Origin of the sequence: Campylobacter concisus, from assembly GCF_001298465.1 — a bacterium.
GTDB classification, from domain to species: Bacteria; Campylobacterota; Campylobacteria; order Campylobacterales; family Campylobacteraceae; genus Campylobacter_A; species Campylobacter_A concisus.
The window spans coordinates 980,001-1,093,322 of record NZ_CP012541.1; the positions used below are offsets into that span (position 1 = coordinate 980,001).

The 113,322-nt window shown below is 38.4% G+C and carries 125 protein-coding genes and 1 other RNA gene (2 of these 126 running past the window's edge); 24 read left to right on the forward strand and 102 right to left on the reverse strand.

Annotated features, from left to right (window positions below; all coding sequences use genetic code 11):
* The 21 genes from CCON33237_RS04980 to mltG form a co-directional block, all read right to left on the reverse strand.
* On the reverse strand, positions 1-1,241 hold the start of the coding sequence (locus CCON33237_RS04980) for a hypothetical protein (protein WP_054196657.1). 3,463 nt of this gene lie to the left of the window's left edge; the window shows 1,241 of its 4,704 coding nt (coding positions 1-1,241); its start codon is at positions 1,239-1,241; its stop codon lies beyond the left edge, outside the window.
* A 227-nt stretch (positions 1,242-1,468) separates the two neighbouring features.
* Positions 1,469-2,326, reverse strand: coding sequence for an 8-methylmenaquinol:fumarate reductase membrane anchor subunit (gene sdhE / locus CCON33237_RS04985; RefSeq protein WP_054196658.1), 858 nt, complete (start codon positions 2,324-2,326; stop codon positions 1,469-1,471).
* Between the two features lie 2 nt (positions 2,327-2,328).
* Positions 2,329-3,294 (reverse strand): 8-methylmenaquinol:fumarate reductase iron-sulfur subunit, encoded by a 966-nt coding sequence (gene sdhB, locus CCON33237_RS04990; protein ID WP_054196659.1) that lies wholly within the window; start codon positions 3,292-3,294, stop codon positions 2,329-2,331.
* 9 nt (positions 3,295-3,303) lie between these two features.
* Positions 3,304-5,166, reverse strand: coding sequence for an 8-methylmenaquinol:fumarate reductase flavoprotein subunit (gene sdhA / locus CCON33237_RS04995; protein WP_054196660.1), 1,863 nt, complete (start codon positions 5,164-5,166; stop codon positions 3,304-3,306).
* Between the two features lie 396 nt (positions 5,167-5,562).
* Positions 5,563-6,084, reverse strand: coding sequence for an ABC transporter substrate-binding protein (locus tag CCON33237_RS09875; protein ID WP_257719895.1), 522 nt, complete (start codon positions 6,082-6,084; stop codon positions 5,563-5,565).
* A 12-nt stretch (positions 6,085-6,096) separates the two neighbouring features.
* Entirely contained in the window at positions 6,097-6,564 is a 468-nt protein-coding gene (locus CCON33237_RS09880; RefSeq protein WP_234402249.1) for a TroA family protein, read from the reverse strand.
* Between the two features lie 11 nt (positions 6,565-6,575).
* A complete protein-coding gene (locus tag CCON33237_RS05005; protein WP_054196661.1) occupies positions 6,576-7,352 on the reverse strand; it encodes an ABC transporter ATP-binding protein in 777 nt (258 codons plus the stop codon).
* Complete coding sequence (locus CCON33237_RS09990) at positions 7,349-7,720, reverse strand: FecCD family ABC transporter permease (protein ID WP_250635869.1); 372 nt, start codon at positions 7,718-7,720, stop codon at positions 7,349-7,351. Before CCON33237_RS09990 ends, CCON33237_RS05005 begins: the two co-directional genes overlap by 4 nt.
* Complete coding sequence (locus CCON33237_RS09995; RefSeq protein ID WP_250635870.1) at positions 7,707-8,351, reverse strand: FecCD family ABC transporter permease; 645 nt, start codon at positions 8,349-8,351, stop codon at positions 7,707-7,709. Before CCON33237_RS09995 ends, CCON33237_RS09990 begins: the two co-directional genes overlap by 14 nt.
* Positions 8,344-8,772, reverse strand: a complete 429-nt coding sequence (locus tag CCON33237_RS09885; RefSeq protein WP_103608441.1) for a hypothetical protein — start codon at positions 8,770-8,772, stop codon at positions 8,344-8,346. Before CCON33237_RS09885 ends, CCON33237_RS09995 begins: the two co-directional genes overlap by 8 nt.
* 81 nt (positions 8,773-8,853) lie before the next feature.
* Complete coding sequence (locus CCON33237_RS09890; RefSeq protein WP_236842006.1) at positions 8,854-9,183, reverse strand: class I SAM-dependent methyltransferase; 330 nt, start codon at positions 9,181-9,183, stop codon at positions 8,854-8,856.
* A 90-nt stretch (positions 9,184-9,273) separates the two neighbouring features.
* Positions 9,274-10,368: a TonB-dependent receptor gene (locus CCON33237_RS09895; RefSeq protein ID WP_236842007.1), complete on the reverse strand. Its 1,095-nt coding sequence runs from the start codon at positions 10,366-10,368 to the stop codon at positions 9,274-9,276.
* Positions 10,369-10,388: 20 nt separating this feature from the next.
* Positions 10,389-10,592 carry a hypothetical protein gene (locus CCON33237_RS09900; RefSeq protein WP_234402247.1) on the reverse strand — a complete coding sequence of 68 codons (204 nt, stop codon included), beginning with the start codon at positions 10,590-10,592 and terminating at the stop codon, positions 10,389-10,391.
* A 131-nt stretch (positions 10,593-10,723) separates the two neighbouring features.
* On the reverse strand, positions 10,724-11,446 hold the full coding sequence (locus CCON33237_RS09905; protein WP_234402246.1) for a Plug domain-containing protein: 723 nt from the start codon (positions 11,444-11,446) through the stop codon (positions 10,724-10,726).
* 302 nt (positions 11,447-11,748) lie between these two features.
* Positions 11,749-12,300 (reverse strand): 2-oxoacid:acceptor oxidoreductase family protein, encoded by a 552-nt coding sequence (locus CCON33237_RS05025; protein ID WP_054196662.1) that lies wholly within the window; start codon positions 12,298-12,300, stop codon positions 11,749-11,751.
* On the reverse strand, positions 12,297-13,142 hold the full coding sequence (locus tag CCON33237_RS05030; RefSeq protein WP_054196663.1) for a 2-oxoglutarate ferredoxin oxidoreductase subunit beta: 846 nt from the start codon (positions 13,140-13,142) through the stop codon (positions 12,297-12,299). The genes CCON33237_RS05025 and CCON33237_RS05030 overlap by 4 nt, the downstream gene beginning before the upstream one ends.
* A complete protein-coding gene (locus CCON33237_RS05035; RefSeq protein ID WP_054196664.1) occupies positions 13,132-14,262 on the reverse strand; it encodes a 2-oxoglutarate synthase subunit alpha in 1,131 nt (376 codons plus the stop codon). The genes CCON33237_RS05030 and CCON33237_RS05035 overlap by 11 nt, the downstream gene beginning before the upstream one ends.
* Entirely contained in the window at positions 14,259-14,570 is a 312-nt protein-coding gene (locus CCON33237_RS05040; protein WP_021091402.1) for a 4Fe-4S dicluster domain-containing protein, read from the reverse strand. Before CCON33237_RS05040 ends, CCON33237_RS05035 begins: the two co-directional genes overlap by 4 nt.
* Before the next feature lie 8 nt (positions 14,571-14,578).
* The gene (locus CCON33237_RS05045) at positions 14,579-15,472 is read right to left on the reverse strand and encodes a lactate/malate family dehydrogenase (RefSeq protein ID WP_054196665.1); all 894 of its coding nucleotides are present in this window, start codon (positions 15,470-15,472) and stop codon (positions 14,579-14,581) included.
* Between the two features lie 4 nt (positions 15,473-15,476).
* On the reverse strand, positions 15,477-17,651 hold the full coding sequence (locus CCON33237_RS05050) for an NADP-dependent isocitrate dehydrogenase (RefSeq protein WP_054196666.1): 2,175 nt from the start codon (positions 17,649-17,651) through the stop codon (positions 15,477-15,479).
* Between the two features lie 83 nt (positions 17,652-17,734).
* The gene (gene mltG, locus CCON33237_RS05055; RefSeq protein WP_054196667.1) at positions 17,735-18,679 is read right to left on the reverse strand and encodes an endolytic transglycosylase MltG; all 945 of its coding nucleotides are present in this window, start codon (positions 18,677-18,679) and stop codon (positions 17,735-17,737) included.
* A 73-nt stretch (positions 18,680-18,752) separates the two neighbouring features.
* Between mltG and CCON33237_RS05060 the strand changes: the two genes are divergently transcribed.
* Entirely contained in the window at positions 18,753-21,218 is a 2,466-nt protein-coding gene (locus CCON33237_RS05060; RefSeq protein WP_081004464.1) for a YhdP family protein, read from the forward strand.
* Positions 21,219-21,443: 225 nt separating this feature from the next.
* Here the strand turns inward: CCON33237_RS05060 and hypA are convergent, their stop codons facing one another.
* The 15 genes from hypA to flgH all read right to left on the reverse strand — a co-directional run bounded on the left by hypA (position 21,444) and on the right by flgH (position 36,651).
* Entirely contained in the window at positions 21,444-21,785 is a 342-nt protein-coding gene (gene hypA / locus CCON33237_RS05065) for a hydrogenase maturation nickel metallochaperone HypA (protein WP_054196668.1), read from the reverse strand.
* The gene (gene hypE / locus CCON33237_RS05070; protein ID WP_054196669.1) at positions 21,785-22,777 is read right to left on the reverse strand and encodes a hydrogenase expression/formation protein HypE; all 993 of its coding nucleotides are present in this window, start codon (positions 22,775-22,777) and stop codon (positions 21,785-21,787) included. The genes hypA and hypE overlap by 1 nt, the downstream gene beginning before the upstream one ends.
* Before the next feature lie 8 nt (positions 22,778-22,785).
* Complete coding sequence (gene hypD, locus CCON33237_RS05075) at positions 22,786-23,874, reverse strand: hydrogenase formation protein HypD (RefSeq protein WP_054196670.1); 1,089 nt, start codon at positions 23,872-23,874, stop codon at positions 22,786-22,788.
* Positions 23,874-24,113, reverse strand: a complete 240-nt coding sequence (locus CCON33237_RS05080) for a HypC/HybG/HupF family hydrogenase formation chaperone (RefSeq protein ID WP_054196671.1) — start codon at positions 24,111-24,113, stop codon at positions 23,874-23,876. The genes hypD and CCON33237_RS05080 overlap by 1 nt, the downstream gene beginning before the upstream one ends.
* Positions 24,113-24,925 carry a hydrogenase nickel incorporation protein HypB gene (hypB, locus tag CCON33237_RS05085; RefSeq protein WP_054196672.1) on the reverse strand — a complete coding sequence of 271 codons (813 nt, stop codon included), beginning with the start codon at positions 24,923-24,925 and terminating at the stop codon, positions 24,113-24,115. Before hypB ends, CCON33237_RS05080 begins: the two co-directional genes overlap by 1 nt.
* Before the next feature lie 168 nt (positions 24,926-25,093).
* Entirely contained in the window at positions 25,094-25,699 is a 606-nt protein-coding gene (locus tag CCON33237_RS05090; RefSeq protein WP_054196673.1) for a GDYXXLXY domain-containing protein, read from the reverse strand.
* Positions 25,696-26,955, reverse strand: a complete 1,260-nt coding sequence (locus CCON33237_RS05095; RefSeq protein ID WP_054196674.1) for a DUF2157 domain-containing protein — start codon at positions 26,953-26,955, stop codon at positions 25,696-25,698. Before CCON33237_RS05095 ends, CCON33237_RS05090 begins: the two co-directional genes overlap by 4 nt.
* Positions 26,956-27,355: 400 nt before the next feature.
* Entirely contained in the window at positions 27,356-27,769 is a 414-nt protein-coding gene (gene nikR / locus CCON33237_RS05100) for a nickel-responsive transcriptional regulator NikR (protein ID WP_054196675.1), read from the reverse strand.
* A gap of 55 nt (positions 27,770-27,824) precedes the next feature.
* Positions 27,825-30,041, reverse strand: a complete 2,217-nt coding sequence (gene hypF, locus CCON33237_RS05105) for a carbamoyltransferase HypF (RefSeq protein ID WP_054196676.1) — start codon at positions 30,039-30,041, stop codon at positions 27,825-27,827.
* Positions 30,025-31,497 carry a hypothetical protein gene (locus CCON33237_RS05110; RefSeq protein ID WP_054196677.1) on the reverse strand — a complete coding sequence of 491 codons (1,473 nt, stop codon included), beginning with the start codon at positions 31,495-31,497 and terminating at the stop codon, positions 30,025-30,027. Before CCON33237_RS05110 ends, hypF begins: the two co-directional genes overlap by 17 nt.
* Positions 31,494-32,036 (reverse strand): HyaD/HybD family hydrogenase maturation endopeptidase, encoded by a 543-nt coding sequence (locus CCON33237_RS05115; protein ID WP_054196678.1) that lies wholly within the window; start codon positions 32,034-32,036, stop codon positions 31,494-31,496. Before CCON33237_RS05115 ends, CCON33237_RS05110 begins: the two co-directional genes overlap by 4 nt.
* Positions 32,036-32,716: a Ni/Fe-hydrogenase, b-type cytochrome subunit gene (gene cybH, locus CCON33237_RS05120; protein ID WP_054196679.1), complete on the reverse strand. Its 681-nt coding sequence runs from the start codon at positions 32,714-32,716 to the stop codon at positions 32,036-32,038. The genes CCON33237_RS05115 and cybH overlap by 1 nt, the downstream gene beginning before the upstream one ends.
* A 9-nt stretch (positions 32,717-32,725) precedes the next feature.
* Entirely contained in the window at positions 32,726-34,444 is a 1,719-nt protein-coding gene (locus CCON33237_RS05125; RefSeq protein ID WP_054196680.1) for a nickel-dependent hydrogenase large subunit, read from the reverse strand.
* Positions 34,445-34,453: 9 nt separating this feature from the next.
* Positions 34,454-35,599: a hydrogenase small subunit gene (locus CCON33237_RS05130; protein WP_021091342.1), complete on the reverse strand. Its 1,146-nt coding sequence runs from the start codon at positions 35,597-35,599 to the stop codon at positions 34,454-34,456.
* A 344-nt stretch (positions 35,600-35,943) separates the two neighbouring features.
* Positions 35,944-36,651 (reverse strand): flagellar basal body L-ring protein FlgH, encoded by a 708-nt coding sequence (flgH, locus tag CCON33237_RS05135; RefSeq protein WP_054196681.1) that lies wholly within the window; start codon positions 36,649-36,651, stop codon positions 35,944-35,946.
* A gap of 68 nt (positions 36,652-36,719) precedes the next feature.
* Here flgH and pta point away from each other — a divergent pair, with 68 nt between their 5' ends.
* Both pta and CCON33237_RS05145 read left to right on the forward strand, forming a co-directional pair.
* A complete protein-coding gene (gene pta, locus CCON33237_RS05140) occupies positions 36,720-38,087 on the forward strand; it encodes a phosphate acetyltransferase (RefSeq protein WP_054196682.1) in 1,368 nt (455 codons plus the stop codon).
* 1 nt (position 38,088) lies between these two features.
* Positions 38,089-39,285, forward strand: a complete 1,197-nt coding sequence (locus CCON33237_RS05145) for an acetate kinase (protein ID WP_054196683.1) — start codon at positions 38,089-38,091, stop codon at positions 39,283-39,285.
* A gap of 125 nt (positions 39,286-39,410) precedes the next feature.
* Here the strand turns inward: CCON33237_RS05145 and lpxD are convergent, their stop codons facing one another.
* The 12 genes from lpxD to CCON33237_RS05205 form a co-directional block, all read right to left on the reverse strand.
* Complete coding sequence (gene lpxD / locus CCON33237_RS05150; RefSeq protein ID WP_054196684.1) at positions 39,411-40,364, reverse strand: UDP-3-O-(3-hydroxymyristoyl)glucosamine N-acyltransferase; 954 nt, start codon at positions 40,362-40,364, stop codon at positions 39,411-39,413.
* Positions 40,364-40,825: an acetolactate synthase small subunit gene (ilvN, locus tag CCON33237_RS05155; protein WP_223154204.1), complete on the reverse strand. Its 462-nt coding sequence runs from the start codon at positions 40,823-40,825 to the stop codon at positions 40,364-40,366. Before ilvN ends, lpxD begins: the two co-directional genes overlap by 1 nt.
* A 2-nt stretch (positions 40,826-40,827) precedes the next feature.
* The gene (locus CCON33237_RS05160) at positions 40,828-42,522 is read right to left on the reverse strand and encodes an acetolactate synthase large subunit (RefSeq protein ID WP_234402309.1); all 1,695 of its coding nucleotides are present in this window, start codon (positions 42,520-42,522) and stop codon (positions 40,828-40,830) included.
* Positions 42,523-42,792: 270 nt separating this feature from the next.
* Positions 42,793-43,800 (reverse strand): tRNA 2-selenouridine(34) synthase MnmH, encoded by a 1,008-nt coding sequence (mnmH, locus tag CCON33237_RS05165; protein WP_054196686.1) that lies wholly within the window; start codon positions 43,798-43,800, stop codon positions 42,793-42,795.
* Positions 43,787-44,269, reverse strand: a complete 483-nt coding sequence (locus tag CCON33237_RS05170) for an HIT family protein (RefSeq protein ID WP_021091390.1) — start codon at positions 44,267-44,269, stop codon at positions 43,787-43,789. The genes mnmH and CCON33237_RS05170 overlap by 14 nt, the downstream gene beginning before the upstream one ends.
* The gene (trpC, locus tag CCON33237_RS05175) at positions 44,269-45,054 is read right to left on the reverse strand and encodes an indole-3-glycerol phosphate synthase TrpC (RefSeq protein ID WP_054196687.1); all 786 of its coding nucleotides are present in this window, start codon (positions 45,052-45,054) and stop codon (positions 44,269-44,271) included. Before trpC ends, CCON33237_RS05170 begins: the two co-directional genes overlap by 1 nt.
* The gene (locus tag CCON33237_RS05180; RefSeq protein ID WP_054196688.1) at positions 45,051-46,316 is read right to left on the reverse strand and encodes a tetratricopeptide repeat protein; all 1,266 of its coding nucleotides are present in this window, start codon (positions 46,314-46,316) and stop codon (positions 45,051-45,053) included. Before CCON33237_RS05180 ends, trpC begins: the two co-directional genes overlap by 4 nt.
* Complete coding sequence (locus CCON33237_RS05185) at positions 46,295-46,660, reverse strand: YkgJ family cysteine cluster protein (RefSeq protein WP_054196689.1); 366 nt, start codon at positions 46,658-46,660, stop codon at positions 46,295-46,297. The genes CCON33237_RS05180 and CCON33237_RS05185 overlap by 22 nt, the downstream gene beginning before the upstream one ends.
* Entirely contained in the window at positions 46,657-47,364 is a 708-nt protein-coding gene (locus CCON33237_RS05190) for a tRNA1(Val) (adenine(37)-N6)-methyltransferase (protein WP_054196690.1), read from the reverse strand. Before CCON33237_RS05190 ends, CCON33237_RS05185 begins: the two co-directional genes overlap by 4 nt.
* A complete protein-coding gene (locus CCON33237_RS05195; RefSeq protein ID WP_054196691.1) occupies positions 47,361-49,613 on the reverse strand; it encodes a hypothetical protein in 2,253 nt (750 codons plus the stop codon). The genes CCON33237_RS05190 and CCON33237_RS05195 overlap by 4 nt, the downstream gene beginning before the upstream one ends.
* Positions 49,614-49,615: 2 nt before the next feature.
* Positions 49,616-50,572, reverse strand: coding sequence for an NAD(P)/FAD-dependent oxidoreductase (locus CCON33237_RS05200; RefSeq protein WP_054196692.1), 957 nt, complete (start codon positions 50,570-50,572; stop codon positions 49,616-49,618).
* Between the two features lie 24 nt (positions 50,573-50,596).
* The gene (locus CCON33237_RS05205) at positions 50,597-51,937 is read right to left on the reverse strand and encodes a class II 3-deoxy-7-phosphoheptulonate synthase (RefSeq protein WP_054196693.1); all 1,341 of its coding nucleotides are present in this window, start codon (positions 51,935-51,937) and stop codon (positions 50,597-50,599) included.
* Between the two features lie 143 nt (positions 51,938-52,080).
* On the opposite strand from CCON33237_RS05205, the gene rarD (CCON33237_RS05210) reads away from it, so the two are divergent.
* From rarD (CCON33237_RS05210) to CCON33237_RS05230, 5 genes are all read left to right on the forward strand, one after another.
* The gene (gene rarD / locus CCON33237_RS05210; RefSeq protein WP_009293763.1) at positions 52,081-52,968 is read left to right on the forward strand and encodes an EamA family transporter RarD; all 888 of its coding nucleotides are present in this window, start codon (positions 52,081-52,083) and stop codon (positions 52,966-52,968) included.
* Between the two features lie 16 nt (positions 52,969-52,984).
* A complete protein-coding gene (gene rarD, locus CCON33237_RS05215; RefSeq protein WP_257719896.1) occupies positions 52,985-53,839 on the forward strand; it encodes an EamA family transporter RarD in 855 nt (284 codons plus the stop codon).
* On the forward strand, positions 53,832-54,284 hold the full coding sequence (locus CCON33237_RS05220) for a hypothetical protein (protein WP_054196695.1): 453 nt from the start codon (positions 53,832-53,834) through the stop codon (positions 54,282-54,284). Before rarD (CCON33237_RS05215) ends, CCON33237_RS05220 begins: the two co-directional genes overlap by 8 nt.
* Positions 54,285-54,348: 64 nt before the next feature.
* Positions 54,349-56,502, forward strand: a complete 2,154-nt coding sequence (locus CCON33237_RS05225; RefSeq protein WP_054196696.1) for an AAA family ATPase — start codon at positions 54,349-54,351, stop codon at positions 56,500-56,502.
* Positions 56,499-57,704 (forward strand): McrC family protein, encoded by a 1,206-nt coding sequence (locus CCON33237_RS05230; protein WP_054196697.1) that lies wholly within the window; start codon positions 56,499-56,501, stop codon positions 57,702-57,704. Before CCON33237_RS05225 ends, CCON33237_RS05230 begins: the two co-directional genes overlap by 4 nt.
* A gap of 69 nt (positions 57,705-57,773) precedes the next feature.
* Here the strand turns inward: CCON33237_RS05230 and CCON33237_RS05235 are convergent, their stop codons facing one another.
* The 14 genes from CCON33237_RS05235 to CCON33237_RS05300 form a co-directional block, all read right to left on the reverse strand.
* Positions 57,774-58,829: a glycoside hydrolase family 3 protein gene (locus CCON33237_RS05235; RefSeq protein WP_054196698.1), complete on the reverse strand. Its 1,056-nt coding sequence runs from the start codon at positions 58,827-58,829 to the stop codon at positions 57,774-57,776.
* Entirely contained in the window at positions 58,826-59,716 is an 891-nt protein-coding gene (locus tag CCON33237_RS05240) for an NAD(P)H-dependent glycerol-3-phosphate dehydrogenase (protein WP_054196699.1), read from the reverse strand. Before CCON33237_RS05240 ends, CCON33237_RS05235 begins: the two co-directional genes overlap by 4 nt.
* Before the next feature lie 11 nt (positions 59,717-59,727).
* Positions 59,728-61,149: an Asp-tRNA(Asn)/Glu-tRNA(Gln) amidotransferase subunit GatB gene (gatB, locus tag CCON33237_RS05245; RefSeq protein WP_054196700.1), complete on the reverse strand. Its 1,422-nt coding sequence runs from the start codon at positions 61,147-61,149 to the stop codon at positions 59,728-59,730.
* Between the two features lie 164 nt (positions 61,150-61,313).
* Positions 61,314-61,997 carry a F0F1 ATP synthase subunit A gene (locus tag CCON33237_RS05250; protein ID WP_054196701.1) on the reverse strand — a complete coding sequence of 228 codons (684 nt, stop codon included), beginning with the start codon at positions 61,995-61,997 and terminating at the stop codon, positions 61,314-61,316.
* 65 nt (positions 61,998-62,062) lie between these two features.
* Positions 62,063-62,824 carry a TSUP family transporter gene (locus tag CCON33237_RS05255; protein ID WP_054196702.1) on the reverse strand — a complete coding sequence of 254 codons (762 nt, stop codon included), beginning with the start codon at positions 62,822-62,824 and terminating at the stop codon, positions 62,063-62,065.
* 154 nt (positions 62,825-62,978) lie between these two features.
* Positions 62,979-63,515, reverse strand: a complete 537-nt coding sequence (locus tag CCON33237_RS05260; protein ID WP_021091394.1) for a superoxide dismutase family protein — start codon at positions 63,513-63,515, stop codon at positions 62,979-62,981.
* Between the two features lie 66 nt (positions 63,516-63,581).
* Positions 63,582-64,349, reverse strand: a complete 768-nt coding sequence (locus CCON33237_RS05265; RefSeq protein ID WP_054196703.1) for a TIGR02757 family protein — start codon at positions 64,347-64,349, stop codon at positions 63,582-63,584.
* Entirely contained in the window at positions 64,346-66,217 is a 1,872-nt protein-coding gene (gene flgK / locus CCON33237_RS05270; protein WP_054196704.1) for a flagellar hook-associated protein FlgK, read from the reverse strand. Before flgK ends, CCON33237_RS05265 begins: the two co-directional genes overlap by 4 nt.
* Before the next feature lie 3 nt (positions 66,218-66,220).
* On the reverse strand, positions 66,221-66,652 hold the full coding sequence (gene flgN / locus CCON33237_RS05275) for a flagellar export chaperone FlgN (RefSeq protein ID WP_021091397.1): 432 nt from the start codon (positions 66,650-66,652) through the stop codon (positions 66,221-66,223).
* A 13-nt stretch (positions 66,653-66,665) separates the two neighbouring features.
* Positions 66,666-66,869, reverse strand: a complete 204-nt coding sequence (locus CCON33237_RS05280) for a flagellar biosynthesis anti-sigma factor FlgM (protein WP_069174579.1) — start codon at positions 66,867-66,869, stop codon at positions 66,666-66,668.
* A 58-nt stretch (positions 66,870-66,927) separates the two neighbouring features.
* Positions 66,928-67,227: a rod-binding protein gene (locus CCON33237_RS05285; RefSeq protein ID WP_054196705.1), complete on the reverse strand. Its 300-nt coding sequence runs from the start codon at positions 67,225-67,227 to the stop codon at positions 66,928-66,930.
* The gene (locus CCON33237_RS05290; RefSeq protein ID WP_054196706.1) at positions 67,227-68,279 is read right to left on the reverse strand and encodes a flagellar basal body P-ring protein FlgI; all 1,053 of its coding nucleotides are present in this window, start codon (positions 68,277-68,279) and stop codon (positions 67,227-67,229) included. The genes CCON33237_RS05285 and CCON33237_RS05290 overlap by 1 nt, the downstream gene beginning before the upstream one ends.
* 69 nt (positions 68,280-68,348) lie before the next feature.
* The gene (gene rsmD, locus CCON33237_RS05295) at positions 68,349-68,915 is read right to left on the reverse strand and encodes a 16S rRNA (guanine(966)-N(2))-methyltransferase RsmD (protein WP_054196707.1); all 567 of its coding nucleotides are present in this window, start codon (positions 68,913-68,915) and stop codon (positions 68,349-68,351) included.
* Positions 68,912-69,256, reverse strand: a complete 345-nt coding sequence (locus CCON33237_RS05300) for a hypothetical protein (protein ID WP_054196708.1) — start codon at positions 69,254-69,256, stop codon at positions 68,912-68,914. The genes rsmD and CCON33237_RS05300 overlap by 4 nt, the downstream gene beginning before the upstream one ends.
* 120 nt (positions 69,257-69,376) lie before the next feature.
* Between CCON33237_RS05300 and CCON33237_RS05305 the strand changes: the two genes are divergently transcribed.
* Genes CCON33237_RS05305 through CCON33237_RS05320 form a run of 4 tightly spaced genes read left to right on the forward strand, consistent with a single transcriptional unit; the run spans position 69,377 to position 72,136 of the window.
* The gene (locus tag CCON33237_RS05305) at positions 69,377-69,772 is read left to right on the forward strand and encodes a FlaG family protein (protein ID WP_054196709.1); all 396 of its coding nucleotides are present in this window, start codon (positions 69,377-69,379) and stop codon (positions 69,770-69,772) included.
* A gap of 2 nt (positions 69,773-69,774) precedes the next feature.
* Positions 69,775-71,535, forward strand: a complete 1,761-nt coding sequence (gene fliD / locus CCON33237_RS05310; protein WP_054196710.1) for a flagellar filament capping protein FliD — start codon at positions 69,775-69,777, stop codon at positions 71,533-71,535.
* Positions 71,536-71,544: 9 nt separating this feature from the next.
* Complete coding sequence (gene fliS, locus CCON33237_RS05315; protein WP_054196711.1) at positions 71,545-71,916, forward strand: flagellar export chaperone FliS; 372 nt, start codon at positions 71,545-71,547, stop codon at positions 71,914-71,916.
* On the forward strand, positions 71,909-72,136 hold the full coding sequence (locus CCON33237_RS05320) for a hypothetical protein (protein ID WP_054196712.1): 228 nt from the start codon (positions 71,909-71,911) through the stop codon (positions 72,134-72,136). The genes fliS and CCON33237_RS05320 overlap by 8 nt, the downstream gene beginning before the upstream one ends.
* A 14-nt stretch (positions 72,137-72,150) precedes the next feature.
* Here CCON33237_RS05320 and rnpB read toward each other — a convergent pair.
* The 4 genes from rnpB to CCON33237_RS05340 all read right to left on the reverse strand — a co-directional run bounded on the left by rnpB (position 72,151) and on the right by CCON33237_RS05340 (position 75,618).
* Positions 72,151-72,476: RNase P RNA component class A (gene rnpB / locus CCON33237_RS09335), an RNA gene on the reverse strand.
* A gap of 147 nt (positions 72,477-72,623) precedes the next feature.
* On the reverse strand, positions 72,624-73,241 hold the full coding sequence (locus CCON33237_RS05325) for a Type 1 glutamine amidotransferase-like domain-containing protein (protein WP_054196713.1): 618 nt from the start codon (positions 73,239-73,241) through the stop codon (positions 72,624-72,626).
* A gap of 453 nt (positions 73,242-73,694) precedes the next feature.
* Complete coding sequence (truD, locus tag CCON33237_RS05335) at positions 73,695-74,819, reverse strand: tRNA pseudouridine(13) synthase TruD (protein WP_054196715.1); 1,125 nt, start codon at positions 74,817-74,819, stop codon at positions 73,695-73,697.
* Positions 74,797-75,618: a thiamine-phosphate kinase gene (locus CCON33237_RS05340; protein ID WP_054196716.1), complete on the reverse strand. Its 822-nt coding sequence runs from the start codon at positions 75,616-75,618 to the stop codon at positions 74,797-74,799. Before CCON33237_RS05340 ends, truD begins: the two co-directional genes overlap by 23 nt.
* Before the next feature lie 61 nt (positions 75,619-75,679).
* Here CCON33237_RS05340 and CCON33237_RS05345 point away from each other — a divergent pair, with 61 nt between their 5' ends.
* Entirely contained in the window at positions 75,680-76,693 is a 1,014-nt protein-coding gene (locus tag CCON33237_RS05345; protein WP_054196717.1) for an HdrB C-terminal domain-containing protein, read from the forward strand.
* Positions 76,694-76,704: 11 nt separating this feature from the next.
* Here CCON33237_RS05345 and CCON33237_RS05350 read toward each other — a convergent pair whose 3' ends face one another.
* The 7 genes from CCON33237_RS05350 to CCON33237_RS05380 form a co-directional block, all read right to left on the reverse strand.
* Positions 76,705-77,145 (reverse strand): hypothetical protein, encoded by a 441-nt coding sequence (locus CCON33237_RS05350; RefSeq protein WP_054196718.1) that lies wholly within the window; start codon positions 77,143-77,145, stop codon positions 76,705-76,707.
* Complete coding sequence (locus CCON33237_RS05355) at positions 77,142-78,566, reverse strand: Mur ligase family protein (protein ID WP_054196719.1); 1,425 nt, start codon at positions 78,564-78,566, stop codon at positions 77,142-77,144. The genes CCON33237_RS05350 and CCON33237_RS05355 overlap by 4 nt, the downstream gene beginning before the upstream one ends.
* Positions 78,563-79,348, reverse strand: coding sequence for an alpha/beta fold hydrolase (locus CCON33237_RS05360; RefSeq protein WP_054196720.1), 786 nt, complete (start codon positions 79,346-79,348; stop codon positions 78,563-78,565). Before CCON33237_RS05360 ends, CCON33237_RS05355 begins: the two co-directional genes overlap by 4 nt.
* Positions 79,338-79,568 carry a type II toxin-antitoxin system Phd/YefM family antitoxin gene (locus CCON33237_RS05365; RefSeq protein WP_021091404.1) on the reverse strand — a complete coding sequence of 77 codons (231 nt, stop codon included), beginning with the start codon at positions 79,566-79,568 and terminating at the stop codon, positions 79,338-79,340. Before CCON33237_RS05365 ends, CCON33237_RS05360 begins: the two co-directional genes overlap by 11 nt.
* A gap of 64 nt (positions 79,569-79,632) precedes the next feature.
* Positions 79,633-80,673: a D-alanine--D-alanine ligase gene (locus CCON33237_RS05370; protein ID WP_054196721.1), complete on the reverse strand. Its 1,041-nt coding sequence runs from the start codon at positions 80,671-80,673 to the stop codon at positions 79,633-79,635.
* Positions 80,674-80,683: 10 nt separating this feature from the next.
* A complete protein-coding gene (gene ruvA, locus CCON33237_RS05375) occupies positions 80,684-81,238 on the reverse strand; it encodes a Holliday junction branch migration protein RuvA (RefSeq protein ID WP_054196722.1) in 555 nt (184 codons plus the stop codon).
* 17 nt (positions 81,239-81,255) lie between these two features.
* Positions 81,256-83,169 carry a flagellar assembly protein A gene (locus tag CCON33237_RS05380; protein ID WP_054196723.1) on the reverse strand — a complete coding sequence of 638 codons (1,914 nt, stop codon included), beginning with the start codon at positions 83,167-83,169 and terminating at the stop codon, positions 81,256-81,258.
* Between the two features lie 123 nt (positions 83,170-83,292).
* On the opposite strand from CCON33237_RS05380, the gene murJ reads away from it, so the two are divergent.
* The 10 genes from murJ to CCON33237_RS05430 all read left to right on the forward strand — a co-directional run bounded on the left by murJ (position 83,293) and on the right by CCON33237_RS05430 (position 94,374).
* Positions 83,293-84,693, forward strand: a complete 1,401-nt coding sequence (murJ, locus tag CCON33237_RS05385) for a murein biosynthesis integral membrane protein MurJ (protein ID WP_054196724.1) — start codon at positions 83,293-83,295, stop codon at positions 84,691-84,693.
* On the forward strand, positions 84,680-86,074 hold the full coding sequence (gene cysS, locus CCON33237_RS05390; protein ID WP_054196725.1) for a cysteine--tRNA ligase: 1,395 nt from the start codon (positions 84,680-84,682) through the stop codon (positions 86,072-86,074). Before murJ ends, cysS begins: the two co-directional genes overlap by 14 nt.
* Complete coding sequence (locus CCON33237_RS05395; protein ID WP_054196726.1) at positions 86,067-87,791, forward strand: ABC transporter ATP-binding protein; 1,725 nt, start codon at positions 86,067-86,069, stop codon at positions 87,789-87,791. The genes cysS and CCON33237_RS05395 overlap by 8 nt, the downstream gene beginning before the upstream one ends.
* A 53-nt stretch (positions 87,792-87,844) precedes the next feature.
* Complete coding sequence (locus CCON33237_RS05400; RefSeq protein WP_054197406.1) at positions 87,845-88,918, forward strand: quinone-dependent dihydroorotate dehydrogenase; 1,074 nt, start codon at positions 87,845-87,847, stop codon at positions 88,916-88,918.
* An 11-nt stretch (positions 88,919-88,929) separates the two neighbouring features.
* Complete coding sequence (locus tag CCON33237_RS05405) at positions 88,930-90,171, forward strand: M16 family metallopeptidase (protein WP_054196727.1); 1,242 nt, start codon at positions 88,930-88,932, stop codon at positions 90,169-90,171.
* 26 nt (positions 90,172-90,197) lie between these two features.
* Positions 90,198-91,067 (forward strand): 4-hydroxy-tetrahydrodipicolinate synthase, encoded by an 870-nt coding sequence (gene dapA / locus CCON33237_RS05410; protein WP_054197407.1) that lies wholly within the window; start codon positions 90,198-90,200, stop codon positions 91,065-91,067.
* Positions 91,067-91,855 carry an enoyl-ACP reductase gene (locus CCON33237_RS05415; protein WP_054196728.1) on the forward strand — a complete coding sequence of 263 codons (789 nt, stop codon included), beginning with the start codon at positions 91,067-91,069 and terminating at the stop codon, positions 91,853-91,855. The genes dapA and CCON33237_RS05415 overlap by 1 nt, the downstream gene beginning before the upstream one ends.
* A gap of 33 nt (positions 91,856-91,888) precedes the next feature.
* Positions 91,889-92,434, forward strand: coding sequence for a CDP-diacylglycerol--glycerol-3-phosphate 3-phosphatidyltransferase (pgsA, locus tag CCON33237_RS05420; protein WP_054196729.1), 546 nt, complete (start codon positions 91,889-91,891; stop codon positions 92,432-92,434).
* Between the two features lie 195 nt (positions 92,435-92,629).
* On the forward strand, positions 92,630-93,739 hold the full coding sequence (rseP, locus tag CCON33237_RS05425) for an RIP metalloprotease RseP (protein WP_054196730.1): 1,110 nt from the start codon (positions 92,630-92,632) through the stop codon (positions 93,737-93,739).
* Complete coding sequence (locus tag CCON33237_RS05430; protein WP_081004438.1) at positions 93,739-94,374, forward strand: YggS family pyridoxal phosphate-dependent enzyme; 636 nt, start codon at positions 93,739-93,741, stop codon at positions 94,372-94,374. Before rseP ends, CCON33237_RS05430 begins: the two co-directional genes overlap by 1 nt.
* 95 nt (positions 94,375-94,469) lie before the next feature.
* Here CCON33237_RS05430 and CCON33237_RS05435 read toward each other — a convergent pair whose 3' ends face one another.
* The 10 genes from CCON33237_RS05435 to CCON33237_RS05480 form a co-directional block, all read right to left on the reverse strand.
* Positions 94,470-95,039 (reverse strand): ComF family protein, encoded by a 570-nt coding sequence (locus tag CCON33237_RS05435; protein WP_054196731.1) that lies wholly within the window; start codon positions 95,037-95,039, stop codon positions 94,470-94,472.
* Positions 95,039-95,596 carry a YajG family lipoprotein gene (locus CCON33237_RS05440; RefSeq protein WP_054196732.1) on the reverse strand — a complete coding sequence of 186 codons (558 nt, stop codon included), beginning with the start codon at positions 95,594-95,596 and terminating at the stop codon, positions 95,039-95,041. Before CCON33237_RS05440 ends, CCON33237_RS05435 begins: the two co-directional genes overlap by 1 nt.
* Positions 95,597-95,607: 11 nt before the next feature.
* Positions 95,608-96,330, reverse strand: a complete 723-nt coding sequence (locus tag CCON33237_RS05445; RefSeq protein ID WP_054196733.1) for a hypothetical protein — start codon at positions 96,328-96,330, stop codon at positions 95,608-95,610.
* Positions 96,324-96,554, reverse strand: coding sequence for a 2-hydroxymuconate tautomerase family protein (locus tag CCON33237_RS05450; protein WP_009294206.1), 231 nt, complete (start codon positions 96,552-96,554; stop codon positions 96,324-96,326). The genes CCON33237_RS05445 and CCON33237_RS05450 overlap by 7 nt, the downstream gene beginning before the upstream one ends.
* Positions 96,555-96,769: 215 nt before the next feature.
* Positions 96,770-98,560, reverse strand: coding sequence for a translation elongation factor 4 (gene lepA, locus CCON33237_RS05455; RefSeq protein WP_054196734.1), 1,791 nt, complete (start codon positions 98,558-98,560; stop codon positions 96,770-96,772).
* Positions 98,561-98,640: 80 nt separating this feature from the next.
* The gene (locus tag CCON33237_RS05460) at positions 98,641-99,186 is read right to left on the reverse strand and encodes a cation diffusion facilitator family transporter (RefSeq protein ID WP_257719897.1); all 546 of its coding nucleotides are present in this window, start codon (positions 99,184-99,186) and stop codon (positions 98,641-98,643) included.
* Between the two features lie 150 nt (positions 99,187-99,336).
* On the reverse strand, positions 99,337-100,308 hold the full coding sequence (locus CCON33237_RS05465) for a phage late control D family protein (protein ID WP_054196735.1): 972 nt from the start codon (positions 100,306-100,308) through the stop codon (positions 99,337-99,339).
* The gene (locus CCON33237_RS05470) at positions 100,302-100,493 is read right to left on the reverse strand and encodes a tail protein X (protein ID WP_021090294.1); all 192 of its coding nucleotides are present in this window, start codon (positions 100,491-100,493) and stop codon (positions 100,302-100,304) included. The genes CCON33237_RS05465 and CCON33237_RS05470 overlap by 7 nt, the downstream gene beginning before the upstream one ends.
* Positions 100,486-100,860, reverse strand: coding sequence for a phage tail protein (locus CCON33237_RS05475; RefSeq protein ID WP_054196736.1), 375 nt, complete (start codon positions 100,858-100,860; stop codon positions 100,486-100,488). Before CCON33237_RS05475 ends, CCON33237_RS05470 begins: the two co-directional genes overlap by 8 nt.
* 1 nt (position 100,861) lies before the next feature.
* Positions 100,862-103,090, reverse strand: coding sequence for a phage tail tape measure protein (locus CCON33237_RS05480; protein ID WP_054196737.1), 2,229 nt, complete (start codon positions 103,088-103,090; stop codon positions 100,862-100,864).
* 48 nt (positions 103,091-103,138) lie between these two features.
* On the opposite strand from CCON33237_RS05480, the gene CCON33237_RS09540 reads away from it, so the two are divergent.
* Entirely contained in the window at positions 103,139-103,306 is a 168-nt protein-coding gene (locus CCON33237_RS09540) for a hypothetical protein (RefSeq protein ID WP_155463277.1), read from the forward strand.
* Positions 103,307-103,423: 117 nt separating this feature from the next.
* On the opposite strand, the gene CCON33237_RS05485 is transcribed toward CCON33237_RS09540, so the two are convergent.
* The 19 genes from CCON33237_RS05485 to CCON33237_RS05570 form a co-directional block, all read right to left on the reverse strand.
* A complete protein-coding gene (locus tag CCON33237_RS05485) occupies positions 103,424-103,648 on the reverse strand; it encodes a phage tail assembly protein (protein WP_054196738.1) in 225 nt (74 codons plus the stop codon).
* Positions 103,649-103,721: 73 nt separating this feature from the next.
* The gene (locus CCON33237_RS05490) at positions 103,722-104,234 is read right to left on the reverse strand and encodes a phage major tail tube protein (RefSeq protein WP_054196739.1); all 513 of its coding nucleotides are present in this window, start codon (positions 104,232-104,234) and stop codon (positions 103,722-103,724) included.
* A gap of 12 nt (positions 104,235-104,246) precedes the next feature.
* Positions 104,247-105,410 (reverse strand): phage tail sheath family protein, encoded by a 1,164-nt coding sequence (locus CCON33237_RS05495; RefSeq protein ID WP_054196740.1) that lies wholly within the window; start codon positions 105,408-105,410, stop codon positions 104,247-104,249.
* Positions 105,411-105,412: 2 nt separating this feature from the next.
* A complete protein-coding gene (locus CCON33237_RS05500) occupies positions 105,413-106,048 on the reverse strand; it encodes a DUF7338 family protein (RefSeq protein WP_081004439.1) in 636 nt (211 codons plus the stop codon).
* Complete coding sequence (locus CCON33237_RS09645) at positions 106,035-106,202, reverse strand: hypothetical protein (RefSeq protein ID WP_169748877.1); 168 nt, start codon at positions 106,200-106,202, stop codon at positions 106,035-106,037. The genes CCON33237_RS05500 and CCON33237_RS09645 overlap by 14 nt, the downstream gene beginning before the upstream one ends.
* On the reverse strand, positions 106,199-106,465 hold the full coding sequence (locus tag CCON33237_RS05505; protein ID WP_054196742.1) for a hypothetical protein: 267 nt from the start codon (positions 106,463-106,465) through the stop codon (positions 106,199-106,201). The genes CCON33237_RS09645 and CCON33237_RS05505 overlap by 4 nt, the downstream gene beginning before the upstream one ends.
* Complete coding sequence (locus tag CCON33237_RS05510; RefSeq protein WP_054196743.1) at positions 106,462-106,761, reverse strand: hypothetical protein; 300 nt, start codon at positions 106,759-106,761, stop codon at positions 106,462-106,464. The genes CCON33237_RS05505 and CCON33237_RS05510 overlap by 4 nt, the downstream gene beginning before the upstream one ends.
* Before the next feature lie 14 nt (positions 106,762-106,775).
* The gene (locus CCON33237_RS05515) at positions 106,776-108,263 is read right to left on the reverse strand and encodes a phage tail-collar fiber domain-containing protein (protein WP_054196744.1); all 1,488 of its coding nucleotides are present in this window, start codon (positions 108,261-108,263) and stop codon (positions 106,776-106,778) included.
* An 11-nt stretch (positions 108,264-108,274) separates the two neighbouring features.
* The gene (locus tag CCON33237_RS05520) at positions 108,275-108,895 is read right to left on the reverse strand and encodes a phage tail protein I (protein WP_054196745.1); all 621 of its coding nucleotides are present in this window, start codon (positions 108,893-108,895) and stop codon (positions 108,275-108,277) included.
* Complete coding sequence (locus tag CCON33237_RS05525; protein WP_054196746.1) at positions 108,892-109,974, reverse strand: baseplate assembly protein; 1,083 nt, start codon at positions 109,972-109,974, stop codon at positions 108,892-108,894. Before CCON33237_RS05525 ends, CCON33237_RS05520 begins: the two co-directional genes overlap by 4 nt.
* 109 nt (positions 109,975-110,083) lie before the next feature.
* Complete coding sequence (locus tag CCON33237_RS05530) at positions 110,084-110,368, reverse strand: GPW/gp25 family protein (protein WP_054196747.1); 285 nt, start codon at positions 110,366-110,368, stop codon at positions 110,084-110,086.
* Positions 110,369-110,370: 2 nt separating this feature from the next.
* Entirely contained in the window at positions 110,371-110,982 is a 612-nt protein-coding gene (locus CCON33237_RS05535; protein WP_054196748.1) for a phage baseplate assembly protein V, read from the reverse strand.
* Complete coding sequence (locus CCON33237_RS05540; RefSeq protein WP_054196749.1) at positions 110,975-111,358, reverse strand: hypothetical protein; 384 nt, start codon at positions 111,356-111,358, stop codon at positions 110,975-110,977. The genes CCON33237_RS05535 and CCON33237_RS05540 overlap by 8 nt, the downstream gene beginning before the upstream one ends.
* Positions 111,348-111,581 (reverse strand): hypothetical protein, encoded by a 234-nt coding sequence (locus CCON33237_RS05545; RefSeq protein WP_187423643.1) that lies wholly within the window; start codon positions 111,579-111,581, stop codon positions 111,348-111,350. The genes CCON33237_RS05540 and CCON33237_RS05545 overlap by 11 nt, the downstream gene beginning before the upstream one ends.
* Complete coding sequence (locus CCON33237_RS05550) at positions 111,578-111,922, reverse strand: hypothetical protein (protein ID WP_054196750.1); 345 nt, start codon at positions 111,920-111,922, stop codon at positions 111,578-111,580. Before CCON33237_RS05550 ends, CCON33237_RS05545 begins: the two co-directional genes overlap by 4 nt.
* Complete coding sequence (locus CCON33237_RS05555) at positions 111,906-112,343, reverse strand: glycoside hydrolase family protein (RefSeq protein ID WP_054196751.1); 438 nt, start codon at positions 112,341-112,343, stop codon at positions 111,906-111,908. Before CCON33237_RS05555 ends, CCON33237_RS05550 begins: the two co-directional genes overlap by 17 nt.
* Positions 112,340-112,702, reverse strand: a complete 363-nt coding sequence (locus CCON33237_RS05560) for a hypothetical protein (protein WP_054196752.1) — start codon at positions 112,700-112,702, stop codon at positions 112,340-112,342. Before CCON33237_RS05560 ends, CCON33237_RS05555 begins: the two co-directional genes overlap by 4 nt.
* A complete protein-coding gene (locus CCON33237_RS05565; RefSeq protein ID WP_054196753.1) occupies positions 112,699-113,007 on the reverse strand; it encodes a hypothetical protein in 309 nt (102 codons plus the stop codon). Before CCON33237_RS05565 ends, CCON33237_RS05560 begins: the two co-directional genes overlap by 4 nt.
* On the reverse strand, positions 113,004-113,322 hold the 3' portion of the coding sequence (locus CCON33237_RS05570; protein ID WP_054196754.1) for a hypothetical protein. The gene runs 20 nt beyond the window's last position; 319 of the gene's 339 nt are visible here — the last part of the coding sequence; its start codon lies beyond the right edge, outside the window — the gene reads right to left on this strand; the stop codon is at positions 113,004-113,006. Before CCON33237_RS05570 ends, CCON33237_RS05565 begins: the two co-directional genes overlap by 4 nt.

Below are 113,322 nucleotides of genomic sequence, written 5' to 3' on the forward strand. Positions count from 1 at the left end.
GCATTTGCTACGTTAAAACCGATATTTCCGCCACTCTCGCTTGTAAGCGGATAGCTCTCACCACTCTCTTTATCTATAAGCGTGTTTTGTGATGTTTTAACCAGCACTTTTTCATGTAAAGTTCCGTCAGGATCGGTAGTCGTTAGCTTTATCCTATCGCCTATTTTCATATTTGGCGACAAGATGATCTTGGCATCATCACTTGGTGCACTAACTGCTGGATTAAAGCTATTTTCGCTTGCGTCTATGACACCATCGCCGTTTAAATCTTTTCCCAAAACGACCTTTTTGAAGCCAAGAGTCGGAGTGATTGTATCAACACTTGCAGCTACCTTTGCCACAGATGAGCTAGTACCATTTTCCAGAGTGATACTAGAATTTACACTAAATGTAGCATTTGGAGTGACAGCGACACTTGGAATGATAAATTCTTTTTGCTCTGGGTTTGTGGCATTTGACGAAATAGGTAAAATTTCACTTGGATTATTTATATTTATCACGCTTGTGCCAGCTTGATCAACCTTATAAACAAGCATGGTCTTTACACCGTTATTTACGACTTCCAATGTCACTTTGTCGTTTGGTTTAAAATCATTATTAAAAGTAACCGCCATGCCAGTATGATTTGCATCGCCGCCTGCTTCTGCAATATTTATATAGCCGTCGCCATCAATGTCTTTTAAAATTCTAACACTTGGTGCCGCAATAACCGGAGCACTCTCTTTTTGCTCTACCGCTGATGCTCCACCGATAGAACCAAGCGGTAGCACTGACTCTTTTGATAAAACAGGTAACATCAATGCACCACCGTTAACACTAATAATATTTGAGATATGACCTTGCATATCAAAGTTTAAACCATTTATGCTTGCGAAACTACTGCTGTGGCTCGAGCCATGAGAACTATGGCTTGCGTTGTGAGAGTTATCATCTTCGCCTTTGTTTTTTGTTTCTTCATTCTCACTAAGAAATTTTCTCTTATCTTCTTCTATCTGTGCTTCGCTACCTTGCGTGTTAAAATTTACCTTTGATAGCTCTTTTGTGATGATAATAGTTTGAGGCTCAAGTAGCGTGATAGGCGAAGCGTGATAGAAATTTATAACGACTGTATCACCGCTGCTTTGTGTTATGATCTCGTCGCCTAAAAATATCTCATCTCCCTGTTTTAGTGCGATCAACTTTCCATTGCGTTTTACAAATACTTTTCCACTTATTTTTGCGACTATACCAACGTTTTGCATATTTAGTCCTTTAAATTTAATAATCAATCCATTTAAAATTTCACGCGATTATAGCTAAAAAATATTTTATATAAATAAAAGAATTTACATAATAAATTTTATTATTTTTGACCCATTTTTATATTAAAAAATAAATTAAAATTTTTATAAAATGCCAAATTTGCTTTGTTTGTAATAGAAAAATAAATTTTAAGAATTTCCCACGCCAAAAGACGTGGGATAAAAATTTACGCTATTTTGGTAGCGTCGATGATGTTTAGATCAAGTCCTAGATCTTCAACAGATAGTCCAAGTGCAAGACCTACAAGCTGAGATAGGTGGATGATAGGTTTTCTCACGTTTGAGTGGTTCTCATCTTGATATCTCTCTTGGTAGATGTCAAGCTGCATTTGACAAAGTGGGCATGGTGTGACAACTACGTCAGCGCCGTTTTCATCGGCATTATTTACGATTTGGCTTGACATTTTTCTTACAGATGTGCCAGCTGGATAACTAGCGTGGAAACCACAGCAGTCAAGTCTTTTCTCAAATGGCACAATAGTAGCACCAAGTGCGCCTACAACAGTTTCAAAGCTCTTTGGATTGACCGAGCTTTCCCTGTTGTGCAGATCTTTTTCAGGTCTTAGGCTATGGCAGCCGTAAAATAGCGCTACTTTTAGCCCACTAAGTGGCTTAACAACCTTTGCTCTTAGTGTTTCTACGTTTTGATAAAGCACCCAAAGAAGGCTTGTGATCTCGGTTGAGCCATTATATTTCATATTGCCCTCAGCTAAGAAAGTATTTATACGATCCTTTGCGCCCTTATCAAGCGTGCTTTTTGCTCTTGTTAGAGTTAGCATACAGGTCGAGCATGTCGTAAGCATCGGCATATTCATCTGCTCTGCAAGTGCTATGTTTCTAGCATTTGCCACAAGCGTAGCGATAGGATCCACGTCTTGTGCTTGTTGGGCACCACAGCAGCTCCAGCCCTTTATCTCGTGAAGCTTCCAGCCAAGTATCGGAGCGATAGCCTCAAGCGACATCTTAGCCTCTTTAGCTGCTTGAGAGAGTACGCATCCTGGGAAAAAAGCGAATTCGTTTTGCATAATTACTCCTTACTAGCAGCTTTGCGAGCCGCATTTATCATTTTTACTAGATCATCATGACCTTCTATGTCCTCTTCGCCGAAAATATGAAGCGGATTCATCTTGCCTGCAAGCATTAAATTTGCAGCGATATCCATTTTGCCCATATTTTTAAACACTCCCTCAGAGCGAAGCGCAAGCTTGATCTCATTTAGTCTGCCTGAGCCATCAACTAGATCGGTTAAGAATGCCTCAGCGTGATCTGGTCCCATGCCATCATCAAAACCTTTTTGTATAGCCATAATGCGAAGATCAGTTATATCTTTGCATGCGCTTATACCTTTTGGACAGCGATCAGCGCACTCTTGGCACTTTACACACATCCAAAGGCCATTATCTATAGCTGGCTTTAAGTGCGGCATAGGATCTTTACTACGTGAGTCAAATGCAGCTCTATAAGCATGCACAAATACAAATGGCTGCATATAATCACTCGCATCAGCTTCAAGTTTATTACACTCGCTAGCACAGGCTCCGCAAAGTATGCAGTCCCATTCAAGCGCTACTTTTTCATACTCTTTTTGACTTTGTTTACAGCCTTTTTCAGCGCTAAATTCTGACTTAGCAGTGATGCTAGGCCTAATCTTGCGTAAATTTTCGATACTTGGCTCCCAATCAACCATAAGATCAGATATAACCCTGAAATTTCCAAGTGGAGAAATTCTTATGCTCTCTGGATTGTCATACTCAGCCAAAAGCTCATTCATCTTTGTATCACAGGCTAGATATGAGTGACCATTTACTCTAACAGCGCACGCTCCACATATCGCCGAGCGGCAAGATGCTGTGAAATTTAACGTCGCATCCTTTTTTTGTTTGATATCAAGAAGCACTGTTAAAAGAGTTTTGCCTTTGATCTCTTCATTTGTTAGCTCATAAGTTGATTCATATTTTTTAGTTCCGTCAAAGCGGTCGATAATAATTTTCATCCTAGCTCCTTATTCTGGCTTCTTGCCGTCAAGTGAAAATATGCCTGTCACAACGTCTTTGTAGCTAAGTTCAAGCTTGCCGTCTTTTAGTGTGACTATGCTGTGTTTTAAGAAATTTACATCATCTCTTTTTGGATAGTCCTCTCTTGTGTGAGCGCCACGGCTCTCAAGACGATTTTGCGCTGCAAGACATGCTGCACGAGAAAGAAGTATAAGGTTGCCAAGCTCGACATAGTCGGTAAATGCTGTGTTCATGACTGGATTTTGATTTGGCACTTTGATGGTGTCATATTTTGCTTGGATGGCTTCTAGGTTTTTAGAAAGCTGATCTAATTTTGTACCAGTTCTAAAGATACCCATTAGATCCCAGTTATTTTTACCAAGCTCCTCGCGAAGCGCGTACATGTCGTTCACGCCACCCTCGCCTGTTGCTATGGCTTTAAATTTATCCTGCCACATTTTAGCTAGCTCTGAAGTCTTTTTGCCACTTGCAAATTTAGCATCTTTTGCGTATGCGCCAGCACCTTTACCAGCTAGATCGCCAGTGACCACTGCATCAGTTAGGCTGTTGCCGCCAAGGCGGTTTGCACCGTGGATAGATACGCATGAGGCCTCGCCGCCTACATAAATTCCAGGAATTTTCGTGCTCATATCGTCAAATTTAGCCACTTCGACACCGCCCATTGAGTAATGAGCTGTCGGACGGATAGGCACTGGTTGCTCGATTAGATCGATATTTTGGAAAAGCATGGCTGTGTGGCGAATTTTTGGAAGTTTTTTCATAATAGTATCTTTGCCAAGGTGGCGAACGTCACAAAGCACGTAAGCGCTCATACCCTCGCCAAAGCCTCTGCCTTCACGAATTTCTGTCTCAATCGCACGAGCGACGACGTCACGAGGAGCTAGCTCCATCTTTTCGTGATAGTTTTTCATAAAACGCTCGCCCTTGTTATTTAATAAGTATCCACCCTCGCCACGAGCTGCTTCAGTGATTAGTGTACCACCATTTTGGACGCCAGTTGGGTGAAACTGAATCATCTCAGGGTCTTCAAAACCAAGACCTGCTTTAAGCGCAGCAGCGATGCCATCACCAGTTGCTATAAATGGAACTGATGTACGGTTATAAAAAATTCTAGTGTATCCACCAGTTGCGATGATAAGAGATTTGCATAGAACTGGGTAAATTTGACCATCTTGGATGTTTCGAAGAACGACGCCTTCAACCTTGCCATCCTCAAGACCGATCTCAAGTAGCTCATGATCCATTAGAAATTTAACGCCAGCTGTGATAGCGTCGTCAAGACAGGCGTGCATCAAAACGTGACCAGTTTTATCAGCCGCGTAGTTACAGCGTTTTTTACTAGCGCCACCCATAAAGCGAAACGCAACATCGCCATTATCTTTACGAGATACGTCGCCATTATCTATACGAGAAAAGAGCATACCGTTGTGATCTAGTTCATGGATGACCGCGCCTGCTGCCTCACAAAATTTCACTACCGCATCTTGGTCAGCAAGATAGGCCGCACCTTTTACAGTGTCGTAGGCGTGAAGCTTAAAGCTGTCTCCATTGCTAAAGTCGGTAACCCCATTTATGCCGCCCTCTGCCATACAGGTTGCGTTGCGAGATGGCATCATTTTTGTAGCAACAACGACGGTTGAGTTTGGATATTGCTTGCGAACGGCTGTTGCTGCACGAAGTCCAGCACCGCCAGAGCCGATTATTAGCACATCAACAGATGGTAAGCCATTTTCATTACCTTTTGGCAACTCACCCGCAAAAACATTTGTTGCACCAGCAGTAGTAGCTAACGCACCTACGCTAATACAGGCACTTTGCAGAAATTCTCTTCTGGTAAATTTTTCACTCATTGATAACTTCCTATCTTAGTAAATTTTTAGCATTTAAAACGCACCGCCAGTTCATTTCTTAATATTTTTTAAAACAACTATATTAATTAAATAATTAATAATGAAACATTACATTAAATTTACTTAAAAGAAACATAAAGATTTATTTTAGATTAAGAAATGAGAGCTGATATTAAAATCAAAAAAGATAAAATGGGCTTTTTGAGGTAGTTTATATAAATTTAGCGGTAGAAATTTTATAAAATATATAAAAATTTCTACCGATTTGAAGTTTATTTTTATTTTTGATTTTTTAAGCTTTAGAGGCTCTTTTTTAGGATATTAGAAAGATAAATTTACTTTTATACTTAAATAAATATATTAAATATAATAAATAACATTATTTTTGTCCTATTATCAAAATTTACCCTTTGGGTGCAAAATTTCTTTTAGCTCGCTATCACTTAGATTGTAGTTATAAAATCTCTCGTAAAACTCTCTTGTTTTTTGCTCTAAATTTAGATCACTAAATTGCTCTGGGTAAAATGTCTTAGCCAGCCAAAGCGGATAAAGCGCACCTTCAGCACTTCTTACGCTCCAAAGATAAACGCCACTTGGCACTACAAAAATTTCTCCATTTTGCACAGCTTTTAGCTTGGCAAATGATGCGTTTTTGGCAATGGCATCGGCACTTTTTTGCGAATTTGTGATGATGATGTCTGGGTTAAAGATGATGACTTGCTCTTCATTTATCGCTTTTGAAATTTTAAAATCACCATCACTTAGCTCTGAGCTTAAATTTATACCGCCAGCCACGCTAATATACTCAGCGCCGATATCTTTTGAGCTGATGGTGTTAAAATTTCCAGAGCTATAGTTAAGCACCAAAACTCTCTTTTTTGGCGTTAAATTTGCTGTTTTTTGGCTTACAAATTTTATGTTGTCGTTAAATCACGCACCCTTTTTCACGCTCTTTTCGCCCCAAATTTCAGCGATCTTGCTAAAGCTATTTTGTATCTCTTTGATGCTTTGAAATTTATCTATCTTCACAACTGCGATGCCAGCGCTCTCAAGCTGAGCCTTGCTATTTTCATCAAACATCATACCAACTGGACCAAAAACAACTTGCGTTTTTGAAGCGATGATTGTCTCGACGCTGCTGCTTAGCATGCCACTTTTGTTGTTGTTACTCTTTATCTTTGGAAAAATTTTTGACATTAGTGGAGGTAGTTTTGGTGCACCGCTAATTATATGATCTTCGTTGCCAAGCATCGCAGAGACCTGCACAAAAGCCCTTATCAAAGGTGTCGCACGCTCGATAATATCAGGCACTTCTACCTTTTTATTATCGCTATCAAGCACCACTCTTGCTTGCAAACTAACAAGCAAAAAAGCCAAAAGCAAAAATTTCTTAAACATATTTTCTCCTTTCAATCCACCATCACGCAAGAGTAATGCTCGCGCTTATCGATGATATTTTTCACCACTCGTATATCTACGCCGTAAATTTTCTTTAAATTTTCGCCATTCATCACCTCACTAGCCTTACCGTAAATGTAGTTTTTATCACGCCCAAGCATCGCGACCTTTGCGTTTAGATAAAAGACCTGCTCTGGCTGATGTGAGGTTAGGATAATGATATAGCCTTGCTTTGCGAGCTTTTTTATCTCTTTTAAAACTCGCATTTGGTTGCCAAAGTCTAAATTTGCCGTTGGCTCGTCAAGTAGCATCACCTTTGAGCGTTGCGCTAAGGCCCTAGCTATGAGCACCATTTGCCGCTCGCCGCCACTTAGATCGGTGTAAATTTTATCTTTAAAGCTCTCTAAATTTAGCGTCTTTAACACATCTAGAGCTATCATCTCATACTTTTTGCTAGGACGTTCAAATATACCAAGCCTTGCATTTGCACTCATCATCACCACGTCAAAAACGCTAAAGGCAAATGGCGGAGTGTGAGCTTGCGGGACGTAGCTTATAAAGCTTGCTCGCTCTTTCTCGCTCATCTTTAGCGCATCTTTGCCGTCTATTAAAATTTCTCCTCCAAGTGGCTTTAAAAAGCCAAGTATCGTCTTAAACGTCGTCGTTTTGCCAACGCCATTGCTACCAAGCAGGCAAAATATGTCGCCATCTTGTAAATTTGCATTGAAATTTTCTATAACGACCTTTTTATCGTAGCCGCAGCTTAAATTTTTGATCTTAAATTTCACGCAAAACCCTTTTTGCTCTTATAGAGCAGATAGACAAAAAGAGGCGCGCCAACTAGCCAAGTGATGACGCCAAGCGGGATCTCGCTTGCCATTAGACTGCGTGAAGCGGTATCAACTATCAGTAAAAATAGCCCTCCGCCAAGCAGTGAAGCTGGAAAGAGTGTGATGAAATTTGCTCCCACGACAAAGCGCATAATGTGAGGGATGACAAGCCCCACCCAGCCTACGATACCGCAAAATGAGACGCAAGTAGCGGTTAGAAGCGTTGAAGCGATGATGATTATGATGTTATAAAATTTCACATTTAGCCCCATCGCCCTAGCCTCTTCTTCGCCAAAACTAAGCGTATTTAGCTTATAGCGAAGCATAAAAAGTGGCACAAGGCAGATCATGACTAAGTAGAGCTAAATTTTTATATCCACCGCTTCTTGCAAGGCTTCCCATCAGCCAAAAAGTAACTTCTGGTAGCTTATCTTCACTATCGGCTAGAAATTTTATAAGCGAGCTAAGCGCCCCAAAAAGAGATGAGATGACGATGCCAGTTAGCACCATCACGAGTAAATTTAGCCTACCCTTTGCGATGACGCTGCTTATAAAAACGACAGCAAAAACAGCAAAAAGACCGCAGCCAAAGGCGCTAAGCTGCACGCCTATGTAGTTAAAATTTAAGATGATAGCCACGCTCGCTCCAACAGCTGCGCCACTTGAAACACCAAGGATGTCAGGCGAGACTAGAGGATTTTTAAAAAGGCCTTGATAGACAGCTCCAGAGCTAGCAAGTGCTGCACCAACAAGGATGGCAAAAAGCACCCTTGGCAAGCGAATGAGCGTAAAGACCGTATATCCTTGCTCGTCGCTTGGCTGCTCGTTTAAAATAACTGATCTTATAAACTCAAAAATTTGAGCGTAACTTATCTCGTAGCGTCCGATACCTAATGAAAAAAAGAGCACCAGCAAAAGAAACGCAAATAATGCGAAAATGATCTTTTGGCTACTCAAATTTCATCTCCCACACGTCCCACCAGATAAGATAGCTCTTGGTTTCTCTTTTAAATTTAAAGCCGCTTTTGGTCTTTGTGAGGTATCTTTTTACATTTTCTTTGTAAATTTCTTCTTTTTCAGGCGCGATCTCACCAACGAATCTAAAATAAGAAAACGCCTCTTCAGGGCTAGCAAAATCCCTCTCGTAAGTGGTGTCGATTATCTTTAAATTTGGATTTGCTCCAATGTCATAGACGATATTAAAGATGAAGTTATAGCCAAATCTCCTATCGCTTAGACCTATCTCGTTTTCATCTTTTATCCCTTTTAAGAAGTCTTGCCAGAACTTTTTTAAACTTGGATAATCCATTAAAAAAGAGGTCATCACGACATATTTTTTAGCAAATTTGCAAAGCTTTTTTATATCAAAAAAGCCCAACCGAGCGTGATGCTAGCACGATGTCGTGTTTTGGTAGATCCTTTAAACTATGCTCATCACTCCAGTCTTTTTGGATGAAATTTATATTTTTCGCTCCAGCCTCTTTTGCATTTTTTTAGCGTATTCAAGCATTTTTTCAAACGGATCTAGCGCACTAACGCTCTTTGCTAGCTTCGCAAGTGGCACGCTAAGTCTTGCTGGGCCACATCCCACGTCAAGCACGCTATCATCTTTTGTGATAGGTAAATTTGAGAGTAAATTTAGTGTAGAAGCCGTCTCCATGCCAGTCATCTCGTTATACATATCTGCGTAATCATCCCAATTTACGCCGCCATCTTTGCCTTTTACTTTTTGTAAAGTAGGCGAAAACACTCGCTCCAAAATCGCTTGATAATCAACCAGCCCTTGCATCTCTCTCCCTTTGGTTATTCAAATTTACCCTACGAAAAGGGCAAATTTAAAGAGCCTAAAGCCAAAATAAATTTGGCTTTAGTTATGGTTTTAGAATTTAACTTGAGCTGAAAGCATGAAGGTTCTGCTTTGTCCTAAGAAAAGCGAGGTTCCGCGTCCAGCAACTGCACCATCCACATCAGATGGGAACATTCCTGCCCAGTATTTTTTATCAAAGAGGTTATTTATGTTAAATCTTATAGTTGCCTCTTTGCCTAGCCAAGCTTTTGTAGTGTATCTAGCTCCAACATCTGTTGTGAAGTAGCCATTTACACTATGAGCGTTAGCATTGTCGATGTAGCGTTTGCCTGTATAGTGAAAATTTGTTGTAAATACAAGTTTGTTTGTGTTTGACACAGCATAGTCAAACAAGACATTTGCTTGAAATTTTGGCTCACCGATAACCGTTTTGCCTTCAGACACGCCATCTTTAGCATTTTTTATCTTAGCATCAAGAAGTGTAAAGCCACCATACATACTTAAAGTATCAACAAGCTTTCCACCAGTAGTTAGCTCAAAGTCGCGGTTTCTTTGTGTGCCTTGAATTTTATACTCTGCATTTGCTCCGCTACCGACTAGATATGCTACCGGGCGTTTGATCTCAAATATCGCAGCTGATAGATCAAGCTCACCTAGTCTAGCTTTTGCACCGACCTCATATTGTTTGCTTCTAATAGGTTCTACCGTTAAAGTCTCGCCTGCTCTAGGTCCTCTTCTAAAAGTATAAGTTGATTGTTCATTTGAGATACTATCTGCATAAGTAGTATAAAGACTTACATTTTCAACTGGCTTATAGACAAGGCTTACACCGTAGTTAAAGCCACTTTTATCATAGTTTTTCTCTTTAGATGGATCTAGCTTATAGCTTGTAAACCAGCTTCTTGAAACTGATAAGATCGTGCTAAAGTAGTCATTAAATTTAATGTCATCAACAACAGAAATATTTTTCATATCACTACTACTACTTTTATATCTACCACTTCCTTTTGCCACATGTGGATCGTTAAAGATTCTTAGGTTATACAAATTTGACGTGCCGAGATTTGCTCTACCGCCACTATTTCTAGCACTATAAATAGTCCAGCGAAATCCATTTGTAGCTACGGCAAAATTGTGTGATAAAGGACCTGTTTCAAAATTTGTCAAACCTTTTAAGAACCAACTATCTACATCAAATCTACCAAATGCACCACTGCCACACTTTTAACAACTTCATAGTCTCCATTTTGATTAGAAAATGTACCACTTGTGCCATACATATCACGGATAGCTTTTTGCCACTGATAGCCACCCTCAAAGTACCAGTTGTCTGTTGGAGCATATTTTAGTTTTACGCTAGCCGTTGTTGTTTTTAGGTGATTATTGCTCAAGCCCTCTTTTAGTATCTTTTACAGGGCTTGGCACATCAAATTTTGCAACTCCGTTTTTTAGTGGCATACTAAATCCCCACCTGGCATTCCAGAATTTTCATACTCGTAATGGCTAAAGTTTGTCTCAAGTATTAAATTCTCTGTAAGGTAAAATCAAGTCCAAGTGAGGCTAGACGACGAGAAAATTTACTATCTTTGGCATTCTTTTCACCGCCTGAGTAGTAAAAGACGCCTCTACATCCAGCTTTTTCAAATTGATTTGAAGTATCAAGACCTACGCCTAAATTTGACCTTGAGCTGTAATCAGTCCAGATGATATTTTGAAGTGGAACTGGGCGCTTACGAGAGTAACTAAAATACCCTGTAGGCGCACCAGCACTATAAAGTGAGCCAGCAAGTCCGTTTTGGATTTGCAAACTCTCAAACATCGCCATAGGTATAGCCGTTGTTGATGCAGCATAAAAGCCATCCCAAAAGACATTACCGATTACACTACCTTGAAAACCACGAGTTTGTGGACGACCGATCTCAGCTCCACCACGATATTGAATTTGTGCTGAAGGGAAGTATCTAACTGCTTCTTCAAAACCTTGAACACCTTGGTTATCAAGAACCTCTTTTGAGATCGTATTTACTTGATAAGGCATATCTATAACTTTTTTGTCAGCCAAAGGACCGCTTGCCACTCTTTTGCTTAAAATTCCTTCATCGATGCCACTTTCGCTGATGTTGTCACCGACTGAATTTACTTCAACACCCTCAAGCTTTGTCGTTTGCACAGCAAAAACTTGACTTAAAAAACCACTGCACATCAAAAGTGCAGCACATGTTGCAACTGAGATTTTGTAACTCAATTTTTACTCCTTTTTACAAAAATTTTACATCTGAAATGTTACTAAAACAAATCTTAAATATAATTTATTAATTTATTAAATATTTAAAAATACATTTTATTTAAAAAAGCTAAAATAAGGCATTATGAGAACAATTTTTAAAAATTCCATAGCTTTGGCAAGATAAATAAATACTATAAATATAATCTATTATATCGATAAGTGATGCTTTAAATTTTAAGAAAAGTAATAATTGATAAAAATGTAATAAAAGCTGATTTTTCTGTTTATTGTAGAAATTTTGGCTAAAAATTAGCCAAAATTTATTTTAAAAGCTCTTTTGCGTATTTTAGCCCTAGCTCGTAAGCTTTTGCATTTGCCTCTTTGACCTTAGCTGGCACGCTTGCTAGCATCTCTTCACGAACTAAATTTTCATCCATGCACCTACTCATCGCCACAGCCACACCAAGAGCCACGACGCTTTGAGTGATGACGTTACCAACCTCGTCTTTTGCGATAGAGATGATAGGAATTTCATAAATTTTCCAGCGCTTTTTATCTTCATCGCTCACTTTTACCAAATTTGGCTCGACAACGATCGCACCGCCCTCTTTCACGCCGCTTTTAAAGGCATCGTAGCTTATCTGCGCGGTTGCTAGCATGAAATCTATCTCGCCCTCGTTTGCATAAGGATATAAAATCTCTTTCTCATCAAGTATGATATCGACCTTTGTTGGACCGCCACGCACCTGAGATGTGTAGGTAGATGCCTTGACGCCGTATCCGCCTGCTTTTATCTTAGCAGCTGAGAGGATCTCGCCTGCTAGTATGACGCCCTGTCCACCAACGCCGACAAATCTTAATTGTGACTTCATGCTAGCTCCTTAAAATCGATCGCTTCACCGCTCATAGCAGCCTTTCTTACCTTGTCGTAAGCCTTGGTGTATTCTATTTTTTCATCATCTTTATGCAGCACACCAAGTGGGAAAATGCCCCTTTTTTCTTCGTCACTTAGCATGTCAAATTTGACCTTGCTAGTCGTGCGGCCCTTTATCCACTCTAAATTTTTGACCGCCTCGCCCATTTTGTTCTTGCGGCCTAAATTTATGTGGCAGTTTGAAAATACATCAAAAAAGCTGTATCCATCGTGGCTAAAGCCCTCTATAAAGAGCTTTGTAAGCTTCTCTGGCTCGATGACGCTACCGCGCGCGACAAAGCTAGCACCTGCGGCGGTTGCGAGCTTACAGGCGTCAAAGCTAGGATCGATGTTGCCGTATTGCGCTGTGACCGTCCACATGCCCTTTGGCGTGGTTGGGCTGGTTTGTGAGTTTGTTAGCGCGTAGATGAAGTTGTTGATTAAGATATGATTTAGCCCGATATTTCGGCGGCATCCGTGTATTGTGTGGTTGCCTCCGATCGCAAGTCCGTCGCCATCGCCAGTAACTACGATGACATGCTTATCTGGGTTTGCCATCTTTACGCCAGTGGCATAAGCTATGGCTCTGCCGTGAGTTGTGTGAATGGTGTTGCAATCGAGGTATCCACTAAAGCGGCCAGAGCAGCCTATGCCTGAGACCACGCAAACGTCATTCATATCCCAGCCCATGGTGTCTATTGCGCGGATGAGCGCCTTTAGTATGACGCCGTCGCCACAGCCCCAGCACCAAAGAGTAGGCATTTTGTCTGTTCGTAAATATTTATCATAATTAAAAGCCATAAATTTCTCCTATCTTTGCCTCGATCTCGCTTGGGCTTATCGGTCTGCCGTTTGCTTTTAGCAGTTTTGCAAAGTCATCTCTTAAGATGATCTTTGAAATTTCGCCGCTATACTGGCCTAAATTTAGCTCGCAGACTAAAATTTTGCTAAATTTGTTCGAGATCTCTTTTAGCTTTTTAGCTGGAGCTGGGAAAAGCGTGAGTGGCTTAAATAGCCCAACTTTTAGCCCTTTTTCACGTAAATTTAAGATCGCTTGCTTGGCTGAAAGCGCCACGCTACCAAAAGCAATGATGCAAATTTCAGCGCCATCAAGCATAAACTCTTCAAATTTCTCGCACTCATCAGTGTGTAAATTTATCTTGTTAAACAGCCTATTCATCGAGTATTCAACGATCTTGCCATCTTCTGTTGGAAAGCCAGTAGCGCCGTGATGAAGCCCAGTTATATGGTAGTGATAGCCTTTAAAAAAAGGATTTAGCGTGGCTGGCTCGTCGTGCGCGGCCTCGTAAGGTTTATACTCTTTTGGCTCGCCGTTAAATTCTTTTCTTTTATAAATTTCTAGCTCGCTAATCTCAGGTAAACGCACCATTGCTTGCATGTGCCCTATCGTCTCATCAAGTAGCAGCATGACTGGCGTCATAAACCTAGCTGCGAGATTAAAGGCACGCACGGTCTGCGTGTAGCACTCTTCTAGGCTACTTGGGGCAAGGACGATCATATTTACATCGCCGTGAGTTGGGTTTTTAGCCTGCAAGATATCGCCTTGTGCGACACGGGTTGGCAAGCCAGTTGAAGGGCCACCACGCATGACGTTAACGATGACGAGCGGTATCTCAGCGATAAAGCCAAGGCCTATTTGCTCAGCCTTTAGTGAAATTCCAGGTCCGGAGCTTGCTGTCATCGCTTTAGCGCCGCTTGCACTTGCGCCAAGTGCTACTGAAATTCCAGCTATCTCATCTTCCATTTGTATAAATGTACCGCCATGTTTTGGCAAAAGCACGCTTAGCTCGTGGGCGATCTCACTGCTTGGAGTGATAGGATATCCGCCAAAGAAGTTACAGCCGCACTCGACAGCAGCCCTTGCTACTAGGGCATTTCCAGTTGATACTAGCTCTCTCATGCGCTCTCTCCAAGCTTTGCAAATTTATTTGCCTTTACGGCAGCAGCTCGCTCTTTGCTCTCAGGCGTTAGTTTTGCAAATTTAAAGCCTTTTTCAGCCACATAAATGGCAAAATCAGGACAATGAAGCTCGCAGTCGCGACAGCCTATGCATGAGTCAGCATAGACGACCTCTATCATCTTACCAAGCACCGCTTTTGGCTCAAGCCTCATCGCTAGCACGCCTGCTGGGCAGTAGCTCACACAGACATCACAGGCTTTACACCTGCTCTCATCGACCCAAACAGGTACATTTTCTTTTATTATCATCTATATTCCTAATCCAAATTTTCTTTTAAAAATTTAATGTTTTTTCTAATATCAGCTTCGCTTTTACTTAGCTGCTCTTGCTCACTTTCATTTATATTTAGCTCTAAAATTTCTTTTAAGCCCTCACGTCCAAGCCTTACTAGCCTGCCGCAACTTAGCTCATCATCAAGAAGCACGCTAGCACTTAAAATTTCATCACTCTTGCCCATGATCGCTTCACACATTTTCACAACAGCAGCCGCTGGTGCGTAGTAAGCTGAAGTGCCAAGAAGCTTAACGATCTTTGCGCCACCTGTGCTTGTCTCTTTTTTAAGAGTTGCTAGCTCATTTTCGTTTAAATTTTCGCTAATGTTGCTAGCAGATACGATCATCTCGTCGTTGTGAGCTCCAATTATCTTTGTCTTTAGCTCTTTTGCATCTTTATCTTTTAGAATTGCTAGCTCATATCTGCATCTTGCCCCATCTAGTTCACCAGCCATGCCGATCACTTTATTTTTACTAAAACCACTAAATTTATGAGCCGTCCAGACCATCACATCAAGCGGATTTGTCACGACGATTATCACCGCATTTGGTGCAAATTTTGCGATATTTTGAGCCGTTTGTTTTACAACAACGGCATTTTTAAGGAGCAAGTCCTCTCTTGTTTGACCCTCTTTTCTTGGGCTTCCAGCAGTTACCGCTACTATATCACTGCCCTCTATTAGCATAAAGTCATCGCCACCGCAAACGGTAGTTTTAGCATTAAAAACGCAGCTTGACTGCGCTAGATCGATAGCCTTTGCACGTGCCACGTCACCAAATATATCCACAAGCGCGATCTCATCGCAAACTTCCCTCATACAAAGCGCATAAGCTATGCTTGCACCGACGTTTCCAGCTCCAACTATACTTATTTTCATTTTCTCATCCTATTATTTGATTTAAAATTTTGCTTGGTCTCATGACCTCACTTGCCCTCACTTCATCTGGTAAATAATATCCGCCAAATTCCACGCTTGCACCATCATTTTGTCTTATCTCTTTTAAAATTTCGCTCTCATTTTTCTCTAGCTCGTCCGCTAAATTTTCAAAAATTTTACTTAAAATCCCGCCATCTTTTGCCATTTCTCTTGCCCAAAAAAGTGCCAAATAAAAGTGCGATTCTCTGGTATCAAGAGTGGCGTTTGGCATTTTGTTTTCATCTAGATAGCTAGCAACCGCTCTATTTAGCGCGTCACTTAGCTCTTTTGCCTCTTTTTTTTGCTTAGCAAATGCTAGATGTTCAAGCGAAGCACTAAGCGCTAAAAACTCACCGAGACTATCCCAAAGCAGGTGATTTTTCTCTTTTAGCTCTTTAATGAGCGTTGGAGCTGTTCCGCCAGCACCTGTTTCAAACATTGCCCCACCAGCAAGCAGTGGCACAACTGAGAGCATTTTAGAGCTACCGCCTAGCTCAAAGATCGGGAAAAGATCGGTTAAATAGTCTCTTAAAACGTTACCAGTAACGCTTATTACGTTTTTGCCAGCTCTTATCATCTCAAGTGATTTTAGCGTCGCTTGCTCGTAGTTTAAAATTTTAGATTTTACACCAGCCATAGCGAATTTATCTCTAAATTTTTCAAATTTAGCTATCAAATTTCTATCGTGAGCACGGCTACTATCTAGCCAAAATATGAGCTCATCTTTTGATATCTCGCCTCTTTTTAAAGCAAGCTCAAACCACGCATTTATCGCATCATCTTTTGCCTGCGTCATCCTAAAAATGTCGCCCTTTTTGACGCTAAATTTAAAGACACTCTCACCAGCCTCATCAAAAACAACAAATTCTCCGTCCTCTTTTGCTATAAAAGTCTTGTCGTGACTGCCGTACTCCTCGGCCTTTTTAGCCATTAGTCCCACGTTTGCTACGCTGCCGATCTTGCTCACATCAAGCGCGCCATGCTCCTTAAAGTCCATCACGCAAGCCTCATAAACTCTAGCGTAGGTCCTATCTGGGATCATGCAAAGCGAGAAATTTAGCTCGCCGCTTCTATCTTTTACTTTCCCTGAGTTTCTAATAAGCGCTGGCACAGAAGCATCGATGATGACATCATTTGGCACGTCAAAGTTGCTGGCATTTTCATTTAGTGCCCAAATTTTTGCCTTTTTGCTCAAAATTTCATCAAATTTAGCCAAAATTTTATCTTTATTTTTAAGAGTTGAAATTTTAGAAAACATATCTTTTAAGCCGTTTTTTGCCTCAACACCGTGAGCCTTAAATTCATCGCCAAATTTTTCAAAAACATCTTTAAAGTAGCTCTTTATCGCGTGAGCAAAGATGACTGGGTCACTAACCTTCATCATCGTGCATTTTAGATGAAGGCCAAGGGTTAAATTCTCTTTTAAAGCCGTCTCGAAGCAACTTTCATAAAATTTATCAAGCTCTTCAACGCTTAAAAATGTGGCATCTACGATCTCGCCACTTTGAATGGCAAGCTCTTTTAAAAGCTCTTTTTTGCCATCTTTACTTATGAAATTTATATAAAATTTCTCATCTTTACTAGCGACTATTGAGCGCTCATTCTCATAAAAATCACCCTTTTGCATGTAGCAAATTTTAGTTTTATTTGCCTTGTCCCAGTCGCCGTTACTGTGAGGATGCTTTTTGGCAAATTCTTTAACTGGTGGCAAGACTCTTCTATCTGAGTTTCCTTGTCTTAGCACTGGATTAACCGCGCTTCCTAGCACTTTTTGGTATTTTTTAGCAACCCCTTCGTCGTAATCCGTGATGATCTCATCTGGATAAAATGGCACGTTTATGCCTTTGCTTCTAAGCTCCTCTATCGCTGCTTTTAGCTGAACAAGCGTGGCTGAGATGTTTGGCAGCTTAATGATATTTGCCTCTTTGTGAGCGGTCAGCTCGCCTAAAAGCTCCAGCTCATCGGCCTTATTTAGTCCAAGCTCTTTGCTAAAAAGAGATAAAATTCTCCCAGCTAGGCTAATATCGGCCCTAGTTATACTAATGCCAGCGCGTGATAAAAAGCTCTTTACGATAGGAAAGAGAGAGTAGCTTGCAAATAGTGGTGCTTCGTCAGTTTTAGTCCAGATAATGTCACTCATTTTAGCCCTTTTATTTTTTTAAAATTTATCACTTTCTTTATTAAATCTCGTTGTATTTTAGGCATTTGCCGCAAATTCTAGCTCTATTTTCCTATATTTTGGTTGTGCTCGCTTAAGGTTTTTGAAAAAATGTGTTTTTTAGCCTTTTTATCAAGCACAAAGTATAAATAATCGCTCTTTGCAGGATTTATCGCCGCTTTGATCGCACTTATCGAGACCGAGCAGACTGGACTTGGCGGAATGCCGTCATTTAGATAGGTATTAAACTCGCTCATATCGCTTCTTATGCGCTCAGCCGTGATCACATCGTGCGAATAAATTCCATAGTTTAGTGTGCCGTCCATCTGCAGCCTCATGCCCTTATTTAGGCGGTTATAAATGACTGAGGCGACAAGTGGCATCTCAGCGTCATTTGCCGCTTCTTTTTGGATGATCGAAGCGATCGTTAAAATTTTAAACCATTTTTTCTCATTGTATTCGCCAAAAATTTTATTGCTGATCTCGCTTTGAGCCTTTCTTGATGAATTTACAAGATAAAAAGCAAGGTGTCTTTCGCTGATGCCAACTGGAATTTTATATGTATTTGGCATCAAAAAACCATCACCAACTGGAGCAAGGGCGTTATATTCGCTATTTAGCTTAACTGGATCAAGTCCTAGCTGGGCGGCGATCTGGTTTAAAAAAACGATAGTCGTTTCGCCTGGTATTAGCGTTATCTCGGTTAAAGCTGCTTTTGATTTTGCAAGTTTTTTTAAAAAATCAACCCTTGAAATTTTGTCTTGGCCGATCTCTATCCAGCCAGATTGTGGAGAGCCGATAAAAAGTATGGCGTATTTGTCTATCACGCTTAAGTTAAAGTTGCGATTAGCTAAATAAGATATAATCTCGCCCACACTTCCCTTTGGTATAAAAACGACCTTGCTTGTGTTTATAGGGCGTGCCAAATAGACAAAAATACTTAGGAAAATGATGGCTACGATATCAAAAAAAATGTCTAAATATGGCTTTTTCATAAAATTTTTTATCATCTTGATTCTTTCATTTATCTTACTTTTAAAATACGGCATAAAAATTAACGATTTCGAGTTTTACGGCGTAAAATTGGAGCAATTATATATAAAATTAGATAAAAAAATAATTGCAAGAGCAAAGCAGATAAAGCTCCCAAATTTTAAGAAAGAGAGCAAGCAAAAAAGCAGCGATGAGCGCCTTTTAAATCTTAGTAAAAGCGTAGATTTTATAGATACGATTTTTCAAGAAATTTCACTTGAAAATGTGCAAATAGGCGATGATTTTAAACTAAAAATTCTATTTTTAGATGATATATTTTTTGTTGATAGCCCTTATTTAAATGTGGATATTAAATTCCAAAACGAACAGCAAGACGGAATAGATCTTTTTAGCGTTAGAAATTTAAGCTTTAAGGATTTTAACGTCAGCATTAGCGGCGAAGGAAGTGCAGATTTTGATAAAAATGACTATAAATTTGAAGGAAATTTCACCTCTCATGAGCTGCACGGTAAGCTAAATTTTGCCCTAAAAGATACATTTTTAACTTACAAAGCTTACGATGTCGAGGCTGGAAGCATTAAAAACTTCATTGATGAGCTTGACAGACGCATAGAGCTAAATAGTGAAGTTAAAAGCTGGATATATGGATACATCGTTGCTGATGATTACGAGCTTAAAGAGATAAATGGCAAGGCTGATCTAGCTAAAAATAACTTTTATCTAAATAATCTAAATGCCACCGCAAATACTAAAAATTTGCTCGTTAAATTTGAAAAAGGCTTGCCAGCCGTAAATGTAGGCGAAGCAAATATCACGCTTAAAAACTCAAAGCTTAAATTTGATCTTATTTCGCCTATTTACAAGGGCAAAAAGCTTGATGGCTCAAGCGTTGTGATAAATAATATCTTTGATGAAAAAAGCGCAAATTTAGAGCTACTTATAAAGACAAAATCGATCTATGATGAAGCTATAAATGAGATATTAAAAGCCTATAAGATCATCGTGCCAGTAAGGCAGCTAAGCGGAAAAATGGACGCTAGCTTAAAAATTTTAATAAAGCTTGATGAGAAAAGCTTAGAAAATTTTGATGAAAAAAGCGTCATTGCAAATGGAGAATTTAAGCTAAGTGACGCGGTTTTAGAGATTGCTGGAAGTAAATTTAATACCAAAAATGCTCTCGTAAAGCTTATAAATACGACGAATTTAAACATCGATGCTACTGGCTTTGGACTTGAGTTTTTTAAAGCAAATGCCAAGGCTGATATAAATTTACAAAAAAGTACTGGCGAGATAAAAGGCGTGATAGAAAGCTTTGATCTAAAAGAGAAAAATGATGAAATTTTAGTCTTTAAAAATGAGCCATTTAGCGCATTTTTAGACTTTAGTAAAGCTGGTGAAACTTTACTTAAGATAGAGCCATTTGAGCTTGATATGAGCTTTGGCAGTGAAAGTAAAATATCAACAAAAAATAGTAAATTTTTCATAGAGAGCTCGCCTGTTTTAAAGCAAAACGGCGTGCATGGTTTTGATGAACTTAGTATAAAAAGTAAGGATTTTACTGATCTTGAAATTTTTGCCAAAGAGGCAAACTTTGATTTGCCGTTTTTAGATAAAAATGGTTCAAAGTATGAAAACGATGATCTTAAAATTTTAGTCTCAAAAGCTGGTGTGAAGGTAGATAGCGCAAGTAAAAAGCTAAGCCTAGACATAAAAGAAAAAGCCATAAGCGTAAAAACTAAAGATCTAAATTTGCTAGTGCTTGACGATAACAAAACCAGCGAGCAAAGCACGCCGCTTGAGCTTTTAGCAAAAAATGGCGATATCATTTTAAGGGATCTAAACAAGACCTTGCCATTTACCAGCTTTAGCGCCGAGAAAAAGGGCAAAAGCACCTCGCTAAATGGGCTGGCGCAGCAAGGAAGAGTTGGCTATTTTAACGATGAAAAAAGTATAAATTTAGACGCAACCGACATAAGCGGAGAATTTATCAACGACCTTTTTGGCATCAAGAGCTTTGAAGGCGGTAAATTTCGCCTAAAAATGCTTGGAGAAAACTCTAAGAATTTCAAGGCAGAGGTGAGATTTTTTGATACTTTTTTAAAGGATTATATCTTTTATCAAAGGCTACTTAGCTTTTTAAACTCGGTTCCATCGCTTCTTAGCTTTAAAACACCTGATTTTAACGACAAGGGCTTTACTGTTAAAAATGGTAAAATTTTACTCACTAGAAATGGCGATATGATCGAATTTTTAGCGATTGAAATGATAGGCACAAGTGCTGATATCGGCGGACGTGGCACGATCGATCTAAAGAGTAAAAAGATAAACATCGACCTTGAGCTAAAGCTACTAAAAGATGCTAGCAGTATCATTGATAAAATTCCACTGGTAAATCAAATAATCCTTGGCAAGGACCGCTCGCTCTCAACCGTCATCGCCATACGTGGCACTACCGATAAGCCAGAGTACTCAACGCAGATCTTGCAAGACGCCCTGCTCTCGCCACTAAAGATAATAAGAAACGTGATTCAGGCTCCGTTTTTGATATTTGAGTAGTTTAAATCTGCAACGCATGGAAATTATAGAAAAATTATTGGCTGCTTCTAAAGCCAAGAGTGGTGCTCATTTTTGATTATTTTTATTATCCTCGGCTCGCAAAGTGCGTAAAAAGGATATCGAAAGCTAAAGATCAAGGTTTTGGTAGCTATTTTTTTTGATACTAGTGCTATTAAAATATTTTGACAAAAAGCATAAAATTTTGCGTATTATAATACGCAAAATTTACTTCATCTCAAGGCGCATAAGATACATATCCTCGCCGTCAGTTACCTTTAAATTTTGGCTTTTACACTTTGGACAGGTGAAGTCATTTTCATTAAGCTCTCCGCCAAATCCACACTCCAAACACTCGATCACAATGCCTTGTAAATTTATGACAAGCTCAGCGTTTTCGCAGATCGTGCCAGCCTTATAAACATCAAATGCACTCTGCAAATAATGAGGCTCCACTCCGCTTAAACGGCCAACCTTTATCTCGATCTTGCTTATCTCTTTGGCATTTTCTTTGGCGGCATTTTTCTCGCAAAGGCTAACTAAATTTTGAACGATACTAAGCTCGTGCATTAGCAGATCCTTGGCAGTAGCTCGCCCTTTGGCGGCTCGAGAAATCTTCTTGATTTATAGGCGTTTTCGATGATGACACGCTCGTTTTTAGCTTCCATTACCTCGCCTATTATCATCGCGTTTTTGTCAAATTCTCGCAAAATCCCAAGCGCGTCCTCAGCCTGACTCTCATCGATAGCCATCACAAAAGTGCCTTCATTTGCGAGCTCATAAGGCTCAAATCCAAATAGCTCACAAACACCCATCACTTCGTCTGCGACCTTGATATTTTCTTCAAAAACCAAGATGTCAAATTTACTAAATTTAGCCCACTCATTTAGCACTGCACTTAGTCCGCCTCTAGTCGCATCACGCATGCACTGCGGTTTTATACCAGCCTCAAATAGCCTCAAAGCAACCTCTTTTAGGCTCTTGCAGTCACTTTTTAGATCAAGTCCAAGCTCAAATTCTTCTCTTGCTGCTAGCACCACGCCGCCGTGTCTACCAACATCTCCAGAGATTAAAATTTTAGCCCCTGCCTTTAAATTTTTAAGCTCCACGCCTTCGCAAACTATCTCGCCTATGCCTGCTGTATTTATAAAGATTTTATCGCATTTGCCCTTTGGTACGACCTTTGTATCGCCACAAACTACGCTCACACCGCTATCTTTACAAGTTTTTGCAAGCGAGCCAAGCACCTTTTCAAGCTCCTCTACACTTAGCCCCTCTTCGATGATGAGCGAGCAGCTTAGGTATTTTGCGCTTGCTCCAACCATCGCTAGGTCGTTTATCGTGCCGCAAGCCGCGATCTTGCCGATATCGCCACCATTAAAAAAAATGGGAGTTACCACAAAGCTATCGGAGCTAAAAGCGATCTTGCCGTTTAAATTTAATATCGCCGAGTCGTTGCTTTGCCTTAAAATTTCGTTATCAAAAATTTTAAATATCGTCTCGTTTATAAGCGAGTTCATCTCCTCGCCGCCGCCGCCGTGGCTTAGCATTATCTTTTTCATTAAATTCCTTAACCAACTCTTGCGTATTTAAAATATGCCGCACAAGCGCCCTCGCTTGAGACCATGCACGATCCTATCGGATTTTGTGGATTACAAACCTTGCCAAAGACTTTGCACTCTGTCGGCTTTGCTAGCCCTCTTAAAATTTGCCCACAAATGCAAGCCTTGCTCTCACCAGCGCTCTCTACACTGCAGTCAAACTGCACTCTGGCGTCAAGATAGGCAAACTCATCTCTTAGCTTCATGCCGCTTTGCGCTATCTCGCCAAGGCCTCTCCAAACAAAGTCGCACGGCTCAAAGTACTTAGCTATGAGCTCTTTTGCCTTGACGTTGCCCTCTTCTTTGACAGCCCTTGCGTACTCGTTATAGACTTCATAAGTGCCTGCATTTTGCTGACGGACTAAATTTAGCACACTCGCCATGATGTCAAGCGGCTCAAAACCGCTAATGGCTATGGGTCTTTTAAACTCGCTCGCTAGCTCTTTGTAAATTTTACTTCCAGTTATGACGCTTACGTGACTTGGTCCTAAAAATGCGTCTATCCTCACATTTTCATCGCTCATTATGGCTCTAACTGGTGCTGGGACGGTTACGTGATTTATATGAAAGTATAAATTTTTAATGCCCTCTTGCACCACTTTTTCAACTAAATTTGCACTCATCGGAATCGTCGTCTCAAAACCGATCGCAAAAAATATGACCTTTTTGTCTGGGTTTTGCTTAGCGATATTTAGCGCATCAAGTGGCGTGTAAAGTGCCCTTATATCGTGCCCCTCGCCACGAAGCTTTTGCAAGCTTGTCTTTGAGCCAGGCACTCTTAGCATATCAGCTAGCGTGCAAAAGATCACATTATCCATGCTAGCTAGCTTACAGGCCTCATCTATGCGGCTCTTTGGCATGACGCAGACCGGACAGCCTGGGCCGTGGACGAAATTTATATGTTCTCCAACTAAGCTTGGCAGTGCAAATTTCATAATGCTATGCGTGTGGCCACCGCAAATTTCCATGATATTTAGCGGTTTTACACTCTCTTTTTGTATCAGTTTTGAAAGGGCTAGGATTAAATTTTTATCGCGAAAGTCATTGATAAGATCCATCAAATTTTCCCCGCGTTCATATCATCAGCGATCTTTTGATAGACCTCTAAACTCTCAAGCGCAAACTGCGTATCGATCTTTTGCATAGCGTATCCTACGTGGATTAGCACGTATTCGCCAACTTTCACCTCTTCAGAGATGAGATCTAGGCTTACCTTTCTAGTAACGCCCAAAGTTTCAACTGTGGCGACGTTATTTTCATCTATTTCTATTACTTTTGAAGGGATCGAGAGGCACATTATCTTAGCTCTTTTTTAAATTCCAAATAACTTATCCATTTGTCTATGCCCTCGCCTGTTTTGCTATCTACGACAAAGATATCAACCTTTGGATTTAGCTTTCTAGCGTCGTTTTTCACTCGCTCGATATCAAAGTCAAAGTGCGGTGCAAGCGAAGCTTTTGTGATCAAAAGTACGTCAGCAGCTCTAAACATCACTGGATATTTGCTCACCTTGTCATCACCCTCTGGCACTGAAAGAAGCACAGCGTTAAAGTGCGAGCCAACGTCGTAGCTTGCAGGGCAAACTAAATTTCCAACATTTTCTATAAAGACTAGATCAAGCTCGTTTAGTGGCAGGTGATGAAGCCCCTCATGCACCATAAAAGCGTCCAAGTGGCAGGTCTGACCTGTGCTTATCTGATGAGCTTTTGCGCCAGCTTTTACTATGCGGTCGGCATCTTGGTTGGTCTCTAAATCGCCCTCGACAACGCCTATTTTAAATTTGCCAGCCTTTATCGTAGCTTCTAAAAGCGTAGTCTTGCCAGCGCCTGGACTACTCATCAAATTTACACAAAGTATCTTTTTCTCATCAAGATGCGCTCTGTTATGAGCGGCCTCTTTGTCGTTTTTAGATAGAATTTTCTCTATCACGTCTATCGTTTTGCTCTCGTTTAGCACAGGGTGTGCGTGAGCCTCGTGGCTATGCTCGTGTGCGTCATGAGCGTGGTCAGTATGCCCATCGTGAGTATGTGGGTGTGAGTGAGTGGTACTATCAGCGTGAGTATGAGTGTGGGCGTGATTACCCATTGAACAACCGCAATCTTTACACATTTTTTCATCCTTTTTTATTAATTTATGGAGATTTTAACTCTTAAATTTAAAAATAAAATTAAAATTTAGGAGTTTTGGCAAATAGATCAAAATTAATTAATTTATTTAAATTTCTATTTAAATTTAAAAATATAAATGAAATTTTCAAGCATTTTGACTAAATTTACTTTACTCTTTTTGCCTAACATCATCCAGCTTATCAAAATTTTCACCACCGAGTAGTTTTTTACTATTTTTTTGGGCATTCTTTTGGATTATTAGATCCTTTAGTCTAGCTTTGCCATTATCCATCACCATCAAAACAGCATAGGCATCAACATCTTCTTCTCTCATTTCATCTTCAGTATTAGCCGCACTATCAGGTGACATATAAAACTGCTCTATGCCGTATTTTACGAGTGAGTAACCGTCATATCTACCAGCTAAAAACACTCCATTGTCTGGCTTGCTTATACTAAATTTAGCAAAGCTGTAAGTGCCATTAACATCTGGTTTTAAAATAGCATAAACTCTAGCCCCATCTCTTACTCTCTCATCGTATTGGTCGATATAGCGGTCATCTTCATCATTTTCGTCAAAATTTCTTGAATGAAAATTTGAAAATTCATAGTTTAAATCAACATAATTTCCGCGAAAAAGATCTCTTGGATCATAAAGATTGACCCTTACTCTTACCTCTTGCCCAAAATAAAGTGGCATAAGTGCGTAGCCAAGCATAATGCCAATAAGCGAAATTTGAAAAACCACAGCTACTATTAATACTTTTATCTTCATTTTTTACGTCCTTTTCTAGCCACAACTAGCACTATGAAAGCAAATACCATAAATAGTGCCGTAGCGCCGATATAATCACCTATGAGTTGGAAATACCTCACGGCTGCAACCAAAAATATCATACAAAGACCAAGTTTTAACTCACCCTTTTTGATAAGAACCGCAGCTGTTATGATATTTGCGAGCGAAAAAAATATATTTGCGTAGCCAGGACCGTAGCTAAAGACAAATGGTAACGACACGAGCAGTGCCCCAAGTAGCAAACCACTCTTGTTTTTTTCTTTAAAAAATAGTGCAAAATAAGCAACACTAAATAGAATAAAGACAAAGCCAAAATTGCTCTTAAAAAACGACTTCACAAACCAAAGCTTTTCATCGTAAAGCTCAAATAAATTTCTTTCTTCAAATAAAAATAGACAAAATAACAACACAAAAACGCCAAAATTTTTACCAAATTCTTTTGCAAATGCGCCAAGCCCTGCTCTGAATTTATCTAGTAGCGGCGAAATACTGATAAGCAAAAGTGCATAAGATAGCGATACGATCGCAACCATAGGAAGTCCAAACAAAAATCCATAATCAAATATCGCCCTAAGACCACTAATGTAGCCGCAAAATGAAATGATATATATAAAGATATCTATAAAAATCACAAAAGCAAGCCATTTTGAGTCGTCTTTGTAAAGCGTATATGCGCCAAGTACTATAAAAATGATAAAACCAAAACCAAAATCGCCCTGATAGCCTCTCATAAAAAACCAAACCGTCGCAAAGATAAGGCTTTGGGCCACCAACACACCTTTTTTACTAGCAAAAGAAACCGCAAACGCTCCGATACTCCAAAGCAAGATACCGCCGCTTGGCTCATCACTAATGTGATAAATTTGAGCAATAAGAGCAATCGCCGCACCAAAGCAGAAATTTCCAAGAAAAAACATCGCCGTTGATAGATTTTCCTTTCCCTTTGCGAGATAGTAAATTCCACCAAAATTTACAAGCCCAAGTACAAACAACACAAGCGCCAAACGTCCTAGTCTTGGTATCTCTTCCCAATTTGCACCAACAAGCGTAAAAAATGCCAGCGCAAAAAAGAGATATGCTACGAGTTTTAGGACAAAGCTCATCTTATCACTATGAGCGTCAGTGTCGATGTCATATAAATTTGCTATTTTTATAGCGGTCTCTTTATCGACTATACCGTCACTTTGCCACCGATCCAGCTCTTTTGCTAGAAAAATTCTATTTAAAAAGTTCAACAACAACTCCTTTGCAAGCTCATTAAAACATAAGAAGCCTATTAACCAGCGTAAAATTGTGGCAATAAGGATCAAATTTTTGTTGTTATTATATTAAAAATATAGCGTAAATGCTAAGAAGAGATATTTTGAATAAGTTTAAAAATTTTTAGAAATTTGAATTTTAGTCAAAGCCCAATAAAAAGGGTAAATGACCATCAAATTATCATTTATTCAAAAGATATGGAGTTTGCACGAGCAAATCGGCAAAAACTCCATATCAATTTACAAAACTACAAAAACCACTTAAAAACTACTTTGAAAGACTAATGCAATAAACACCACACCTACAAGAAACCAGCTGCTTGCTATACTTGCTAAAAACTCCTAAATTCTCTACCACTTCAAAGACTTTAGCACGCTAAAATTTAGGAACGGCTGCCTTTGTAAGTTTAGAAAATTTAACACCTTTTAAGCCAGCGATTCTCTCAGAAAAGCGTTCTATTTTGCTTGCCTCTCCTCTTATAGAAATCGTTTCTAAGCAGTTATGGTGATCAACATGTACGTGATTTGTACAGATTATTTTCACATCAGAGTCATGCTCGATATCCATTTTTTTATTCACCAAATCGTTGTGATGATGCACATAAATTAGCGTCAAAACACCGATCAACTCTTCATTAGCATCCTTCCAGCTATCATTTACGATCTTTTCACGGATCAGATCTCTCGTAAATTCGCTCCTAGAAGCGTAGCCTTGTTCGCTAACTTTCCTATCTAGTTCGTCTAGTAACTGACTAGGCAAAGAAACACTAAAACGTATAACACTATCCATTTTTCTGCTCCTTTCTTGTTTGATTACCGTTTACAATCATTATACATCAGTTCTTTTAAAATGTAGATAAATAATAATAAATTTGCCCTAAATTTACGTTAGAATCGTTGCTACAGAATTTTTTATTGATATAAAATTTCAAATTTACTTTAGTAAATTTTTTGTAAATAAGTTCAAGTAAAGTCTTATTTTGAAAAACTCCGCCGCTTAGTAAAATTTCCATTTTTTCTTTTTTTGAAATTTCAAAAATAATATCAGCCAAGCCATTTATAAACGCCGTTGCAGCCACTCTTGGCTCATCTTTTAAAGCACTTTTAAAAGCTTCTTTAAAGCCGATCACTCCATTATCTAGGCTAAATTTGTAACACACATCTAAATTTTTATCATAAAGCGCTTCAAGCCTCATACCACTCTCGCCCTCAAAACTAGAGTGAAAAAGCCCACAAATAATCGCCCCAAATGCGTCAAATATCCTACCAACCGAGCTAGTCTTTACTAAGTTTAACCCTTTTTGCTCCATTTTTTTAAAATTTGCAAGCATTTTTTCATCAAAATTTACTAAAAATTTACTAGCTTCGTCCTCAAGAGAGTATTTTAAAATAATAGAATATGCGATGAGATAAATATTTTTGATGCTGTTTTCGCCCCCAAATAGGCTAAATTCATCAAAGTGATAAACTCGCTCGTATTTCTTTTTATCTAGTCTAAAGACCTCGCCACCCCAAATTTTACCGTCTTCCCCGTATCCAGTGCCATCAAAACAAAATCCAAGATACTTTTTATCTGCTAGATCGTTTTCAAAGATCACGCTTAGCAAATGCGCGTAGTGGTGCTGAAGATGAACTAGCTCAAAGCCCTGATCCTTTGCCCATTTTGTATTTAAAAAATTTGGATGCAGATCGGCTATGACCTTCTCGATTTTTAGGTTATAAGTCGTTTCAAAAAGGGTAAAAATATCTTTAAATCTATCAAAAGTCGCCACGTTTTTTAGATCGCCGATATAAGGGCTAATCATCAAAAGTCCGTCTTTATAGATGCAAAATGAGCTCTTTAGCTCCGCTCCAAGGGCTAAAAATGTCCCTTTTTGCTTGAAATTTGTATGGATGAAATTTGGATTTAGCCCACGGCTCGTTCTTGTGAAAATTGTCTCATCACCAACGCAAAATGCGATACTATCGTCACTTGGTGAGTAAATTTCTCGGTCGTGATCAAGGTAAAAGTCTATGACGTCACCTAGCTTTTCTCTTAGCTCGCTCTCATCTTTTATCACAACTTCGCCTGAGATGTTTGCGCTAGTTGCGACGATGTCGTGCTCAAGGTAGTCAAAAAGCAAAAGATGTATGCCACTAAATGCGAGCATGACGCCAAGCTTGTTTAAATTTGGTGCGACGCTTTTTGCGATATTTGAGCCGTTTTTTGCTTCAAGTAAGACGATTGGCTTTAAATTTGAGTTAAGTAGCTTTGCCTCTGCCTCTGAAATTTGTGCTATCTCTCTAGCATTCTCTAAATTTTTACTCATCAGAGCAAATGGCTTGCTTGGGCGGTGCTTTCTTGCTCTTAGCTCTCTAACTGCGGCTTCATTTGTCGCGTCACAAACCAAATGAAAACCACCAAGCCCTTTAATGGCTAAAATTTTGCCCTCGTTTATGAGCTTAGCCGCCTCTTTGGCTGCTTCATTTCCAATATCCAAGACTTTGCCAAATTTATCTTTTAGATAGAGTTTTGGTCCACAGTTTGGGCAAGAGATCGGCTCTGCGTGATAGCGGCGATTAAGCGGATCTTTATACTCGCTCTCACAAAATTTACACATTTTAAACTCGTTCATCGTCGTATTTACCCTGTCATAAGGCAATGCTTTGATGATCGAAAATCTAGGCCCGCAGTTGGTGCAGTTTATAAATGGGTATTTGTAGCGTGGATTTGTGGGGTCATAAAACTCGCGCAAGCAGTCGTCACAAAGTGCATAATCAGGCAAGATAGGAGCTTGCTTGGCAGCTCTCTTTGAAGCGATGATCTCAAGCTTTTCATAAATTTTATCTATCTTAAATTTCTTTAGCTCATCGATCCTAGCAAGGGCTGGCAGCTTCTCATAAAGCTCCTTTTCAAAAGCCAAAAAGCTAGCCTCTTCGCCGCTAAAATTTAGCTTCACGCCCTCATCGTCGTTGTAAATTTCACCAACGAACTTAAATTTGTGTGCCAAAGTATAGACAAAAGGTCTAAAGCCCACACCTTGAACTAAGCCCTTGATCTCGTATCTAAAGCTTGATCTCAACGCCAAATCCGGGGTCAAAATTTGTTTTTATATTTGGGTTTAGGTGCTTTTTTATCAAGTTGCTAACTACCTTATTATAAAATAAATCCCCGCTTAAAATAATATTTTTGATATTAAATTTATCTCGTTTTTCATAGCTAAAATCGCTCAAAAAATGCGCTAAAGATTCGGTGCAACCAAAGCTGATGTTCTTCTCTCCAGCGCCAGCAAGGACAAACGAAATGATACTTTTTACAAACTTAACCCCGTCTAAACCAAAGTCATCTTTCATCTTATAATCGATCCTAACGCCCTTTTGACCGCTAAAATCGCTTGCCATAAGGAGCAAATTCTCCCCTGCTTTTTTAAACTCATCACTTAAGCCAAGTATGCGCCCAGCTATGCAAAACAGCGAGAAAAAGCTAGCATTTGAGCTAAATTTACCACTTGGTAAAGTATGCTCTTTGCTGAAATTTTCAAGTAGCCTTTCGCCGCCCTCCTCGGCTCTTATGAGCTCATAAATTTCTTCAAAGCTACTAAATTTTGGCAAAAATAGAAGCTGTGTTTTGCTTGATTTTGAAAGTAGGCAAATTTCGTCATCACTAAATTTGCTAAATTTTAGCCCCAAAGCTATATCGCTAAAATTACTAAGCTCAAATTCCTCGTTTTTTGTATAGAAAAATGGGCTTAAAACTGCGCTACTTTTAAGCAAAGTAAGCCTTGAAAGAGCGTTTTTTTGCTCCTTTACTTTAACGCTTAAAAAGCTAAAATTTTCTTTATTTAGCTGCTCGCAAATGGCGTAAAGAAAAAGGTCATTTGGTACCATCACGTCAAAAAATAGCGGCGCATCCTCGTGATTTTGTCTATAAATGGCTGTCGTCTTTAGTGCTAAAAGTGGCTTTTCAAAGCTAGCTAGAAATGTCAAAACTCTATCATCGGCGATAAAAATTTTTGGTAGCTGCTTTAAATTTACAGGCATCAAGAAATTTGCGTCAAAATTTACACCAAGAGAAATTTCATATAAATTTTTATCTTGCTCTATGCAAACGCCCTTGCCGTTTTTTAATAAATTTAGGCAAGTTTTAAGCTTTTCATTAAAATTATCGAGCGTTATCTCGCCCTCAAATTTACTCTCACACAGCACACCACTTTCATTTAAGATAGCCTTTTCGCTAGCCAAAAATGTGCTCGCTTGAGTCGGAGTTAGGCCGCCAAATTTTATCTCATTTATCTTGCTATCTTCGTCAAGCTCACTTGCAGCCAAGACTTCACTGTGCTTTATAAAAAGACTAAATGGCAAGAGCGTACTTGCTTTATTTGCCACGCTCTCAAGCTCACTGGCATCTCCACTTACCTTTAGACAAATTTCATCTTCTTTGCACTTTAGACTATGAGATAGATCACCAGCAAGCAAGCGTAAAAATGGCGCTAGAAACGAAGCGTCTTTGTGACAAGTAAATTTAAAAGCAAGTATCATTTTAAACCTTTTTTGGCGTATTCATCAACGATATCGTTTAGGGTAAAATTTGCTACTTTTTCACACTTAAAATCAAGCTCTTTTAAGTGATCAAGCAGCGTTTTTTCTAAAATATTAGAAGCGTTTATAACCTCATCTGAGAGGCTAAAATTTGATGATTCTATACGGCTAGGCACGATACCTAAAATTTTAGTCGTAGGCCTATCGCCTGCAAGCTCCATTAGATGAAGGGTCTGGAGCATCTCTATCTCGTGAGCCGAGCCGTCCCAGCTGATAAAATTTGGTACATTTAGAAAATCAAAAAAATAAACATCACTCACGCTTGCGCCGTTTGCGCTAATACAATCAACGACGATAAGATAGTCAAATTCGCTTATGATGTGAGTTAGAGCGAGGGCTAAAGTGCCCCCGTCCATTAGAGTAAGCTCGTTTTTAGAACTTGTAAATTTATAGTTTTTAGCCATCAAATTTACAAAATGAACACCTATGCCCTCATCGGCAAACATCACGTTGCCGATACCAAGAACCAGCACTCTCATCAGTGTTCTTTTACAAATTTATAGCCACTAACGATGGCGTCCATCGCTCCATTTTCGCCTTTAACAGCGTTAAATACCGCCATATAAACATGAATCGGCACAAAAATCATAATGATCCACATACAAATTCTATGTATCGTTCTGACATTTGCTAGTCCGCCCATAAGCTCTTCAAAAAACCTAGCTGGCTCATAAAGCGCTCCGCCAAGTCCCTCATGATAAACATGAACATAAAGCACAAGACCGCTTAGGCAAATAAGAGTCAAAATAAGATAAAAGAAAAAGTATGAGGCAAACTGCAAAGGATTATAAACGCCCCTTAAATGCGGATGTGGCCCCATAAAAAGATAATACTTAATCTGTGCGATCCAAATTTTTGGATTTAGAAAATCAACCACGCTCATCCACTCTTTTTTGCTATGTTTATCAAAGACAAATAGATAAAATTTAAAGATAAACGCCGCTATTAGCACAAAGCCAGCGATCTGGTGAGCCATACGCCACTTTGCTTGCATAAAATTTGTAGGCTCGCTCGTTATCTCTGGACTCACAAAAACGTACGAGATATAGTAGCCACTCACAACTAAAAGTGTGATCGCTGCAAATCTAATCCAGTGTGTCAGCCTAACGCCGATGGAGAATTCGTATTCGCTGATCCTGTCAGCATTTTTATGTGACATATTCTCTCCTTACAAATTTGGATTTATCTTATAAGTACTCAAATCATTTCCCTTTGTATCCATAACATGCACGGCACACGCGATGCAAGGATCGTAAGAGTGAATTTTTCGTATTATCTCAAGTGGCTTTGAAAGATCAGCGATCTTTAAACCAACTAAGCACGCTTCGTAGCTTCCCATTTGATTTTGTGCGTCTTTTGGAGAGGCGTTCCACGTGCTTGGCACGACTGCTTGCCAGTTTGTGATAACGCCATCTTTTATGCGGCACCAGTGGCTAAGCGCACCTCTTGGAGCATTGCCTTGAAAATTTCCTTTGTACTCTTTTTTGTTATCGATTACATATTTTGCGCAGGTCTCTTGATCTGATTTTAAATTTTCTACTAAGGCATTAAATGCGTCCATTGTGTGCTCTGCAACTACTTTTGCCTCAAGCATACGAGTAGCGGTTCTGCCTAGAGTTGAAAAGACTGCACTTAATGGCAAGCCACTCTTTGCTAAAAATTCGTCAACTACTTTTTTAACTCTCTCGTTGCCTCTAGCGTAGTTTATAACGATACTTGCTATTGGACCCACTTGCATAGGCAAGCCATCATATCTTGGTGCTTTAATCCAGCTATATTTACCTTTTGTATCAAAAAGCTTACTATGAGCTAGTTTGCCCTCGGCGTCTATGCTCTCGCCGTCAATAAGGCCTGTGTAGTTTGCCTCAGTCTCGCCATCATATGGATGAAGCGCTTTGTCATTTTTATACCAAGCTCTTGTCGCCTCTTCTGTGATCTTGTCTTCGTCTATGTCATAAACCTTGCTAAGATCGCCATTTAAGATATAGCCACCTTTAAATAGATGGTCATTTTTGCCAATCAAAAACTCATCATAGCAGAGTAAATTTGCCACACCAGCATCGTTTAGAACGCTTGGCTCATTACCATAGGCTTTAGCCGCCATCAAGATATCTGGATAGTAAGCTCTATCAACAAATTCTTTGATCTCGGCAAATTTGCTCATATATTCGCCCATTCTAGCTGGATCCATAAGATCCATCACGCAAGTCACGCCGCCAACTGTTAGGCTTTGTGGATGTGGGTTTTTCGCGCCAAAGATCGCCATCATCTGAGCTGCTGTTCTTTGAATTCTAAGGCACTCTAAGTAGTGTGAGAGGACGATTAAATTTTGCTCTGGCGTAAATTTATATGTGCTATGTCCCCAGTATGCGTTGGCAAATGGTCCAAGATTGCCCTTTTTAACAAAGGCTTCAACCCTCTCTTTTACCTCTTTTAGCTTGTCAGCTCCTGTGGCAAACGGAAGATCAGTATATTTAAACGCCTCTTCGCTAGCTTTATGCACATCTGCGCTTAGTGCGGAGACGACGTCTGCCCAGTCCATGCCGTGGAGCTGATAAAAATGCACGATGTGATCGTGAAGATATAAAGCTGCGTTCATAAGCGTTCTAGTTAGCTCTGCATTTAACGGAGGCTTGATGCCAAGGGCATTTTCAACCGCGATGATGCCTGCTCTATAGTGTGAGTATGTACAAACGCCACAAATTCTTTGCATGAAAAAGCCAGCATCTCTTGGGTCTCTGCCTTTTACGATCTGCTCTAAGCCACGCCAAAGAGTTGAGCCAGAGTAAGCCTCTTTTACGACATTATTTTCATCTACAACAACTTCTATTCTTAAGTGCCCCTCGATACGTGTTATAGGGTCTATTACTATTCTTTTTTTACTCATTTTTTCGCCTTATTCTTTATCTTTACTCATAGAAGCTATAACAGCGTGAGCTGCTATACCAATGCCAGTAAGAGCTAAAATTCCAATGCCAACTTTATCGCTGACATTATCAGCTCCAAGACCCAAAACAGTATCAAAGAGTCTATCTGCCATAGGCTCTTCAAATGGTCCCATCGTATCCCAGAAGTCTGGCTCTGAGCAGCCTATACAGCCGTGACCTGCTTGAACTGGCCATGATGTGTGCTGGTTAAATCTCTCGCGTGAGCAGTTATTAAATGTATATGGACCTTTGCAACCTACTTTATATAAGCAGTAGCCATTTTTTGCGCCTTCATCGCCGAAGTTTTGGACAAACTCGCCAGCGTCAAAGTGACCACGTCTTTCGCAAAGATCGTGAATTCTTAAGCCATAAGCCCATTTTGGCCTATTATAAACATCAAGCGCTGGAAGTGTGCCAAAAAGTAAGAAGTGAAGCACGTTGCCAACGATATTTTTCTCACTTGGTGGACAGCCCGCAACATTAATAACTGGCTTATCAGTGACCTTTGAAAGTCCCACTGAATTTGATGGATTTGGCCTTGCAGCTTGAATGCCACCAAAGCTAGAACAGGTACCGATCGCAAAGATAGCAGCTGCGTCTTTTGAAGCATTTACAGCATGAGTTTTACCTGTTGTGCCATGAGGTCCAACAGTTAAGAAATTTTCAGTCGCACCAGTTGGAATACCTCCCTCAACTAGCAGGATGTATCTGCCTTTGTATTTTTCGATCGCGCTCTCTAAATTTTCTTCAGCCTGCCAACCAGAAGCTGCCATAATAGTTTCGTGGTATTCAAGGCTTATGTAGTCAAATATAAGACTATCTATGCTTGGAGCATCGGTTCTTAGTAAGCTCTCGCTACAGCCTGTGCATTCTGCCATATGAAGCCATATCACAGGAAGCCTATCGCTAAGCTCAGCAGCACGAGCAACCATCGGTGTCATCGCACTTGGTAGAGCCATAAAAGCTGTCATCGCACCAGCCCACTTCATAAAATCACGCCTCGTAAAGCCTTTATCTTTTAAAAGCTGCGCAATACTCGAGTCGCTTTTCATCTTAGGTAACGCACTAAGCTCACTTAAGCGCCTATCTATCTTTTGACGCAAGTCATTATTCATATAAGCTCCTTTGCTTAAAAATTTTACTTTTGTTAATAATATCTTTGTTTAAAGAAGTAAAAAATTATTTTATAAAATTAATATTTATAATTAAATAAATCTTAATTAAAAAATTTAAAATCCCTTTTTTGCGATATATTTTCAAAATATAAAAAATAATATTTTGAGAAATTTTATTTTAATTTGATGAATTTTCAATATTTTAAGCATATTATTCTAAAAGTAAATATCAACTATAATTTTTAATGATTTTTAAAAATTTAGCATATTTAAGGCGAGAGAAATTTTTGAGATATAAATTTTTAAAAGCCCAAATGGGTTAAATTTAGGCTTTTAAAGTTGCATTAAAATGGCCAGATAGCTTCCATAAGCCTTGTGCCCCAAGGCTTTTTGGTAGATTTGTCTAGCTCGCCCTCGGTTTTGTATAAAATTTTGGCGTCAGCTATGTATTTTGAGTCGATTTCGTTGTTTTGTGAGATGTCGTAAGGCCTAATGACTCCACTTACTTGCATGATCTGCTTTTCGCCATTTATCAGTAGCTCGCGGCTACCTTCTATGAAATAGTTGCCGTTATTTAGGATTTTTATAATCCTAGCTGAAATGGTTGCGGTAAATTTCTCGCTTCTGTTGCTAGTACCACTTCCTGTAAATTTATTGCCACCACCTGCTTTAAAGCCGATGTCGCCATATTTGTTTAAATTTTCAGCCACAGTTGAAAGCGGTGACGCTCCAGCCGTAAATACACCTCCGCCGAGTGATACGGTGCTATCTTTATTTGTACTTTTACTACCAGTTGAAGTTTGGCTTGCATTTTCTGAGATAACGATAGTCACGATATCATTTACATTCATCGCTTTTCTATCTGAAAAAAGAGGATTTTCGCCCTTTCCAAAGAGGCTGCCAGCGTTGCTTTGTCCGGTTCCACTATCTTTTGAAGGGAGTTGCTCGACATAAACCGGGGGTTTCATATTGATATGAGGATCAGCACTTGGTGTGCAGCCAGTGCAAATAATGCCCGCAGATAAGACGAGCCAAATCGTTTTATGGTTCATAAAAAATGCCTTAAAATAAGTATCTTTGTGCTAGAATTAAGCAATTTAAGTTCCTAAAAAGGTCGCAAATGAAAAGTTGTTACGTTTTTACAGACAAAAATTTAGCACATCTGCAAGAAATTATAGCTACAAAATTCAAAAAAGTTGAGATTTTTAAGATAATCCCAGATGAAAACGATAAAAATAACTTAATAAATTCAAATGAAAAAGAATTTTTTCTAAAATTTATAGATAAATTTGAAGAGTTAAAAGCCAAAAGCGACTTCGTCATAGTCATTGGCTGTGAGGGCTTTAGTGTCTTTGGCAAAAGCGAGATAAATTTAAAGCTAGCTAGAAATTTAAACGCTCCAGTCTTTGACGAAAACGCAAGCGAGCTAAAAGCACTAAATCTAAACTCAAAGCTTCTAATCACAGATAATTTTGATGAAATTTTAAACTATCAAGCAGATATTATCACACCATTTAAATTTCAAAGCCTGCTTCTAAAAAGAGCCAAAACTGCAAACAAAACAGTTGTTTTGCCAGAGAGTGACGATGAGAGAATTTTAAAAGCAGCTCACATAGTATTAGAAAAAGATGCGGCAAATATCATTTTATTAGGACTTGAAAATGAAATTTCAAAAAAAGCGGCCGCTTGTGGGCTAAATCTAAGCAAAGCCAAAGTGATCAATCCAGAACAAAATGAGCTGACAGATGAATTTGCAAAGAAAATTTATGAGCTTAGAAAACATAAAGGTGTGGATGAAACTAAGGCAAATGCGCTTGCAAAAGATAAAATTTACTTTGCTACGATGCTAATTCATGAAGGCTTAGCCGATGCCTTGGTAAGTGGCGCTACAATGAGCACGGCTGATACGATCCGCCCAGCCTTGCAGATAATAAAAACAAAGCCAAATGTAAGCGTGGTAAGTGGGGCATTTTTCATGGCGCTTGAAGAAGAAATTTTGCTTTTTGCCGACTGTGCCGTCACGCCAAATCCAAGCGCAGATGAGCTAGCTAGCATCACACTAAGTAGCGCTCAAACGGCAAATGCCTTTGGCCTTAGTCCAAAGATCGCCATGCTAAGCTACTCTACAGCTGAGAGTGGAAGTGGACCTGATGTGGAATTTGTAAAAGAAGCTGCTAAAAAAGCTAGCGAGCTTGATGCAAATTTAAAAATCGCAGCGCCAATTCAGTTTGACGCAGCAGTTGATCTAAGTGTGGCTAGCAAAAAGATGCCAAATTCCGATGTCGCAGGGCATGCAAATGTATTTATCTTTCCAAATTTAAACTGCGGAAACATCTGCTATAAAGCGGTTCAGCGAAGTGCAAATGCCCTAGCTGTGGGTCCAATACTTCAAGGATTAAAAAAGCCAGTTAACGACCTAAGTCGCGGTTGCCTCGTTGAAGACGTGGTAAATACTATCTTAATTAGCGCCATACAAGCAGGAGAATAATATGAGAATTTTGGTTTTAAACTCGGGTAGTAGCTCAATAAAATTTCAACTTTTTGCAATGGATACAAAAACCAGTCTAGCAAGCGGTCTAGTTGAGCAAATCGGTAGCTCCAGCTCAAGAGCGGTACTAAAAGCAAATGGCGAAACCTACGAGATAAAACGCTTTATAAAAGACCACCATGACGGACTTGAGGCGATGAACGAGCTCTTTGTCACTTCACACACCCTGCACGATCTAAGTGAGCTTGATGGTATCGGACATAGGATAGTTCACGGCGGCGAGAGCTTTTTTAGCTCAATGATCGTTGATGAGAGCGTCATCAAAAAGATCGAGGAGATAAGTCCGCTTGCCCCACTTCACAATCCAGGACATCTAGCAGGCATCAAAAATGCGATGAAAGAGAGCAAAAACGTACCTCACGTGGTCGTTTTTGACACGGTATTTCATCAAAGTATGCCAGAGTATGCCTACCGCTACGCCCTACCCTACGACGTCTGCAAGACTCATCACATCAGAAAATACGGCTTTCACGGCACTTCGCATAGATACGTCTGCAAGCAAGCGGCTAAAATGCTTGGCATAGAATTTGATAAATTTAATGCCATCTCACTTCATCTAGGAAATGGCGCCTCGGCCTGTGCGGTACAAAACGGCAAAAGTATCGATACCTCGATGGGGCTTAGCCCACTTGAAGGGCTCATAATGGGTACAAGAAGCGGCGATATGGACCCAGCTGTGGTCATTTACTTGCTAAATATCGGCGTTTTAAAGTGGAACGAGATCGATAACTTTTTAAACAAAAAAAGCGGACTTTTTGGAATTTGTGGCTCAAGTGACATGAGAGAGGTTGTGGCTAAAATGCAAAAAGATGAGCGAGCAAAGCTTGCATTTGAGATGTTTTGCTACCGAGTAAAAAAATATATTGGCTCATATTACGCCATTTTAGGACGCGTTGATGCACTTATATTTACCGGTGGTATCGGCGAAAATGCACCAAATACAAGGCAAAAAATTTGTGACGAATTAAAACATCTTGGCATTCACATAAATCACGATCTAAATTTCCAAGACATGCGAGGCGAGAGATGCATAGACGGGGATGGCGCTAAGATAAAAACGCTCATCATCCCAACAAACGAAGAGCTAGAAATCGCGATAGAAACGGCTAGAGTAATAAAAGAGAGCAAAGCCAAATAAATAGATGTTTAAGCCAGACTTGATATATAAATTTTAAGCCTAATTAGTTTTAAAATAGAATTAGCATTATTTTTAGGTTATAAGATAAAAAGCTTTTGCGATTTTAAGCTCGCAAAAGCTTGCAATCAATTTTTCTTAAAAAATCTCAAAATTTTTGCTTGGAGTTTAAACTGATCTGAAAGCTCCATTATTGGATAAGCTCCGGCGTATTTTTTGCCGCCAGGCAGGTCTTTGCTAACACCGCCGCGTGCAGCGATCTGTGCAAAGTCACCCACTTTTACATGACCAGCTGAGCCGCTTTGACCGCCCATTACGACGTTTCTGCCTAGCACTGTTGAGCCAGCAAGGCCAGTTTGTGAGACGATTAGGCAGCCATTTCCAAGCTCGCAGTTGTGGCCTATTTGAACGAGATTGTCTATCTTTGTGTAGTTTGCGATCATCGTGCTTTCAAAAACGCCACGATCTATCGTCGTGCAAGCGCCGATCTCAACAAAATCACCTAAAACAACATTGCCATTGTGATAAATTTTTACATGCTCGCCAGTTTTTGTATGTGCATAGCCAAAGCCATCGCTGCCTATAACGCAGTTTGCCAGCAGATGGCACTCATTGCCGATGACGCAGTCGTTGTAGATGACTACATTTGGATGGATGATGCAGTTTTTGCCTATAGTTACGTTATCGCCCAAAAATGCTCCAGCCATTACTACCGTATTTTCGCCAACACTAACATTTGAGCCTATGTAGACATTTGGCATTATCTTTGCACTCTTAGCGATATTTGATGGCTTTGGCTCGCAAAAAAGCGGCTTAGCATAATCTTTACTAAGCAAGGCAAATGCAAGGTGTGGATTATCACACACAAGTGCAACCATGCCAGCTGGTACCAAGCCTAAAAGCGATTTTGTCACCAATATGGCTCCAGCGTTTGATGTGCTTATAAATTTTGCATTCTTCTCGCCATCGCAGTATGTTAGCTCAGCTTTATTTGCATTTTTTAAAGAATTTAAGGCAAAAATTTCTATATCTTCTCCACTAAAAGTAGCATTTACTTTTGAGGCTATTTCACTTAGTTTCATCATATATCCATTATCACAGATCCGCCACGTACGACGTCAACTGGGTTAAATTTCTTTATCGATTTTAAAAAGCTCTCGATCCTACTCGCATCGTCAGCCACCATGACAACGATGTAGTTTTCGTTTGTATTTGTGACGATGCCATTGTACGACTTTAGTATCGCCTCAAGACCGGCAAAATTTTCACCAAGTGGAATTTTCACAAGAGCCATCTCTTTTTCGACAAATTCGCCACTTTCTATGACTTTATACGTTGGTATGAGCTTGTGAAGCTGTTTTACGATCTGCTCTAAAACTCTCTCATCGCCACTTGTTACGATACTTAGCCTTGAGAAGTTGCTCTCAGGTATTGGAGCAACGGTTAGTGTATCGATATTGTAGCCCCTGCCCGCAAAAAGTCCAGAAATTCTAGCCAAAACACCGTGTTCATTTAAAACTATAACCGAAATCGTTCTTCTGATACTCATTTATCTTCCTTGCTCTTTAATATCATATTATAAATCGCAGCTCCAGCTGGAACCATAGGAAGCACATCCTCAAAGCGGTCGATCCTAACGTCGATCATCGCTGATTTTTTGCTATCGATCGCTTCTTTTAAAGCCTTTCTAAACTCATCCTTACTCTTGCAAACAAAGCCAACTCCGCCAAATCCTTCAGCGATCTTTACAAAATCAGGCTGCAAGCTAAGATCAGTCGATGAGTAGCGTTTTTCATAAAAAAATGTCTGCCACTGGCGCACCATGCCCAAGAAGTTGTTGTTTAAAATGATGTTTATAACAGGCATATTTATCTCATGAGCCGTCATTAACTCTTGGATATTCATAAGTATTGAGCCATCGCCTGTAAAATTTATAACAAGATTGTCTGGTTTTGCACATTTTGCGCCGATCGCTGCAGGGAGGCCAAATCCCATTGTGCCAAGTCCACCACTTGTGACAAGCTGTCTTGCTCGGTTAAACGGATAAAACTGCGCCACCCACATTTGGTGCTGTCCGACATCTGTTGAGATTATCGCATCAGCTCCTGCTATCTTTGCGGTCTCTTCGATAACCCATTGCGGTTTTAAGACCTTGTCGCTATCTGTGTAGCCAAGTGGATTTAGTTTAGAATATCTATCTAAAATTTCTCTCCAAGGGGCGTAGTTTTCAGGCTTTGCATTGACTTCTTCATAAAGCTCAGTTAGCACGTTTGCAAGATCGCCAACGATTGGATAGTGGGCATTTATGATCTTTGAGATGGAGCTTGGATCGATATCGATGTGGATAATCTTTGCATGTTTGGCAAACTCGTCCGTCCTGCCGGTGATCCTGTCACAAAATCTAGCTCCAAGCGAGATGAGAAGGTCACACTCGCTAAGTGCCATATTTGAAGCGTAGCTACCATGCATACCTGCCATGCCTAAATTTAGCTCATCTTTTGCGTCAAGTACGCCAAGAGCCATCAGTGTCTCAACTGCTGGAATGCCTGTTTTTTGCATAAATTTACGGATGATATCGCTAGCTCCGGATGCTATCGCACCACCACCTATGTATAAAAGCGGTCTTTTTGCTTCATTTATCGCAACTGCTGCCTTTTTTATCTGTTTTGAGTTGCCTTTATAGGTCGGCTTGTAACTTGGAATAGAAATTTCTTTTGGATATACAAAATCACCAAGCTTTGATGTTATATTTTTGGGAATGTCGATATGAACTGGTCCTGGGCGGCCTGACCTTGCGATATAAAAGGCCTCTTTTATAATACGAGGCAGTTCCTCCACGCTATTTACTAAAAAATTGTGCTTGACGCATGGGCGTGAAATGCCGACCGCATCAATCTCTTGAAAAGCATCTGTACCGATCATAAATGTTGGTACTTGACCACTTATAAGCACGATCGGTATGCTGTCACTATAAGCTGTTGCAAGGCCAGTAACAGCATTTGTAAAGCCAGGGCCACTTGTCACAAAAGCAACGCCAACTTTACCACTAACTCTAGCGTATCCATCGGCCGCATGAACGGCCGCTTGCTCGTGGCGAACCAAAACGTGTTTAAAATAAGTCTGCTTATATGTTTCGTCGTAGATATTTAAAGCTGCACCGCCAGGATAGCCAAAAACTATCTCAACGCCCTCTTCGTGCAAGGCCTCGCTTATCATCTGTGAACCAGAAATCTGTTTTATCATCACTTTAGCCTTTTGATAAATTTATCGCAGATTATATCCCAAAGCATTTTAAATCCATTTTAACTTTCTAGCGAATTTTAGGTATTGCTTTGATTTTATTGAAAAATTTTTAACCAGTTTAGAAGAATAATACAAAATATTTTACATAAAATTAAACATATTATTTTTAGTAAAATTGATAAATTTAAGTGAGCAAAGACTATAAAATTTTAAGAGCTAAAACTCATTTGTATAAATTTTAGGCTTAATTTTTTAATTAAAATAAGCCTAAAATTTTGCTTCATTTTTTATATCATTTAGCTTTTTAACGGCTTCGTCAAAGTTATCAGATTTTATGAAAACATTAATATTTTCATTTTTTTTATAGACCTTGTCATAGTATTTTGTGAGTAAAATTTCAGCTACTTTGGCGATGTCATTTTCATTAAATTTAGCCACAGCTTCATCTCTAGCTTTTTTATCGATAAATGGTGAAATTTTCTTCATACACTCGTCAAAAAAGGCTTTATCCACACTTTTATAGTCATCTACTATACAAGAAATTCTTTTTTCTAAACTTGCACTTACTTCGACATTTATGCCACTACGCATCGCCTCATAAAGGCTCTTTGGCAAGCTTAATGAGCCTATTCTTCTACTTTCGCCCTCAATAAAGCAAATTTCATCTTTTAGCGTGATGAGCTTTTCAAACAACGCATCTTCAAAGCTTTTTTGGCTTGGCTGCGCGCCATTTATCGCCCCAAAGACAGATCCTAAATGATTTGCCATAGCTTCAAGGTCTATTGACGGGCTTAGAGTCCTTATTAGCTTACTTTTATAGCAGCCAGTATTTCCAAAAAAAGTGATAAATTTTGTACTCAAAGGTCGATTTAGAAATTCTAAAACATGATTTCTATAAGCTTTATAACCGCCACTAAGTCTAAAAACTCTATATCCTATCATGCTTAGCACATAGCCAACAGAATTTGATCTAAGCCCGCCTTTAGCGCAGTAGATGCCAATAGCTGAACCAACCTTGGCTCTTTTATAAACCTCATCAATGATATTTTGTAAATTTTTGCAGATATACTTTGCACCAAGACTCTTTGCTAGGGATCTATCGCTTTTATAGAGCGTGCCTACCTCTTTATGTTCTGCATCATTTAAAGCATATAAATTTATGGCATCTTTTATGTGTGAATATAAAAATTCATGTGGCGATCTTGCGTCTATTAAAATTTCAAAAGAGCTTCTTTTCTCTAGCCACTGCTCTACATCAAGCTCAAATAACGGCACTAAATGCCTTTTTTAGTTTCTCAAAAAGTGGATGAAATGGCGTGCCATTTACTCTCACATCAGAGATAGTGGTTATAAAATTTGTATCTCCGCTCCACCTTGGCACAAGGTGATAATGCACGTGCTCAGCTATGCCAGCTCCTGCGGCCTTGCCTAAATTCATACCTATATTTACGCCATTAGCATAAAGCTCTTTTTTTAAAATTTCAACTCCAAGCCTTACAAATTTACTCATCTCAAACCAAGTCTGCTCATCAAGCTCTTCGATCTTATCGGTATGCTGATTTGGTATTATCATAAAATGTCCTGGAGAATACGGATATAAATTCATAATCCCAAAACAATGCTTGGCTCGAAAGAGTACGCCATTTTTATCATCATCGTCTGAGTTTATAACATCACAAAAAACACAGCTATCTTTTTTAGCACTAAAGTATTCGCTTCTCCAAGGGGCACAAAGGTGCTGCATTACTCGCCCTCCTTTATCTTTTTGACGGCATTTTTTATATCATCTTGTCTCATAAAATGCTCTCCTATCAAGAAAACATCTACGCCTATTTTGCTTAGCTGCTTAAGCTGCTCGTGCTCATAAAGACCGCTTTCAGCGACTATTATCTTGCCATTTGGTAAAAGCGGTATGAGCTTCTCACAAAGGCTCATATCCATCGTAAAATCATCTAAATTTCTGTGATTTATACCTATTATATTTGCTCCTGCAAAGATAGCCTTTTTCACATCACTCGCGTCGTGAGTTTCAACCAAAACCTCAAGCCCTAAATGATGAGCGTAGCCTAAAAGCTCTTTTAGCTCGTTTTGAGTTAATGCTTTTGCGATGAGCAAGATAAAGTCCGCCCCATAAACAAGAGCTTCTAGAATTTGATACTTATCAACGATAAAATCTTTTCTAAGGATCGGCCTTGATGCATAGCGGCGGACTTGAGTGATATATTCAATGTCGCCCTTAAACCAATGTGGTTCAGTCAAGATACTAAAAGCATTTGCGTATTCTTCATACTCCTGGGCTATTTTTATCGGCTCAAAGTCTTCTCTTATCACACCTTTGCTTGGGCTTGCTTTTTTGATCTCGGCTATAATTTTTATCGGCTCATTTTGACTTGCTCTAAGTGCGCTTAAAACATCTCTTGGTACGTATGGGTTATATGCTAGTGAGCGACCAAGCCACTCCTCAGGGAAATCTGCTTTTCTTTTCGCAAGATCATCTTTAGTTTTTTTTATTATCTCATCAAGTATCATTTTTTAAGCCTTTTATTTAGATTTATTATACAGCGCTCTATTAGGTGCAAATGCTCTTTTGCTTCTTTTGAAGTCCTAAAATCAACATCTTTCATCGCGTGCTGCATAATACTTTTTGCCTTTTTGCACTCACCAAGCTTAAAATATCCCCACGCTAGCGAATCCTCATAATAAGGCGACTCAGGCGAGATGGCAAGTGCCTTTTGCACAAGCTCTATACCCTTTCTAGGATCTATATCATGATCTATCAGTAAGTAGCCATAATAGTTAAAAAACATATCATTTTCTAGCTTTGGCACGCTAGCTTCAAATTTATCTAAAATTTCAGCCATTTTTTGTTCGTTCAAGGTATCTTTATTCATTTCGTATTCGTAAATCGCGGCTTTTGCTAAAAAATTTAAATCCCTGCTATCGTTATAAATTTTAACAGCAAGTATGTATGCATCGCCAAAATTACTAGTCGCCGCATAAAGATCCATAAGCGCCATATCGTTGTAGCTATATTTTTTTAAAATTTCAATTGCTGCTTTGTAATTTTTATCATAGATAAAAAACTGCACGATCTTATCAAGATAAGAAGTATCGTGATTTAGTTCATAAAGCTCTTCAAATAGTTCGATCACTTTTGGGAAATTTCTTTGCTGGGAGTAAATTTCAGCCAAAAGCTCGCAAGTCTTTAGCGTGCAACCTTGTTCATCTTTAAATTTCTCAAGATATTTTGTAGCATCTTTTATCTTATCCATGCGATTTATCAAAATATCAACGATACGGAGCAAATTTTCTTCTTCTTGCTTTAGAGAGTAAGCCTCTTCAAAGTATTTTAGCGCAGTCGTTGTTTCATTTTGCATCATACAAATAGTGCCAAGCATAAGTAAATTTTGAGCATTTGGCTCTTTTGTGGCTAGCTCTTGCATCAAATTTTTAGCCTCATTTAGCTTTGAGAAATTTACTAAATTTGCGATCTTTATACGGATAAAATCGCTGTCGTCTTTTAAGCTTTTTTCGCCTTCATTTATCAAAGCGTCTAAATTTTCATTTTTTGTAGCAAAGGCGAGTTTGATCGCCTCTTTTAAATAAGCTTTTTGATTTGTATCTTTAAAAATGTTTGAGTAAGTTTGAATGCTAGCATTCACATCTCCGCTATCTTGAAACAATAAAGCCTGCATTAGACGTAAATTTATACTTTTATTATCGTCAGCCAAAAGCAGCTGCGAGTTAAAAAATACGCTCATAAAAAATACTAAAATTTTACGCCAATACATTCTGCTTTTAGCTCCTTTAAATTTTTTTTAAAATAATTCCAAAACGGAAAAGTCCTACACTGCTGTGGCCTTAGCTCATAAACTGAGCAGTTTTTATTTTTTTCATCAAAAAATATGCAAGCAAAGCCATCCTCATAAGGCTTCTCTTTTATGCTACACCTTAGCCCAACTCTTATTAAAAACTGCTTTTCAAACTCATCTTTACTCATATGAAATGCGGTGCAAAATTTTGAAATTTCTTCTTCATTTATCCAGATATACCCACTCTCTCCGGTACAACACTTGCCACCACAGCTCTCGCAAAAGCTAGCATCAAACTCATAACTAAAACCTTGTACTTTCACGCTAGTTCCTGATAATCAACACTGTTTGTATTAGCTTTTTTAAAAATTTCAATCGCCTCTTTTGTATGCGAGCCATTTTCGCTCATCACTAAAGGTGGCAAAATTTTTAACTTTGAGTTTGAATTATTTCTTACCTCAAATAAGGCTAAATTTGCTGGTTTATCAGCCTTTGTATGAATAAATTTTAGGCTTACTAAATTTAGCTTAAACTCTTTTAGAGATGCTATGATCTGGCTAAGATCATCAGGTGCATAGCAAAAAAACGCCCTTTTGTGAGGCTTTAAATTTACACTTATACCTTTTATAAAGTCTTTTAAACTTAAAGAGCTTGTGTATCTACTAACCTTTATATGCTCATCTTCGCTTTGTTTCGTACCCTCGTGATAAAATGGAGGATTTGATACGATGAGGTCAAATTTCTCGCTATCTTTAAAATCTGCAAAATTAGCATTTATAATTTCTGCCTCCAAGCCGTTCTTACTGGCGTTAAATTTAGAAATTTCACCATTTATTTGCAAGATATCAAGCAAGCTTAGGCTGGAATTTTTAAAGTCGCGTTTAAGTAAAAGCCCAAGTATCCCGCACCCTGCGCCAACGTCTAAAATTCTGCCTGAAAAATTTTTCAAACTTGATCTTATAAAATCATAAAGTACCAGCGTATCGCTGTTGTAGCGATAGCCACTTTTTAGCTGAGCCAAGATCATCTATAAACCTTAATGATAAAGCCACGCGTGACATCTTTTACGATCACTTCGGAGCTAAAGCTGATCCTTGCAAAATCGCCAAATTCTTCTTTTATAAGCTCGGCTGCTGCCTTTGCGCGCTCTTTACCAACGCCATAATTTACATAGTTATTTAGCCTGCCAAGATCGTCTTTTTTGATGCTTTGAGCCACATTTGACGGGATGACAAAATTTTTCTTATCTACGATCGGAATTATCTCATAAAGGTAGTTTGAGTTAAATCTTTGCAAAAATTCGCTCACTCTATTCTTACACATCACGCTAATCTTATCTTTTGCGTCCATGTCATCGCACTCAAGGCTAGAGATCAAAACTAGCTTTGTTGGCGTCTCTGGCTTAGTTGTCGCCTGCAAGATATTTTTTAAATTCACATTTTCGTTTTCAAGCTCATCTTGCCTATTTAAATTTTGCTCGATATCTTTTTGAAGTTCGATGATTTTGGCATTTACTGGACTTCCTTTTACGCTAGATGAGCTAAGTTCATTTATTTTAGAATTTAACCTTTCAATCGTCTTATTACTCTCGTTTAACTTATGTTTTGCGCTTTCAAGCTCATTTTGTAAGCTTAGTAAATTTTTACCGCCACTTTTATTGCTATCAGCAAAAAGAGCTGACGTATCGGCTATCTTTTTTTGCAAAATATTTATTTGCTGACGCAAAATTTCATAATTTTGCATATCGATCTTTAGCGTCCTTTTTTGAGCTTCTAGCTCACTTTGCTTTGCTGCTAGCATTTGGCTTGTTTGCGTGAGATTATTTTCTAGCTCTTTTATCTTTTCATCTTTTAAGTTTATCTTTGCACTTAAATTTTTTAACTCGCTGTCATTTAAACCAAGCTTTTGAGTCTGCAAAGAGATAGTTTGATTTTGCTCAAACAAAGTTTTTAAAAATTTATTCGTCTTTGTATCAAGCGTCTTTAGCTCATCTCGTGCATTTTTAAAGCTCTCTTCACTTAAATTTAGCTTTTTATTTAGCTCACTTAGACTTGCATTTGCATCTAAATTTTGCTTCTCTAGCTTTTTGTTTATCAAATTTGCCCGTTCAAGCTCTTTTTTAAGTGAATTTATATTTTCATTTGCGAGTTTATTTTCCTGCTCGCTTTTAAGATTTTTTTCTTTTAGATCATTAAAACTTTTATGAAGTGCCGCAAGAGAGGCGTTTAGCTCTAAATTTTTACCATTATAGTTTTCAACTGCTAAATCTTTTGAGTTTAAATTTTTCTTTATCTCATCAAGCTCATAAATTTTGTCCTTCAAGGTAGTTTGATTTGATTCAAGTGCTTCCTCAAGATCAATTATCTTATTTGCCTTTTTTGAAAGCTCATCCTCCATAACACTCTTTTGCGTTTCAAAGCCATCAGTTAGTGCATTTATCTCTTTTTCGTAGCTAAATTTTTGTGTCTTAGCGTCATTTTTTGCTCGCTCGATCTCCTCTTTTAAAAGCAGAATTTCTTTTTTTTCGTTTTTATCTTTTTCATTTTGAGTATTTTCATACTCTTTTATTAGTGCGTCTTTTTGAGCCAGTGTCGTATTTAGCTCTATATTTTGCTCTTTTAAAGCTGTGTAATTTGCCTCAGCCATCTCTTTAAATTTAGCAAAATTTGCTTCGATGTCTTTTACCTTACTTTCATCGCCATTTTTTGCCTCATTTATCGCATTTTCAAGGTCTATTATCTTTTTTTCATAGGCTTTTGAGCTCTCTATCATATCAGCTTGAGCTTCATTTAGCCGTTTTGTGAGAGTTTGTATATTTTCAAAGTGTTGTGCTTCAAGCTCGCCTAGCGTCTTTTGATTTTTCTCAACTATCTCATTTTTTTCATTTTCGATATTTTTTTTCATCTCTGAAATTTTGCTTATAAAGTCTAAATTTTTCTCGCTGATATCGACATTATCAGTAGCTAAAATTTTATTTTTTTTACTTAGCTCACGAACTTGTTCTTGAAGTTCATTTACATCATTTGATAAATTTTGATCGTTCGTTTCAGTAAAATTTTGGATATAGCTTTTTGGAGTTATATATCCGCCATATTCGTAAAGATCGTCTTTGCTGATATATTTTTGTCTCTCTTCTTCTGGCAAATTATCAAAATTTATAGAATAAATCGTTTGATTAGTATCTTTTGGTATCTCATCCTCTTTTGGAGATTTAAAAAACGATAGGCAAAAGCCAGCTATCAAACAAAAAATAGCTAGTAAAATTTTATTTATCAAGCTTATGCCTTGCCCTTTAAAATGTCTTTTATGACGTGATGAGCGTGATTTAGAGCAACGACTATTGAGCCACCATTTTTTAGCACGATGTCACCGCCCACATAAAGTCCTGGCACGCTACTTTGGTAGTTACTATCAACTATTGGAGTGCCTTTTTCATCAATTTTTATCTGACATTTTTGTAAAAAATCAACCGGACTTGAGCCACCTATTGCATAGACAACTCTGTCATAAACGCGAATTTTACCATTTTCGTAATGCACTCTAACTTTGCCTGATTCGTTATCTATCTCTTTTATATCGTGATTTAGCCTAACTTTTATCTTACCGTGCTTTTCTAGCTCCCAAAGTGCACTTAAATTTGTCTCATTTACGCGGCTAAAATTATCTTTTCTATAAGCGATTGTAGTTTTATTGTATTGGCAAAGCTCGATCGCATACTCAACTGCTGAGTTTCCGCCACCTACGACAAGCACCTTTTCGCCGTTTGTACAGTTATCAAGGTTAAAATTTACAACTGAGTTTAGTGAAGGTGGGATTTTATAATCAGGCTTATTTGGTCGTCCCATTTTGCCAATTGATATCATCACATTTTTAGCTTCATATACGGCTTTTGATGTAGTTACTTTAAAAATTTCTCCATCTTTTTTCACGCTCTCTACTTCAGAATTAAAAAAAGCTTCAATCTTTTCAGTATCAAGCAGCTTGTCAAAATAATCAAGCGTGCTCTCTTTCGTGCCATCCTCAAATGAAACTACGCCATGTATCGTACTATCTTGCCCTTTATACTCTTTATCTACGCGTTTATTATCTTTATAAAATTTTCTTATCGTTTGGCTGTGATTATCACCTTTTTCAAGAAGCAAAACGTTGTTTAAGCCATTTCTTTTTGCCTCAACTACGCTAGCAATTCCACAAGGTCCGCCACCAACAACAATTAGATCATAAACATTTACCATCTTTTTCTCCAAATTTTATAAATTCTAAGCTTTTTTAACTAGATCAGCCATCAAGAATGCAAGCTCAAGTGCCTGATCAGCATTTAGCCTTGGATCACATTGTGTTTCATATCTTTGCTCAAGCGAACTTTCAGTGATATTTAATGCCCCACCCGTGCACTCAGTCACGTCTTGGCCTGTCATCTCAAGATGTACGCCGCCAGCCCTTGTGCCCTCAGCTTTGTGAATTTCAAAAAAGCTTCTAACTTCACTTATTATCTTGTCAAATTCTCTGGTTTTGTAGTTATTTGAGGTTTTTACGGTGTTGCCATGCATCGGATCGATACTATAAACGATATTTAGCCCTTCTCGCTTTAGCTCTCTTAAAATTTTTGGTAAATTTTCGCCTATCTTATCAGCACCCATTCTGATTATCACGTTTAGTCTGCCAGCTTCATTTTCTGGATTTAGTTTATTTGCAAGAGCGACGACATCTTCAGCCTTTGCACTTGGTCCGATCTTTACACCGATAGGATTTTTCACACCACTTAAAAAATGTACGTGAGCGTCGTTTATACCACGTGTTCTTTCGCCTATCCAAAGCATATGAGCCGAGCAGTCGTACCACTCACCACTAAGGCTATCAACCCTAGTTAGTGCCTCTTCATAAGGCAAAAGTAGCGCCTCGTGAGATGTATAGACTGCGGTTTGATTTATCGCTGGAGTGTTTGCCGAAGTGATGCCACAAGCTGCCATGAAAGATAGAGTTTTTGTTAGATCGTCAGCTAGTTTAGCGTATTTCTCACCGATCTCTGGCCTTTTAACAAAGCCTAAATTCCACTTATGCACCTGATGAAGGTCAGCCAAACCTCCTCTTGAAAAGGCTCTTAAGAGGTTCATCGTAGAAGCACTTTGATAGTAGGCCTCTATCATGCGTTTTGGGTCGGCAACTCTAGCTTTTTCGTCAAATTCAAAGCCATTTATGATGTCACCTCTATAGCTTGGCAACTTAACGCCATTTACCTCTTCATAATCGCTACTTCTAGGCTTTGCAAACTGCCCTGCTACGCGGCCTACTTTGACCACTGGACAGCCACCGCCAAAGGTTAAAACTATCGCCATTTGAAGTAAGACCTTAAACATATCTCTGATGTTGTTTGCGTTAAAATTTGTAAAGCTCTCAGCGCAGTCGCCACCTTGAAGCAAAAAGGCCTCGCCATTGCAAACTTTTGCAAGCTCATTTTTAAGACTTCTAGCCTCGCCAGCAAATACCAAAGGTGGAAGTGCTTTTAGTTTTTCTTCAGCCTCTTTAAGCTCTTTTAAATTTGGATAAGTTGGTTGTTGTAAGATATTAAATTCTCTCCAACTATCTCTGTTCCAAGTCATAAATTTTTCCTATCTTTTACCTTAATTTAGCGCTGATTATATCACGCAAAACTTAAAAAATAAAAGCCATTAATGGGTTATTAAAGATATTTTGCATACAATCGCTACTTTAAATTTACTCAAAAAAAGAGAGGATTTTTTTCATGATAAAAGGCATTTTTTATTCGCTTTTGGCATCAGTTTTATTTAACTGCATTTACTACATGTCAGTGCTCATGAACCCCATCAGCACACAAGCTCTTATTGGATACCGCATGATCTTTGCCATGCCTTTTGTCATCGCCGCCATTTTTTTGTTAAAACAGCAGCGAAATTTCAAATTTTTACTTCTAAAAATAAAGCTAAAACCTAAAATTTTACTAGTTTTGCTTGCTACCTCGCTCATCGTCTCATTTCAGATGTGGCTCTATCTCTGGGCTCCAAGTAACGGCGCAGCGCTAAAAGTCTCTATAGGCTACCTCATCATGCCAATAGTCATGGTCCTTTTTGGGCGGATATTTTTCAAAGAGCACCTCTCAAAAACAAAGCTAGCATCGATATTTTTTGCTGCCATTGGCGTCTTTAGCACAGCAGTCATTAGTGGTGGCATCTCGTGGGAGAGCGCTGTAGTTTTTTGCCTTTATCCAGTCTATTTTACCATTAGAAAGTACTACAACCTTGCAAATTTCTCAAGCTTTGTTATCGAGATAATTTTTATGTTTTTATTCTCATTTTATTTTGCGCTCACAGCCGATATGGACTACGTAATGAGCCAAAATCCAAACATCTACTATCTGCTCATCTTGCTTGGTGCTATCAGCGGCATAGCCCTCATCGCCCAGATCCTCTCAAGCACGCTCGTGCCGATAAATGTACTAGGTTTGCTTACATATTTTGAGCCTATAATGATGCTTTTTGTCTCATTTGCCATCGGCGAGAGACTGGAGAAAAGCTCATACTTTTTGATGATCTGCCTAGCCATCTCTGTCACGCTTTTAATGATAGATAGTATAAATTCTATAAAAGGCGACAAAAATACCAAGACTAAATGAGAGCCAAAAAGGCGTTATTCTCGCGCTTAGCGCCTTTTTTATGTGGGGATTTTTGGCGGTTTATTTCAACCTCTTTAGCAAAGATGTCGATGCTTATGAAATTTTAGCTCACAGAGTCATTTGGTCATTTTTCTTAATGGCTGGAGTGCTTTATTTTAGTGGCAAAATGGGCGAAATTTTTACTTTACTTAAAGATATTCGTTCGCTAAAAACCTTATTTTTGAGTGGTATATTTATCACCACAAACTGGGGCGTTTATGTATATGCAGTTAGCAATGGCAAAATTTTGGACACAAGCCTGGGCTATTTTATAAATCCACTAATAAGCATGCTTCTTGGTGTTATTATCTTTAAAGAAAGGCTAAATAAAAGCGGAATTTTAGCCATTTGCATAGTCGTTTTAGCCATTAGCATACAAATTTATGCCCAAGGCGGATTGCCATTAGTTTCCATCATCTTGCCGCTTTCATTTGGATTTTACGCAGCAGTTAGAAAGATGGCAAAGATTAGCGCATTTAACGGGCTTTTTATAGAGACATTTTTTATGTTCCCATTTGCACTTGCTTACGTCCTTTACATAGCATTTTTAGGTAAAAGCCATTTTGGACTAAACGAAGACTCACTTTTAATGATCGCTTCAAGTATCGTAACCATCGTGCCACTTGTCGCTTTTAACGCAGCTGCTACAAGGATAAATTTAACCACGATCGGCTACTTGCAATACATCTCGCCGACCATCGCGATCCTTTGTGCGGTCTTCATTTACGGCGAAAATTTAGACGGCTACAAGGTCATCTCGTTTTGTATGATCTGGCTAGCACTTGCGATAATTAGCATAGATAAATTTAGAAAAAGGAGTAAAAATGAATAATGTGACGATTTATTTGCTGCTTGCGTTCTTTGCGGCGCTTATTTTATATTTTCAGATGCAAAAACTAACCAGAAAGCTCGACGAAGAGGGAGCGGTGCCAGCTTATCAAAAGGCCGCACAGGAGGTTTTAGAAAATTTAAGCAACGCTGAGAAATATCCAAAATTTTGCAACGTAATATTTAAAAAAATAAACGCCTTAAGGCAAGATATTTTATTTGAAGATGCACTAAATAGTGAGTCTGAAAAAGATAAAGCATTAGATGCCTTAGAGCAAATAAGAGAAAAACTGGAAACTTTATCAAAGCAAGAAAATTTAAGCTGGGAGAGCGAACTCTTTGCGATCTTGGACGAGCTAGATAGCTTTATAAAGATAAATTTCAAAAACGGCGAAGATAGAGCTGAAGAGCTAAGAGAGGAGCTAAAGAGAGAATTTGATGAGTTGTAAAAAGATACTTAAAAAGTGTAAGCTATAGAATAATGGGAGTAATCAAAAACTACAGGAGAGAAATATGATAAACGATGATTTAAAAAATAAAATTTTATATGGGTTTAAGTATTTTACAAATAGATACGCTCAAGATATAACTTATCGCAAAGGCGACAAAACAACACACGATAAATTAAGTAATTTTTGTGAAAACTTTAAAATTTTTTCTAATGATATATTTAGTGAATTTAAGATTGTAGATCATGGGAAGTGGCAAAACAGCGGAAACATTTCAAAGTATATATGGAATAGATATAAGCCTTTTAAAAACGAATCTCATTTAGTTATTTATTTCGCCGTTTTAGCAAAACCAAGTAATTTTTATATATCCATAGGACTAATCGATACAAAACTGAGCGACGCAGAAAAAAAACTAAAAAATGAAATATATAACTTTTTGGAGTCAGAATGCAAAAAGATACATATACCTGGCTTTAGGCTTGATAAACTTGCATGGGAAAAGTATATATATTTCGCCATAGAAAATATAGAGACATTTGCAACCCTTGACTATACAAGCTTACTAAATGCGCTAACAAATGTATATCATCTAACGTATGAGAAATTTTATAAAAACACAGAAAATAATCAACAAAACAATAGTGATAGTGAAGGATATAAAATGACCGATGATGACAAAAAATCAACTAGTCCCCTTAATCAAATTTTATATGGTCCTCCAGGAACTGGAAAGACATACAGTACAGTGACAAAAGCTATCGAGATAATAGAAGAAAGAAAAGTTGATATAAGCAAAAACAGAAATGATCTAAAAAAGAAATTTGATGGATATATACGAAGTGGACAAATAAAATTCGTAACATTTCATCAAAGCTATGGATATGAAGAATTTGTTGAGGGCATAAAGCCTATTTTAGGCAATAGTGAAACCGACAATAACAAGGAAATAAAATACGATATTGAAGATGGTATTTTTAAAACACTTTGCAAAATGGCGCAAAATATTGAAGGTAAAACAAGCAACAAATTTGACTTTAATGATAATATAAATTTTTGGAAGATGTCTTTAGGGGACTCTCAAAAACCAGAAGAAGATTTTGTGTTTGAATATTGCATCAAAAACAATGTTGTCTTACTTGGCTTTGGTGATTGGATTAATTTTAGCGGTTGTGAAAACGCCAAGCAAATTTCAAAACGCATGGAAAAAGAAATGGTAGATTTTTCAGCCACAGCCATCAATAGACTAAAAAACGAGATAAAAAACGGTGATATAATCTTAATTTCACTAGGAAACAAAAAACTAAGAGCGGTAGCTAGAGTGACTGGTGAGTATAAATATTTAGATCGAGATGATCTTGAAAGTTTTGTTCAAGCTAGAAGCGTTGAGTGGATTTTTATACCAGATGAGCCGATTTATTATGAAAAAATTTTATACAAACAATTCTCGCAAATGAGTATTTATAATATAAAAGATAATTTAAAAATAGACGAGTTTAAACAAATTTTTACAAAAGATAGTCAAAAAATTGAAAAAAATTATATCTTAATCATCGACGAGATCAATCGCGGAAATATCTCTAAAATTTTTGGTGAGCTCATAACTCTTATAGAGCCGTCAAAGAGGCTCGGAGCAGATGATGAGATAATGGTGGAGCTGCCATACTCAAAAGAAAAATTTGGAGTGCCGTCAAATTTATACATAATAGGTACGATGAATACAGCAGATCGCAGCATAGCACTTATGGATACGGCTCTTAGAAGAAGGTTTGAATTTGTGGAGATGATGCCACAACCGGAACTTCTAAAAGATATTAAGATCATTAAAAACGGAGATGACACCGACATAAAGCTCAATGAAATGCTTAAAACGATAAACGATCGTATAGAATATCTTTACGACAGAGATCACACGATAGGACATGCCTATTTTATGTCACTAAAAGATGGCGCTGATATAGAAGAGCTAGCCTCAATCTTTAAAAATAAAATTTTACCGCTACTTCAAGAGTATTTTTATGACGATTGGGAAAAGATAAGGCTGGTACTAGGAGATAATGGGCTTATAAAAGAAAAAGAGAAAGATAGAAAATTGCTTGTGTTGGATGGCAAAGAATACGAAACTGATAAAATTTTATATGAGATAAAATTTGAAGCCTTTAAAGAACCAGAAAACTATATAAAAATTTACGAACAAAACAAAATGCAAGAGCAATGACCAAATACTTAATAGAGTTTGAAAAATTTCGCCCGGAAGACGACCAAGACCTATTTAAAGCCGTAGATGCCTTTACTAGAGAAAATTTTGCCGCAGTAGAGTTTTTAAAGCCCGGTAGAGACAAAAAGGGCGATTTTTTACAAGCTCAAAACTACGTCGGTATCATCCAGACAAAAAGCGGCGATAGCCTTGAGATACTTCCTAAGATTCATGACAACGATAATAGTAGTAACGAGGAGGCGATAGAAAATTCTAAAAAGATTTTACTAACGATGCTAAAGACTTTAAAAAATCATCCATTTAAAAATATAAACATTGCGAATTTAAAAAGTTTGAATCTACCACTTCTTGAAATTTTTATATTGATGTTCCTAGATGAAGTATCAAAACTTATAAAAATAGGCATAAAAAGCGACTACGTAGAGCTAGAAGATAACCTAAAATTTTTAAAAGGAAAGCTTAAAATATCGGAGCAAATACGTAAAAATATCGTCCATAAAGAGAGGTTTTACATTTGCTATCAAGAGTTTTCCATAGATATGGCCGAAAATCGTCTCATAAAAAGCGCACTCGAGTTTTTATACAAGCGCTCAAAATCAAGCAAAAACCAACGGCTTATTAGGGAATATTTATTTATCTTTGACGAAATTTCATCTAGCTCCGATATAAACGCGGACTTTAGCCGCTTAAAACTAAATCGCCAAACAAAACACTATGAACAAGCGCTTTTATGGAGCAAGATATTTTTACAAAACAAGTCGTTTGGTCCGTATAGAGGTAACGATCTAGCGATTGCCTTGCTATTTGATATGAATGTGCTCTTTGAAAGCTATGTCGGAAATTTTGTAAAGAAAAAGTTTCCAGGCACTGCATTACAGCACTCAGAAAAGCACCTCATAGAAAATCCAAGAAGTTTTAGACTAAGGCCTGACATATTCTTAGAAGGCAAATTTATAGCCGATACAAAATGGAAGATCGTAAAGTCAAGAGATGATATCTCACAAGCCGACCTATATCAACTCTACGCTTACGGTAAGAAATACGAGTACGGCAGGCTTTATCTCGTATACCCAAGAATAAGTGGCGTTGACCAAAAAGCTATGAAATTTAAATATGAAAACAATATGTGGCTTAATGTTTTATACTTTGATTTAGAAAAAGACGAGATTGCTAGAAAAATTACTAGTCTAAAATACTTTTAAAAGCTTATTAAAATTCCACTCTAAATTTCTATTTCTTTATAAATGGTTTGTAACTCATCAGAGTAGCCATTAAAGCTTCGCTTTTAGAGCCATTATCCTCTTATATGAAGTGTCGATTCGCTCTTTGCTGATCTTTTTCTCATTTACAGCATCGATTATGATCTGAGTGATAAGATCGGCTATTCTTTGGTTGTTTATCTTAAACTCGCTAAAGAGCAAGATATCGCCTCCAGCGTTTATAAATTTAACCACTTTTTGCGCTAAAGACTCGTCGCCAACGCCTTTCATCAGCATATCATCGCTTATGACTACGCCATTAAATTTAAGCTCATTTCGTAAGAGATCGGTTATTATTTTTTTAGAAAGTGTGGCTGGATTGTTCTCGTCGATGCCCTTTACAAAAAGGTGTCCGACCATGATGATCTGCGCTCTACCAGTGCTTATGGCGTCTTTATATGGCAAAAGCGCATCTTTACTTAGCGTGACTTCGCTCTTATTTTTATGTGAGTCCTCTTTTGAGCTACCATGCCCTGGGAAGTGCTTAAGTGTCGTTAGGATACCCTGCTCTTTAAATGCGTCCATAAAAGCATCAGCGTAGATCACAACCTTGCTTGCATACTCGCTAAACGCCCTTTGCTTAGCAGCAATGATCGGCGAGTTTTCATCGTGCAGATCGACCACTGGAGCGAAATTTAAATTTATGCCGCACTCTTTTAAATTTATAGCCATTTTTGAGTAGAGATCATATGCACTTTTGATATCAAGCGTGCTTGCAACCTCATAAGCGCTAGGATATGGGCCGTCAAAGCTCTTATCCTTCATACGGCTTACATTGCCGCCCTCTTCGTCAATGGCGATGAAAATTTTAGGACTTTTCTCTTTGATCGCTTTTATACTAGCTTTTAGCTGAGCTTTACTGGTGACATTTCTGCCAAGTAGCATCACACCGCCAAATCTCTCATATCCAGCGTCGCTTAACATCGCGCGAAACGTAGCGTCTTTTGTGCTAGCTCCGTTAAAGCCAACCATTATCATCTGCGAAACCTTAGCTCTTAGGCTAACTTCTGCACCTTTTAGTCCCAGAGCAAAAATAGTCACAAAAAGTATAAATTTAAAAGCTTTCATCTTCTTCCCAAAAGCGATTTTACGCTCTCAAAAACGTCTTTGCCATTTAGCATATTTTCAACCTCGCTAGCGATGGGCACATATATGCCCTTTTCTTTAGCGATCTTGCTAATAGCCCTTGCAGTATCGACGCCCTCTGCCACCTCGCCAAGCTCATTTAAAATTTTCTCTAATCTCTCGTGCCTTGCTATGCCAAGACCTACGCGGTAGTTGCGCGAGAGTATCGATGAAGCAGTTAAAAACAAGTCCCCTGCGCCGCTTAGCCCCATAAATGTCTCATCTTTTGCGCCAAAAAATTTACCAAATCTAGCCATCTCGACAAGACCACGTGAAATGAGGCTTGCTCTTGCATTGTTACCAAGGCCAAGGCCGTCACAGATGCCACCAGCTATGGCGATCACGTTTTTATACGCCCCACACACTTCAGCTCCGATAACATCATCTGAGGTGTAGGCTTTCATGTAGCTTGGGAAAAATGAAGCAAATTTTAAAGCTAGATTTTGATTTTTAGAATTTACAACCAAGGCGCAAGGCAGCTTCTGCATGATCTCTTTTGCAAAGGTCGGCCCTGAGAGAAAGGCTAAATTTTCTCTATCCACAAAGTCTTCATAAATTTCATTTAAAAATTTAAGATTTGCCGTGTCTATACCTTTGCTGGCGACTAGGATCTTTTGACCTTTGTTTTTGTAGTTTTGCTTTAGCCATAAATTTGTAGCTTGCGTTGGGATCGTGCAAACTAGATATTCGCACTCCAAAGCCTCTTCTAAGCTCACAAAATTTGGTATCTCTCTTGGCGTTCTTGAGCTAATGACGCACTCGTTATTTTCACTAAATGCGTGAAATAGCGCACTGCCCCACTTGCCAGCTCCGATAACTGCTATGCTCATTTTAGCCCTTTTTAGCCTATTTTGGCCTTTAAAAGCTCATTAACCTTGCCTGGATTAAAGGCACCCTTGCCCTCTTTCATCACCTGACCGACAAAGAAGCCAAACATCTTATCTTTGCCGTTTTTATACTCTTCTACTTTGTCGGCGTTTGCAGCTAAAATTTGATCTATGATTGCGATGATAGCTGAGTCGTCGCTCACTTGCTTTAAGCCAAGCTTTTCGATGACACTATCGACGTCCGCGTCATTTTCCATAAGGTAGTCTAGCACCTCTTTTGCAGCCTTGCCGCTTATCGTGCCATCTTCTATGCGTTTTAGTAAATTTATCATTTTGACACTATTAACTGGGCTAGTCTCGATCGTTACGCCGTTATTTAAACGACCAAGAAGCTCAACTATGAGCCACGTAGTAGCAAGCTTTGGTTGAATTCCAGCGGCGATCAGCTCTTCAAAATATCTAGCCATCTCAACACTTTGAGTTAAATTTAGAGCATCACTCTCTTTTACGCCTAGCTCACTAACATATCTTGCGACCTTTTGCTCGGCAAGTTCTGGGATTTTGATCGCCTCTTCATACATCTGCTCTGACACTTCAACAGGCAGCAAGTCAGGATCAGGGAAGTATCTATACTCCGCACTATCCTCTTTGCCACGCATCGATCTTGTTACTAAATTCGTCGTATCAAAAAGTCTTGTCTCTTGATAGACCTCTTCGTCATATTTGCCATCTTCCCAAGCTACACTTTGGCGCTCTACCTCGTAGTCGATCGCTTTTTGGATAAATTTAAATGAATTTAGGTTTTTTATCTCAACCCTTGTGTAAAGCTTTGTGTCGCCTTTTGGACGGATAGAGACGTTTGCATCGCAGCGAAAGCTACCTTCCTGCATATTTGCGTCGCTAATGTTTAAAAAGCGAAGGATCGAGTGCAGTTTTTTAAGATAAGCCACCGCCTCGTCGCTACTTCTAAGGTCTGGCTCGCTAACTATCTCAAGAAGCGGCGTGCCAGCTCTATTTAGATCAACCAAACTCTCATTTTCTTCGTGGATATTTTTGCCAGCATCCTCCTCAAGGTGCGCTCTAGTTACGCCGATACGTTTTTTAGTGCCGTTTACGTCGATGATGAGCTCGCCACCTTCTACGATAGGAATTTCAAACTGTGAAATTTGATATGCTTTTGGAAGGTCTGGGTAAAAATAGTTTTTTCTATTAAATACTGATTTTTTATTTATCTTAGCGTTTATCGCTGTACCAAAGCTGATCGCCTTTTTGACTGCCTCTTTGTTTAGCACAGGTAGCGCTCCAGGCAGAGCTAGGCAGGTCGGACAAACGTGGGTGTTTGCCTCGTCGCCAAAGCTAGTCGAGCAAGAGCAGAAAATTTTAGTTTTTGTATTAAGCTGAGTGTGAACTTCTAAACCGATAACGACTTCAAACATATTTTTACCTTTAAAATTATGCAAATTTTTAAGGCGTATTTTAGCGATACTTTCTTTTAAAATATCTAAAAATGAGCGTTTTGACTGGAAAAATAAAGAATGTGATTTAAAAATTTAAATAGTTTTAAAAAGGAAAAAGCCATATAAAAATATGGCTTTAAATTTTAATGCTCGTGCTCACTAATAGCAACGGCACCAGCTAGATAAACGTAAGTTAGCATCATGAAAATAAATGTTTGCAAAACAGCCATAAGCGTTAGAAGCGCAAAAGCTGGAAGCGGAGCAAACCAAGGTGCAAGTGTAAGCATCGCTAGCAAGAATAAATCATCACCCTTAATATTACCAAAAAGACGAAATGATAGCGAAACTACACGTGAAAGATGCGAGATGACTTCAACTGGAAACATAATCGGAGCTAGAAATTTATTCGGCCCCATAAAGTGTCCAAAGTATTTAAAAAATCCATTTTCTCTAATGCCCTCAAAGTTGTAATAAACAAATACAACTAAAGCCAAAACTAGAGTTAAATTTAGACTTGATGTTGGTGACTCAAATCCAGGAATAATACCTACAACATTTGAAAAAAATACGATAAAACCGATAGTTGCAACAAGTGGAAGATATTTCCTCGCTAGTTTTTCACTGCCTAAAGTATCTCTTCCCATAGATATAACGCCCTCTAAATAAGCTTCAACTATATTTTGAAGACCCCTTGGCACAAGCTGCATCTTACTCCTTGCTATATAAGCAACTATGATAACAATCAAAGCTACAAGCAAAAAGTGAAACGCATAGATAAAGGCGTGAGAGCTATTTAGGAAATTTGAAAATAGAAACAAATCTTTCATTAATTTACCTTGGATTTAGAATTTTGCGTGATTGTAACAAAATTATTGTTAAAACATTTTTAATTTTAAACTCTGAAATAATCGAAAATCAATTTACAAATAGTCACTGCAACTACCATTAGAAACATTGTTCTAATAAATTTGACCTCTTTTTTAATGACAAGATTTGATCCAAAATATGCGCCTAAAATTTGACCAACTGCCATCAAAAATCCAACAGCCCAAAGCATCTGTCCGCCGGCTATAAAAATACCAAGAGCAACGATATTGCTAGTAAAATTTAAGAGTTTCGTATGAGCGACAGCCTTTTTTAAATTTAGCCCAATTAGTGCCACTATCGCAAATGTCCAAAAAGAGCCTGTTCCTGGACCAAAAAAACCATCATAAAAGCCAAGTATCAGCCCAAAAACTACATAAAATAGCTTTTCATTCATCTTTGCAGCTCTATCATTTTCGCCGACTTTTGGCATAAAAAGCGTATAGATAAAAATAGAAATCAGTAAAAATGGGATAATTATCTTTAAAAAATTTGTATTTAAAAATAGGATAACCACTGCTCCAATGATAGCTCCAATGAAAGTAAAAACGATACCTACAAAGCATTCTCTATAATTAATCAATCCCCGTTTTGTGAAATTTAAAGTCGCTGTAAAGCTACCAAAGACACCTTGAAGCTTATTTGTACCAAGTGCAAGGTGTGGTGGCACACCCATCGCCATAATAGCTGGAAGCGTTATAAGCCCACCTCCACCAGCGATAGAATCGATAAAACCGCCTAAAAATGCAGCTACAAAAAAAACGACATAGCTAAGTAGATCAAATTCCATTTTTTGCTCTTTTGATAATTGAAATAAAAGCAGATTGTAATTTATTTGTACTTATCTTTTTGTAAAATTTTTATATTTGAAATGAGAGATTTTTAAAATTTATAAATTTTAACGAGCCTTTGGATCTAACTCAAAGACTCGTTTATTAAAGTGGTTACTTAATAACGCCACAAAGCATTCTAGCGCCGCCACCGCCAAGTGCTTTTGGGTTGTCGCTGTGATTATCACCACCAACATGAACCATTAATGAGTGACCTTTTAGCTCGTCAAGACTTTTTATCTTTGGGGCTAGCACTGGATAGTTCGCATTGCCCTCAGCATCTACGTAAAGTGCTGGCAAATCGCCTTTGTGACCTTTGTCATCCCATGCAAAAGAGTGCATCTTTGTGCCAGCTGGATCCCAGTGACCGCCTGCTTTCATGCCAAGGCCTTTTTCAGTCGCACCACAGTCAGCATTTTCATGGATGTGAAAGCCGTGTAGTCCTGCAGTAAGTCCCTTTAAATTTGGAAAAAATGCAACGCCGTAGTTTGTCTTAACAGCTACTACTTCGCCGACACTCTTATCGCCCTTCTCACTTAGCTCATTAACAGGTATAACTAGATGCTCTCCGGCTTTCGCATCAAAGTGATGACCTTCGTGAGCAAAAAGCAAAGTTCCTAAAACTGCACTTAGTAAAACGATTTTTTTCATACAAGCTCCTCATGGATAAAATTGTATGGCAAGTCTATCCTAAATTTAAAAATTTAGCAATAATTTTTATTGATTAAGATTTTTTATGATAGTTTCTAACTCTTTACTCTGCCCTATTCTATAAAGTGCAAAGTCGTATTTTATCGGATCAAATTTGTCAAATTCTCTAAGTTTTTTTGTAAGATCCATGACTGCTTTGAAGTCGTAGCTCTTTCTATTTATAAGTCCTAAATTTAAAGAAACTCTATGCGTATGCACATCAAGCGGCATCAAAAGCTTATCTTTTGGCAAATTTTTAAATAGTCCAAGGTCGATGTCGCTATCTCTAACCATCCAGCGAAGATACATATTGTAGCGCTTATATGGGCTTTGTGGCTCTTTATCAAAACTCTTACCAAAGAAAAACTCATATCCGTCAGAGCGGTAAGAATTTAGCCCATATATAAATTTGATAAGCTCATTTACACCTTCTATCATTTCACCGTTTTTTGCAAGACCTTGGCGCAAAATTTCTTCTATATCACCCTCTTTTTTAAGACGTGAGAGAGTGATAAAAATTTCTCTCACATCGTTTTCATTTTGAAAGCGATATTTGAAATTTGACAGATTTTTCTTGATATTTTGCTCACTCTCATCAAGCAAACCAAAATCAAGCGAATTTAGAAATTTTACTATCATTTTTGCGTTGCCATAAGCAAATAACGCACACATGAGTGCTGCGTTTGGCTCTTTAAATTTAGTGGCTACTTGAAGTGGATCTGGGGCTTCAAACAGCCCCAAATTTGTATTTTTGCTAAGTACGTGTGAGTCTAAAAGGCTCTTTAGCTCACTCATTGTTTTAATGAAAGAAGGGTATCTAGCATTTGATCAACTGTCGTGATGATCTTTGCCGCTGCGCCGTAACTTGCTTGAAAACGGATCAAATTAGTAAGCTCTTCGTTCGTATCTACGCCACTTGTTGATTGAAATTCCTCTTCAGCTGTCTTTTGCAAAGACGTATTTGTATCGTGGATAGTATTATTCGCCTCTGTATCACTCGCCATATCAGTCGTAAGATAGCGGTAATATCCCTCGATCGTCTCATCTCTATCAAGCGCTATGCCACTTGAGTAAAAGGTCTGCTTTTGATACTGAAGCTGGATCATTTTATTTGCAACTTCATTATTTCCGATAACTGGCTTTGAGTAGGCACGAAGCTTTGTGTGGTCTTGGGTAAAATTTTGATTTATGCCGATACTATTTGAGTCAGTACCTGAAAAAAATCTATTTATGCCAACAGCGCCTGGGAAATTTGTACCGTGATCGACTATCGATATACTATAAAGCCCTTGAGCTTGTTTTGGAATGAGAGAAAATGTACCTTTTTTAGTATTTTTATCATAAAAATATGATGCCTCGAAAAAGTCATCAACGTCATTTAGCATATTATTGTCTTTATTGTCATCTGAGTTTGAGTTAAAGTCTTTGACGATAGAGTTGCCATATCTTGTATCATTCATCGTCGTCGTGCCATTTACATTTATAGTTTTTCTGGCCACGACATTGCCTTTGTTATCATAAACAATAGCTTCAAAACTTCCGTTTCTTATACTATTATCATGATTCATCAACGTTTTATCGCCTTCTAAATAACTTATCGGATCTGAGTTAGAAATTTCAACTGCGGATTCGGCATAGATATTATTTGTACTTGTTATCAAGGTTTTACTAAATGTATTTAGATTATCAATGTATTTTTGGATCGTTCCGTCGCTAAATTTATCATTATCTGACTCATAGTTTCTACCCCTAAGATCAAGTGCAGCTCCGATTTTACCACCTGTAATCTTTTCCTCCATTGGGATTCTTCTGCCATCTTCTCTTTCATAATAAATTTTTGTATATCTTCCACTTTCAGTTGAACTCATAGAAATTTCATGAAAATTTACACCATCAACGATACTTACACCACCAATGTTTAGATTGTAGTATTTTCCTTGATCTGTTATTCCTGTATCTACCCTAGAATTGCTCTTTAGATCGCTTTTATAAACTGCCGTATTTACTAGCTTTGACATAGCAAGTTCTAATTCATCACGTTTATCACGAAGATCATTTGCATTTATTTTTATACCTGCGTCTGCGCCTGATTCTATTCTTTGGATTTGCTTATTAATATTTGCTATTTGTCTGCCTAGCGAATTTATCTCATTTATATTTATTTTTATCGTTTCATCAATCTTTTCATGCATATCATAAAGCATCTTTGATGAGCGGTTGATACTTGCAGTCAATACACTTGCTTTATTTATCAAATTTACTTTCTGAGCACCAGCATTAGGGTTTGAAGCAAAGTTATTCCACGCGGAAAAATACTCCTGAATATCCTTTACCATTCCATTATCTTTTAGATCAGGAAAATATTTTGTAGCTTCTTGCAAAATTCTTTGTTTATAGGCCGTATTTTCTAAATTTGACGATGAGTATTTTAGTCTTGAGTAGGCAAACTCATCATGAAGCCTTGTTATAGTATCTACTTGTGTGCCTGTGCCAACTCCGCCAGGGACTGTATTCATCGCTGGAGAAGCAGATTGGACAACACGCTGCCTTGTATAGTAGTTGCTATCGGCATTTGCGATATTATTTCCGGTTGTACTTATTTGAAGCTGGGCCGCATTTAGCCCCGAAACACCCGTGCCTAATGACATAAAAATATTAGCCATTTTTTAAACCCTTGATTTATAAAAATTATTATCTATGCTATTTCCATCTTGACCGTATTCACTTGCTTTAGTGCCAAAAATTTTTTCATTAAGTGAGTCAAAAAATTCTTTAACGGCAACAACATGCCTTGCATATTCTTTATTGACTTTATGTAAATTTTCAAGCTTTGAACGCATAAGTACAAGCTTTGACTTCACTTCATCGTCTAAAACGCTAGCAAGTGTAGTCGTACCGCTCTCTTTTGATACCTTTAAAAGCTCTTTATCTAGTGCTCTTTTGGTATCTTCAAATGCACGAACTAAGGCATTTTTTTTCTTTACACTCTCATCAACGCTTGAGTGCTTTGCCTCTTTTATATTTGCGATATCTTGTATGGTTAAATTTATGAGCTCATCAAGCTCGCCTATAGCCTCGTCCAAAAGCTTTTTTATCATTTAAATTCCTTAATTACAGCAGCGCATCAGCCACAGCCCTAGCCGTTTTTGAGATATCAACCTGATAAGTGCCATTTGCTATGGCATCAGCTATCTCTTTTAGCTTTGCGTTTTCGTTTGTTCTTACTTCTTTACTCTGAGTTTCGACCTTGGCATCGCTATTTTTATTTAGCGCATTTGCCTGAAAATTTGGTCTTTGGTTCAAAGGCCTTATCATATTCATACCTCTTAAAATAAAATGTTTATATCACTACATCGGCAGAATATAAATTTACTTAAGAGTCTCTCTTTAAAAAATCGTACAAAAGTTCTGAAAAACCAAGATTTCCACTCAATGCTTTACTCATTGCATCGTTATACATTGACCTATAAATGTCGCTACCAGCAGCTTTTGGATATAGCGAGTTGTGCTCATCTTCTTTTAAAGCAATATCAAGCACAGCCTTTACCATATAAGCCTCAAATGCATCAGTTTGCTCTTTTAAAAGTGCATCTTGTTTAGCATTTGCATTTTTTATCTTATTTGTAGAAATTTCATTGTATGAATTTAGTGCTAAGGTGTTGTCTATTTGCATTATATTATCTCCAAATCAACTTGTATCGCACCAACTCGCTTTAAATTTTCAAGTATAGATATGATATCACTTGGTGTTGCCCCAAGCTTATTTAAAGCTCTTGTTACATTTGCAACGGTTGTTTTTTCACCTGAAATTTTAAGTAAATTTTGACTAGGTGCGACAGATGTATCGCTTCCTATATTTACATCATTTTGTGCTGCTTCATCGTAGCTATTTGGCTCTATTTTTATTGTGATTGCACCATGCGTTAAGACAACTGGGCTAACTACGGCATTTATGCCACTTACTATCGTGCCAGTTCTCTCATCAACTACTATCTTCTCATCTGGCTTATACTCCACATCAAGATCAAGCACAGCACTTGCAAGCTCGATAATACTAACATCATCTGGTTTTTTAACGATAACCGTTCTTGGATCGATCGCCTTTGCGGCATCATCAGAGATATTTGCATTTATAGCATTTTGGATATCAAGAGCGGTTTTAAAATTTGTATCTTTTAGGCTTAGTCTTATGCTATCTTGATTGTAAATATCATAAGTCACTTCTCGTTCAACCAAAGCTCCATTTAGGATAGAGCCAACGGTTGGGTGGTTGCCACCTGATCTACCCATGCTTTTTCCGCCGATGCTTAAAGCACCCTGAGCCAAAGCGTAAATATCACCATCAACACCTTTTAGTGGCGTCATGAGAAGGGTGCCACCTTGCAAACTTTTTGCATCGCCGATAGATGAGATCACGACATCGAGTTTATCACCATGCCTTGCAAATGCAGGAAGCTTGGCTGTTACCATAACAGCAGCTGCATTTTTTGACTTGATATCATCTGGGTTTATCTTTACGTTTACGCCTTGAAGCATGTTTGATAAAGACTGGATCGTAAATTTTGACGTTGAGCCATCACCTGTGCCGTTTAGTCCTACAACTAGGCCGTAGCCTATTAGCTGGTTATCCCTTACGCCAACGATGTTTGCAAGCTCTTTTATCTGCGTAGCAAAGGCTGAAGTAGCTATCACTGAAGCTGCTACAAAAGATAAAAATTTTTTCATATTTTTTCCTAAAATTTAGCTATTTTAGGTTTTTAAAGCAAAAGATGTTCCAAATTTTACTATAAATTTTTATTGAAAATAAGAGAGCGAAGTAGCTCCAAATTTTTTAAATTTTACAAGTTTATATGTAGAAATTTCATCGCAAAATTTAAAGTCGCTGTTGTGTTCAAAAACTATCATATAAATTTTCTCTTTTTTTAGCTGTGAGATTAAATTTACAAGCTTTTCGTAGATGCCATCAAAGCCAGCTCTTATGTCAAATGGGGGATCAAGATAGAGCAAGACCTTGCCACTTTGAGAATTTACAATATCGGGTAAAACAGAAAAGGTATCGCCATTTATTGCTTTTAAATTTGAGCACTCTAGGCTAGCAAGATTGTTTTGTGTGATCTTAAAAGCGGCTCTATCTTTTTCAATAGCGATAGCCTCACGTGCTCCGTTGCTAACGGCCTCGCTTGCCATCACGCCACTTCCACCAAAGCCCTCTATAAATGTAAGCGAGTAAATTTCATCTCTAATGACGTTAAAGAAGGACTCTTTTACGATGCTTTTTGTGCTTCTAGTCGTGCTTAGGCTTGGCAGCTCAAGCCTTTTACCTTTAAATTTACCACTTGAGATTTTAGTGTAAAGCTTCACTGATTTACCCTTAGAATTTCAAGAAGATCGGCTTTAAATTTATCTATCAAAAGTGAAATTTTCTCCTCTAAGCCCTTTTCATTTTTAGCTTCATTTAGCTCATTTGCTTTTGAAATTTGCATAGCTGAGTAAAATTCTTCAAGCGTATCAAGAAGTGTTGTCTTGGTAAAAGGATGAGAAAGATGAGCATTTTTACCTATTATAAATAGCGGTTTTTTTGTCGCAATCTCGCGGTCACTCACTACAAAATCACAATCCTTATGATGAGCAGCCAAATTTCCACAAAAAAGCAGCAGTGTCTTTTGAAGTAAAATACACTCGCACTCAAATGAAATTTTCATATCTCTTCCTATAAATTTTTGCTCGATTTTAGCCTAAATAATCAAAAATTTATATAAACACTAAAGGATTTTAAAATTTTACCGATGTAGAAGCTAACGTAAGTTTTAAGGAGTAAAACTATGGAAATCTTTAAGGTAGCAGCAAATCAGGTGCTAGATACGAGCATGAGCACATCTGCTCAGCGTCAAATAGACAGCAGACCTATCGAGCATTCTGATGTTAAATTAAGTGCTGATAAAAACAATGAAACAAAAGACATTAACGAGCTAGACGGACTTAGCAACGAAGAGCTTGCCAAAAGAACAAGAGAGGTCACTGACAGACTAAACTATCAAATGCAGCAGCTTGATACTAATGTAAGATTTGCTTACAATGAGAAGCTAAATTTAATGGTCGTGCAAGTAAAAGATGCTAAAACTGGAGAAGAGATAACACAACTTCCAAGCAAAGAAGCTATAAGAATAAGCGAGTATTTCAAAGAAAGTATCGGAATACTTTTTGACAAGGAGAGTTAAAAATGGCAGTAGGTAACGTAACAAATTTAGGCATCGGCACAAAAAATAGCGGACTAAATGATGATCTTATCAAAAAATTAAAAGAAGCAGATGAAGCAGGACAGATCAAGCCTTTAACAAAAAGGCTAGAAAGAAATGACCTAAAGCAAAAAGACCTTGCAGCGCTAAAAACTCTAGTTAGCAACGTAAACGTAAGTGGCAAAACACTTGGTGGAGAGGCACTTTATCTAAAAAGAACTACAAACAATGCTGGCAAAAGCGTAACAGCCTCAGCAGCAAATGGCGTTAGCGTTCAAAATTTTAGTATAGATGTGCAAAAACTTGCTCAAAAAGATACATTTCAAAGCTCAAATTTCAAAAACGCTTCAAACTTAGTAGGTGCGACAAGCAACGGCTCTTTTGATGTTGAGATCGATGGACAAAAATTTTCTATTAGCGTAACTAGATCAACCACATATCAAGATATTGTAGACAAGATAAATGATATTAGTCGTGGTAAATTGCAAGCTAGAATTTTAAATGTTGGCGGAGATAAGCCAAATCAAATCATGCTTCAATCAGGCAACACTGGCGCAACACAGACTATTAAATTTTCAAATGATACAGCTGGTGTTTTAGATAAACTTGGCTGGGATAGTACGCAGTTTCAAGATAAAGATGCAAATGGCACTCTGCTAACAAATCCTGATGGCACACCAAAGATGACATCAAATTTTGAAAAAAATAGAATTTTAAAGGCACAAGATGCGGAATTTACATATAACGGAGTAAATGTAAAAAGAAGCAAAAATACCTTCAACGACTTAAGACCGGGAATTTCTATTACATTAAATGAAACTGGCAAAACAAACGTGAGCGTCTCTCAAGATACAAAAGAGGTAATAAAAGCGGTTGAAGAATTTATCAAAGACTACAACCTAATGACCATGAACCTTGGCATAGCTACAAAATATGACGAGGAAAAAGGAGCTGGCACTTTCCAAGGCGTTAGCGAAATTTCAAGCTTAAGATCAAACATTGGTCGTCTTGTAAATGGACAAGATAGCGAAGGCAAAGCATTAAGCAAATATGGCATAGTGCCTGATAAAGACGGACAGCTTCAGCTTGATCTAAATAAGCTAAATGCAGCTCTTAGCAAAGATCCTGAAGAGATTCAGAAATTTTTCATGGGATCAAGCAAGATCGAGCCAATAAGCTATATGGGAGCATCGACTGTTAGCTCTGGGGTATTAGACATAAAAGCTGGTGATCTTACGATAAACGGTAAGTCGGTTACGTTCTCAACTACTGCCACAGCCACAGCCGAAGAGAACGCACTAAAACTTCAACAAGCTATAAATGACGCTGGTATAACTGGAGTGACAGCCAGTCTTGATAACAGTGGCAAAAGAATCGTCTTAAAAAGAAGCGATGGCGAAAATATCGAGGTAAAAGGTAAAAATTCAGCCTTAACAGCTCTAGGTATGAATGAAGCTACCATAAATCCAGTAACCAAAAAGACAGATGGGCTATTTACAAAGCTAGCTAAAATGCTTGATGGTGTCGTTGGTAAAAAAGGCACAATGATCGCTATGCAAAATCAGTTAAAAGACGAGAATGAGTCGATCACAAAAAACAAAGAGAGCACACAAAAGCTTTTAGATGAGAAATACACAACAATGCAAGAGCGTTTTATCAAGTATAACGCTATCATAGCAAGTTTAGAAAATCAGTTCTCAACACTAAAATCAATGATCGATGCAGAGATAAATAGCAGAAAATAAGAGAGAAAGATGAATCAAAGTGTATATAGTGCATACGCACAGTCTAGTTTTGGGGGCATTGAGTCCCCAACTAAATTAATAGAAATGCTTTATGACGGGATTTTAAAATTTATATTTCGTACAAAAAAGGCGATAGAAGCTGGAGATATAGAGAAAAAAGTTTATTATATTAATAGGACAAACGCTATTTTTGTTGAGCTTTTAAATTCGCTTGATTATTCTCAAGGCGACGTAGCCCACTATCTTAGCGGCCTTTATACAAGACAGATGCAGCTTCTTGCCATGGCAAATATACAAAACGATATCGCAGCTTTAAACGAAGTAACCAATGTTGTAAAGCAACTATCTGAAGCATGGAGAGAGGTCACTTCAGGTGAATAGTTGGATCAATGAATTTAAATTAGCATTGATAAACGAAGACACAGGCAAGATAGCTGCATTATCACAAAATTTTAGTGAGGATATGTTTACGAGCCTAGCTCTAGCACAAGAAGCACAAGCACTAATTGGTGGAGCAATAGAGCTTTTAAAAAGCAAGTCTTCACATATTCAAAATGAGCTTATAAAACTACAAAAAGCTCAAAAATACGTAACAAACTAATCAATTTTTATAAATTTAAAGGCACGGCGTTAAGCCGAGTTCTGTCTTGAGCGATCATTTATCTACGCTTGCTTTTACAAACAAGCTCTAGCGAAGGGTTTTAATATAAGACCAAAACCATCCCTTCTTGCTGCAGGTTGGGTTTATATGGCCACGCAAGTTACCAAGCGTGCCGGTGGGCTCTTACTCCGCCGTTTCACCTTTACCGCCGAAGCGGAAGTCTACTTTCTGTTACACTATCCCTTAGGTTTCCCTAGCCATCCGTTAGATGGAACCTTGTCTTATCGCAGCTCGGACTTTCCTCTTTTGCAAAAACAAAAGCGATCGCTTACCGTGCCAGAGCGAAATTATAGCGGCTTTGGCTTAAATTTCTAGCTTTAAAAGCTTTAGACTTTTAACTTTATGTTTTTTATTTACAAGGTAGATTCGCAGGCAGATAGAGTGCTTTGAGTAAATATTTAGCACAAAGAACGTATAAAATTTTATCTCAAAGCGCGATAAACTCAGCATTATTTATAGGTCGCAAATCGTATAAGTTCCCAAATTTCTCCATTATCTCGTACGTGGCCTGCGTAAAAGGCTCGCAGCCAAAGTGCGGCACGACGCAAAAATTAACTAAATTTAACCCCGTAAAATCGCTCATATTTGGGCTATTTTCATCCATTAGCGTAGCATATCTAGTATCTGGTGCGGCCACGATCGCTCCCGCCGACTCACCGATATAAATTTTGCCCGCTTTGACTGCATTTTTTATAGCTTGCCAGACGCGCGATTTTCGTAGCTCGTTAAGCAGATAAAACGTATTTCCACCGCTAACGTAAATGATATCGCACTGACTAATGGCAGATAAAATTTCATCTTCACAAGATGGCTCATCTTGGCTAGATACTAGCGCTGCCGAATCCTTGGCGCAAGAGACGTCAAGGCGTCTTAGCTTCGCACCAAAATTTTCTAAAATCTCCACCGCTTCATCTACGTAAAAATTTACCTCTTCAAATTTTGCTGCCGTATCGATAAAAACAATATCTTTGCCTTGAAAATTTACCACTTCATCAATCTTGCTCGCAATCTCCGCAAAATAAGAGCAAAGAAAAATATTCGCCATTTTTAATCCTTTTAAAATATAAATTTGCAAACTCATTATATCTAAACGAGCCTAGAAACGCTTGTATTTTACGTCGCTCGCGTCTTGCTCCACGGATAAATTTTAGCGATTTAAGATATGGATCTTGGTATAAAAATTTGATAAATTTTTCCTCAAATTTGAGCTTAAAACGACAAGGTAAAGTTTTTGCACCGCTTGGCTCACAGCTTTTAAAGAGCATTAGGCGAGGTGGATTTTGATTTACAAAAATTTAAACTTGAAAGTTAAGGCGAAGTCTTGCGAGATGGTTTTAAGTGTTTTATGTATCACTATGCTCGTAGCTAAACAAAAGAAGTAAATTTCGTCCAAAAGTAAGGCATACAGCCTATCGCGGAGCGAAATTTATACTCTGCTTGCAGTTACCAGCATAGGCGCAAAAATCATTTAAAAGTACTCGCAAGATGAGCCGCCGCCCTACTCAAAGATATTTTTATGCAAGATTTCTTCTAGCACAACAGTCGCGTAGCTTCCTTTTTGCAGCGTAAAATTTATCGTAAAGTGCGCCTTTTCCTCGTTGTATTTATAGCTTGCATCCTCCAAGTAGCACCACGCAAAACGCCTAGACCCCGTCATTTTAGCTTTATATTCATTTGCTTGCTCGAAAATTTGATCCTCGACCATTCTCGCCGCGCCCTGCGCCTCATACGCCTTCGCACCCGCGATCAGCCCGCAGCTAGTGATATCTCTAGCGTCAAAGCGCGCGCCCTCTGCGTCCAAATCCTCACACAAAAAGCACTTGCCGTGCGGGTAGTGACCCAAAACTTCGCCCTCTATCAGCTTAAAAAATCTCTTTTGCGATTTTAAATTTTTCAAATTTTCGCCGCCCAGATACGGGTAAATTTGAGCTAGCTCGCCTAGGCTAAAATCCTGCGCGAACCTCGAAATCTCAACGCGTTTGCTAAGCCAGCGGTTAAAAAGATCGCTTTGATATGCCGAGATCAAAAAGTCGTTTAGCTTTACATTTTTGCTCTTTTTGCCATTTATCGTTCCATTTTTAAGTAGCTCAAGCCCAGTTTCAGCATTGTCCCCAAACTTACCAAAACGCTGATAGCCAAAGTAGTTTGCATAGCCCATTTTATCAATACTAATAAATGCTTGCTCTAGCTTTTTGGCATTATTTGGCAGCACCTTTTTAAGGCGAATAAAAAAGCTATTTCCCTTTAGATGTCCGATGCGAAGCTTATTTTTATGCGCATTTAAGCTTAAAATTTTCATCTTTTCGTGGCTAAAGTTTGCTAGATTGCTCTCAAATTTACGTGGCATAGAGATAAACTGCGTCGTCATGCCCTGCTTGTCCTTTAGTCCAGCATAGCCAAAATCACGCATTTTAGCCCCTGTGACTTCACTAAGAACATGCAAAGCATCACTTGTCGTCATATCTTTTTTAGAAATTTCAACGATTAAGTGCTCGCCATCCCCACTAAACTCATAAAGTGGTATCTCGCGCACGACAAAATCATCTGAATTTTTAGAAAAGTAAGCCTCTATGGGCGCATGAGTGAGTGCATAAAGTGGCTTAAAAGTGGTGGCTTCTTGCATTTTGTCTTAACCTTTTATTTGAAATTTTTGCAAAGACGCTAATCTTTGTCCGTGTTTTTGCGGAGATCCTTTTGATGGCGTTTAAATTTTTAGGACAAAAAGTAAATAAAATTTCATACTCCTCGCCGCTACTAAGCTCAAATTTGCTTAGCTTTTTTGTAAATTTAGCACCCTTTTTGCTAGCCTTTAAAAGCTTAGCAAGATCGGTATTTAGCCCATCTGAGATATCCATAGCGGAGTTTATAAGATGAGCTGCTTTGTAGAAAAATTTATCTCTTAAAATAGGCTTTTTAAATCGTGAATTTTTTGAAATTTGAGCTAGTCTTAGAAGTGAATTTAACCCTTTTTGGCTGCCTCCAAGCTCGCCAGTAAAAGCTACCAGATCTCCGTATTTTGCATTTTTTCTAAGCACAGCTTTGCCATTTAGCTCACCAATTACACTAACGCTTATATTTAAAATTTTACTACTTATCGTGTCGCCACCGATTATCTTTACGCCAAACTCTTCGCAAGCTCTGTTTATGCCGCCACTTAGCTCTTTGATTTGCTGCGGCGAAAAATTCTTTGGCAAGCTAAGTCCAAGAAGCGCAAATTTTGGCCTAGCATTCATCACGATCGTATCTGAAAAATTTACGATCATCGCCTTATAGCCGATCTCTTCAAGGCTTAGCCAGCCATGCTTAAAGTGCGAATTTTCAGCAAAGATGTCCTTGCTAAAGACCTGCTTGTCAAGCACAGCCGCATCATCACCAATATAAGCGTTACCAAAGCATTCAATCGTGAAATTTTCTTTATCCATCGGGCCATTATAATGAAACTCCTTTTAATTTTAGGATAAAATAAGCCAAAAAAGGAGTCAAATGCAAAAAATAGAAATTTTTAGATTTAATGCAAAAAAGGATATTTTGTCGTATTTTAAACCATATTTTTTAGAAATTTTAGACTACACAAACCTCGATGAACTATTTTTGCATGTTAAAAAAATTGATCCGTATTTTCAGCCAACAACTGGCTTTGTGAAAGTAAATGATGTCGTAGTGAGCACCGCTGAACCATTAGTAAATTTATATGAGAAATTTGTAGGCGAGCTTGTGATTTCGCCACTTGATGAAAAAAGAGCGGTTTTAGATCTTGAGATAAATGATGACGACTTTTGGGAGAAATTTAAGCCATTTGATAAATTTTGCGATCAAGCAGACAAAGAATTTTATGCAAGCTTAAAGCCATATTTTTATGCTGATTTTGTGAGAGACTACGAGCCAAATTTTATAGGTGCGGCTGCTATCATACTGGCTCATCATCTTTATAAAAAAGAAAAAAATGATGAGATCATGGGACTTATCGACAATGAAAATGGTATTTTGATAGCTTGCAAGATTGATGATTTTATCTTTGGCGGAAGCGAAATTTATACCAAAGCGATTAGGTTTTTTAAAGAAATTTTAGGGATAAAAGAGGATGAAACCTCAAAAAATGAGCTTGAAAAGATAAAGAGCTTGGATAAATTTAAAGAGTTCAAAATAGCCATAAGCGATAAAATCCCTCAACATTTAGATAAATTTAGAGCAAATTTTATAAATTTAAACATCAAATTTCCTTGTGGATTTGAGCTTTTAAAAGTAAACGAAAAGCTTGCATTTGCATTTGCAAGCAAGACCATCTTTAATGCGTTTGATAGCGGGGCTGATTTTTTACTAGCTAGCAATGATGCTGAGTTTTATATGTTTGACACGCTTTCAAAAAAGCTTGAAAAATTTGCAAACAGAAGTTTGCAGGATTTTTATATTTTAAGAGTTAGCGAACTGATAGAGCTTGAAAATGGCAAAATTCCAGCAAGCCTAAAGGAGCATACGCTAAAAGTAAATCTAGTCTAAAACTAGAGAATTTATTTTTGCAAAGTCACATTTTGCTCGCTTAAGGCTTCTTCTTTTTCGTCTTCTTGTCTTATCTCATCGTACCTTGCTTTGGCATTTTCATAAACACCAGCTGGAAGGCTTATGTTTAAATCATCCCTTAAGCTCATCACATCATCACAAGCATTTTGGTAGCCAAGGTCGCAGCTTTTCATATAATAACTCACGCCAAGCTCGATATTTGAGTGCTTTTTTAGATCACTATCCATTTGCTCATTTATCTCTTCATTTACAAACATATCGCCCAAAGCCTCGCATGAAAGCACATCTTTTTGCTCACAGCCATCATAGAAAATTTCATACGCAGCTACGTAATCTCCGGCATTTAGCGCCTCAATACCTCTGTCATAATCATCGATGTCAAAGCTAAATGCCAAATTTAAAGCTAGGATTAAAAAAACTATCTTTTTCATATAAAGCTCGGTGCATCGTTTGAAAATAGTATGAGATCGCCAGCACGCGTATTTTGAGCTAGAATTTCTTGCATTTTATTTTTATCCTTTAAGATGATGATCTTTGGCTTTATGATGTACTTTAGTAAAACTTCAGCATTTAGCGAGCTTGTGATGATGACAAGATCAAAAATTTCATTTATCACCTTGGCTAAATTTGCATTTTGCTCCGCATCGCTCTCGACGATGCCTGGTGTTAACAGCACTTTTCTGCCAGCGTAGGTACTTACAAGCTCGTAGCTTGCACTCATACCTGAGAAATTCCCATTAAAACTATCATCAATTATCAGCTTGCCGCCAGCCTCGATCTTGCTTAAGCGGTGCTCTACGTTTTTCATCTTAGATAGCGCTCTGTCTACCGCCTCATTGCTCATCTTTAGGTACTTTGCCACCTTTATACAAACGGCTAAATTTGTAGCATTAAATTTACCAAGCAGCGGCGAAGCGTAGTTTTTGCCATCAAGCATAAATGAAATTCCATCTAAATTTGCATTGATATCTTTTAGACTTTCATCGTAAATTTCTATATTTTCACTTGACTCTTTTTTTGTCGAACTATGTAAAAATACCATTTGCAAACGAGCGCTTTGAAGTGCTTCAAGCTTGGTAGAGCGGATATTATCAAGCGTTTTAAAATACTCAATGTGTTGTGCACCGATTTCGCCTACGATTACGATTTGCGGGTTTAGAAATTTAGTGATCTCTAGGATGTCGCCCCTTAGCCTAGCACCTGCCTCAGCGATGTAAATTTGCGTTTGCTCGCTTAAGTTTTCATTGATATCTTTGATGATGCCAGCCATTGTATTTACGCTGCGAGGTGTTTTGTAGCAGACAAAGCTATCTTTTAAAATTTCAAATAAGAAATTTTTGATACTAGTTTTGCCGTAGCTTGCTGTGATCAAGATAATTCTTAGATCTTTATTTGCGCCCAGTTTTTTAAGTGCCTTGTTTTTAAATCCTTGAAATTTTATCTTTTCTAAAATTTCACTAAAAAATAGGCTCACAACCAAGACAAAAAGTGGCATCGGAGCCAAAAACGCCTTGTGGATGATGAAATTTAAAGCGTAGTTTAAGATGATAGCGCAAGCAAGGATCACAAAAAAGTGCTTGATCCTGGCGGTAAAGACTAGCTTTTTATCAAGTTTTTTATGCCAAAGATAAAGAGCTGGCAAAAGCGCAAAGTAAAAATAGATAAAAAACCACTTGCCAGTCGTGTAAAAAAGCACCAACGGCACAATAAAGAAAAAGATGTGCCAAGCGGGCTTTGTGAAGTGAAAGAGCACGCGCTCAGGCCTATATGAAAACCACTGAAAGCAAGTTATCACATAAAATGCAAGTGCAAAAATAAAAAAGACTGTACTTATGTTTAAAAACAGACTCATCTTATCTCCTCAATCCCGCTCTCATCATCATCTAGCACAACATTTTTTGCTTCATTTAGCTCAAAATTTATCCCTTTTTCTATCTCGTCACTTATAAATTTAGCGTGGAGCAAAAAGAAGAAGTGATCGCCACTAAGCGGGAAAAATGAGCTATTTTTTATGAGCTTATGTATGCTCTCTCCGCTTGTTATAGGCGTTGCCTTGTCATTTTCGCCCCAAAATATCAAAGCCTTGCCGCTAAAGCTAGCAAAATACTTTGTAAAATCCTCATCAACTACGTTTTTTAGGGTCTCATACATCACTCTGCTCATACCGCTTACATCTTTTGTGGCAAAGAATTTATAAAATTTTCCAAATCCAAAAAGCTTAAAAATTTTAAAAATAGCGATCTTTGCGCGCACGATAAATGGCTTTTTGACAATTATGCCAGCTGAGCTTAAAAGCACAAGATATGGCGGCTTTAGAAGCGTTGCGACCTTGCCACCAAAGCTATGACCTACGATGATATCTGGCTTTATGCCAAGCTCATCACAGAAATTTTCAACAATTTTTGCATAATCGCTTGTTTTTAAAGGATCAGTAATTGAGCTTTTACCAAAGCCTGGCATATCGATATAAACGTGGCACAGTTCGCTCAAATATAAGCCAAAAGCCTTTTTCATTATCTCTTTATTAGCGCCCCAGCCGTGCAGAAAAAGTACCTTTTTTTTACATTTTGGATTTACAATCTCGTAGTTTATATCAAACTCATTTGAGCCGTACTTTACCGCCCTACTCGCCATCGTTCTCTCTTTTTTTTGCAGTATAAATGCTCTCAAGCACACTCACTGCTTCGCAAAGGCGCTCATACTCTTCCATATTTAAAAGCACTGCTTCAAATTTATTATTTTTAACAATGACCGCTCTTTTTAATTCATTAGCTCCCACACGAGAGAGCACTGAACTAAAATTTCTAACCACTTCAGTTGCTGTATAAATTTCGTCTTTTGTAAAAGTTACCATTGTCGCTCTTTGTGTAAAATTTTACGTAAAATATCACAAACTACTTTATAATCTACTAAATGGCCTAAATTTTTCCGCGACCTTTTACTGAAGTGATCGAGTTTATGAAACTATAATCAATCTTTATATTACGCTCTCTTGGAAGTGAGTTTGCAAGAGCGTTTAAAGTGCTCTCAAAATCCTCAAATAGATAGTTTGCAAGGCTTCCTGGATTTGGATTTATCTCATTTAGATAGACCTCATCATCTATCATAAAAAAGTCGCATCTAATGATCGCTCCATCAAATCCACAATCATAAATTTTTGAAAAGTTAAATTTGAGCTTTTGTTTTAGCTCCTCAGAAATTTCAGCCTCTTTTACCTTGTTTTCATTTGAAAAGCTAAGATATTTTTGCTCGTAGTCAAGAAATTCTTTCTTTTTTGGCTCTTCGATGATAGAAAATTTTATCTTTCCATCTATCTTACAGCCTGCAAGGTTGTACTCTTTTACTCCCTTTATAAAAGGCTCGACAAGCACATCCTTGTCAAACTCAAATGCTACGTCTTTTGCGTAAGCTAGCTCACTGGCGTCATGCACTATATTTACGCCTATGCTACTTCCAAGTCTTGCTGGCTTTAAGATAATAGGATAGTGAAATTTTGGCTCACTTTGACGAGTTAGCATCTCATAGTCAAGCGCCTTTACGCCAGCTTTTTGTGCTAGAAATTTAGTAAGCTCTTTGTTGTAGCTAAGCGCACTTACTTCAAGCCTTGGACCTATATATTTTATGCCGTAAAAGTCAAAAAGTGCCGCTATCTTGCCATCTTCGCCATCCATGCCGTGGATCAAATTTATAATGACGTCGCACTCTACTTTTTTATCACCAAAAAGAGAGTGTATGAAAAATCCGCCTTTAGATAAAATGAGCTTTTTTGAATTTTTGTATTTACCAGAGCTAAAGAAATTTGCTCTCATATCTTTTTGCTCGATAAGATAAAAATCTCTATTTGCATCACAAAATATAAATTTTAGCTCTTGTTTTAGGACATTTTTTAAAACTATCGCACTAACTATGCTTATCTCATGCTCATAGCTCTTTGCTCCAAATATCACACCTAAATTCATCTTTTTATCCTTATCCTAATTTCTTTAATGCTTCTTTTATAAGATCACTCGTATTTTCACTCTTGCACTCAGGCAAAATTTTCACTATCTTCTCACGCTTAAAGCCAAGCGCTTCAAGTGCTAAAAGTGCCTCATTTTGATAGCTTGGCACGCTCTCGTCACTTATTAGTTTTGCATCGCTTAGCTCAGCTATGATACGTCTAGCCGTCTTTGGTCCGATGCCTGGCACACTTTTAAAAGTATCTGCATCGCCACTTATTATGGCGTTTGTAAATGCTTGCGAGCTAAGGCTTGAGCAAACTGCCATTGCTGTACTGGCTCCTATTCCATTTAGCTTTATTAGCATTTCAAACATCTTTTGCTCGTTTACGTCTAAAAAGCCGTAGAGTAAATTTGCGTCCTCTCTTATGATCTGCGTTATGGCAAGCTCGACTTTTTCGCCCTTGCTAAGCTTGGCTGAGCAAAAAAGCGAGATAAAAATTCCATAGCTTACACCACTATTTGTCTTAAGTATCACAAATGCGGGATCTTTTTTGCTGACGATACCTTCGATCGCTTTTATCATCATTTAACCTTTTATTCTTAGAAATTTGTATCTGTGTAGTCTTCTAATTTATTTGACTTTTTGATCTTATACTCAGCCTCATCGCCATCGCCGATCTTCTCCAAAGTAATAGCATGTGCGGTTTCATTTTGCTTTGAGATATAAGTGACATTTTGTGGAGGATCAACGATAACAAATCTAATCTCATTTAATTCAACCCAGTTGCCTCTGTTTATCACTTTTGCAGAAAATATTCCATTTTGCATGATCTCAAGCTCATCTTTTAGAGTAGCTAGCAACTCTTTTTTATCTTTAAAAATTTTTAACAAAGTATTGTATTCATTGACTAGACCTTGATACTCTTTTAGCTTTTTCATAAAGGTAACTGGCGGTATCACTTTAGCTTTTGAGAGCTCTTCTACCTTTGCTTTTATGGTATAAATCGAGTCTTTATTTTCATTTATGACATTTTTCTTTGTTTCAATATTTTTTAGAAGCGAAGCAAGCTCTGCTTTTGTATATTCGATCTTATTTAACTGCTCTTGCGTAGCCTCAGCACTCTCAGGCATTTTGCTAGTATCGATTATAAATTTATTGTCAGTGCCTCTTAGATATCTTACGTCTATTAAGTGTGAAGCTGTGATAGTGCAGTTTGAGCCAAGCGTGTTTATTTGGATATTTTGAGCGGTTATAGAGCCACCAACGACACTATTTATCTTAACTCTTTTTGCTACGACATTTCCGCCTTCTAGCCTATCTATCTCGACATTTTCAGCTTCAACCTTACCGATATGGATAGAAATTTTTGCATTCTTTGCATAAATTTTAGCCTTTTGGTGTGTTTGACCGCCGATTATTACTTCATTTGCTTTAACCATCGCATTTGCACCGACGTTTCCTTTAACCTCGATCTCGTCAGCCTCCACGATGATGCCAGTGCCGATGGCATCTTTTATAGTGTCAGTTTCCCTAACCACCAAAGTCACATTTGTGTCAGTACCTGCTTGAATAGAGCCAGTTGTTTTAAAATTTGCTTCATTTATCTCTATACGCTCTTCAATATCAAATGAGCCATTTTTCTCAACTACATATCCTGATTTTTTAGCGATATATATTATGCTATCGTCATTTTCTACTCTCTCTATATTTTCGCTTATACTTATCTCTTTGCCAGTATCTTCTTTTGGCTTTTCTACTGCTAATAATTTACCTCTCGCATCACGGCCATTTTGCCCTTCGTGAGACTTTTTCTCTTCCATTATCACTTCATCTTGTGCTACACCAAAAACAAAACCTCTATCAGCGTAATCAACCTTATCTTCCTCTTTTATCGCATCAAGTTTATCTTTGTAGTAGTAAAGTATCTTTGCATCGGTAGCTTTTTTTGGATTTATGCCTTGTGTTATGTTTAGTATGTAGTCTTTATCAAGTTCGCCCTTTACATGCACAACTGAGGCGATTTGTTTTAGCTCGTCTTTTAGTTTGCCGATCCTTATGCCTATTAAAATTTGAGCTTTCATAAGCTGTTTGGCGATATATTCAAAAAGTTTATCTTCGTAATGCTGTTCGTATTCACAATCTTTTGTGGCTTTTACCTTTGCGACCACTTTTGTAACTATTGAATTTACACCGATTTCTATCTTTGGAAGCTTTGGCACAGCGTTTAGCCTAACATCAAAAAATTCTACGTCATAGACTTGCTCGATCTCTAGTGTCTCGTCAAGATAAAATGCATTATCATCAAAAAAGTTTAAATTTTCTTCAGGTACATAAACTGGTTCATCATTGTCTTTATTTTTGTAATAAGTTAGGATATTTAAAATCTTAAAATCTATAAATTCCACCGGTATGTTATATTGTTTACTTAGCTCTTTAAGCGATATGTAAGGTGTTGAAGTTTGAATTTGTGTTGGTGGTAAAAATCTCTCGTTTTCTTGCACGTTTTCGCTCAAATTTGATCCATTTCACATAAATTTTTGGCTCTTATTATCTCTAAAATTTTATTAAATTTGGGTTATGTAAGCTTTAAAGCATCTTTTGTTACTATTGCGTTTTAAATTTTTACTAGGCGAGCGATGTTTATAAAAGGTTTTTTTTCAAACTCGGTTGGCATCATGACTTCAAGGGTTTTAGGGCTAGTTAGAGATCTTCTTACGGCCTCTATTCTTGGTGCTGGCATATTTAGCGACCTCTTTTTTATAGCTTTTAAAATCCCAAATTTATTTCGCCGTATCTTTGGCGAGGGCGCCTTTACTCAAGCCTTTTTACCAAATTTTACAAATAGCAAGAAAAAAGCTGTCTTTCAAGCTGAAATTTTTATCAAATTTCTACTTTTTATAGGCGTTTTGACGCTTCTTGTAAATTTATTTACACCTTACTTTATAAAGATCATCGCAAGCGGACTTAGTGAGCAAAATATCACTGACGCAGTGCCGCTTGTGCGTATAAATTTCTACTACCTAGCACTTGTCTATATCGTCACTTTCATGGGTGCGCTGCTTCAGTACAAAGGACACTTTGCCACGACTGCCTTTTCGACTACACTGCTAAATTTAGCCATGATAGCTTCGCTACTTTTGGCTCGTGGCAAGAGCGAGAGTGTGGTCGCACTTTATCTTAGCTTTGGCGTCGTTGCAGGCGGCATCTTGCAGGTTTTGGTGCATCTAATCGCTATGAAATTTAACGCCTTAAATAAAATTTTCTGGGGCGGTTTAAGCGGATATTTTAAAGGCAAAAGAGCACAGAGTAAAGGCTTTTTTATAAATTTCTACCATGGCTTACTTGGCTCAAGTGCTATGCAAATAAGCGCATTTATGGATACTTGGCTGGCTAGCTTTTTGGTAAGTGGCTCGATAAGCTACCTTTTTTATGCAAATAGAATTTTTCAGCTTCCGCTTGCCATCTTTGCGATCGCGCTCTCTCAAGCACTCTTTCCAAAGATCACCAGGCTTTTAAAGCAAAAAGATGAAGTAAACGCCCTAGTTTGGACAAAAAAGAGCTTTTACCTGCTACTTTGCGCCCTGCTAGCAGCCACAATCACAGGCGTAGTAATGAGCGAATTTATCATTTGGCTCTTGTTTGAAAGGGGAAATTTCGTAAGGGCAAATACCATTGAATGCGCCAAGGTGCTAAGTGCCTATTTGGTGGGGCTTACGCCATTTGGTCTAGCTAAAATTTTCTCACTTTGGCTTTACGCAAACATGAAGCAAAAAGAGGCAGCCAAAATTTCTATCATCTGCCTTGTGATAAATTTGATCCTAGCTGTCATTTTGATGCAGAAATTTGGAGCTGCTGGCCTTGCATTTGCAAGCTCGCTTGGGGGATTTTTACAGCTTATTTTATACATAAGAGCCTTTGGAGCTAAGCGATTTTTAGCTATAATCGAGCCTAAATTTATAGCCGCCATCGCTGTTTTAGCGGTTTTGCTCTATTTTGGTTTAACATTTTTAAAGGATATATTTAATGCGAATTTTTGATACTTCTAAAAGAGAAAAGGTTGAGTTTAGCCCTATTAAAGATGGCGAGGTCAGCATCTATCTGTGCGGCCCAACGGTATATGACGACGCGCATTTAGGACACGCAAAGTCAGCCGTTAGCTTTGATCTTTTAAGAAGGGTATTAAAAGCGCTTGGCTACAAGGTCAAATTTGCAAGAAACTACACCGATATTGACGATAAAATTTTAAAGAAAATGGCTGAAACTGGCCAAAGCCTAGAGGATATCACAAATAAATATATAGCGCACTACGAGAGCGACATGGGCGCTTTAAACGTGCTTGATCCAGACTTTAAACCAAAAGCTACGCAGTGTCTGGAGGCGATCATCAGCTATATCGAGCTGCTTATGGATAAAGGGGCGGCTTATAAAACCAGCGATGGAATTTACTTTGATACGAGTAAGGATAGTGGATATTTTAGCATTAGTGGCAAGGACAATAACACTGATCTTATCGCACGCGTGGCAAGTTTTGGTGAAAAAAGAGATGAAAAAGACTTTGTTCTTTGGAAATTTGACGAGAAATGGTATGAGAGTCCATTTGGCAAGGGTCGTCCTGGCTGGCACACCGAGTGCGTAGCGATGATAAGGGAATTTCTAAGCGATAAAGAAAATGAAGAATTTGAGATCGACATCCACGCTGGCGGCATCGATCTACTCTTTCCGCACCACGAAAACGAGGCAAGTCAGTGCAGATGTGCATATCATAAAAATTTGAGTAAATACTGGATGCATAACGGCTTTATAAAAGTAAATAATGAAAAGATGAGCAAGAGCCTAAATAACAGCTTTTTTGTAAAAGATGCCCTAAAAAACGTTCATGGCGAGGTGCTTAGATACTACTTGCTTACGAGCCATTATAGGGCTCATTTTAATTATTCAGATGAAGACTTGGTGGCTTCAAAAAAGAGACTTGATAAAATTTATCGCCTTAAAAAAAGAGTTGATGGCGTGCAAGCAGGTGCAATAAATGAGAGCTTTAAAAATGAACTTCTTGAGGCACTAAGTGATGATTTAAACGCTTCAAAAGCACTTGCAAGTGTTGATGAGTTTGTAAAAACAGCAAACGAAAGGCTTGATAATAGCCCAAAAGATAAAGCCTACAAGGCCGAAGTAGTGGCAAATTTGGAGCTTATAAGTGAAATTTTAGGCATTGCTAGCACAAACTATGTGGAGTATCTTCAATTTGGTGTAAGCAACGAGCAAAAGGAACAGATAAAAAGGCTTCTTGATGAGCGGACGATAGCTAAAAAAGAGAGAAATTTTGCAAGAGCTGATGAGATAAGAGACGAGCTAGAAAAGATGAACATCTCTATCATGGATACACCAAATGGCACAGTTTGGGAGAAAAACAATGACTAACTTTGGCTTAAAAGATGTACTAAAACGCTTTGGTCCATATTTTAAAGACTACATTCCACACTTCATCCTAGCCTTTATAGGCATGGGGCTTGCAAGTGGCGGAACAGCGGTCAGTGCATATCTAGTGGAGCCAGTACTTAATAAAATTTTTGTTGAAAAAAACGAAACATTACTTTATTTGTTACCATGTGCGATCATTGCTATTTATCTGTTAAAAAATGTTGGAACTTTTATGCAGGCCTATTTTACCGCTTATATTGGCCAAGATACGATTAGAAGATTTCGTGAAAAGATGGTCGAAAATTTACTAACTTTGGATATGAAATTTTTTAATGATTTTAGAACAGGCGAGCTAATAAGCAGAACTACGAACGACATAGAGCGCATAAGATCTATTGTTTCAAGCATCATACCTGAGCTTATTAGAGAGCTTGTAACTATCATAGGTCTGCTTTGTGTAGTCATATACCAAAGCCCTAAATTAGCCTTTTTTGCACTTGTTGTTATGCCATTAGCGATTTATCCGATCTCGCGCCTTGCTAAAAAGATGAAAAAAATCTCAAAAAAATCACAAGAAAAGACATCTGACATCACCTCAGCCTTGAGCGAAATTTTTACAAATATCGAGATCATCAAGGCAAATAATGCCCAAAAATACGAGCATTCACGTTTTATTGATGAAAATAATAAATTTTTTAAACTAAATCTTAAAACTGTAAAAATTGAGCAACTAGTAAGCCCGCTAATGGAAACAATTGGCTCGATCGGAGTAGCTGCTGTCATCATAATAGGCGGCAAAGACGTCATTGACGGAAATATAAACATGGGTGCTTTCTTTTCATTTTTAACTGCACTTTTCATGCTCTACACTCCACTAAAACGTATCGTAAATATATACAATAAAATGCAAGATGCCATCGCAGCAAGCGAGAGGACGTTTTTCTTGATGGATAAGGTAAGCCAGATAAAAGATGGCGAAAAAGAGCTAAACGAAGAGATAAATTTGATTAAATTTAAGGGTGTCCGCCTAAGCTACGGCGATAAAGAGGTCTTAAAAGGGATAAATTTAGAGGCAAATAAGTCAGAATTTATAGCCCTTGTTGGCTCAAGTGGCGGCGGAAAAAGCTCGCTTATGAATTTGCTTATGAGATTTTACGACGTAAATGGCGGAGAAATTTTGATAAATGGCATAAATTTAAAAGATATCAAAATTCACTCACTTCGCCAAAATATCGGACTTGTTACCCAACGCGTCTATATCTTTAACGATACGATCGCTAAAAACGTGGCTTACGGCAGAGAATTTAACGAAGATGCCGTGATAAACGCACTAAAACTAGCAAATGCTTACGAGTTTGTAAGCAAGCTTGATGATGGTATAAATACTATCTTAAACGAATTTGGTACCAACCTCTCAGGCGGTCAAAGACAACGCATCGCCATAGCCAGAGCACTTTATCAAAACCCACAAATCCTCATATTTGACGAGGCTACCTCTGCACTTGATAACGAGAGTGAAAAAGAGATCACAAAGGCCATAAACAACCTAAGAAACAAAAAGATCATCTTTGTCATCGCTCACCGTCTAAGTACGGTTGAGAGTGCTGATAAGATCGCGCTTTTATGTGATGGAAGGATAGTTGATATCGGAAGTGATGAAGAGCTTAGCAAGAGAAATGAAATTTATGCAAAACTTAAAGGCAAAGCCTTAGTTTAAGGCGATTTTTGCTAAGATTTGCACAAAATTTTAGGCATTTTAAAGAGGTTAAAATGAGCTTAAACTACGAAACTTTAAAATCTATATTTTTTAAATTTGATCCTGAAACTGCCCACAAGATCGCAGAACTTGCAATGATCGGAGCAAATAAAATTTTTCCAGGATCATTAAGCTTTGTAGCAAACAAGTGCGTGGTCGATGACAATGCATTAAAACAAAATTTATTCTCAAGCACTTACCACAACCCAGTTGGCATAGCTGGGGGCTTTGATAAAAATGCCACAATGTTTGAAGCACTAACAGCTCTTGGATTTGGGCATTTAGAATTTGGCACATTTACTCCAAAACCTCAACCTGGCAACGACAAACCAAGACTTTTTAGGCTTATAGACGAAGAGAGCATCCAAAACGCGATGGGCTTTAACAACGACGGCTGTGAGGCTATTAAAAATAGAGTCAAAAAACTTTATCCTTATACTTTGCCAATCTGGGCAAATATAGGCAAAAACAAGGTCACACCAAACGAAGACGCAATAAAAGACTATGAAATTTTAGTAAGAGAATTTAGTGAAATTTGCGACACCTTCGTCATAAATGTCTCATCGCCAAACACGCCAAATTTAAGAGCATTGCAAGATGAGAGCTTTATAAAAGAGCTTTTTAGCGTTATTTTGCCGCTTACTAAAAAACCAATCATCTTTAAAATCGCTCCTGATATGAGCCACGAAGATGCGATCAGGCTTTGTAGCTGCGCTGTAGAAAACGGCGCTAGTGGCGTGCTTGTTTCAAATACAAGCGTTGATTACTCGCTCTCTCACTCGTCAAATTTAAAGGATTTTGGCGGACTAAGCGGCAAGGTGATCGCTAAAAAGTCAAAAGAGATCTTTAAAGCCGTTGCAGACGAGCTTTACGGCAAGACGACGCTTATCGCATGTGGCGGCATAGATAGCGGCGCAGAGGCATATGAGCGCATAAAAATGGGAGCAAATTTAGTGCAAATTTTTACAAGCTTTATCTTTAAAGGGCCGATTATCGCAAGGGATATAAATTTAGAAATTTTAGAGCTTTTAAAACGAGATGGCTTTGCTTCTATCAGCGAAGCAGTCGGCATAGATGTTAAAAAATAAAAGGCAAAAGATTGATAAAATTTAATAAAACAAAACTAGAAAACGGACTAGAAATTTATCACATACCAGTAAATCCTGGCTCAAAAGTGATAAGTGTCGATGTATTTTACAAAGTTGGATCAAGAAACGAAGTGATGGGCAAAAGTGGTATCGCTCACATGTTAGAGCATCTAAATTTCAAATCAACCAAAAATTTACGAGCTGGGGAGTTTGATGAGATCGTAAAAGGCTTTGGCGGCGTAAATAACGCAAGTACAGGCTTTGACTACACCCACTACTTTATAAAAGCTTCAAATGAAAATTTAGACAAAACGCTTGGGCTTTTTGCTGAGCTTATGAAAAATTTAAGCTTAAAAGATAAAGAATTTCAGCCAGAGCGAGACGTGGTGCATGAAGAGCGCAGATGGCGAACAGACAACAACCCTATGGGATACCTTTACTTTAGGCTCTACAATCACGCATTTATCTATCATCCATATCACTGGACTCCGATAGGCTTTATAAAAGATATCGAAAACTGGAATATCAACAATATAAAAGAATTTCACGCTACCTTTTATCAGCCAAAAAATGCGATTTTGATGATAAGTGGCGACATCGGCAAGGATGAGGCGTTTAAACTGGCTAAGAAAAATTTTAGCAGTATAAAAAATAAAAGAGCCATCCCAAAATCTCACTGCAAAGAACCTGAACAAGACGGAGCTAGAAAAGCTATCATCTATAAAGATAGCCAAACACAAATGCTAGCAATCGCTTACAAAATCCCAAATTTTAAACACGGCGATCAAGTAGGTCTAAATGCGATAAGTGAATATCTAGCTACCGGCAAAAGCTCGGTTTTGCAGCAAAAATTAGTCGATGAGCTAATGCTTGTAAATCAAATTTACGCTTACAATATGAGTTGTGTCGATGAAAATTTATTTATATTTTTAGCAGTTTGCAACCCAGACGTCGAGGCGAGCGTGGTTGAGGCTGAAATTTTAAAGATCATAGATGATTTAAAAAATAAACCAATCGACAAAGATGATGTTTTAAGAGTTAAGAATTTAATCAAAAGCGACTTTATCTATTCGTTTGAAAGTGCAAGTAAGGTTGCAAATTTATATGGCTCATACCTTGCTAGAGGCGATATAAAGCCACTTTATGAGCTTGAGAAAAATATCGATAAGATTGATGCTAAGCTTTTAAAAGAGATAGCAAATAGATATTTTAATGAAAAAACCAGCACAACAATAATTTTAAAAAAGGAATAAACGTGGAAAATTCGCTTCAAGGTGCGATGACCGCACTCATTACGCCATTTAAAAATCAAAAAGTGGATGAAGTCAGTTTTGAAAAACTAATAAAAAGACAGATAAAACATGGCATAGATGTTGTTGTGCCAGTTGGAACCACTGGCGAGAGTGCAACACTGACGCATGATGAGCATAGAATTTGTATCGAAATAGCCGTAGATGCATGTAAAGGTACAAATGTAAAAGTACTAGCTGGTGCTGGCAGTAATGCGACTCACGAGGCTATTGGTATCGCTAAATTTGCTCAAGCCCATGGCGCTGATGGTATCCTCTCAGTTGCGCCCTACTACAATAAACCAACGCAAGAAGGGCTTTACGAGCACTACAAGGCCATTGCAAATAGCATTGAAATTCCTGTGCTTCTTTATAATGTTCCGGGTAGAGTTGGCGTGGATATCTTGCCAGCGACCGTTTTTAGGCTTTTTAAAGAGTGTAAAAATATCTACGGTATCAAAGAGGCAACAGGTAGCATAGATAGATGCGTTGATCTACTGGCTCACGAGCCAAATTTAGTAGTCATTAGCGGTGAAGATGCGATCAACTATCCTATCATATCAAATGGCGGCAAAGGCGTTATCTCAGTTACTGCTAACCTCTTGCCAGATCAAATTTCAGAGCTTACGCACCTTGCAATGAACGAAGAGTACAAAAAAGCAAAACTAATAAACGATAATCTATACACGATAAATAAAACACTCTTTTGCGAAAGCAATCCGATACCGATCAAAGCAGCGATGTATCTAGCTGGACTCATCGACTCTTTGGAGTATCGCTTGCCACTTTGCAAACCAAGTAAAGAAAATTTTAAAAAGATAGAAGAAGTAATAAAAAATTACGAAATAAAGGGTTTTTAATGAAGGACACACTAAACGAATTTAAAGGTAAAACGCTAGTTATCAGTGGCGGCACTAGAGGTATCGGTAGAGCCATAGTCGAAGAATTTGCAAAAGCTGGTGTAAATATAGCATTTACCTACAACTCAAACGAAGAGCTTGCAAAAGAACAAGCAAAAGAGCTTGAGGCTACTTACAAGATAAAAGCAAGAGCATATGCACTAAATATCCTCGAGCCAGAGACTTATAAAGAGCTATTTTTAAAGATAGACGAGGACTTTGATAGGATTGATTTTTTCATCTCAAATGCTATCATCTCAGGTCGTGCAGTAGCTGGTGGATACACTAAATTTATGAAGCTAAAACCAAGAGGCATAAACAATATCTTTACAGCAACAGTAAACGCCTTTGTCGTAGGCACTCAAGAAGCTGCAAAACGCATGGAAAAAGTTGGTGGCGGCAGCATCATCAGCCTATCATCAACTGGAAATTTAGTCTATATCGAAAACTACGCAGGTCATGGCACAGCAAAAGCGGCCGTTGAAGCCATGGCAAGATACGCTGCGACAGAGCTTGGCGAGAAAAATATCCGTGTAAACGTCGTAAGTGGCGGCCCTATCGAGACAGACGCACTAAGAGCCTTTACTAATTACGAAGAGGTGCGCGATATGACGGCAAAGCTTAGCCCGCTAAACCGCATGGGACAGCCGACTGATCTAGCCGGAGCATGTCTATTTTTATGCTCATCTAAGGCTAGCTGGGTGACTGGACATACATTTATAATAGATGGTGGCACGACTTTTAAATGAGAATATTGAAATTTTAAGCATAAAGGCATATTTGTGAGTTTAAATTTACCAAATTCTTTAGCGTTTTTTAGGATACTTCTGGCTCCGCTTATGTTTTTTATGCTCGTAAATGCCCCTGACATTTTTACACAAATTCACATGAGCTGGATAAATTACTTCGCAGCTCTTATTTTTGTGATCGCCTCGGTAACTGACTTTTTTGACGGTTACATCGCTAGAAGCTGGGATCAAAAAACTAAGCTTGGCACTATCCTTGACCCACTAGCTGATAAAATGTTGATCTTAGCTGCATTTTTAGGCCTTATGATGCTTGGTAGGGCGAGTGCTTGGGCCGTTTATCTCATCTTGGTAAGGGAATTTTTTATAACTGGCTTTCGTGTCGTGATGGCAAGTGATGGCGTCGAGGTCGCTGCATCAATGGCCGGCAAGGTAAAGACCGTTTCGCAGATGTTTGCAGTTGGTTTTTTACTGATGAGCTGGCCAGGCGGAGAGCTTTTGCTATGGATCGCTGTTGCGCTCACACTTTATTCTGGGTTTGAGTATATCTTTGCCTATATAAAGGCGATGAAAAAGAGCTAAATTTTTTCGTTCGTAAGACCCAAAGTTTTTACTTGAAAAAATTTATATAAATAATAAAAACTTTATTTTCAAAATAAGTAAAATCAAGTTAAAAATTTCTCCTAGCTAAAAGAAATTTTTAGTCAAACGTCGTTTGAGAGTAAATTTATAAACTTTGGCTAAAATCTTATCAATTTTTTCAAAAAAAGGTAAGTTTTGAAAGGCATTCTCTTCACGCTGGCCCTGCTTGGACTTGGGCTTTATGCGTATTCGTTTTATTTTTTAGTGACTGTTTTAGCCATTAGTTTTCTTATATTTTTTCACGAGCTTGGCCACTTTTTGGCAGCAAGAACGCTTGGCGTAAAGGTAAACACCTTTAGTATCGGATTTGGCGAGAAAATTTACACCAAAAACGTTAGTGGCACCGACTACTGCCTAAGCGCTATCCCACTTGGCGGATACGTACAGCTAAAAGGGCAAGACGACACCGACCCAAAAGCCAAAAACTACGACGCGGACAGCTACAACGTGCTAAGTCCCATAAAGCGCATTTACATTCTCTTTGCAGGGCCTTTTTTTAACTTTATCTTGGCGTTTTTTATATACATTTTGCTTGGATTTATAGGCGTTGAGAGGCTTGCACCAAGTGTCGGCCACATAGCTGAGGGCTCGGCAGCTGCCAGCGCTGGAATAGCTAAAAATGATAAAATTTTAGCAATAAATGGCGTAAAGATAAACGAGTGGGACGAGATCAGTAAAAATGTAAAACTTGAGCCAAGCACCATTTTGATAGATAGAAACGGCTCAATTTTAAGCATAAATTTAACACCAAAGATAGGCGAGACGATAAATATATTTAATGAAAAGATCCAGCACCCACTAATCGGCATTAGGTCAAACGGCGAAGTGATAAAAATTTATCACACAGGCTTTAGTAGCCTAAAATTTGCTTATGATGAAACTCTAAAGGCTTCAATGCTCATCTTTAAAAGTCTTGAAAAGCTAATCATTGGAGACATATCACCAAAAGAGGTTAGCGGTATCCTACAAATCACTGATATAACCTCAAAAGCCGCAAAGATCGGCATCAGCGTACTCCTAACCATCATGGCATTCATCTCTGCAAATTTAGGTGTATTTAATCTACTCCCTATCCCAGCACTTGATGGCGGCCACATACTTTTTAACCTATATGAGCTGATTTTTAGACGTGAGGTAAATGAGCGAGTGCTAATTATGCTTACCTACTGCGGTTGGGCGCTACTACTTGGCATAATGGTACTTGCGACTTTTAATGACATTATGAGATTAAGCGGAGGTTTATAATGATAGTTTTAAAAGAGCTATTAGAAAAGATCGAAAATTTAAGCAAAGACGTGACACTAATCGCCGTTAGTAAAAATGTCACAAGTACTGAAGTAAAAGAGCTTTACGCGCAAGGGCAAAGAAATTTTGGCGAAAACAGAGTCCAGGAGCTAGCCAAAAAAGAGCTAGAACTGCAAAATTTTACTGATATAAAATGGCATATGATCGGCCGCTTGCAAAATAACAAAATAAATCAAATGATAAGTCTAAAGCCAACACTTTGGCAAAGCTGTGATAGCTTTGAAAGGGCCGTAGAGGTCGATAAAAGGCTTAGTTATAGGCTCGATACTCTGCTTCAGATAAACTCGGCTGATGAAGATACAAAGCAAGGTGTAAGCGTAGCAAATGCAGCAGAAATTTATGACCGTATCCAAAGCGAGTGCAAAAATATAAATCTAAAAGGTGTGATGAGTATCGGAGCGCATGTGGATGAGTCAAAAGAGATTCAAAAGAGCTTTGAGCTAACTTATAAAATTTTTGATAGCCTAAAGCCAAAAGGTGCAGCTATCTGTTCGATGGGCATGAGTAGTGACTTCGAGTTAGCGATAAAATGCGGCTCAAATATGATCCGCCTTGGAACTATGCTTTATCTATAAATTTATCGCTTTTGCAAGCTCCTACTGCTAACGAAATAGATTACTGCTGGAGCTATGTAAATTTCTATCCAAAGAGACTTGAGAAAAAATTAAATTTAATGTTTAGCGTCAGCCAAAACTAGAGCAAAAAGTACTTTTACGCCAGCTTTTTCTAGAGTATTTCTAGCCTCAAGTATCGTAGTGCCAGTGGTTATGATATCATCTACTAAAATAACTGGAGCAGTGATCTTTTTTAGGATTTTAAAATTTCTTGGGTTATTTTGTCTAAATTGTAAATCCCTGCCACTATAACTGGTCTTGCTGGTTGCATGCAGTGCGTGAAATATAGGCTTTAGATTTTTAGCCCTTAGTGCATTTGCCAAAATAGCCGTGTGTGAGTAGCCAAAATTAACTCTATCATCTATAGGGATAGCATAAACTTGCTCTGGGAAGCTAAAACTTTTGGCAAATTTCTTAAATGTAAATTTGGCTAAATTTTTATATATAAAATATCCATGCATTTGATGCTTTGAGTGGATGAGTTCTTTTGTTTCAGAGTAGCCGTAAAAGCTATAAATTTTAAAGCCCTCTAGTTCTCTTACTATCGGGCTTGGCTCACTTAAAATTTGTGAGCAAATTTTACAAAATGTATTTAGCGTAAAGCTCTTGCAAAACACACAAAACATTAGCTATTTAAAATAGCAATTGCTGTGCGTTTGACTGCATCGTTTATAATATCAGTTAAAAATGGCTTAAATGCTCCGCCTGTACGAATCAACTCAAATTTGGTTTGATTATTTGAAATATTTTTAACGATACTTTGATCGCCTTTTTGGATTTTTAGCGTGATCTTAATATTACCTTTTGTATTATCAGTGCCGTATCCGCTCATATTTGCTTCAAACTCATTGATAAAAATTTCAACCACGACGCCACCCATACCATTTACATTTGTACCGCGCGCCACAAGCTCTTTTTTGAGCGAATCGCTAAAATAAGTAGCAAGATCGTTTTGAAGCACGACATATTCTTTTACTGTGCCTTTGCCATCAGTGATCGTAGCGATGGTGCTTTTGTTTTTGCGGTTGTCATGCACTGCGCTTATATAGGCCTCAAAGCCGCTATTTTGCTGACTTACAGCCACCTTATACGGATCAAATGCGACAACACTTTGACTTGGAGCACAACCAGTTAAAAACAAAACAAAAAGTCCAAAAATAGCTAAAAATTTAAATTTATTCATCGTTTTTCCTTTTAAAGTTTAGTGATCTCATCGGCTACTTTTATCGCGGCTTGTTTAACTAAAAGTGCGATAAAAAAGTCAAACTGCTCAGATTTTGAAGCCTCAAGCTTCTCTACATGGTGTCTAGTCGAGATAGGTAACGTTTTTTTGAAATTTATATTTGAAAGCACAAGAAGACCTTTTAGATGTCCGTTTAAAATTTCTGAAGCTCCTGAGTAACTTCCTCTGAGCTCGTCAAATCTAAAATCAAGCCTATATGTATATGGCGATGTTTGAGTATCGACAACAACGATTCCGCGAGAATTTAACTCACGTTGCAAAAACATGTAAAAAAGCACTTCAAGGCGTGGGTTTGAGTTAAAAACTGCACTGTTTCCTTCAATACCTGTGTAATATATCGATCTTGCACTACTTCTAGCATCGACAATCCTGTGAAAATAAACCTTCTTTAATCCAACATTAGTATCGATCATGTTTTTTTCTAAGCAGCAGTTTATTGCTACATCACTTTTGTATTTAACACCATTTATAAAAAGACCATCGCCCCTGCCTTTGCAAGCGCTGCAGTCAGCCGGTATCCTCATAACCTCTTCAAAATACATCTTATCTTCGCTACTTATGCTCGCACTTTGCACGCCGTCTATGCCCTCGCACGATAGACAAAGGCTAGCTTTAGCCATGCAGCCAATTAGAAAGATAGCTGCAAAAACTGCTAATAATGTCGCTCTTAGCATTTTACTTCCTTTTGCTCTTTTTGTTTTTTGCGGAGATTTTTCACGCTCTCGCCTGCGATGCCGTAGTTATTTGTATCGATCTCATCGATAATGACAACGGTATTTTGAGCGCTTCTACCTAAAATTTCGCTTATTAGCTTTGTAACTCCGCTTATCATCTTCTCTTTTTGCTCCACACTTGGGCTATCACCCTCTTTTGTCACGCAAATTTTCACAAACGGCATAGCACTCCTTTTTGTAAATTTAGCACTTAAATTTTAATCAAAACCTATCCACCAAACAAGCTCCCAAATGCGGATATATCGTCACCTCGAAATAAGGCGAGATATTTTGTGATGATTTTGAAAGCTGTGACGTGAAATTTTGGTGCGGATAGAACATATAGTTCATCAAGCCAAAATTTCACTAACTCTTTCAAAAGGGCACAAAAGATAAGCCGCTAGTCTATTTTTAGGACAGATAAAAACGCCTCTTGCGGCAAATTTACCTTTCCAATCGCCTTCATGCGTTTTTTACCCTCTTTTTGCTTTTCAAGCAACTTTCTCTTACGCGTGATATCTCCGCCGTAGCACTTAGCTGTGACGTTTTTGCCCATTGATTTTACGGTTTCTCTAGCTATGATTTTGTTGCCGATGCTCGCTTGTATCGCCACTTCAAAAAGCTGACGTGGCACGATCTCTTTCATCGCTTTTACAAAGTCCCTACCCTTTGTTTGTGCCTTACTCTCAGGCACGATGATAGAAAGTGCATCGACTGTTTCACCAGCCACTTTGACATCTAGCTTTACCAGATCACCCACGCGGTAGTCGCTAGGCTCATAATCAAAACTCGCATAACCTTTTGTGCTTGACTTTAGCTTGTCGTAAAAGTCCATCACGATCTCGTTCATCGGTATATCATACTCAAGCAGTACGCGTTCAGGCGTGATATAGTCCATCTTTGTCTGGATGCCACGGCGATTGTTTAAAAGTGTGATGATGTTACCCAAAAATTCACTTGGCGTGATAATCGTAGCCTTGACATATGGCTCAAGAATTGAGTCTATTTTATTGACTGGTGGTAGCTGGCTTGGGTTTTGGATTTTTAAATTTAGCCCATCAGTTTGGATGACTTCGTAAGTCACGGTTGGCGCTGTGGCGATAAGGTCCAAGTCAAACTCACGCTCTAGCCTCTCTTTAACTACCTCCATATGAAGAAGACCTAAAAAGCCAACCCTAAAGCCAAATCCAAGTGCCACCGAGGTTTCTGGCTCGTAGCTAATGGAGCTGTCATTTAGCTTTAGCTTATCCAGCGCGTCACGCAGATCTTCAAATTTATCAGTTTCAATAGGATAAAGTCCCGCAAAGACAAACGGCTTAGCCCTCTCAAAGCCCCCAACTGGCTCTTTTAGAGGATTTCTTGACTGCGTTATCGTATCTCCAACTTGCACGTCACTAACATTTTTAAGTCCCAAAACAACGATGCCAACCTCGCCAGCGCTAAGCGTTTTGGTCTTGATCGGTGCGATAGGATTTGGATACATGAGGTCAAGCACGATGTGTTTTTTACCTGTGCCCATAACTAAAATTTCATCATTTTTTAAAATTTCACCATCATAAACACGCACAAGTGCAAGCGCGCCAAGGTAGTTGTCAAACCAACTATCATAAATCAGCACCTTTGTGGGCTTGCTAACATCGCCATTTGGCGCAGGGATCCTCGTGATGATTGCTTCAAGCAGTTCTTTTATGCCGATACCGCTTTTTGCACTCACTTCAATCGCCCCTGAGCAGTCAAGTCCGATGATGTGCTCGATCTCGTCTTTTACTCTAGCAGGATCAGCCGCTGGTAGGTCGATCTTGTTGATGACTGGGATGATCTCTAAGTTGTTTTCAAGTGCAATATAGACGTTTGCGATAGTCTGCGCCTCTACACCCTGAGAAGCGTCCACGACTAGCAGTGCACCCTCACAACTAGCCAAAGAGCGGCTCACCTCGTAGCTAAAGTCGACGTGGCCTGGAGTGTCTATCAAATTTAGAACAAAATTTTCTCCATTTAGTGCGTAGTTTAGGCGGACAGACTGGGCTTTGATCGTGATGCCGCGCTCTTTTTCGATATCCATCGTATCCATGATCTGCGAGCTCATCTCACGGTCGCTAACAGCTCCACATTCTTGAATAAGCCGATCAGCTAGTGTGCTTTTGCCATGGTCTATGTGAGCGATGATGCTAAAATTTCTAATATTTTTCATTTACTCTTTTACTTTTTTGTTAAATTTTTGGCTTTTATTTTGCCTAAAATTGATTTAAAATTTGCATAAGAAAAGCGACGTTAATGCTTGTGACCAAAGTGTCCGTGCTCTTCTTTGCTTTTTAGCTCGCAGATGAGCTCATCTTTATGTCCATGACTGCTGCTCTCAAACTGTAGAGTGACATGACCAATGCCAACATGAGATAGCTCATGCTCGATGCGCTTTATCATCTTTGAAATTTCTCCTACACTTAGCACATCATCCACCACCACATGGGCTATGAGTGCATTTGAACCGGCACTTATCGTCCAAATATGTAGATCATGCACCTGTCTAACGCCATCCACGCCTTTTATGATAGCTAAAATTTCATCCGTATTAAGATCGACTGGTACGGCTTCGATAAGGATATTAAAGCTATCTTTTAGTAAGCCAAAGCCACTTTTTATGATAAGTATCGAAACAAATATACTTGCTATACTATCAGCTTGCGTAAGGCCAAATTTCATTATGACTAGTGCCGCAATGATTGCTCCAACGGAACCAAGCGTATCACCAAGGACATGAAGATAAGCTCCTTTTATATTTAAATTCTCTTTTATATCGCTACTTTTATGCATATAAATATGTAAAACGGCTTTTCAAATCAAAGTGATTTTACGCTTAAAATCAAAGTGAGCTAAAAACCGCATTTTTTCACTTTGATTTCTAACGTAAATTTTTATGTTTTTAAATAGCTTTTTACAACCTTTTAAAACATATTAAAAAACTAAAATTTACCCCTCAAACTCTATGTCTATTTCATACCCACTCGTGCTAAGCTTATGGCTTACTTCTTTTATACTAAACTCATTTGCTTCTAGTCCAGCAACTCCACCAAATTTAAGCTTGCCGCCTGCTATGATATTTTTTCCTTCGCAGCTACATCTACCATTTATTCCGCCGCGTTGTAGCTCGTTAAGTTTAGCTTCTGCTTGTTTAAAGGCCTCATTATCGCTCTTTGGCTGAGCTATCTGCATCTTATATACCTGTTCCCCACTTCCCACCTTAATGCTTTTTACCTTACCAGCTTCTATGTCTTGCCACTCTACTATTACGGCTGTATAAGAGTTTCTATTAGCTTCAGTGATCTCTAGCGAGTAAAGATCAGTTAAATTTAGTGTAAAAGTGGGCAAATTCTCGTTTTTTGAAGTATTTGAGGTTTGGCTAGCATCACCCTTAGCATCTTTGGCTGTTATGATGATGTTATCATTTTTAACAGCCATTAAAAAGCCAAATTTGACGCATAGATCATATAAAAACTCTATGTCGCTTACATTATCCTGGATAACAGAAGCTATGTTTTGGTCGCTACCGCTTGTTTTTAAAGATAGTGCATTGGCACTAGCTATCTTTTTAGCTATCCCAAAAAGCGTTGTATTTTCCCAGCTCACACGTCTTTTCTCTTTTGCAGGACTTGCAAAATTTACAGCAGTTGCTCTAACCTCTGTTGTATTTGCTTTGTAGTCTCTGCTAGCCGTTTGCACGCTAAAAGAGCCACAAAGATAAAGATCATCTCCATATCCGAGCCATAGTTTTAAGCTATCTCCGAATACTGGCTTTGCATATATGCCAAATAGGGTAAAGCTGATTTCATCACTTTCATTGCCCTCTTTATCGGTAAAGCTTAGACTTATTAGGTTTTGTCTGATGATGTTTGTTATGTCTTTGCCGCTAGCTTCTAGCTTGAAAGCCGGTTTTCTCACCATAGTTTTGCCTGCTCTTTCGCTGTTTCTTTTATATCAGGCAAAAACACCCTATCGCCTGCATGAAGTGTTGTGTTAAGCTTTGGGTTTATAGTTAGAATTTGCTCAAAAAACCTTAGATGTCCGTAGTGGTTGTAGGTGATAGTATCAAGCCTATCACCGTCTTTAGCTATGTAAATTTTATCCATCATAATCCCTTTTTAGCTCTAAACTAAAACTTTGCGTAAAAAATGCTCCATTTGGAGTGAAAATCGCTTGTTTTTCACTGATTTTTACTATAACGAAGCGACCAAAATATTTACCATTTCCATTTGTAAGCGGTAAGCTTTGACGTAAGGCGGCTAAGGCATAAAGTGGCTTTAATGCGCCTTGTTTATCACCGTGATATGGCAGTGTTTGACCCTCTATATTAAGAGTGCTGCTCCCTAAATTTGCACTAAATAAGGCTGGATAGTTTTGTATCCGCTCTTGCTCGCTTATGCCAAAGTCTGTTTGAGTGTCAATACTATTAGTTTGTTCCCATCTAAATTTAAACCCACCAAGATTTAGTACCATATTATCCCCTTACATCCGTGTTTTTACGGTTAAACTCATCACGTCTTAGTGCGTCTTTAACGCCTTTTACTATTTGAGCCTTAAAACTCTCTAGGTCAAATTTGCCATTATCTGAGTTAAGTAAAAAATCACCATTAAAACTAATGTTGATAGCACCACCACCTGTGCTAGCTGCCACTAGAGCTGGAGCCTCTTTTGCATGAGTATCACTATCTGAGCCAAAAATAGAGTTAAAAAAGCCACCGCTATCATCTTTTGGTTTTAGCTCACTGCTTGCTTGCTCATCACTTCCAAAGCCAAAGAATTCTTTTGTCTTGCTCCAAGCACTACTTAGCCCCTTAATGGCCTCACCGACCATGTCATTTATCCAGCCAAATTTCTCAGCTATCCAGTCAAAAAAGCCACCAAAGAGCTCATCCCATATCTTGATAACTGGCTCAAAAATAGCGCTTAAAAAGTCGCTCACTCCTTGCCAAAGATCGCTAAAAAACTTTGTCGTGCTCTCCCAATATGGCTTTACACTCTCCCATATCTCAAGAAAAAATGCCTTTACTTTTTCCCAATTTTCCATAAGATAGGCCGCTGCTGTGCCAAGAGCTACTACTATGGCACCAATGCCTGTGCTAATAAGAGCAAATTTCATAGTCCTTATAGCTAGAGTTGCTGCCATTAAGCCACTACGCATTAAGGCACATGCTGCTGCAAAGGCCTTCGAGGCAGCACTATAAGCAGTAGTGATAGCTAGAGTTGCCCTTAGTCTTGCACCAACTAGCCAAATACTAAATGCATGAGCTTTGGCAGCTAGCGTGGCACTTGATATACTCACAGCATGAGCCAACCATCTGAGTTTTGCTATTAAGAGCATAGGATTTAAAAATTTCACTACCCTTATAACGCCCAAAAGTCCATCTGCTACGCCTAAAAGTGCTATCTTGCTAAGAAGCAACACCGGTTTAAAGATCATAAGGCCGGCTGCAGCGCTAACAACTATGGCACTTAGTCTTGGAAATTTTTCATTTAGCGAGCTTAACACTCCAGCTACCTTACTTAAGATAGAAGCTAATAAATTTGTAAGTGGTAAAAAGGTTTCTCCCAGGCTTGAACCTAGATTTCTCCATGCTTGCGTAACCCTTTCGATGCCACTTTTTGTAGTGTTTAGCTTCGTTTGTAGCTCACGCTGCATAGATCCTGTGGCTTCATCCGAGTGTGCCATTTTGATATTTGCTTTAAGAGCATCGATATTTGTTACAAGCCCCGCTATCTCATCGTTAAAATTTCCGCCAACTAGATCATAAAGTAGCCCTGCTTGCTTATCTTTATCGGCTCTAGAGATCGCTTCTAAAAACGTAGTTATAGCTCCAGCAGCATCTTTTTGTAGGGCTGTTTTTAGATATGTTGCATCCATGCCTATGCTTGCTAGCGCTTCTTGAAAATTTTTACCCTTTTTATCAGCCATTGAGAGTGTGGAGTAAAGAGCATTTAAGCTAGTGCCTACGACTGAGCTAGCTTTGCCAGTGCTTAACATTGTAGCACTTATGGCGCTGGCGCTTTTACTATCTAGGCCTATTAAGCTGGCATTTGCAGCTGTTAGCGAAGTAGCCTCAAATATATCAGAAGCATTTGCATTAGTAACCTTATTGTCGAGCAAGTTTACACTATCAAAAAAGCTATTAAGCTCCTTTATATCGTTCATCTTAAAGCCAACTTTCATATTATTGGCCGCCTTTGATAAGGCTTCAGAACTCATTTCAAATGCAACTGAGCCGGTTGCAAGCATTTTTGTGTAAGTTACTAGCTCCTCACCGGCTAAATTTATCTTACCGCCGCCAGCTGCAATGTCAGCTATATTACTAAAGCTCTCTCCAAGCTGTGAGCTTAGCCCTCTCATCTCATTTTTTAGCTTAGCTAGGTTTTCATCGCTATCATCAACATATTTTTTTACATTCGCAAAAGCAGCCTCATCATCAATGGCAAGTTTGATTGGCACTCCTATGGCTACCGAGTTTGTAAGATTGCTAAAATTTGTCGTAAGCTCGCCTAAAAGTGCTTTTTGGCTCTCTCTTATTTGGCTAGATAGATTTGACAATCTAGTGTTGTCTAAAGATGTTATGGCTTTTTTTGCTTCTGCTATCTTACCTTTTAAACCATCAAACCCTTTTTTTAGCTCTGATATTTTACTTAGCCCTTTTACTGCTAGACCAATACTAATACCAACTTGTGCGTTATCCATATCCTTTCCTTTAAAATACGATATAATCCCTTTTAAAAAGGATTTAAAATGGCTTTAATTATTCCTATTTTTATCGTTTTATTCTTCTTCGTTTCACCAAGTGGCTTTTTTGAAACGTTTATTGCCTTAGTTTTTGGCTTAGGGATACTTGGCAGCCTTATTGGCACCGCTGGTTTAGCATTAAGTAAAACCAAAGAAGTTATAACTCGTTCTTAGCCTTTAAGATCTTTACTGAAATTTCTAAAAACTCACTAAAATCACTCAAACTAAGATTTATTATCTCGCTATATCCATAGCCTAAAACATGAGCTATAAGGGCGATATTTTCGTTATTTACTCCGCCCTTACATCTAAAAAATCATTTAACACCTTTTGTAAAGACATAAATTCTTTAAACTCCAAATTTTCAACTTCATCTTGTGTCTTATTGCAAAGTGCAGCTATCATATAGATAGTCTTTGCCATATCGCTACCACCATTTTCATCCGCCATCTTAATGGTTCTTACTTTTGGTGCGTGCATTTGCCAAATTTCATCTTTTATCTTTATCTCTTTCATTCTTGTATCCTTTTGTTGTTTTTACCTGCTTGGCTACATATCAAAGTAAAACAAGCAGGTTTGGTATAAAAAATCACTCTCCTAAATTTGAGCGAACCCCTGCCATATAATCAACTCCGCCTATAACGCATATCATATTTTCACTATCTTTTAGCACCATCGGCACACCATCCACGTTGATGTCCACAAAATGAGCTGATAGCTTAATAGTAACTTCTAGCTCTTTTCCGCTTTCAAACTCAGATACTTCATAACTGATAATATCTCCAGTAAAGGCAGCACTAAAAGGCACAGCTTTACTTTTGCCGCTTTGGAAAATGCTAGCTTTAAAAAGCCACGGAATGCGGTTGGTAAAGCTGTTTAGCCCCAAATTTACCCACATGTTTTTATCCAGCACACTAACTGTAAATTCAACCTCTGTTGCCTTTAGCATACCAGTTGTGTAATTTGTGCTAAGAGCTCCTTTGCTCTCTATCATTTCAAACTCTATTGTGGGAAGTTTAAGCTTTTTTGTTACGCCAAGATAGCCGATGCCATCTATATAAACGTTACCTTCTTGGATTACTTGAGGAATTTGTCTTTTCATTGTTTATCTCCTTTATTTGTTTAACTCATCCATCAAAACGCTACCGTATTTATCCACGTAGATAAAATCAAGTGTAAGCTGCTTAACGATTGGATTGTTTTGCATTCTGACATCAAGGTAAAATTTGCCAGCCGTGATAGTTGCGTCGGTGTTTTTTGCACTCCAGCTAAGCTCATATCCAAGAAGTACCTTTGCTCCAACTAGCTGACGAAGGAGTTCGCTAACTGATCTTTTTGCATGATAAAGCTCACTAGCTTTTCTATCGATCGCAAACAGCACTCCCTTTTGGCAAGCTTGCGAAATACGATCAAATATCCTAACACGTGCTAGATCTTGCCAAATAGTATCTTGGTCACTCGTTTCGCCACCCCAAGCCCTAAAGCCACTCTCTCTGATAATGGTAGAAATTTTTGCAGCTCTAAGCTCATCAGCCGTGCAAGTTTCCCCAAGCTCAAAATCCACGTCTATTTGCGTGCCCGAAACCCCTATCATAACTCTGTTTGAATAGCTATCTGAGTATCCAAACTCGCTTGCGCCATCTGTGCGGGCTATCATGCCGGCTATTCTCGCACTTTGCCCTTCATAGACATAAGCGTTTGTTTCATCATCCCAAACCTTGACATTTGGATAAGCAGCAACTAGCCTATTTGTACCAAAATCGCCCATTTTAACAATGGCTGCTGCTGCGTCATCTGCTTTTAGATCTACAATACCAGTTGCTTTTAGCCTGGTTGCCATCTTTTCTATCTCGCCTTTAATCGCATCTTCATGGCTAAAGCCAGGTGCGATTATTAAATTTGGGCTATAACCAAAGCGTGATTTAGCTTTAGCAAACGCTGTAACGGCACTTTTGCACTCCGTGATCTCATCGTTTGTGTCCTCATCGTCATCTTTTGTAAATACACTTAAAATTATTTGAGTATTTACGGCCTGATCTTCAATACCTTTCAAAGCCCTATAAATAGAGCCTTTTTTAAAAGCTTGGCTCGCATCCTTTTTTGCTTTGTATTTTGCTTCAAGAGCTTCAAGCGCCTTTGCTGTTGTCATATAAAAATGTAGACCATTTTCTAATACCTCTTCATACCCTGCTATACCAATAGGCGTAGTACTTTCTACTGCTATTGGCCTAGCTGCCTCAGCTGATACGGTTACGTTTACACCAAATTTTGCTGCCATTTTTATTCTCCTTTTTGATTTACTTTTTTTAATGGGTTTATACACCACACCGTTTTTAGGTGTTTCTTATCATCTCCTTGGGTGAACTCTTTAAAATTTAAGGCATTTGCCCCTGCTATATCCATAAGCTTCCATCCGACATAGATACGACAATAAAAGCCACTTAAAAAGCCTTTGTATCGGATCGTTTTGAAAAGTCCAAAACGCTCCCTGCCATCTTTTAAAGTGCAAGTAACTTTACAAAAACCACTCTTTTTACCACCATTACTGGCAATATTGGGATCACCTATCGTTTGTATGCTATATGGATTTACATCATCTACTTTGACGCCGTTAATCTCACTCGAAAAGCGTCCTATCTTATTACGTAAAAGCCAAAGAAGCCTTGCTTTATACGTTCTATTGACTGGCTCAGGATAATGCTCTTTGCGCCAGCCACTATCGCCATTGATAGCAGCACACTTGCCATCGTAGTAGTCGTTTGCATCCTCAAACCACCTAAATATCTTTGGCAGATGTTCATCATCTTTTTTACAAAATAGTAATGCGACTGGCACGACCACAAATGCAAGCAACTCAAGCACAAGTTCCACTGAAATGATCGCTATAAGTTGCAATATCTCTTTACTCTTTAGCATCATTTTCCTTTTTTGACTTCTTGCTTGGCTTCTCACTCTCTTTTGTTTCGCTCTGTTTGTATTCTGGGCACTTAGGACACTCGCTCCATGTGCAAGCACCGTTTTTATCCAGCTTTGATGCGCAAATTTCGCACCTTTTTACTTTTACTCTCATTTCCTATCCTTTTGTGTTGGTCTAGTTTGAACCACATCTGTGAATTCGTCTTTGTCTAAGTACCAGAACGGTTTTTTACCGTCCTCGTATTCCATTTTTGCAAAGTCATCTGGATGTGTCGCCAGATGAGCAAATACCCTGATAATATTTGTCATATTCGAGCTGTCCCAGCCCTCGCATTTTCTAGCACGTAGAAAAATCACGATAGGACATAATAAAATGCCTAAAATTAGGGATAGCATGCAGATTATTATGTAACTCATTTCAGCCCCTCTCTTTGAATTATTAATTCCTTATATTCGTTTCGCAAGCTCTCTAACACTGCCGTATTACCGATAATAAGGGCGTGTTTTATATCATCCTCACATTCTTTTATATCCGCTTCAAGCTGTGCTAAAGCCTTAGCCCTTTCGTCTATTTTTGGCGTTAAATACTCCTCTATCTCCTTTTGCGATAAAGGTGTCAAACAAAACTTTTCTACACTTTTAGATAAAATTTCATCGCTCAAATCATCTTCATAAGCATATATCTCATTATTTTTGTCTTTGTAGTATTTCACTAATTTTTCCTCCCTTACTTTAGTTCAGACCAAGAGCTAGATATATTGGTGTTGTTGCATATACTTAGTTTTTTGAGTGCAGTATTTTCTGGTGTTGCTATTTTGTATTTTGACCCTGCTGGCACAATAAATTGTGCATCAACAAAATAAAGTCGTTCTGATTGTATTTTTCTTACTACTACATCATCAACAACAATGTGAAAAATGTAAGATCCTGATGTGCTCTCTAAATTGAAATCTACCATTATAGGTCTGCCTGTGGTGTTTGGATAATAAGTATTTAATTCTCTTTGAGCCCACACGTCTTGATAAGTTTGACCTATGCCTATACTCTTGTTTGCTTCTATCGCAACACTCACGGCTTTTTCAGTCAATGCCGCATCTTCTTGCTTAGCAGTTATGGCATTTTTAAGCTTCGTGATGCCTGCTTTAGCTTCAGTCGCAAGTATTGTTTTATCAATTTGCCCAGCTATTGGAGTATTGACGTTTTTGGCTTTTATTATGACTACTACTGCCATATTGTATGGGCGAGTTTCGTTTGCAGGTTTAGATGTTGCAAATATTGGTTTATCTTCCTTACCCGCAACACTTTTGTAAGCTATATCAGCGCCAGTAGCAGAATATGTATATTGAACAGCTCTATAATCGTTTCCTGTGGTGCCATAAACATTTCTATTACCTAGATTATCTGTTACTATACTCCTAAGTTGTAAGCCATTTATATCAATAGCATCACCCTGCGCTGCACCTAAAGCGGCCGCATTGCCACCTATTGACCTCATAAACTTACCATCGCTAAAGTTTGGCAAATTAAAGTTATCGCCACTTCCGCCGTATGCGTAGCTTATCACGTCAAATAACTCGGTGTATTCTGCTTTTTTTAGACTTCTGCCATCTGCTATCAAAAAACCAGCAGGGATTGTCTTTTGACTTGGATAGCTTAGATACGCGCCTATTGGCAAGCCATCTGTTAGCTCAGTTTTTAGCGCAAACTTGTCGTCACTCTCTTTTTTGGTGTATGCGTCTATCTTGTCGGTCTTCTTTAGAAATTGATTTTCGCTCCACTTTCTTGTGGCAAGTACTACGTTATTATCGACTTTTAAAATGATGCTCTCGTTTGCATTTGCGATTTGAAGTTTAAAATTTAACGTGATGTCTTTGCTTGACCCCTCATTTAAAAGCGGCTTATAAGTATCTGCAAGACGTGCCACTGCAAAGAGCGAGCCATCATCGCAGTATATGCCAGCCGTTTTTATGTAAAATCCGCCAACTTCAGGCGGTATTACCACATCAACATCAAGAATATTGCTATCACTCTCGTCCATCGTTACGGCGTTTATAGCTCCTCTATATTTCTCATTTGGTATTGATGTGGTCTGCTCGCTTAGTTCTCCTTCGTAATCGCTTACTACAACTTCTTTTAATGCGATCTTTGATCCGTCGCTAGCGGTTTTTAAAAGTTTATTTATGCCACTAGCTGTTAAAAGTGTGTATTGCTTCATTTATCCGTCCTTTATCTTGTTAAAACTCTTATTGCATCGATTGGTATGCTTATGATCTCGTTTATCTGCGTAGTAGCACCAAATTTAAAATGTGCGTGTTCGTTTATGTTTGATATTACGTAAGGATCTACGCTTATGCTTTCACCACTAAATGTGTAAGAGTAGGCTTTTAAATTTATGCTAGCAGTCGCTTTTATGCTAGCGCCGTCATATACGCTACGCACGTTTTTGTAGGTGTTTATGATCTCATCAGATCTCTTTAGCGTCTGTGGGCTTACTCCATTTTTGCTTGCATCAAGCTCTAGTTTGAAGTGATAAGGTAGTCCTGCATAATCAAACCACTCTTTAACCTTGGCATCTGCATAAAGTGCGCTTAATGCCTTATTTAGACTATAAAAAGTGCCTGAGTAGTAATGTATCTCAAAAGCGTTTTTTATGAGCTCTCTAGCTTCATTTTCGTTTAGTCCATCAATATCTACATCAAAGCTAGCTGAGAGCACTGGCAGTAAATTTTTTGGAGCTTTGCTTGCAAGAGTATTTATGACGCCAATGTCTAGATCCTCAAACCTTACACCAAAAAGCAAGTCAAATTTCTTATCAAATTTACTTTTGTGATTAGGTAGTAAACTCATAATTCAGCCTTTTTGTAGCTTATCTCATAGCTTAAATTTACAAATTCTTTTACGCTTATCTTTTTATCATTAAGCGGTTCTTTAAGACTTACTCTATAAACGCCATTGGTGTGTAGGTTTTTATAGATATAGCTTAAATTTAGATCCTCTCCAAGGCTAAGGCTAGTTGGCAGAGCCGATATAGCTTTAGCTACTTCGTCTTGAAAGAGCATATCTGTTAGCTCAAGGGTAGCTACTACCTTTATGTCTATTTTCGTGGCATTTAACACGCTTAGATTGTCGGTTAGTGGCCTGACCTTTTCGGCACTTAAAAAGCTCTCCACATCAGCTCTAGTCTCTTCGCTCATGTCAGTAGTTTTTAGATAAATTTGCACTACTCCAGCACCGCCATTTAGCACGCTGCACTCAATAACCTTTGCATTTGCACTTAGTGTTTGATAAGTATATGCTTTAGCGCTACCTGCAGTTGAGAAACGTTCTAAGCTTAAAACTGCACGCTCTCTTAGCCTATCATCGCTTTCACGCTCGGCTCCGCCTTCAAACTCACTTAGCTGTTTTGCTTTTAATACAAAAGGTAGTGGCGTTTGGATATATTCGCACTTTGCTTTGCTGGTTTTTGTAAACTCATCTAAGATGATCGCTCCAACTGTTTTTAGCTCGTTTGCTCTTATTACAACTTCACTCTTTAAAGTTGCGATTTCACCATTTTCGCTACGCAAGATAAGCCCTTTTGGCAAATATGTATCGCTGCTTCTTGGCATAGAGAGCGTAAATTCACTCTGCGCAGTTGGCTTCTCTCCTTTTAGTCTCTCTATGCCATAAATCGCTACTATGTTATCAAGGTCATCTCCAGTAGAAAATGGCAGCAACATCGCCTTAACGCTATCATTTATCCTGGCTCGCAAGAGCAACTCTCTATACGCTAGTGTTTCAAGTAAGGCCGAGTAGTTATCGCTTTCAAGCAGTGAAATTTCTTCATCAGTTAAATGCTCTTTAAAAAGGTTTTTAACATTATTTAAAATTTCATCATAATTAAGTGCCTCAATAACGTTTGGATATGGAAGTTGCTTTAAATTCATTTTTTACTCCTCACATGAGCATAGCCCATGTTCCGGCAGGAAGCTAAAGCTCCCTTGACCCACCTAAAGCCATGTTTGCTACTCGCAAACTGCAGTTTATAGATAAAACTCATATCCTTACCTCTATTTCATCACCACTCATAAGCACTACTTTAAAGCTAAGCTTATGATCTTTTAAACCTATAAGACGAACTTCATCGATCTTTACTCTCTTTTCCCATTTCTCAACTGCTTCTATCACAAAGCACGCCAGATCAGCACGAAATTCATCATCTACCTTGCGATCTATTAGCTCATAAATTCTGCTGCCATACTCAGGCAGCATCACCCTACTGCCAAGCGGAGTTAGGAGTATGTCTTTGATAGAGTTTTCTATATCAATGAGATATTTCATCACTAATCCCTCGCAAGTCCGTTATTTGTATGATCGCTTAGGTTGCCACGTCCATCACGTACGCTGCCGCCAAAGTTTGCATTACCACCTGCTGTGATTGACCCAGTGATCCTTACATCTCCATTTATCTCAAAGCTACCACTACCACCACCGCTTCCTGCTGTATTTATTGACCCTTCAATGAGTGTATTGCCGAGCAGCTTGATATCCCCGCTTTTTATCGTTGTATCGTTAGCTTCTACCATCACATTTTTAGCCTTTACATTTGCGTTATCGCAAGTTATGTTTATAAGCTTTGGAGATGAAATTTCAAGGCAAGAGCTAGAGCTGTCATAACTCATCTTTATGCCATCTTCAAAACTTATATGTATTTTTTTATCAGTTGCATCAGTTTTATGTGAACTTTGATAAAGCCCACGAAGCACCACACCTGAGTTTAACTCATCATGCACAGGCAGCACTAGCACTTGCTCTCCTACACGTATTGGTGAAAAGCTCACTGCATAAGAGTTGGCATGTGCTTGAAATACTGGTAAAAAATCAGTTACCATCGAACCAATGGCAACTTTTGCACGGTCATCTCTTACTTCACTTATAATTCCAACTTCAATCATTTATGTGCTCGCTAAATTTTTTATTTCTTGGCGTTCTTGTGTACTTTACGCTATGCTTAATCTCTCTTACATCATCATGTATCTCATTGAGCTTCTCTTTATTTATGGCAAAATTTGCTGCTAAGATATCGCTTAGTTTTTCAGTGGCGCTACTTTGTTTATTTATCGCTTCACTATTTTTATTGACCACATCGATCATCAAATCAGTGTTTTTGCTCGTATATCTACTAAGTAGCCAAAAGATCACCACAAAGCCTATAAAGCCAAAAATCGCCATAAAGACGATAAATTCATTTAACCCCCATGATCCAGCTAAATTTATTAATCCTGCTGTCTCTCTTATCTCGTCACTAAAATTTAAGCCGCTATTTTCCATCCGCTATCCCTATGCATTGTTTTAATAGATCCTCACACTTTAAAAAATAAATCATCTTTGCCTTGTGTGCTTCAAAGCTACCATCATTATTTGGCTTATCTGGCATTACAGCGTTGCAGCGCACTGGTGTTAGTTTTTCTTTGTAGATGATGGTTGGCTCTTTAAAAGCACAACCACAAAGAAGCATACCTAATGGTAATAAGCCTAATCGCATCATTTTCATCTCTCGCCCTCAAAGAATAACTCCTGGTAAGCCTTTAGCTTGGCCTCACAACTTTCATCTTTTAAATAAATTTTTTCTACTCTCTTAACCTCTTTGATAGGCTTTTGCTCTACCTTTACGCTCATCTTTGAAATAGCTTCATTTTGACTTTCAATGACGCTATTTGCAGCTTTTAAGTTTTGCTTTGACGTGTTAAGATCAAGAGCAATGCTTTTTATCTCAAGGTTCTTTGCGTCGATGCTTGCATTTAAAAAATGTATTTTTAGTGCAAAACTACCAATACATAGCAAAAAAACGGCACCAAAAATGATGCAAATTTTGGTATTAAGCAAGTAACCCACTTAGCACCTTCTTTGCCCGGTTTGGCGTTTGTTTTGCCCAAAGGCTATCTAGTCCATTCTTATAGGCTGCCTCATATTCACCAGACTTTATTAAATTAAGAGTGGTAACAAACTTTCTCACGCCTGGCACGCCCATTTGATAACACATTTCTATTACCACGTCTTGGACATTTTTTGGCTTATCTTCTAGCCAAGGAAAAGCTTCACAAACGCTAGGTATGAGCTTAATAAGCTTCATCTCTAAAATCTGATCTGCTACCGCTTTACTCATAGGCTCAACCTTGCCGCCATTTAGAAAGAGTTCGTCTTTACTAAGAGATGAAACCTTAAAGCCATATCCGATAGTAGGATACCCACGAGTATCCTGATATATGTGGCTTTTAAAGCCTTCGTTTTCTTTTATATTTTCTTTTAAGCTCATAAATCTTCGTTCTCCTCATCCCTATAAATATCAACTTCTACTACAAAGCTATATTTAAAAAGGCTATCTTCAAAGCCATCAAATTTCATCTCGCTTATGGCATCTTCACCAAAGATCGCAGACTTTGCGATAAATCTTTGCCTTAACTCATCAAGCCTAGATAGAGCGCTAAAATTATCATCAACTAGTGAATGCGATGCAAAAATGATCCTAAAACTTGCACGATCCTTTTTCCACGCCACACTTTTTATGCCATCAAAAAGTAGATAAACTCCGCCCTGAGGGCTTGCCTTTGATATGCAAATAGCCTCAGGTGCTATCTGTTTTAAAGACTTGTAAATTTGGACTAGATCATTCATACGCACTCCAGCCTAATGAAACTGTTAAATGTTGGCTTGCTTTCAAGTGGGCTTGCTTTTATCTCGCTTATAGCTTTACTTAAAAGTAAACTATCCTCTTCGCTTAGAGCGATTTTTAGATATAGCTTTAAGCGAATGAGAGCAAAGTCCATCATCGCCCAGCTCTTTACTACTCGTCCATTGCACTCTTCGTAGGTTTCGTGAGTAGCTACATCAAGAGCCTCATCTGTGATCTCTTCTGGGTTGAAAAGTACCGATTTAGCTCTTTTTGAAAAAGCCTCTTTAAATTCAGCTCGTGCAATCATTTCTGCTTGTTTTTCTTGTCTGACTTTGTAGATGAACCAGGCTCATCTTCGAGATCATCTCCATCAGTTGGATCCTGTACTAAAGACGTGTCTAACTTTGCAGATGAACCAAGCTCATCTTTGGGATCATCTCCATCAGTTGGATCCTGTACTAAAGACATGTCTGACTTTGTATACGATAGCTCAGGTTCCACAGATGTCTCAGGCTTGTTTAGTGGCTCTATCATTAGAGCTTTTTCATAAGCCTCTGCTTTTTCTTGCTCTAAAGTTACGACCTCGCCAGTCCTTACAAAGCTGCCATCTATCGCACTATCT

Coding starts and splice junctions, on each gene's coding strand:
- fliS (WP_054196711.1), top strand. CDS start 71,545: ATGAATCAAAGTGTATATAGTGCATACGCACAGTCTAGTTTTGGGGGC.
- CCON33237_RS09540 (WP_155463277.1), top strand. CDS start 103,139: ATGGCTTTAATTATTCCTATTTTTATCGTTTTATTCTTCTTCGTTTCA.
- flgN (WP_021091397.1), bottom strand. CDS start 66,652: ATGATAAAAAAGCTTTTGGACGAGGCTATAGGCGAGCTTGATGAGCTC.
- hypD (WP_054196670.1), bottom strand. CDS start 23,874: ATGGATCTTATCAATGACTTTCGCGATAAAAATTTAATCCTAGCCCTT.
- CCON33237_RS05485 (WP_054196738.1), bottom strand. CDS start 103,648: ATGAAAGAGATAAAGATAAAAGATGAAATTTGGCAAATGCACGCACCA.
- CCON33237_RS05445 (WP_054196733.1), bottom strand. CDS start 96,330: ATGCTAAGAGCGACATTATTAGCAGTTTTTGCAGCTATCTTTCTAATT.
- CCON33237_RS05355 (WP_054196719.1), bottom strand. CDS start 78,566: ATGAGTCTGTTTTTAAACATAAGTACAGTCTTTTTTATTTTTGCACTT.
- CCON33237_RS05415 (WP_054196728.1), top strand. CDS start 91,067: ATGAAGGACACACTAAACGAATTTAAAGGTAAAACGCTAGTTATCAGT.
- CCON33237_RS05250 (WP_054196701.1), bottom strand. CDS start 61,997: ATGAAAGATTTGTTTCTATTTTCAAATTTCCTAAATAGCTCTCACGCC.
- hypB (WP_054196672.1), bottom strand. CDS start 24,925: ATGTGTAAAGATTGCGGTTGTTCAATGGGTAATCACGCCCACACTCAT.
- cybH (WP_054196679.1), bottom strand. CDS start 32,716: ATGTCACATAAAAATGCTGACAGGATCAGCGAATACGAATTCTCCATC.
- CCON33237_RS05545 (WP_187423643.1), bottom strand. CDS start 111,581: ATGAAAATGATGCGATTAGGCTTATTACCATTAGGTATGCTTCTTTGT.
- CCON33237_RS05470 (WP_021090294.1), bottom strand. CDS start 100,493: ATGGATAAAATTTACATAGCTAAAGACGGTGATAGGCTTGATACTATC.
- lepA (WP_054196734.1), bottom strand. CDS start 98,560: ATGAAAAATATTAGAAATTTTAGCATCATCGCTCACATAGACCATGGC.
- CCON33237_RS05475 (WP_054196736.1), bottom strand. CDS start 100,860: ATGGTACTAAATCTTGGTGGGTTTAAATTTAGATGGGAACAAACTAAT.
- cysS (WP_054196725.1), top strand. CDS start 84,680: ATGCGAATTTTTGATACTTCTAAAAGAGAAAAGGTTGAGTTTAGCCCT.
- CCON33237_RS05035 (WP_054196664.1), bottom strand. CDS start 14,262: ATGAGAGAGCTAGTATCAACTGGAAATGCCCTAGTAGCAAGGGCTGCT.
- CCON33237_RS05115 (WP_054196678.1), bottom strand. CDS start 32,036: ATGAGAGTGCTGGTTCTTGGTATCGGCAACGTGATGTTTGCCGATGAG.
- CCON33237_RS05360 (WP_054196720.1), bottom strand. CDS start 79,348: ATGGCGAGTAGGGCGGTAAAGTACGGCTCAAATGAGTTTGATATAAAC.
- flgH (WP_054196681.1), bottom strand. CDS start 36,651: ATGAACCATAAAACGATTTGGCTCGTCTTATCTGCGGGCATTATTTGC.
- CCON33237_RS05240 (WP_054196699.1), bottom strand. CDS start 59,716: ATGAGCATAGCAGTTATCGGAGCTGGCAAGTGGGGCAGTGCGCTATTT.
- CCON33237_RS05180 (WP_054196688.1), bottom strand. CDS start 46,316: ATGTATTGGCGTAAAATTTTAGTATTTTTTATGAGCGTATTTTTTAAC.
- CCON33237_RS05490 (WP_054196739.1), bottom strand. CDS start 104,234: ATGAAAAGACAAATTCCTCAAGTAATCCAAGAAGGTAACGTTTATATA.
- CCON33237_RS05465 (WP_054196735.1), bottom strand. CDS start 100,308: ATGGTGAGAAAACCGGCTTTCAAGCTAGAAGCTAGCGGCAAAGACATA.
- CCON33237_RS05345 (WP_054196717.1), top strand. CDS start 75,680: ATGCAAAAAATAGAAATTTTTAGATTTAATGCAAAAAAGGATATTTTG.
- CCON33237_RS05435 (WP_054196731.1), bottom strand. CDS start 95,039: ATGTTTTGTGTGTTTTGCAAGAGCTTTACGCTAAATACATTTTGTAAA.
- rarD (WP_009293763.1), top strand. CDS start 52,081: ATGATAAAAGGCATTTTTTATTCGCTTTTGGCATCAGTTTTATTTAAC.
- CCON33237_RS05125 (WP_054196680.1), bottom strand. CDS start 34,444: ATGAGTAAAAAAAGAATAGTAATAGACCCTATAACACGTATCGAGGGG.
- sdhE (WP_054196658.1), bottom strand. CDS start 2,326: ATGCAAAACGAATTCGCTTTTTTCCCAGGATGCGTACTCTCTCAAGCA.
- CCON33237_RS05370 (WP_054196721.1), bottom strand. CDS start 80,673: ATGAATTTAGGTGTGATATTTGGAGCAAAGAGCTATGAGCATGAGATA.
- CCON33237_RS05290 (WP_054196706.1), bottom strand. CDS start 68,279: ATGAAAAAATTTTTATCTTTTGTAGCAGCTTCAGTGATAGCTACTTCA.
- CCON33237_RS05200 (WP_054196692.1), bottom strand. CDS start 50,572: ATGGTAAATGTTTATGATCTAATTGTTGTTGGTGGCGGACCTTGTGGA.
- CCON33237_RS05040 (WP_021091402.1), bottom strand. CDS start 14,570: ATGATAATAAAAGAAAATGTACCTGTTTGGGTCGATGAGAGCAGGTGT.
- CCON33237_RS09990 (WP_250635869.1), bottom strand. CDS start 7,720: ATGCTTCGCTATAAGCTAAATACGCTTAGTTTTGGCGAAGAAGAGGCT.
- CCON33237_RS05145 (WP_054196683.1), top strand. CDS start 38,089: ATGAGAATTTTGGTTTTAAACTCGGGTAGTAGCTCAATAAAATTTCAA.
- CCON33237_RS05090 (WP_054196673.1), bottom strand. CDS start 25,699: ATGAAGATAAAAGTATTAATAGTAGCTGTGGTTTTTCAAATTTCGCTT.
- hypA (WP_054196668.1), bottom strand. CDS start 21,785: ATGCACGAGCTTAGTATCGTTCAAAATTTAGTTAGCCTTTGCGAGAAA.
- murJ (WP_054196724.1), top strand. CDS start 83,293: ATGTTTATAAAAGGTTTTTTTTCAAACTCGGTTGGCATCATGACTTCA.
- mltG (WP_054196667.1), bottom strand. CDS start 18,679: ATGATAAAAAATTTTATGAAAAAGCCATATTTAGACATTTTTTTTGAT.
- CCON33237_RS05350 (WP_054196718.1), bottom strand. CDS start 77,145: ATGAAAAAGATAGTTTTTTTAATCCTAGCTTTAAATTTGGCATTTAGC.
- CCON33237_RS05500 (WP_081004439.1), bottom strand. CDS start 106,048: ATGCTAAAGAGTAAAGAGATATTGCAACTTATAGCGATCATTTCAGTG.
- CCON33237_RS05265 (WP_054196703.1), bottom strand. CDS start 64,349: ATGAGTGAGCTAAAGAGCCTTTTAGACTCACACGTACTTAGCAAAAAT.
- CCON33237_RS05170 (WP_021091390.1), bottom strand. CDS start 44,269: ATGCAGCACCTTTGTGCCCCTTGGAGAAGCGAATACTTTAGTGCTAAA.
- CCON33237_RS05025 (WP_054196662.1), bottom strand. CDS start 12,300: ATGAAGTCACAATTAAGATTTGTCGGCGTTGGTGGACAGGGCGTCATA.
- CCON33237_RS09645 (WP_169748877.1), bottom strand. CDS start 106,202: ATGAGAGTAAAAGTAAAAAGGTGCGAAATTTGCGCATCAAAGCTGGAT.
- CCON33237_RS05280 (WP_069174579.1), bottom strand. CDS start 66,869: ATGATAAGGCCTTTGAACCAAAGACCAAATTTTCAGGCAAATGCGCTA.
- dapA (WP_054197407.1), top strand. CDS start 90,198: ATGACCGCACTCATTACGCCATTTAAAAATCAAAAAGTGGATGAAGTC.
- CCON33237_RS05540 (WP_054196749.1), bottom strand. CDS start 111,358: ATGGAAAATAGCGGCTTAAATTTTAGTGACGAGATAAGAGAGACAGCA.
- CCON33237_RS05395 (WP_054196726.1), top strand. CDS start 86,067: ATGACTAACTTTGGCTTAAAAGATGTACTAAAACGCTTTGGTCCATAT.
- CCON33237_RS05205 (WP_054196693.1), bottom strand. CDS start 51,937: ATGACTTGGAACAGAGATAGTTGGAGAGAATTTAATATCTTACAACAA.
- CCON33237_RS05130 (WP_021091342.1), bottom strand. CDS start 35,599: ATGAATAATGACTTGCGTCAAAAGATAGATAGGCGCTTAAGTGAGCTT.
- CCON33237_RS05300 (WP_054196708.1), bottom strand. CDS start 69,256: ATGAAAATTTCATTTGAGTGCGAGTGTATTTTACTTCAAAAGACACTG.
- CCON33237_RS05565 (WP_054196753.1), bottom strand. CDS start 113,007: ATGATTGCACGAGCTGAATTTAAAGAGGCTTTTTCAAAAAGAGCTAAA.
- CCON33237_RS05230 (WP_054196697.1), top strand. CDS start 56,499: ATGACCAAATACTTAATAGAGTTTGAAAAATTTCGCCCGGAAGACGAC.
- CCON33237_RS05080 (WP_054196671.1), bottom strand. CDS start 24,113: ATGTGCCTCTCGATCCCTTCAAAAGTAATAGAAATAGATGAAAATAAC.
- CCON33237_RS05560 (WP_054196752.1), bottom strand. CDS start 112,702: ATGAATGATCTAGTCCAAATTTACAAGTCTTTAAAACAGATAGCACCT.
- CCON33237_RS05530 (WP_054196747.1), bottom strand. CDS start 110,368: ATGAAATATCTCATTGATATAGAAAACTCTATCAAAGACATACTCCTA.
- CCON33237_RS05505 (WP_054196742.1), bottom strand. CDS start 106,465: ATGAGTTACATAATAATCTGCATGCTATCCCTAATTTTAGGCATTTTA.
- truD (WP_054196715.1), bottom strand. CDS start 74,819: ATGCAAGAAGCCACCACTTTTAAGCCACTTTATGCACTCACTCATGCG.
- CCON33237_RS05525 (WP_054196746.1), bottom strand. CDS start 109,974: ATGAATTTAAAGCAACTTCCATATCCAAACGTTATTGAGGCACTTAAT.
- CCON33237_RS05440 (WP_054196732.1), bottom strand. CDS start 95,596: ATGAATAAATTTAAATTTTTAGCTATTTTTGGACTTTTTGTTTTGTTT.
- sdhA (WP_054196660.1), bottom strand. CDS start 5,166: ATGAGTGAAAAATTTACCAGAAGAGAATTTCTGCAAAGTGCCTGTATT.
- CCON33237_RS09880 (WP_234402249.1), bottom strand. CDS start 6,564: ATGTTTAAGAAATTTTTGCTTTTGGCTTTTTTGCTTGTTAGTTTGCAA.
- CCON33237_RS05260 (WP_021091394.1), bottom strand. CDS start 63,515: ATGAAAAAAATCGTTTTACTAAGTGCAGTTTTAGGAACTTTGCTTTTT.
- lpxD (WP_054196684.1), bottom strand. CDS start 40,364: ATGAAACTAAGTGAAATAGCCTCAAAAGTAAATGCTACTTTTAGTGGA.
- CCON33237_RS05235 (WP_054196698.1), bottom strand. CDS start 58,829: ATGAAAGCTTTTAAATTTATACTTTTTGTGACTATTTTTGCTCTGGGA.
- CCON33237_RS05190 (WP_054196690.1), bottom strand. CDS start 47,364: ATGATCTTGGCTCAGCTAAAAAGTGGCTATCGCTACAACAGCGATACG.
- CCON33237_RS05305 (WP_054196709.1), top strand. CDS start 69,377: ATGGAAATCTTTAAGGTAGCAGCAAATCAGGTGCTAGATACGAGCATG.
- CCON33237_RS05365 (WP_021091404.1), bottom strand. CDS start 79,568: ATGGTAACTTTTACAAAAGACGAAATTTATACAGCAACTGAAGTGGTT.
- trpC (WP_054196687.1), bottom strand. CDS start 45,054: ATGATACTTGATGAGATAATAAAAAAAACTAAAGATGATCTTGCGAAA.
- CCON33237_RS09890 (WP_236842006.1), bottom strand. CDS start 9,183: ATGCAAGGGCTGGTTGATTATCAAGCGATTTTGGAGCGAGTGTTTTCG.
- nikR (WP_054196675.1), bottom strand. CDS start 27,769: ATGGATAGTGTTATACGTTTTAGTGTTTCTTTGCCTAGTCAGTTACTA.
- sdhB (WP_054196659.1), bottom strand. CDS start 3,294: ATGAAAATTATTATCGACCGCTTTGACGGAACTAAAAAATATGAATCA.
- flgK (WP_054196704.1), bottom strand. CDS start 66,217: ATGGCTAATATTTTTATGTCATTAGGCACGGGTGTTTCGGGGCTAAAT.
- hypE (WP_054196669.1), bottom strand. CDS start 22,777: ATGAAAAAGATAATGCTAAGCCACGGCGGCGGCGGCGAGGAGATGAAC.
- ruvA (WP_054196722.1), bottom strand. CDS start 81,238: ATGATAAAAGCGATCGAAGGTATCGTCAGCAAAAAAGATCCCGCATTT.
- CCON33237_RS05110 (WP_054196677.1), bottom strand. CDS start 31,497: ATGATACTTGCTTTTAAATTTACTTGTCACAAAGACGCTTCGTTTCTA.
- CCON33237_RS05480 (WP_054196737.1), bottom strand. CDS start 103,090: ATGGATAACGCACAAGTTGGTATTAGTATTGGTCTAGCAGTAAAAGGG.
- CCON33237_RS05050 (WP_054196666.1), bottom strand. CDS start 17,651: ATGAGTGACATTATCTGGACTAAAACTGACGAAGCACCACTATTTGCA.
- fliD (WP_054196710.1), top strand. CDS start 69,775: ATGGCAGTAGGTAACGTAACAAATTTAGGCATCGGCACAAAAAATAGC.
- gatB (WP_054196700.1), bottom strand. CDS start 61,149: ATGTTTGAAGTCGTTATCGGTTTAGAAGTTCACACTCAGCTTAATACA.
- CCON33237_RS05340 (WP_054196716.1), bottom strand. CDS start 75,618: ATGGATAAAGAAAATTTCACGATTGAATGCTTTGGTAACGCTTATATT.
- CCON33237_RS05535 (WP_054196748.1), bottom strand. CDS start 110,982: ATGATTGAAGTTGGAATTATAAGTGAAGTAAGAGATGACCGTGCAAAA.
- CCON33237_RS05515 (WP_054196744.1), bottom strand. CDS start 108,263: ATGAAGCAATACACACTTTTAACAGCTAGTGGCATAAATAAACTTTTA.
- CCON33237_RS05555 (WP_054196751.1), bottom strand. CDS start 112,343: ATGAGCTTAAAAGAAAATATAAAAGAAAACGAAGGCTTTAAAAGCCAC.
- CCON33237_RS05400 (WP_054197406.1), top strand. CDS start 87,845: ATGAGCTTAAACTACGAAACTTTAAAATCTATATTTTTTAAATTTGAT.
- CCON33237_RS05255 (WP_054196702.1), bottom strand. CDS start 62,824: ATGGAATTTGATCTACTTAGCTATGTCGTTTTTTTTGTAGCTGCATTT.
- CCON33237_RS05495 (WP_054196740.1), bottom strand. CDS start 105,410: ATGGCAGCAAAATTTGGTGTAAACGTAACCGTATCAGCTGAGGCAGCT.
- CCON33237_RS05030 (WP_054196663.1), bottom strand. CDS start 13,142: ATGGCTTTTAATTATGATAAATATTTACGAACAGACAAAATGCCTACT.
- CCON33237_RS05225 (WP_054196696.1), top strand. CDS start 54,349: ATGATAAACGATGATTTAAAAAATAAAATTTTATATGGGTTTAAGTAT.
- CCON33237_RS05220 (WP_054196695.1), top strand. CDS start 53,832: ATGAATAATGTGACGATTTATTTGCTGCTTGCGTTCTTTGCGGCGCTT.
- pta (WP_054196682.1), top strand. CDS start 36,720: ATGAAAAGTTGTTACGTTTTTACAGACAAAAATTTAGCACATCTGCAA.
- CCON33237_RS05285 (WP_054196705.1), bottom strand. CDS start 67,227: ATGCAAATAGACAACACCTTAGCACTAAATTCATACAATGAAATTTCT.
- CCON33237_RS05430 (WP_081004438.1), top strand. CDS start 93,739: ATGATAGTTTTAAAAGAGCTATTAGAAAAGATCGAAAATTTAAGCAAA.
- CCON33237_RS05045 (WP_054196665.1), bottom strand. CDS start 15,472: ATGAAAATAAGTATAGTTGGAGCTGGAAACGTCGGTGCAAGCATAGCT.
- CCON33237_RS05520 (WP_054196745.1), bottom strand. CDS start 108,895: ATGAGTTTACTACCTAATCACAAAAGTAAATTTGATAAGAAATTTGAC.
- CCON33237_RS05325 (WP_054196713.1), bottom strand. CDS start 73,241: ATGGCGAATATTTTTCTTTGCTCTTATTTTGCGGAGATTGCGAGCAAG.
- CCON33237_RS05450 (WP_009294206.1), bottom strand. CDS start 96,554: ATGCCGTTTGTGAAAATTTGCGTGACAAAAGAGGGTGATAGCCCAAGT.